The organism is Micromonospora gifhornensis (assembly GCF_016863515.1).
Taxonomy (GTDB): Bacteria; Actinomycetota; Actinomycetes; order Mycobacteriales; family Micromonosporaceae; genus Micromonospora; species Micromonospora gifhornensis.
In genome coordinates, this window is the sequence record NZ_BOPA01000020.1 from 1 (window position 1) to 115,343 (window position 115,343).

At 71.4% G+C, this 115,343-nt stretch carries 93 protein-coding genes, 1 pseudogene and 1 riboswitch (1 of these 95 running past the window's edge); of the genes and pseudogenes, 31 read left to right on the forward strand and 63 right to left on the reverse strand.

Features of this window, described 5'->3' with window-relative positions; all coding sequences use genetic code 11:
* Positions 1-12: 12 nt before the first annotated feature.
* A complete protein-coding gene (locus Vgi01_RS14700) occupies positions 13-528 on the reverse strand; it encodes a 2'-5' RNA ligase family protein (RefSeq protein WP_102657047.1) in 516 nt (171 codons plus the stop codon).
* Between the two features lie 32 nt (positions 529-560).
* Positions 561-1,607, reverse strand: a complete 1,047-nt coding sequence (locus Vgi01_RS14705; RefSeq protein WP_204291390.1) for an NAD(P)-dependent alcohol dehydrogenase — start codon at positions 1,605-1,607, stop codon at positions 561-563.
* Positions 1,608-1,724: 117 nt separating this feature from the next.
* Between Vgi01_RS14705 and Vgi01_RS14710 the strand changes: the two genes are divergently transcribed.
* Positions 1,725-2,666 (forward strand): DUF72 domain-containing protein, encoded by a 942-nt coding sequence (locus Vgi01_RS14710; RefSeq protein WP_204291391.1) that lies wholly within the window; start codon positions 1,725-1,727, stop codon positions 2,664-2,666.
* 22 nt (positions 2,667-2,688) lie between these two features.
* On the opposite strand, the gene Vgi01_RS14715 is transcribed toward Vgi01_RS14710, so the two are convergent.
* From Vgi01_RS14715 to Vgi01_RS14730, 4 genes are all read right to left on the reverse strand, one after another.
* On the reverse strand, positions 2,689-3,069 hold the full coding sequence (locus Vgi01_RS14715) for a hypothetical protein (RefSeq protein WP_102657044.1): 381 nt from the start codon (positions 3,067-3,069) through the stop codon (positions 2,689-2,691).
* A 111-nt stretch (positions 3,070-3,180) separates the two neighbouring features.
* Entirely contained in the window at positions 3,181-3,810 is a 630-nt protein-coding gene (locus Vgi01_RS14720) for a hypothetical protein (protein ID WP_102657043.1), read from the reverse strand.
* Between the two features lie 82 nt (positions 3,811-3,892).
* Entirely contained in the window at positions 3,893-4,744 is an 852-nt protein-coding gene (locus tag Vgi01_RS14725; RefSeq protein ID WP_204291501.1) for an alpha/beta hydrolase family protein, read from the reverse strand.
* A gap of 89 nt (positions 4,745-4,833) precedes the next feature.
* A complete protein-coding gene (locus Vgi01_RS14730; protein ID WP_126712304.1) occupies positions 4,834-6,045 on the reverse strand; it encodes a globin domain-containing protein in 1,212 nt (403 codons plus the stop codon).
* A 146-nt stretch (positions 6,046-6,191) separates the two neighbouring features.
* Between Vgi01_RS14730 and Vgi01_RS14735 the strand changes: the two genes are divergently transcribed.
* A complete protein-coding gene (locus tag Vgi01_RS14735) occupies positions 6,192-6,626 on the forward strand; it encodes an RrF2 family transcriptional regulator (RefSeq protein ID WP_204291392.1) in 435 nt (144 codons plus the stop codon).
* Positions 6,627-6,677: 51 nt separating this feature from the next.
* On the opposite strand, the gene Vgi01_RS14740 is transcribed toward Vgi01_RS14735, so the two are convergent.
* Positions 6,678-7,937, reverse strand: coding sequence for an SGNH/GDSL hydrolase family protein (locus Vgi01_RS14740; protein WP_204291502.1), 1,260 nt, complete (start codon positions 7,935-7,937; stop codon positions 6,678-6,680).
* A 336-nt stretch (positions 7,938-8,273) separates the two neighbouring features.
* On the opposite strand from Vgi01_RS14740, the gene Vgi01_RS14745 reads away from it, so the two are divergent.
* The 3 genes from Vgi01_RS14745 (at position 8,274) to Vgi01_RS14755 (ending at position 14,431) form a co-directional block, all read left to right on the forward strand.
* Positions 8,274-10,331: a DNA gyrase/topoisomerase IV subunit B gene (locus Vgi01_RS14745; RefSeq protein ID WP_204291393.1), complete on the forward strand. Its 2,058-nt coding sequence runs from the start codon at positions 8,274-8,276 to the stop codon at positions 10,329-10,331.
* Positions 10,332-10,362: 31 nt separating this feature from the next.
* Positions 10,363-12,846 (forward strand): DNA gyrase/topoisomerase IV subunit A, encoded by a 2,484-nt coding sequence (locus Vgi01_RS14750; RefSeq protein ID WP_204291394.1) that lies wholly within the window; start codon positions 10,363-10,365, stop codon positions 12,844-12,846.
* A 208-nt stretch (positions 12,847-13,054) separates the two neighbouring features.
* On the forward strand, positions 13,055-14,431 hold the full coding sequence (locus Vgi01_RS14755; RefSeq protein WP_199180117.1) for an RICIN domain-containing protein: 1,377 nt from the start codon (positions 13,055-13,057) through the stop codon (positions 14,429-14,431).
* Between the two features lie 90 nt (positions 14,432-14,521).
* Here the strand turns inward: Vgi01_RS14755 and Vgi01_RS14760 are convergent, their stop codons facing one another.
* The 9 genes from Vgi01_RS14760 to Vgi01_RS14800 all read right to left on the reverse strand — a co-directional run bounded on the left by Vgi01_RS14760 (position 14,522) and on the right by Vgi01_RS14800 (position 23,999).
* Positions 14,522-15,865 (reverse strand): uracil-xanthine permease family protein, encoded by a 1,344-nt coding sequence (locus Vgi01_RS14760; protein WP_204291395.1) that lies wholly within the window; start codon positions 15,863-15,865, stop codon positions 14,522-14,524.
* 178 nt (positions 15,866-16,043) lie between these two features.
* Positions 16,044-16,679, reverse strand: a complete 636-nt coding sequence (locus Vgi01_RS14765; RefSeq protein ID WP_204291396.1) for an alpha-ketoglutarate-dependent dioxygenase AlkB — start codon at positions 16,677-16,679, stop codon at positions 16,044-16,046.
* Between the two features lie 20 nt (positions 16,680-16,699).
* Positions 16,700-17,749: a PseG/SpsG family protein gene (locus tag Vgi01_RS14770; RefSeq protein ID WP_204291503.1), complete on the reverse strand. Its 1,050-nt coding sequence runs from the start codon at positions 17,747-17,749 to the stop codon at positions 16,700-16,702.
* The gene (locus Vgi01_RS14775) at positions 17,746-18,480 is read right to left on the reverse strand and encodes a cytidylyltransferase domain-containing protein (protein WP_204291397.1); all 735 of its coding nucleotides are present in this window, start codon (positions 18,478-18,480) and stop codon (positions 17,746-17,748) included. Before Vgi01_RS14775 ends, Vgi01_RS14770 begins: the two co-directional genes overlap by 4 nt.
* Positions 18,473-20,338, reverse strand: coding sequence for a class I SAM-dependent methyltransferase (locus Vgi01_RS14780; protein WP_204291398.1), 1,866 nt, complete (start codon positions 20,336-20,338; stop codon positions 18,473-18,475). The genes Vgi01_RS14775 and Vgi01_RS14780 overlap by 8 nt, the downstream gene beginning before the upstream one ends.
* A complete protein-coding gene (locus tag Vgi01_RS14785; protein WP_204291399.1) occupies positions 20,335-21,174 on the reverse strand; it encodes a hypothetical protein in 840 nt (279 codons plus the stop codon). The genes Vgi01_RS14780 and Vgi01_RS14785 overlap by 4 nt, the downstream gene beginning before the upstream one ends.
* Before the next feature lie 9 nt (positions 21,175-21,183).
* Complete coding sequence (locus tag Vgi01_RS14790) at positions 21,184-22,374, reverse strand: DegT/DnrJ/EryC1/StrS family aminotransferase (protein WP_204291400.1); 1,191 nt, start codon at positions 22,372-22,374, stop codon at positions 21,184-21,186.
* A complete protein-coding gene (gene pseB, locus Vgi01_RS14795) occupies positions 22,371-23,381 on the reverse strand; it encodes a UDP-N-acetylglucosamine 4,6-dehydratase (inverting) (protein ID WP_204291401.1) in 1,011 nt (336 codons plus the stop codon). The genes Vgi01_RS14790 and pseB overlap by 4 nt, the downstream gene beginning before the upstream one ends.
* A gap of 108 nt (positions 23,382-23,489) precedes the next feature.
* On the reverse strand, positions 23,490-23,999 hold the full coding sequence (locus Vgi01_RS14800) for a GNAT family N-acetyltransferase (protein WP_204291402.1): 510 nt from the start codon (positions 23,997-23,999) through the stop codon (positions 23,490-23,492).
* Positions 24,000-24,076: 77 nt separating this feature from the next.
* Between Vgi01_RS14800 and Vgi01_RS14805 the strand changes: the two genes are divergently transcribed.
* The 4 genes from Vgi01_RS14805 to Vgi01_RS14820 are packed head-to-tail and all read left to right on the forward strand — an operon-like array spanning position 24,077 to position 26,786.
* The gene (locus Vgi01_RS14805; RefSeq protein WP_239088976.1) at positions 24,077-24,328 is read left to right on the forward strand and encodes a phosphopantetheine-binding protein; all 252 of its coding nucleotides are present in this window, start codon (positions 24,077-24,079) and stop codon (positions 24,326-24,328) included.
* Positions 24,325-25,569, forward strand: a complete 1,245-nt coding sequence (locus Vgi01_RS14810) for an AMP-binding protein (protein ID WP_204291403.1) — start codon at positions 24,325-24,327, stop codon at positions 25,567-25,569. The genes Vgi01_RS14805 and Vgi01_RS14810 overlap by 4 nt, the downstream gene beginning before the upstream one ends.
* Positions 25,562-26,335, forward strand: coding sequence for an SDR family NAD(P)-dependent oxidoreductase (locus Vgi01_RS14815; RefSeq protein ID WP_239088977.1), 774 nt, complete (start codon positions 25,562-25,564; stop codon positions 26,333-26,335). Before Vgi01_RS14810 ends, Vgi01_RS14815 begins: the two co-directional genes overlap by 8 nt.
* A gap of 37 nt (positions 26,336-26,372) precedes the next feature.
* Complete coding sequence (locus Vgi01_RS14820) at positions 26,373-26,786, forward strand: hypothetical protein (protein WP_204291404.1); 414 nt, start codon at positions 26,373-26,375, stop codon at positions 26,784-26,786.
* A gap of 371 nt (positions 26,787-27,157) precedes the next feature.
* Here Vgi01_RS14820 and pseI read toward each other — a convergent pair whose 3' ends face one another.
* Together pseI and Vgi01_RS14830 are read right to left on the reverse strand one after the other, a co-directional pair.
* Positions 27,158-28,207, reverse strand: a complete 1,050-nt coding sequence (gene pseI, locus Vgi01_RS14825; RefSeq protein WP_204291405.1) for a pseudaminic acid synthase — start codon at positions 28,205-28,207, stop codon at positions 27,158-27,160.
* Positions 28,204-29,325: a glycosyltransferase family 2 protein gene (locus tag Vgi01_RS14830; RefSeq protein ID WP_204291406.1), complete on the reverse strand. Its 1,122-nt coding sequence runs from the start codon at positions 29,323-29,325 to the stop codon at positions 28,204-28,206. The genes pseI and Vgi01_RS14830 overlap by 4 nt, the downstream gene beginning before the upstream one ends.
* A gap of 231 nt (positions 29,326-29,556) precedes the next feature.
* Here Vgi01_RS14830 and Vgi01_RS14835 point away from each other — a divergent pair, with 231 nt between their 5' ends.
* From Vgi01_RS14835 to Vgi01_RS14855, 5 genes are all read left to right on the forward strand, one after another.
* Positions 29,557-30,681 (forward strand): acyltransferase family protein, encoded by a 1,125-nt coding sequence (locus tag Vgi01_RS14835; protein WP_204291407.1) that lies wholly within the window; start codon positions 29,557-29,559, stop codon positions 30,679-30,681.
* 158 nt (positions 30,682-30,839) lie between these two features.
* Positions 30,840-31,208, forward strand: a complete 369-nt coding sequence (locus tag Vgi01_RS14840) for a hypothetical protein (RefSeq protein ID WP_204291408.1) — start codon at positions 30,840-30,842, stop codon at positions 31,206-31,208.
* 166 nt (positions 31,209-31,374) lie between these two features.
* Positions 31,375-32,124: a hypothetical protein gene (locus Vgi01_RS14845; RefSeq protein ID WP_204291409.1), complete on the forward strand. Its 750-nt coding sequence runs from the start codon at positions 31,375-31,377 to the stop codon at positions 32,122-32,124.
* Positions 32,125-32,441: 317 nt separating this feature from the next.
* Positions 32,442-32,584: riboswitch (cyclic di-AMP (ydaO/yuaA leader) on the forward strand.
* Between the two features lie 126 nt (positions 32,585-32,710).
* Entirely contained in the window at positions 32,711-33,607 is an 897-nt protein-coding gene (locus Vgi01_RS14850; protein WP_102657020.1) for a C39 family peptidase, read from the forward strand.
* A 105-nt stretch (positions 33,608-33,712) separates the two neighbouring features.
* Entirely contained in the window at positions 33,713-34,456 is a 744-nt protein-coding gene (locus tag Vgi01_RS14855) for an alpha/beta fold hydrolase (RefSeq protein WP_204291410.1), read from the forward strand.
* Positions 34,457-34,466: 10 nt separating this feature from the next.
* On the opposite strand, the gene Vgi01_RS14860 is transcribed toward Vgi01_RS14855, so the two are convergent.
* The 5 genes from Vgi01_RS14860 to Vgi01_RS14880 form a co-directional block, all read right to left on the reverse strand.
* Positions 34,467-34,688 (reverse strand): hypothetical protein, encoded by a 222-nt coding sequence (locus tag Vgi01_RS14860; RefSeq protein ID WP_146017470.1) that lies wholly within the window; start codon positions 34,686-34,688, stop codon positions 34,467-34,469.
* A gap of 97 nt (positions 34,689-34,785) precedes the next feature.
* Positions 34,786-36,483, reverse strand: a complete 1,698-nt coding sequence (locus Vgi01_RS14865) for a CDP-glycerol glycerophosphotransferase family protein (RefSeq protein ID WP_204291411.1) — start codon at positions 36,481-36,483, stop codon at positions 34,786-34,788.
* 34 nt (positions 36,484-36,517) lie between these two features.
* A complete protein-coding gene (locus Vgi01_RS14870) occupies positions 36,518-38,020 on the reverse strand; it encodes a bifunctional cytidylyltransferase/SDR family oxidoreductase (RefSeq protein ID WP_102657017.1) in 1,503 nt (500 codons plus the stop codon).
* Between the two features lie 148 nt (positions 38,021-38,168).
* Positions 38,169-38,969, reverse strand: coding sequence for an ABC transporter ATP-binding protein (locus tag Vgi01_RS14875; RefSeq protein WP_043720190.1), 801 nt, complete (start codon positions 38,967-38,969; stop codon positions 38,169-38,171).
* 10 nt (positions 38,970-38,979) lie between these two features.
* Entirely contained in the window at positions 38,980-39,879 is a 900-nt protein-coding gene (locus Vgi01_RS14880; protein WP_102657016.1) for an ABC transporter permease, read from the reverse strand.
* Positions 39,880-40,097: 218 nt separating this feature from the next.
* On the opposite strand from Vgi01_RS14880, the gene Vgi01_RS14885 reads away from it, so the two are divergent.
* The 5 genes from Vgi01_RS14885 to Vgi01_RS14905 all read left to right on the forward strand — a co-directional run bounded on the left by Vgi01_RS14885 (position 40,098) and on the right by Vgi01_RS14905 (position 45,891).
* Positions 40,098-40,697 carry a TetR/AcrR family transcriptional regulator gene (locus tag Vgi01_RS14885; protein WP_102657015.1) on the forward strand — a complete coding sequence of 200 codons (600 nt, stop codon included), beginning with the start codon at positions 40,098-40,100 and terminating at the stop codon, positions 40,695-40,697.
* A 188-nt stretch (positions 40,698-40,885) separates the two neighbouring features.
* Positions 40,886-43,210 carry a DUF6077 domain-containing protein gene (locus Vgi01_RS14890; protein WP_239088979.1) on the forward strand — a complete coding sequence of 775 codons (2,325 nt, stop codon included), beginning with the start codon at positions 40,886-40,888 and terminating at the stop codon, positions 43,208-43,210.
* Positions 43,211-43,350: 140 nt separating this feature from the next.
* Positions 43,351-43,662, forward strand: a complete 312-nt coding sequence (locus tag Vgi01_RS14895) for a hypothetical protein (RefSeq protein WP_013732551.1) — start codon at positions 43,351-43,353, stop codon at positions 43,660-43,662.
* An 86-nt stretch (positions 43,663-43,748) separates the two neighbouring features.
* Positions 43,749-44,417, forward strand: coding sequence for a response regulator transcription factor (locus Vgi01_RS14900; RefSeq protein WP_199180116.1), 669 nt, complete (start codon positions 43,749-43,751; stop codon positions 44,415-44,417).
* Between the two features lie 10 nt (positions 44,418-44,427).
* Entirely contained in the window at positions 44,428-45,891 is a 1,464-nt protein-coding gene (locus Vgi01_RS14905; RefSeq protein WP_204291505.1) for a sensor histidine kinase, read from the forward strand.
* 9 nt (positions 45,892-45,900) lie between these two features.
* On the opposite strand, the gene Vgi01_RS14910 is transcribed toward Vgi01_RS14905, so the two are convergent.
* The 6 genes and pseudogenes from Vgi01_RS14910 to Vgi01_RS14935 form a co-directional block, all read right to left on the reverse strand.
* Entirely contained in the window at positions 45,901-46,875 is a 975-nt protein-coding gene (locus Vgi01_RS14910; RefSeq protein WP_102657012.1) for a TAXI family TRAP transporter solute-binding subunit, read from the reverse strand.
* An 88-nt stretch (positions 46,876-46,963) separates the two neighbouring features.
* Positions 46,964-47,638, reverse strand: a complete 675-nt coding sequence (locus tag Vgi01_RS14915) for a hypothetical protein (protein ID WP_102657011.1) — start codon at positions 47,636-47,638, stop codon at positions 46,964-46,966.
* A 99-nt stretch (positions 47,639-47,737) separates the two neighbouring features.
* Complete coding sequence (gene yaaA, locus Vgi01_RS14920; RefSeq protein ID WP_204291413.1) at positions 47,738-48,532, reverse strand: peroxide stress protein YaaA; 795 nt, start codon at positions 48,530-48,532, stop codon at positions 47,738-47,740.
* 67 nt (positions 48,533-48,599) lie between these two features.
* Positions 48,600-50,231 (reverse strand): ArnT family glycosyltransferase, encoded by a 1,632-nt coding sequence (locus tag Vgi01_RS14925; RefSeq protein ID WP_204291414.1) that lies wholly within the window; start codon positions 50,229-50,231, stop codon positions 48,600-48,602.
* Between the two features lie 12 nt (positions 50,232-50,243).
* The gene (tnpB, locus tag Vgi01_RS14930) at positions 50,244-51,623 is read right to left on the reverse strand and encodes an IS607 family element RNA-guided endonuclease TnpB (RefSeq protein WP_204291415.1); all 1,380 of its coding nucleotides are present in this window, start codon (positions 51,621-51,623) and stop codon (positions 50,244-50,246) included.
* A pseudogene (locus Vgi01_RS14935) lies at positions 51,620-52,201 on the reverse strand (IS607 family transposase). The gene tnpB and the pseudogene Vgi01_RS14935 overlap by 4 nt, the downstream one beginning before the upstream one ends.
* A gap of 246 nt (positions 52,202-52,447) precedes the next feature.
* Here Vgi01_RS14935 and Vgi01_RS14940 point away from each other — a divergent pair.
* Positions 52,448-53,488: an App1 family protein phosphatidate phosphatase gene (locus Vgi01_RS14940; RefSeq protein ID WP_204291416.1), complete on the forward strand. Its 1,041-nt coding sequence runs from the start codon at positions 52,448-52,450 to the stop codon at positions 53,486-53,488.
* Positions 53,489-53,507: 19 nt separating this feature from the next.
* Here the strand turns inward: Vgi01_RS14940 and glgB are convergent, their stop codons facing one another.
* The 7 genes from glgB to glgA form a co-directional block, all read right to left on the reverse strand.
* The gene (gene glgB / locus Vgi01_RS14945) at positions 53,508-55,610 is read right to left on the reverse strand and encodes a 1,4-alpha-glucan branching protein GlgB (protein ID WP_204291417.1); all 2,103 of its coding nucleotides are present in this window, start codon (positions 55,608-55,610) and stop codon (positions 53,508-53,510) included.
* Positions 55,598-57,628 carry an alpha-1,4-glucan--maltose-1-phosphate maltosyltransferase gene (locus Vgi01_RS14950; RefSeq protein WP_204291418.1) on the reverse strand — a complete coding sequence of 677 codons (2,031 nt, stop codon included), beginning with the start codon at positions 57,626-57,628 and terminating at the stop codon, positions 55,598-55,600. The genes glgB and Vgi01_RS14950 overlap by 13 nt, the downstream gene beginning before the upstream one ends.
* A 62-nt stretch (positions 57,629-57,690) precedes the next feature.
* Positions 57,691-58,536 (reverse strand): SDR family oxidoreductase, encoded by an 846-nt coding sequence (locus Vgi01_RS14955; protein ID WP_204291419.1) that lies wholly within the window; start codon positions 58,534-58,536, stop codon positions 57,691-57,693.
* Positions 58,537-58,637: 101 nt separating this feature from the next.
* Positions 58,638-60,353 carry a 3-ketosteroid-delta-1-dehydrogenase gene (locus Vgi01_RS14960; protein ID WP_204291420.1) on the reverse strand — a complete coding sequence of 572 codons (1,716 nt, stop codon included), beginning with the start codon at positions 60,351-60,353 and terminating at the stop codon, positions 58,638-58,640.
* 14 nt (positions 60,354-60,367) lie between these two features.
* A complete protein-coding gene (locus tag Vgi01_RS14965) occupies positions 60,368-61,597 on the reverse strand; it encodes an NADH:flavin oxidoreductase (protein ID WP_204291421.1) in 1,230 nt (409 codons plus the stop codon).
* Positions 61,594-62,208 (reverse strand): TetR/AcrR family transcriptional regulator, encoded by a 615-nt coding sequence (locus Vgi01_RS14970; RefSeq protein WP_204291422.1) that lies wholly within the window; start codon positions 62,206-62,208, stop codon positions 61,594-61,596. Before Vgi01_RS14970 ends, Vgi01_RS14965 begins: the two co-directional genes overlap by 4 nt.
* 416 nt (positions 62,209-62,624) lie before the next feature.
* Complete coding sequence (glgA, locus tag Vgi01_RS14975) at positions 62,625-63,821, reverse strand: glycogen synthase (protein WP_239088980.1); 1,197 nt, start codon at positions 63,819-63,821, stop codon at positions 62,625-62,627.
* 71 nt (positions 63,822-63,892) lie between these two features.
* On the opposite strand from glgA, the gene glgC reads away from it, so the two are divergent.
* Together glgC and pgm are read left to right on the forward strand one after the other, a co-directional pair.
* Positions 63,893-65,125 (forward strand): glucose-1-phosphate adenylyltransferase, encoded by a 1,233-nt coding sequence (gene glgC, locus Vgi01_RS14980; protein ID WP_102656999.1) that lies wholly within the window; start codon positions 63,893-63,895, stop codon positions 65,123-65,125.
* Positions 65,126-65,177: 52 nt separating this feature from the next.
* Positions 65,178-66,824: a phosphoglucomutase (alpha-D-glucose-1,6-bisphosphate-dependent) gene (gene pgm / locus Vgi01_RS14985; protein WP_204291423.1), complete on the forward strand. Its 1,647-nt coding sequence runs from the start codon at positions 65,178-65,180 to the stop codon at positions 66,822-66,824.
* An 81-nt stretch (positions 66,825-66,905) separates the two neighbouring features.
* Here pgm and wecB read toward each other — a convergent pair whose 3' ends face one another.
* Complete coding sequence (gene wecB, locus Vgi01_RS14990; RefSeq protein ID WP_204291424.1) at positions 66,906-67,991, reverse strand: non-hydrolyzing UDP-N-acetylglucosamine 2-epimerase; 1,086 nt, start codon at positions 67,989-67,991, stop codon at positions 66,906-66,908.
* A 173-nt stretch (positions 67,992-68,164) separates the two neighbouring features.
* Here wecB and Vgi01_RS14995 point away from each other — a divergent pair, with 173 nt between their 5' ends.
* Positions 68,165-70,333, forward strand: coding sequence for a Gfo/Idh/MocA family oxidoreductase (locus tag Vgi01_RS14995; protein ID WP_204291425.1), 2,169 nt, complete (start codon positions 68,165-68,167; stop codon positions 70,331-70,333).
* Positions 70,334-70,415: 82 nt separating this feature from the next.
* Here the strand turns inward: Vgi01_RS14995 and Vgi01_RS15000 are convergent, their stop codons facing one another.
* The 3 genes from Vgi01_RS15000 to Vgi01_RS15010 all read right to left on the reverse strand — a co-directional run bounded on the left by Vgi01_RS15000 (position 70,416) and on the right by Vgi01_RS15010 (position 74,738).
* Positions 70,416-71,585 (reverse strand): glycosyltransferase family 4 protein, encoded by a 1,170-nt coding sequence (locus Vgi01_RS15000; protein WP_204291426.1) that lies wholly within the window; start codon positions 71,583-71,585, stop codon positions 70,416-70,418.
* Positions 71,582-73,633, reverse strand: a complete 2,052-nt coding sequence (locus Vgi01_RS15005; RefSeq protein ID WP_204291427.1) for a heparinase II/III domain-containing protein — start codon at positions 73,631-73,633, stop codon at positions 71,582-71,584. The genes Vgi01_RS15000 and Vgi01_RS15005 overlap by 4 nt, the downstream gene beginning before the upstream one ends.
* Positions 73,634-73,808: 175 nt before the next feature.
* A complete protein-coding gene (locus tag Vgi01_RS15010; protein ID WP_102656994.1) occupies positions 73,809-74,738 on the reverse strand; it encodes an NAD(+)/NADH kinase in 930 nt (309 codons plus the stop codon).
* A 259-nt stretch (positions 74,739-74,997) separates the two neighbouring features.
* On the opposite strand from Vgi01_RS15010, the gene Vgi01_RS15015 reads away from it, so the two are divergent.
* Complete coding sequence (locus tag Vgi01_RS15015) at positions 74,998-76,005, forward strand: glycosyltransferase (protein WP_204291428.1); 1,008 nt, start codon at positions 74,998-75,000, stop codon at positions 76,003-76,005.
* A 10-nt stretch (positions 76,006-76,015) separates the two neighbouring features.
* Here the strand turns inward: Vgi01_RS15015 and Vgi01_RS15020 are convergent, their stop codons facing one another.
* The 10 genes from Vgi01_RS15020 to Vgi01_RS15065 form a co-directional block, all read right to left on the reverse strand.
* The gene (locus Vgi01_RS15020; protein ID WP_204291429.1) at positions 76,016-77,158 is read right to left on the reverse strand and encodes a glycosyltransferase family 4 protein; all 1,143 of its coding nucleotides are present in this window, start codon (positions 77,156-77,158) and stop codon (positions 76,016-76,018) included.
* Entirely contained in the window at positions 77,145-78,380 is a 1,236-nt protein-coding gene (locus Vgi01_RS15025) for a hypothetical protein (RefSeq protein ID WP_204291430.1), read from the reverse strand. The genes Vgi01_RS15020 and Vgi01_RS15025 overlap by 14 nt, the downstream gene beginning before the upstream one ends.
* Complete coding sequence (locus Vgi01_RS15030; RefSeq protein WP_204291431.1) at positions 78,373-79,479, reverse strand: polysaccharide pyruvyl transferase family protein; 1,107 nt, start codon at positions 79,477-79,479, stop codon at positions 78,373-78,375. The genes Vgi01_RS15025 and Vgi01_RS15030 overlap by 8 nt, the downstream gene beginning before the upstream one ends.
* Positions 79,476-80,633: a glycosyltransferase family 4 protein gene (locus tag Vgi01_RS15035; RefSeq protein ID WP_204291432.1), complete on the reverse strand. Its 1,158-nt coding sequence runs from the start codon at positions 80,631-80,633 to the stop codon at positions 79,476-79,478. The genes Vgi01_RS15030 and Vgi01_RS15035 overlap by 4 nt, the downstream gene beginning before the upstream one ends.
* 17 nt (positions 80,634-80,650) lie before the next feature.
* Entirely contained in the window at positions 80,651-82,489 is a 1,839-nt protein-coding gene (locus Vgi01_RS15040) for an ABC transporter ATP-binding protein (protein WP_239088989.1), read from the reverse strand.
* Positions 82,490-82,494: 5 nt separating this feature from the next.
* Positions 82,495-83,340: an FkbM family methyltransferase gene (locus Vgi01_RS15045; protein WP_102656987.1), complete on the reverse strand. Its 846-nt coding sequence runs from the start codon at positions 83,338-83,340 to the stop codon at positions 82,495-82,497.
* Between the two features lie 34 nt (positions 83,341-83,374).
* Positions 83,375-84,523, reverse strand: a complete 1,149-nt coding sequence (locus Vgi01_RS15050; protein WP_102656986.1) for a DegT/DnrJ/EryC1/StrS family aminotransferase — start codon at positions 84,521-84,523, stop codon at positions 83,375-83,377.
* Positions 84,520-85,167, reverse strand: coding sequence for a sugar transferase (locus Vgi01_RS15055; RefSeq protein WP_233196677.1), 648 nt, complete (start codon positions 85,165-85,167; stop codon positions 84,520-84,522). The genes Vgi01_RS15050 and Vgi01_RS15055 overlap by 4 nt, the downstream gene beginning before the upstream one ends.
* Positions 85,168-85,351: 184 nt before the next feature.
* Positions 85,352-85,768 (reverse strand): hypothetical protein, encoded by a 417-nt coding sequence (locus Vgi01_RS15060; RefSeq protein WP_102656984.1) that lies wholly within the window; start codon positions 85,766-85,768, stop codon positions 85,352-85,354.
* A 213-nt stretch (positions 85,769-85,981) separates the two neighbouring features.
* On the reverse strand, positions 85,982-88,432 hold the full coding sequence (locus tag Vgi01_RS15065) for a Tex family protein (protein WP_204291434.1): 2,451 nt from the start codon (positions 88,430-88,432) through the stop codon (positions 85,982-85,984).
* 62 nt (positions 88,433-88,494) lie between these two features.
* On the opposite strand from Vgi01_RS15065, the gene Vgi01_RS15070 reads away from it, so the two are divergent.
* Positions 88,495-90,006, forward strand: a complete 1,512-nt coding sequence (locus Vgi01_RS15070) for a deoxyguanosinetriphosphate triphosphohydrolase family protein (protein ID WP_204291435.1) — start codon at positions 88,495-88,497, stop codon at positions 90,004-90,006.
* Between the two features lie 10 nt (positions 90,007-90,016).
* Here Vgi01_RS15070 and Vgi01_RS15075 read toward each other — a convergent pair whose 3' ends face one another.
* The 7 genes from Vgi01_RS15075 to Vgi01_RS15105 all read right to left on the reverse strand — a co-directional run bounded on the left by Vgi01_RS15075 (position 90,017) and on the right by Vgi01_RS15105 (position 97,887).
* A complete protein-coding gene (locus tag Vgi01_RS15075) occupies positions 90,017-90,700 on the reverse strand; it encodes a NeuD/PglB/VioB family sugar acetyltransferase (RefSeq protein ID WP_102656982.1) in 684 nt (227 codons plus the stop codon).
* A gap of 128 nt (positions 90,701-90,828) precedes the next feature.
* Positions 90,829-91,968 carry an MBL fold metallo-hydrolase gene (locus Vgi01_RS15080; RefSeq protein WP_204291436.1) on the reverse strand — a complete coding sequence of 380 codons (1,140 nt, stop codon included), beginning with the start codon at positions 91,966-91,968 and terminating at the stop codon, positions 90,829-90,831.
* Between the two features lie 50 nt (positions 91,969-92,018).
* Entirely contained in the window at positions 92,019-93,068 is a 1,050-nt protein-coding gene (locus tag Vgi01_RS15085; RefSeq protein WP_233196675.1) for a serine hydrolase, read from the reverse strand.
* A gap of 81 nt (positions 93,069-93,149) precedes the next feature.
* Complete coding sequence (locus Vgi01_RS15090) at positions 93,150-94,334, reverse strand: zinc-dependent alcohol dehydrogenase (RefSeq protein WP_204291437.1); 1,185 nt, start codon at positions 94,332-94,334, stop codon at positions 93,150-93,152.
* Positions 94,335-94,493: 159 nt separating this feature from the next.
* Positions 94,494-95,258, reverse strand: a complete 765-nt coding sequence (locus tag Vgi01_RS15095; RefSeq protein ID WP_102656978.1) for a succinate dehydrogenase/fumarate reductase iron-sulfur subunit — start codon at positions 95,256-95,258, stop codon at positions 94,494-94,496.
* A complete protein-coding gene (locus Vgi01_RS15100; protein ID WP_102656977.1) occupies positions 95,255-97,192 on the reverse strand; it encodes a fumarate reductase/succinate dehydrogenase flavoprotein subunit in 1,938 nt (645 codons plus the stop codon). Before Vgi01_RS15100 ends, Vgi01_RS15095 begins: the two co-directional genes overlap by 4 nt.
* Before the next feature lie 2 nt (positions 97,193-97,194).
* The gene (locus tag Vgi01_RS15105; RefSeq protein ID WP_199180112.1) at positions 97,195-97,887 is read right to left on the reverse strand and encodes a succinate dehydrogenase cytochrome b subunit; all 693 of its coding nucleotides are present in this window, start codon (positions 97,885-97,887) and stop codon (positions 97,195-97,197) included.
* Positions 97,888-97,958: 71 nt separating this feature from the next.
* Between Vgi01_RS15105 and Vgi01_RS15110 the strand changes: the two genes are divergently transcribed.
* From Vgi01_RS15110 to rfbB, 3 genes are all read left to right on the forward strand, one after another.
* The gene (locus Vgi01_RS15110) at positions 97,959-98,897 is read left to right on the forward strand and encodes a LysR family transcriptional regulator (protein WP_199180118.1); all 939 of its coding nucleotides are present in this window, start codon (positions 97,959-97,961) and stop codon (positions 98,895-98,897) included.
* Between the two features lie 64 nt (positions 98,898-98,961).
* Positions 98,962-100,308, forward strand: a complete 1,347-nt coding sequence (locus Vgi01_RS15115; protein WP_204291438.1) for an FAD-dependent oxidoreductase — start codon at positions 98,962-98,964, stop codon at positions 100,306-100,308.
* Positions 100,309-100,615: 307 nt separating this feature from the next.
* The gene (gene rfbB, locus Vgi01_RS15120) at positions 100,616-101,662 is read left to right on the forward strand and encodes a dTDP-glucose 4,6-dehydratase (protein ID WP_204291439.1); all 1,047 of its coding nucleotides are present in this window, start codon (positions 100,616-100,618) and stop codon (positions 101,660-101,662) included.
* A gap of 4 nt (positions 101,663-101,666) precedes the next feature.
* Here the strand turns inward: rfbB and hrpA are convergent, their stop codons facing one another.
* Positions 101,667-105,725: an ATP-dependent RNA helicase HrpA gene (hrpA, locus tag Vgi01_RS15125; protein WP_204291440.1), complete on the reverse strand. Its 4,059-nt coding sequence runs from the start codon at positions 105,723-105,725 to the stop codon at positions 101,667-101,669.
* 424 nt (positions 105,726-106,149) lie between these two features.
* Between hrpA and Vgi01_RS15130 the strand changes: the two genes are divergently transcribed.
* Entirely contained in the window at positions 106,150-106,530 is a 381-nt protein-coding gene (locus Vgi01_RS15130; protein WP_102656971.1) for a cytidine/deoxycytidylate deaminase family protein, read from the forward strand.
* Positions 106,531-106,900: 370 nt separating this feature from the next.
* On the opposite strand, the gene Vgi01_RS15135 is transcribed toward Vgi01_RS15130, so the two are convergent.
* The 3 genes from Vgi01_RS15135 to Vgi01_RS15145 form a co-directional block, all read right to left on the reverse strand.
* A complete protein-coding gene (locus Vgi01_RS15135) occupies positions 106,901-107,794 on the reverse strand; it encodes a putative endonuclease domain-containing protein (protein WP_204291441.1) in 894 nt (297 codons plus the stop codon).
* A gap of 325 nt (positions 107,795-108,119) precedes the next feature.
* A complete protein-coding gene (locus Vgi01_RS15140) occupies positions 108,120-108,764 on the reverse strand; it encodes a hypothetical protein (protein ID WP_102657050.1) in 645 nt (214 codons plus the stop codon).
* A 231-nt stretch (positions 108,765-108,995) separates the two neighbouring features.
* Positions 108,996-109,625: a GNAT family N-acetyltransferase gene (locus Vgi01_RS15145; protein WP_204291442.1), complete on the reverse strand. Its 630-nt coding sequence runs from the start codon at positions 109,623-109,625 to the stop codon at positions 108,996-108,998.
* Between the two features lie 103 nt (positions 109,626-109,728).
* Between Vgi01_RS15145 and Vgi01_RS15150 the strand changes: the two genes are divergently transcribed.
* Together Vgi01_RS15150 and Vgi01_RS15155 are read left to right on the forward strand one after the other, a co-directional pair.
* A complete protein-coding gene (locus tag Vgi01_RS15150) occupies positions 109,729-110,292 on the forward strand; it encodes a uridine kinase family protein (protein WP_102656969.1) in 564 nt (187 codons plus the stop codon).
* A 240-nt stretch (positions 110,293-110,532) separates the two neighbouring features.
* Complete coding sequence (locus Vgi01_RS15155) at positions 110,533-112,134, forward strand: COG1361 family protein (protein WP_239088984.1); 1,602 nt, start codon at positions 110,533-110,535, stop codon at positions 112,132-112,134.
* 229 nt (positions 112,135-112,363) lie between these two features.
* On the opposite strand, the gene Vgi01_RS15160 is transcribed toward Vgi01_RS15155, so the two are convergent.
* Both Vgi01_RS15160 and trmB read right to left on the reverse strand, forming a co-directional pair.
* Entirely contained in the window at positions 112,364-114,868 is a 2,505-nt protein-coding gene (locus Vgi01_RS15160) for a DEAD/DEAH box helicase (RefSeq protein ID WP_204291444.1), read from the reverse strand.
* 126 nt (positions 114,869-114,994) lie between these two features.
* Positions 114,995-115,343: the 3' portion of a tRNA (guanosine(46)-N7)-methyltransferase TrmB gene (gene trmB / locus Vgi01_RS15165; protein ID WP_239088991.1), read on the reverse strand. Its footprint extends 293 nt past the window's final position; the window shows 349 of its 642 coding nt (coding positions 294-642); its start codon lies beyond the right edge, outside the window; its stop codon occupies positions 114,995-114,997.

The window sequence follows — 115,343 nt, forward strand, 5'->3', positions numbered from 1 at the left end:
TGGGGGGGGTGGTTAGGGGAGGGGGTGGGAGATGTTGTGGGCGTGGTCGGTCAGGGCGGCGGAGGCGATTGTGGCTTCCAGGGGGAGGACTTCGAGGCAGCGGCGGACGGCGGCGGCCATCAGGGTGTTCGGCACGCGCATCGACAGGGTGCAGTGCGGGATCCAGCGGCCCGGGTGGTAGTGCTCGTGCAGGGCGATGCCGGCGGCGGCGAGCCGGTCGTACACCCGTCGATGGTGTGCCAGCAGCTCCGCGGTGGGCGCCGGGCCCAGCCAGAGCACCCGGCCGACGAACTGCCCGGCGTGCTGGAAGGACAGCCGCAGCGGTGCGGCCACCGTGAAACCGGCCAACGCCGCCGCCACCTGCTCCGGGTCGAACCGGGGCGCGACCGCGAGCGAGACGTGCGGTCGGTGCCGTTGCTCCAACAGCGACCGCAGGCTCTGCACCCCCTCGGCCTCCAGGGCATCCCAGAGCACCCGGATCCGGCGGGTGGCGACCGGGTCCAGGTAGAGCTCCAGCGCGGCGACCACATGATCATCCTAGAGGGCGCGGGAACCGGTGGTCAGGGCACGATCACGGCGCGGCCTTCGAGGGTGCCGTCCTGCATCTGCCGGTACGCGCTCATCGCGTCGTCCAGGGAGAACGTGGTGGTCTTCGGCGCAAGCAGCCCACGGGAGCCCAGGTCCAGCACCTCGATCAGCTCCGGTCGGCTGCCCCAGTAGGTGGTCTGGATGCTCACCTCGTACGGCACGGAGAAGAAGCTCACCGGCAGCGATCCGCCGCCGATGCCGACGATGGTCAGGTCGCCCACGGTACGCGCGGCGGCGGCACCCATCTTCATGGTGGCGTCCGCGCCGACGAAGTCCAGCACGACGTCCGCGCCCCGGCCGCCGGTGGCCGAGCGGATCTCCTCGACGGTCCCCTCACCCGACCGCAGCGTCTGGTCGGCGCCGCACTCCTCGGCCAGCCGCAACGCCTCGTCCCGGGTGTCCACGGCGATGATCCGGGCAGCGGTGGTGGCCTTGAGGATCTGCACCCCGACATGACCGAGCCCACCCACGCCGATCACCACGGCCGTGCTGCCGGGCGGCAGCTTCGGCCACGAGCGGCGGATCGCGTGGTACGGGGTCAGGCCCGCGTCGGTCAGCGGCGCCGCCAGCACCGGATCCAGCCCCTCGGGCAGCGGCACCACCAGCCGGGCGTCCGGCACCAACTCGTACTCGGCCATTCCGCCGTCCAGGCCGAGACCGCCTCCGCCCCCGGGGATGGGTGCGGCGGCCGGGTTCTCGCAGTAGTTCTCGGCACCGACCCGGCAGCGGGCGCAGGCGCCGCAGCCCCACGGCCCGTAGACGGCGACCGGTTGGCCGATCTCCAGTCCGGTCACACCGGCGCCGAGGGCGTGCACCCAACCGGCGTTCTCGTGACCGAGCGTGAACGGCGGATTCCAGGGCAGGGAACCGGCCTCGAAGTCGTGCATCAGGTGCAGGTCGGAGTGGCATGCGCCGGCGCCGCCGATCTTCACCACCACCTCGCCCGGGCCGGGTGTCGGCTCGTCGACCTCGACCAGTTCCGGTTCGCTCTTCCACGCAGGCAGCCGTAGCGCACGCATCCTTACCTCCAGTAAACCGCTGTAGCCAACTGGTGGGCTCCCCGGTTGCGGCCGATCCAAACCCACTGGCGCCGCCACCGGTTGCCGATCCCCGCCGGTGGCGGTGCACTGAATTACATGACTGTCATCAAGGTGGGCACGTCCTCGTGGGCCGACCGGACGCTTGTGCGCTCCGGCTGGTATCCGCGCGAGGCGAACACCCCGGCCGGCCGGTTGCGCCACTACGCGGGCAGGTTCGCACTGGTCGAGGTGGACACGTCGTACTACGCCGTGCCGGCACCGGAGACGACCCAGGGCTGGGTCGACGCCACCGGCGACGACTTCACCTTCAACGTCAAGGCGTACCGCCTCTTCACCGGCCATCCGACCCCGGTCGCCACCCTCCCCGCCGACCTGCGCCCGGTCGGCGGGCCGGCCCAGATCCGTCGGCGTGACCTGCCGCCGACGGCGTACGACGAGTTGTGGTGGCGGTTCCGCGCGGCGCTGGACCCGATCGCGGCGGCCGACCGGCTCGGCGCGGTGCTGTTGCAGTTCCCGCCGTGGCTGGCCCGCGGCGACGCGGCCCGACGGCGGATCGCGGAACTGGCCGACCGCTGCCGGCCGTGGCGGGTCGCCGTCGAGCTGCGACACGGGTCCTGGTTCGACGGTCGGGCGGCGCTGGAGACCCTGGCCTTCCTCCGCGACCAGGGGCTCACGTTCTGCTGCGTGGACATGCCGCAGGGCCACCCCGAGTCGGTGCCACCGATCCTGCACGCCACCGCCGAGCTGGCGATGGTGCGGATGCACGGGCACAGCACCGCCTGGGACGGCGGAGACAAGGAGGACCGCTTCCGGTACGCCTACGGCGACCGGGAGCTGCGCATCTGGTCGGACCTGCTGACCGAGTTCGCCGAGCAGGCCGACGAGCTGCACGTGCTGTTCAACAACTGCTGTGCCGGGCAGGCCCAGCGCGACGCCGAACGGCTCACCGGCCTGCTCGCCGCCGGGCGGGTGCCCGCCGGCCGATCGGCGCGCCAATCCGCCGGGCGGGTATCCGCCGGCCGATCGGCGCGCCACTGAGCGGGTCGTCCCGAGGCCGTGTTCAACCGCGCCGGGAGATCCCTTCCGGCCGCATGCCGGTCGCCTCCTCCAACGCGTTGTCCGGCAGATCCTCACCGGCCACCTCCGCCGGGAACGAGCGGCGCGGCGGCGCCGGATCCGGCGGTGCGCCCGGCCCGGCCGCCGGCGTCCGGGTCGGCTCCACCGACCCGAACCCGTGCCGGCCGGCGGGCGGATGCTCCCGCGGCGTCTCACCCGCCCGCCGTTCACCACGCCGACCCTCCGCCACGGCGGTCGGCTCACTGCCCTCGTCCATCGGTGAGTCCTCGCCGACGCCCCACGGCGGGTCGGCATCGAAGCCGTCAGTGGTCCCCCAGGGCTCGACGCCCTCGGGGCCCTGGTCCTGCCTGTCCCTGTCCGTCATGGCCACCTCGCTGATCGGCGCCGGTTGCCGGCCGGCGGTCCGGATGCTGCTGCCGGGCCTCAGCGGCGCGACCTCACCCGATGCCGCCGGACCGCCCGCGTCACCGCCATGTCAGTGGCCGTTGCGGCTCATCGCCTTCGACATCTGCATCAGGCCGCCGCCCTTGGCCATCGTCTTCGGTGTCTGCATCAGGCCGTTGGCCCGGCCGAGCATGCCGCGCAGCACCTGCCCGGGCTTCTGCTGCTCACCCATGTACGCGGTGACCACGATCAGCGCGCCGGTGAGCGCCGGGATGGCCCACTGGAGCAGCTTGAGCTGCCGTTGACAGGCGGCCACGTTCTGCGGCGTCTGCTGGTTCGGCTCGGTGACGCCGGCCACGCTGGTGCCGCCGGCCCTGGACAGCCGATTGCCGAGCATCCGGCTGTAACCGGTCGCCGCGAGGGCGCCGACGGTCAGGGCGGTCTTCAGCGTGCTCGCCCGACCGACGCCGCGCTGGGCGGCCATCCGCGGGCTCTCGGTGACCAGTTCACCGACGGCGCCCGCGAGGTGGGCGCCGATGGCGGCGGCGTTGACCGGCGTCCACTTGGACCAGCCGGCCGAAGCCACCGGAATTCGCTGGGTCGAGTCGCCGACCCGTGCCGCGGCGCCGTTGACGCCGAACGCCCCCATCAGGGAGCCGCCGAACCAGGCCGCCAGGCCCAGGTCGTGCATGGATCGCAGGGTGGTGTGCGTGTCCGACATGATGTGTCCCCCTCAGCCGTTTCGAGCGCTGCGGCTTACCCCCGATGCGGGGCACTAATCGTGGGGTCGGGGACAGCCTGGATCAGCGTGCGGGGAGGGCGGCGGCGAACGCGGCGACCCGCGCGGCCAGCGGCTCGGCGGCGTGCCGTACCCAGGTGAAGTGGTCGAGCGCGACGCCGTCCGGGCCGCCGTGCCGCTCGCGGACGACGGGAGCCGCGGCGAGCTTGGCGCAGAGCCGGTCCAGCGTCGAATGGGGGGTGTACTGGTCGTCGTCGACGCTGACCGCCAGCACCGGGGTGCGGATCTGCCGCACCGCCGCCTCGGTGTCGACGCCGTCCAGGTGCGGGAAACGGCCGGTCCGCGCGGTGTGCGCCCAGTCGCGGATCACCCCGCGCGCCTGGCGGCCACCGAATCCCCAGCCGGGCCAGACCCCGAGCAGCCGGGCCGTGGCGGCGATGCCCTGGGTGTACGGCAGCACGCCGTACCGCCGTGGGCCGGTGAAGTCCCGCCAGTACGGGATGCCGACGGCCACCAGCACCAACCCGTCGACCTCCTGCTCGCCGTGCAGGGCCAGGTGCAGCACGGCGGCCTGCCCACCGAGGGAGTGCCCGAGCAGCAGCGTGCGTCGACCGTCGAAGCGGGCCTTGAGCGCTGTGCGTACCGCACCGATGTCGGCGGCCAGTTCGGTGTAGCCGTACCGGCAGGCCCGGCTCGGCCGGGGCGTGCTCTCGCCGGTGCCGCGCAGGTCGGCCACGACCACGGCCAGCCCGGCGGCGCGCAGGGCGGTGGCGAACGGCCGGTAGTACCGGGCCCGAACCCCCATGGCCGGCACGACAAGCACCACCGGTGCCTCCGCCGGGCCGGTGGGCTCCGGGTAGACCTGGATGCCCAGGCGGGCGCCGTCGACCTGGACGAAATCCTGCACGTATTCCACAGTCGCGCTCACCCGTACAGGTTACCCGCGAGTAGGGTGCGGTGGGGGCGGCCCCCGGCGGGGTCGCTCGACCCGCCGGGGGCGGCGCACTAGCCGCGCAGCATGCCCGGACCGAACACCTCGTAGGCGATCCGCTCCACCGGTACGCCCCGGCGCAACAGTCCACCCCGGACGATGTTCATGAACGGCAGTGGCCCGCAGAGGTGCACGTGGGCGTCGGGGGAGAGCGGGATCGACTCGGGGTCCACCCGGCCGCCGGTCACCTCGACGGCTACCCCGGGCAGTGCGACGTCGCTGGTGTCCTCGTACCACAGCCTGGTGCGCAGGTTCGGCAGCGCGGCGTGCAGGCGCGGCAGATCGCCGCGCAGCGCGTGGGCGGCGCCGGCCCGGTCGGCGTGCACCAGCACCACCGGGCGCTGCGGCGCGGTGACCGCCAGATGTTCCAGCGCGGCCATCGCCGGGGTCAGCCCGATACCGGCGCTGACCAGCAGCAGCGGGCCGTCGCCCGCGACGGCGTTGACCTCGCCGAAGGGTGGGCTGAGCCGCAGCGTCGTACCGACCGTCACGTGTTCGTGCAGGAAGGTCGAGACCTGGCCGTCCGGTGCGCCGTCGATCCCGCGCAGCCGCTTGACGGCGATCCGCCAGTGCGCGGCACCCGGGCGTCCGGCGAGGCTGTACTGGCGGATCTGCCGGCCGCGGCCGCCGCCGAGGTCGACCGCGACCGAGGTGTACTGGCCCGGCACGAAGGTGGGCACCTCGCCGGAGTCGTCGGGCGTCACGGTGAACGAGACCACGTCGGGGGTCTCCTGCCGGCGCGCCGTCACCCGCCACGGGCGCCACACCGGCTCGCCCTCGGTCAGCCCGGCGGCGGCGTAGAGCCGGGCCTCCCGGGCGACCAGTTCGACGGCGAGCAGCCAGTAGACCTCGTCCCAGGCGAGGGCAACGGACGGGGTGACCGCCTCGCCGAGCACCTCGCCGACGGCGGCGAGCAGGTGCCGGCCCACGACGGTGTACTGGGCCGGAGTGATCCCCAGGGAGGCGTGCTTGTGTGCGATGCGGTCCAGCACCGGACCCCACGGCGTGGCGCCCGCGCCGATGAGGTGCTCGGCGTACGCGACCACGGCGGCGGCCAGGGCCGCCTGTTGGCTGCCGCTGGCCTGGTTGCCCCGGTTGAACAGGTCGAGCAGCTCGGGATGCGCGGCGAACATCCGCTGGTAGAACCGGCGTGTGATGGCTTCGCCGTGCGCCCGTACGGCGGGCAGGGTCGCCGTAACCACCTCTGCTGAGGACTGGGTGAGCACGATGTTCTCCTTCGGGACGAACCTTACGGACGCGCCCACAAAAACAGGTATTGCAGGTACCTCTTTAGGGTCGAAGGTCCCGGATCACCGGTCGCGCGGATCACACCGGCGGCCGGTGCGGCCCGCGGCCACCGTAAGGTCGAAAGGTGAAGCTCAACCGGTCCACCGACATGGCGATGCGGATCGCCATGCTGACCGCCGCCTCCGGCCGCAGGACCACTGTGGACGAGTTGGCGCAGCGACTGGCGCTGCCCCGCAACCACGTGGCCAAGGTGGTGCAGCGGTTGCAGCACCTCGGCGTGCTGGTGACCATCCGCGGCCGTTCCGGCGGGGTGGCGTTCGCCGCGGACGGCGCGACCTACACCGTCGGGCAGGTGGTCCGGGCGTTCGAGGGCGACGGTGAGGTGGTCGACTGCGAGGCGCCGGCCTGCCCGCTGCGGGCGGCCTGCCGGTTGCGGATCGAGCTGCGCCGGGCGCAGGAGGCGTTCCTCGCCGTGCTCGACCGGGTCAGCCTGGCGGATCTCGTCGACTCACCGACCGGCCCGGTGCTGCTCGCACTCGGTGCCCCGCCTGCGCCCTGAGCGGTGACGGCGACCGGCCCGCACCTCGGGATGCGGGCCGGTCCCGGATGGTCAGGAGACGCTGATCGTGCCGTTCGAGGCCCGTACGCAGGCCACTGAGCGGGCCGTGGTGGTGGCCGCTCCGGCCAGGCACTGGCCGAGCACCTGGTGCCCGGCGGCGTTCGGGTGCCACGACTCCTGGCAGGTCTGGAAGTAGGTCACGCAGGTGTTCGCGATCCGCTGGATGGCGATCTTGTCCTTGCCGGAGAGGCTGGTGACGAAGGTGCCGTTGGGCGGGTTGTCCATCAACCGGATCGGGGTGGCCAGCGTGCCGGTCGGGCTGTTCGAGGTCTCGCAGAGCCGGGCGCCGTCGAAGGCCCGCTGGACGTTGAGGTAGACCAGGTCGGTGCCGGGGAACTCGGCGGCCAGGGTGTCCCGGGTGGAGCGCACGATGGTGCCGAGTCCCTGGGAGAAGCGGTGGCCGGGGGCGAGGCTGGCCCGGTGGATCGGGCAGCCGGCGGCGTACCGCTCGGCACCGAGGGCGCGGAACTTGTCCCGGGTGTCGTCCCGGCTGTCCTCCGAGTGGTACGGCGAGGCCAGGTCCAGCGGCAGCGGGTTCGTGTAGTCCTGCAGCACCACCCGGTGCTGACCGTCGGCGTCCACCTCGCGCAGGGTGGTCAGGATCTGGCGTACCGCGGCGGTGGTCTCGGCGGTCGCGGCGCTGATCTGCGCGGCGGTGGCCAGGTCCGCGTCGGTGCAGGGCTTCTGCTCCACCGGGCCGTTGAGGTACGCCCAGAACTCCCACCAGCCGGTCCAGGCGTCGGCGATGAACCGGTTGGCGCACTTCTCGGCGACCCCGCCGAAGGTGAACGAGCTGTTGTTGGAGCCCAGCCCGATCAGCACCAGGTCGATGTCGTGGGTGCGGGCGACGGTGCGAAGCTGGTCGAGTTGGGCGGCCACCTGACGGCCGTTGGCGCGCGCCGACGAGGCGGCGGCGATGTCGCGCGGCTGGCCGCCGGAGCAGGCCAGGTTGAACCGGTCCTGGATGCCGGGCAGCGACGCCTTGTGCAGCGAGGCGTTGCCGGACCGGTGGCAGAAGAAGGCGTTGCTGTTCGACGCTGTCCAGCCCGGGAAGCTGCGTGCGACCCCGGTCGAGTCGACCACCGGCTGGTACGCCCCGGCACCCTCGCCGCTGATGAAGCTGTCGCCGAGGGCGACCGCAGCGGTGGGCAGCGCCGCGGCCGCGGGAGCGGCGGTGGTCACGGCTGTGGAAAGGGTCGCCGCGGCGACGGCCAGAGCCATCGCGGCGGCGGTACGACGCAACCCGGACATGGCATCCCCATCCATTCATGGAAATATGAAAGATCCTCTGGTGCGTGATGGAATCACGCAGGTGTGACGTACGTCAACAACGGGAAACAGATGTGACATCTGGGTCAGGCGGGAGTTAAATCCCAGCCCACACCGGAGGCGGCACCGGGCATAAGGCGCGACGCCGGGGCGTTGACCGCGGCAGGTACCACCAGCGGCGGCCTCCTGCGGCGCGCCGCGCGGGTGTCCGCATCAGCTGTCGGGGCGTACGGCTACGCTCGCTGCGGCCGTCCCACGCTGGGCCAACCACCGACGGTGCGGGGCAGCGCATCGCCGAGACCGGGGAGTACGACGGAGTTGACCGCAGAGCCAGAGACCCTGTACGGGGCCGACGACCTCACGCACCTTGAGGGGCTGGACGCCGTCCGCAAACGGCCCGGCATGTACATCGGCTCCACCGACAGCCGTGGCGTGGGTCACCTCGTCAACGAGATCCTCGACAACTCCACCGACGAGGGCGTCGCCGGCCACGCCACCACCATCGAGGTCACCCTGCACGCCGACGGCTCGGTGCAGGTCGACGACGACGGCCGGGGCATCCCCACCGACGTGCACGCCCGCTCCGGCATCTCCGGCGTCGAGCTGGTGCTCACCCGGCTGCACGCCGGCGGCAAGTTCGGCGGCTCCGGCTACAAGACCTCCGGCGGTCTGCACGGCGTGGGCGCCTCGGCGGTCAACGCGCTGTCCCGCCGCTTCGACGTCACCGTGCGCCGCAGCGGCAAGGTGCACACCATGTCGTTCCGCCACGGCGTGCCCGGCATCTTCGACGGCGACGGCCCGGACGCGCCGTTCACCCCCGGCCCGGGCCTGCAGGTCGTCGGCGCCATGAAGCGCGGCCAGCGCACCGGCACCTCGATCCGCTACTGGTACGACGCCCGCTACTTCGAGACCGGCGCCACCCTCGACCACGACGCCGTGCGCGCCAAGCTGCGCCACACCGCCTTCCTGGTGCCCGGGGTCAGCTACACCCTGCGCGACCTCACGGTCGAGGAGCCGACCAGGGAGCAGTTCCACTACCCCAACGGGCTCACCGACATGGTGGACTTCCTCGCCCCGGCCGGCGACCGGCCGGTCTCCGGCACCCTGCTGGTCACCGGCGAGGGCACCTACCGGGAGAACGCCGCCGACGCCAACGGCGTCATGCAGTCGAACGTCCAGCGGCGCGCCGAGATCGAGGTGGCGTTCCGCTGGGGCACCGGCTACGAGCGCACCGTCGAGTGCTTCACCAACACCATCCGCAACGCGCACGGCGGGACTCACCGCAAGGGCTTCGAGCGAGCTCTGGCGCGTACCCTCGCCGACGCCGTACGCAACACCCGTGGCCTGCTCAAGGCCAAGGAGGACGCGCCCACCCTGGACGACGTGCTGGAGGGCATGACCGCGGTGGTGCACGTGCGGGTGCCCGAGCCGCAGTTCACCTCGCAGACCAAGGACGAGCTCTCCACCGCCGGGGTCACCAAGGTGGTGCAGGGCCTGGTCGAGCAGCACCTCAAGTCCTGGCTGGACGACCGTAAGACCAAGACCGAGGCGCGTACGGTCCTGCAGAAGATCGTCGACGCCGCGCGGGTACGCCTGACCCAGAAGCAGCAGAAGGACGCCGCCCGCCGCAAGACCGCCCTCGAAGGCGCCGCCATGCCGGCCAAACTGGTCGACTGCCGCGCCTCAGGGATCGATAGAAGTGAATTGTTCATCGTGGAAGGGGACAGCGCCCTGGGCACAGGGCGACTTGCCCGTTCCGCCGAATATCAGGCGCTTCTGCCGATTCGGGGCAAGATCCTCAACGTGCAGAAGGCCAACCTCCAGCAGGTGCTGGACAATGCCGAGTGCGCGGCGATCGTGCAGGTGCTCGGCGCCGGCTCCGGGCGTACCTTCGACCTGTCCGCGATGCGGTACGGCCGGGTGCTCATCATGGCCGACGCGGACGTCGACGGCGCCCACATCCGGACCCTGCTGATCACCCTGTTCGCCCGGTACATGCGACCGCTGATCGAAGCGGGTCGGCTCTACGCCGCGATGCCGCCCCTGCACAAGATCACCACCAAGGGGCGTAACCCGGAGACCGTCTACACCTACACCCAGGCGGAGATGGAGGCGACCGTCCGCAAGCTGGAGCAGGCCGGCAAGCAGATCGTCACCCCCATCCCCCGGTTCAAGGGTCTCGGTGAGATGGACGCCGACGAGTTGTGGGAGACCACGATGAACCCGGCCACCCGCTCGGTGCGCCGGATCACCCTGGACGACGTCGACGCCGCCGAGCGCATCCTCGAACTGCTGATGGGGGAGAAGGTCGAGCCGCGCCGCAACTGGCTGATCGACTCCGCCGACCGCGTCGACCGCGACGCCATCGACGCCTGACCAACGGGTTCTTCGGAAGGAAAGCTGAACCATGGCACGCCGCAAGGAAACGAAGGTCGACCACTCCGCGTTCGACCGGGCCGGCGCGCGGGTCTTCGACAACCCGCTGGTCACCGAGGTCTCCGACTCCTACCTGGAGTACGCCTTCTCGGTCATCCACTCCCGCGCCCTGCCGGACGCCCGCGACGGCCTCAAGCCGGTGCACCGGCGCATCCTCTACGCCATGTACGAGTCGGGCTTCCGGCCCGACCGGGCGCACGTCAAGTCGGCCCGCGTGGTCGGTGACGTGATGGGCCGCTACCACCCGCACGGCGACACCGCGATCTACGACGCCATGGTTCGGATGGCGCAGGACTTCTCCCTCAACGTCCCACTCATCGACGGGCATGGAAATTTTGGGAGTCCAGACGATGGACCGGCGGCGGCGCGTTACACCGAAGCGCGGATGTCGCGGGAGGCGATGCTGCTCGTCGGCGAGCTGGGTGAGGAGACCGTCGACGTCGAGCCCAACTACGACGGCTCGCTGACCCAGCCCACCGTGCTGCCGGCCGCCTTCCCGAACCTGCTGGTCAACGGCACTTCCGGGATCGCGGTCGGGATGGCGACCAACATGATCCCGCACAACCTGGGCGAGGTCGTGTCGGCGGCGCGCTGGCTGATCCGGCACCCGAACGCCACCCTCGACAAGCTGATGGAGTTCGTGCCCGGCCCCGACCTGCCCACCGGTGGTCTGCTGCTCGGCCTCGACGAGGTGCGCCGTGCCTACGAGACCGGCCGGGGCGTGGTGCGGATGCGCGGCAAGGTGGAGATCGGTCCGCTGGAGGGCAGCCGGGGTCGGCAGGCGATCACCGTGGTCGAGTTGCCGTACGGGGTGGGCGCGGAGAAGGTCATCGCGGCCATCACCAACGAGGTCACCAAGACCAAGCGGCTGACCGGGATCGCCGACGTCAAGGACCTGACCGACCGGGAGAACGGCACCCGCCTGGTCATCGAGTGCAAGGTGGGGGTCAACCCGCAGGCGTTGCTGGCCGACCTGTACCGCCTCACCCCGCTGGAGCAGTCCTTCGGCGTGAACAACCTGGTGCTTGTCGACGGGCAGCCGCGCACCCTCGGGCTGAAGGCGCTGCTGGAGGTGTTCCTGGCGCACCGCTACGAGGTGGTGACCCGGCGCAGCGCGTACCGCAGGCGTAAGCGCGAGGAGCGGCTGCACCTGGTCGACGGTCTGCTGATCGCCCTGCTGGACATCGACAAGGTGGTCAAGCTGATCCGGGCCAGTGAGGACGCCCAGGAGGCCAAGGACGGCCTGATGCGCCGGTTCAAGCTCTCCGAGATCCAGGCCAGTTACATCCTGGACACCCCGTTGCGTCGGCTGACCAAGTACGACCGGCTGGAGTTGGAGGCCGAGCAGGAGAAGCTGCGCGCCGAGATCGCCGAGCTGTCCACCATCCTGGACGACGAGAACGTGCTGAAGAAGCTCGTCTCCGACGAGTTGGCTGCGGTGGTCAAGCAGTTCGCCGCACCGCGTCGGACCACGCTTGTCGACGGTGACCTGAAGGAGGTGCTCGCCGCCTCCGCCCCGGCCGGGCCGCTGGAGGTGGCCGACGACCCGTGTCAGGTGATCCTGTCCGCTACCGGTCTGGTGGCGCGGACCGCGGCCGAGTCGGAGGAGGCCGCCGAGGGGCGCCGCCGGCACGGCCGGGTCAAGCACGACGCGGTACGCGCGGTGGTGCACTCCACCGCCCGGGGTCGGGTGCTGCTGGTGACAAGCGCCGGTCGCGCGTTCAAGGTGGACGTGTTGCCGTTGCCGGTGTTGCCGGAGCAGGCGGGCACGGTGTCGTTGCGTGGTGGGATGTCCGCGGCCGAGTTGGTGCCGTTGGAGCCGGGGGAGAGCGTGGTCGGTCTGGCGCCGCTCGGCCCGACGGCCGAGGGTTCTCCCGGTTTGGCGTTGGGCACCCGGCAGGGGGTGGTCAAGGTGTGTGCCCCGGACTGGCCGGTCCGCTCCGACGAGTTCGAGGTGATCGGGCTGCGGGACGGCGACGAGGTGGTCGGGGCGACCTGGTTGACCGACGGTGCGGAATCTCTGGCCTTCCTGACCAGCGCGGCGTCGCTGTTGCGTTTTCCCGCCGGCACGGTTCGCCCGCAGGGGCTCAAGGGTGGCGGCATGGCCGGCATCGCCCTGCCGGCCGGGACGCAGGTGGTGTACTTCGGTGCGGTGCGTACCGACGATCCGCAGCACGGTGAGCCGATGGTGGTCACCTCCACCGGCGGCACTGTCAAGGTGACGCCGTTCGCGGCGTACCCGGCGAAGGGGCGGGCGACCGGCGGGGTGCGTGCGCAGCGGTTCCTCAAGGGTGAGACCGACGTGGTCGTCGCTTGGATCGGTCCTCGCCCGGTGGGCTCGACGGCGAATGGCGAGCCGGTCGAGCTTCCGACCGCCGATCCCCGTCGGGACGGCTCCGGTTTCGCCGTGATGCTCGGCCCCACCGTGATCGGTCATCAGATCGATCGCCAGTAACTGGAGGTCCCGGTCTGGCCTGGACGTGTGAATCGGGCAGGTCGGAGACGTATCGATGCTCGTCATTGACGTAAGACGTATGACGACGCTACGTTGAGGCTGTCCGCAGGGGCAGCCTTGACGTGTTTGCACCACCACCCGGACGTCGGCGCCTGCGGCAACGTGCGCCTGTCCTGAGCGCGCGTGGTCCCAGTCGAAGGAGTCAGTAATGACCGGTGAGGTACGTCCCGCCTCTCCTGAAAGACGTCGACGGTCCTCCGCAGTGGCTGCGGCCGGTGCGGCACTCCTGGTGGCCAGCACACTCGTCGCAATCGATGCGGCCCCCGCTGCTGCCGCGACGCCGGACACCAATGCCTGGTACGTGCTCGTCAACCGCAACAGCGGCAAGGCGCTGGACGTGTACGGGCTGGCCACCAACGACGGCGCGCGGATCAGCCAGTGGTCGCGCAACGACGGGGCCAACCAGCAGTGGCAGTTCGTGGACTCCGGTGGTGGCTACTACCGGCTGAAGTCGCGGCATTCCGGCAAGGTCCTGGACGTGTCGGGGGCGTCGACCGCCGACGGTGGCGCCATCGTGCAGTGGGCGGACCACAACGGGACGAACCAGCAGTTCCGGCTGGCCGACTCCGACTCCGGCCACGTCCGGCTGATCACCCGGCACAGCAACAAGGTGGTGGAGGTGCAGGGCGCCTCGACCGCCGACGGGGCGAACATCGTCCAGTACGCCGACCACAACGGCGCCAACCAGCAGTGGCAGTTGGTGGCGGTCGGTGGCGGGTCCACGCCACCGCCCACGGGTGAACCGGGGGCCGGGTGCGGCAGGGCACCGACGTTGAGCAGTGGCTCGCACACGATCCAGAGCGGTGGCAAGAGTCGCAGCTTCATCCTGCGGATTCCCGCCAACTACAACAACAACACCCGCTACCGGTTGATGTTCGCGTTCCACTGGTTGGGTGGCACCTCCGGTGATGTCGCCTACGGTGGCGCCGACGGGGCCGCCTGGGCCTACTACGGGCAGCAGGAGCAGTCGAACAACAGCGCGATCCTGGTCGCGCCCCAGGGCATCGGCAACGGCTGGCCCAATTCCGGCGGCGAGGACGTCACCTTCGTCGACGACATGATCCGGCGGATCGAGAGCGACCTCTGCGTGAACACGACGCAACGCTTCGCCCTCGGTTTCAGCTATGGCGGTGCCATGAGTTACGCGCTCGCCTGCGCCCGACCGAACATCTTCCGGGCCGTCGCGGTGTACGGCGCGCCGCGAGAGCTGAGCGGGTGCAGCGGTGGCACCCAGCCGGTGGCGTACTTCGGTATCCACGGCATCTCCGACAACATCGCCAGCGGGCGGGCGTTGCGCGACAGGTTCGTCCGCAACAACGGCTGCAACCAGCAGAATGCGCCGGAACCGGCGCCGGGTAGCCGGACGCACATCACCACCGTCTACTCGGGGTGCCGTGCCGGGTATCCGGTGCAGTGGGGCGCGTTCGACGGCGGTCACACCCCCGGCCACGTCGACGGTGGCGGTGACAGCGGCGCCAGGACGTGGACCAAGGGCGAGGTCTGGCGGTTCTTCTCGCAGTTCTGATCCGGACGTGTCGAAGTCCCCGGCGCTGGCCGGGGACTTCGACATCCGGTTCGGCCTCGACGCTGCCGGCGAGCCGAGCGGTGAATCTGCTCAGAGTTCCGGCTCGGGGCCCTGGCGGGAGGTCGGGGTGGTGTTGCGGAGGCGGGCGATCAGGCGCATGCCGTGGTACGCGATCAGGGCGGCGGCGGTGCCCAGGGCGATGCCGTTGAAGGAGAGGTCGCCGGCGGTGAGGGTGTAGTCGGCGGCACCGATGATCACCGCGACGGCGGCGGTGAGCAGGTTCACCGGGTCCTGGAAGTCGACCCGGTTGTCCAGCCAGATGCGGGCGCCGAGGATGGCGATCAGACCGTAGAGGGCGGTGGTGGCGCCGCCGAGCACGCCGGCCGGCACGGTGAGGATCAGCGCGCCGACCTTCGGGCTGAGCCCGAGCAGCACCGCGGCCAGCCCGGCTACCCAGTACGCGGCGGTCGAGTAGACGCGGGTCGCCGCCATCACACCGATGTTCTCCGCGTACGTGGTGGTGCCGGAGCCGCCGCCGGAGCCGGCGAGCACGGTGGCCAGGCCGTCACCCATGAACGCCCTGCCCATGTCGCGGTCCATGTTCCGGCCGGTGGTGGCGGCCACCGCCTTCACGTGGCCGGCGTTCTCCGCGATCAGCACCAGCACCACCGGGATGATCAGCACCACCGCACGCAGGCTGAAGCTGGGCGAGTGGAACTCGGGCAGCCCGATCCAGGCGGCCTCCCGTAGCCCGGTGACCGTCGTCGGGTCCAGCCCGCCGGTGAGCGCGGCGAGCAGCCACCCGACGAGCACCCCGAGCAGGATCGACAGCCGGGCCAGGAAGCCCCGGAACAGCACCGTGAACAGCAGGATCGACACGAGCGTGACGACCGCGACCAGTGGTTGGGCCTTGACCCCGCCGTCGCCGCCGCCGTCCCAGGCCACCGGGGCGAGGTTCAATCCGATCAGCATCACGATGGCGCCGGTGACCAGGGGCGGCATCAGCCGGCTGATCCAGCCCGCGCCGGCGATCTGCACGACCAGGCCGACCAGGGCCACCGCGACGCCGGCCACCACGATGCCGCCGAGGGCCGGGCCGATGTCACCGCCGGCCTTGGCCGCCAGCACCGGGGCGATGAAGGCGAACGACGAGCCGAGGTACGACGGCAGCCGGTTGCCGGTGATGAGCAGGAACAGCAGGGTGCCCAGCCCGGAGAAGAAGAGCGTGGTGGCGGGCGGGAAGCCGGTGATCAGCGGCACCGTGAAGGTGGCGCCGAACATCGCCACCACGTGCTGCACGCCGATGCCCAGGGTGCGGGGCCAGGAGAGCCGCTCGTCGGGCTGCACCACGTCGCCGGGGCGTACGGTGCGGCCGTCGCCGTGCAGGGACCAGGGCGACCAGCGGGAACGCGGTTCGGTGGGGGACTGGGTCATGGTGGCCCTTCACGTCGAAGTGCTGACGGGGGCGATCGACCCTGGAGGTAATTTCTAGCACGGCCGGTCGCGGGGCCTGCGGAGGCTGCGGGTGGCGGCGGGCGGCTGCGGTTGGCTGCGGCGTTAAGAAGGGGCCCTTCCTCTACCCGAGGCGTTAACAAGGTGCCCTTCCTTACCGTCAGGCGACGCCGGCGGGGCGGAACTGGACGCTGACGCGGGGGCCGACCGGGCGGGTGGTCTTGGGCACCGCGTGCTCCCAGGTGCGTTGGCAGGAGCCGCCCATCACGACCAGGTCGCCGTGACCGAGGGGGAAGCGCAGGCTGGCGCCGCCGCCGCGTGGGCGCAGCAGCAGGTGGCGGGGGGAGCCGAACGAGACGATGGCGACCAGGGTGTCGGTGTGTGCGGAGCGGCCCTGGGTGTCGCCGTGCCAGGCCACGCTGTCGCGGCCGTCGCGGTAGAGGCACATGCCGGCGGTGACGAACGGCTCGCCCAACTCGTCGGCGTAGTGCCGGGTCAGCGTGGTGCGGGCGACCGAGAGCACCGGGTGCGGCAGCGGCCGGCCCGCGCCGTACCAGCAGAGCAGGCGGGGGACGTCGACCTCGGTGTCGTACATGGTGCGTCGCTCGGCCCGCCAGGGCACCTCCCGCAGCAGGACGTCGAGCACCTGGTCGGAGCCGTGCACCCAGCCCGGCAGGTGGTCCACCCAGGCGCCCCGACTCAACGGATGCCGGCGCAGTCGTCCCGGCAGCGGCCCGAGCGTCGGCTCCGCGTCGGTGACGTCCAGCATCGACGGCTGGTAGGCGGCCTGCGACATAGGGGCACCCTAGCAGGCGATTAGCACAAGCGTTCTACCGAACGGCGAAGCGTGTCGAGCACGGCGTCGACCACTCGGGCCCGGCCCCGCCCGTCGACCGCCGACCAGGCCCGCTGCGACAGCGCCGCCCGGTGTTGCGCACTGCCCAGCAGCGCGTCCAGGGTCCGCGCGGCGGCGGCCCGGGCGGTCGGGTCGGCGACCAGGGTCGGCAGGTCGCCGAGCCCGGCGGCCAGCCCGGCGGCGACCACCCGGTGGTACGACTCACGCTGGTTGTCCACCACGCAGACCAGCGCCGACGGCGCACCCAGACAGCACAGCTCCCAGGTCGACGTGCCGGCCGCGCTGACCACCAGGTCGGCGGCGGCGATCAGGTCCGGCAACCGGCCGGTCGGCGGCAGCACCGTCAGCGTCTGCCCCGGCGCCGGGACGAGCCGGGCCAGCCGGTCGGCCAGGTCGGGACGGCCGGCGACGACGGTGAGCGCCATCGGCCGGCCGGTGGACAGCAGCACCTCGGTCAGCAGCGGCGCCGCGCCGGCCGCGTCGGTGCCCCCGAAGAAGGCAAGCACCGTCGGACGGTCCACCGGCACCGCCGGGCGGGCCGCTGCCGGCCGGGCGGCCAGCACCTCACCCCGCAGCAGGGCGTACGCGCTGCCGGCCAGCAGCCGTCCCGCCGGCACCACCAGGTCGGTGTCGAAGTTCTGGTCGAGGTAGAGGTCGGCGTCCTGCCCCCGGGTGTCGCCGTCGACGATCGCCAGGGTCACCACGGCCGCCGCACGCACCGCACCGGCCGCGGCCGGATCCAACTCGTACGAGTCGAGCACCAGCACGTCCACCTCGTGTCGGCGTACCGTCTCGACCAGTTCCTCAGGCGTCTCCGGGCCCGGATGCCGTGGGATGCCTCGGGCGGCGAGTTGGTCGGCCGCCCAGTCGACGCCGGCCACCGTGCCGAACATCTGGACCCGAGCACCCCGGCTCAGGAACTCCTCACCGAGGGCGAGGCAGCGGACCAGGTGCCCGACCCCGCGCTGCGGCCCGGCGTCGCACCGCAGACCGACCCGTGGCGTGTTCAGCTCTCCTCCAACCGCTTCTGCCGGACGTCGGCGTTGAGGGCCCGCAACTGCGGCTGCCCGTCGAGCCAGTCGGCGAGCTTGGCCAACGGCACGCTGACGTCGCCGAACTGCTCCACCACCGCCCGCACCAGCTGCCAGTCCGGCTCGGTGTCCAGGGTGAGCCGCAGCGCGGAACGATCCGGGGTCAGCGTCACGCCGAGCACCCGGAACAACTCCGGATGACGGTACGCGTACGAGGTGACGTGCACCCGGTGGTGCGCGGTGGCGAGCCGGTCCACGGCCCGCAACGCGTCGGCCCGGATGATCTCGACGTCCAGCCCGCGGGGCAGCGTACGGGCGATCGACGTGCTGACGTAGTCCAGCCCCGACGCGCCCCGGTACACCCCGGCGACCAGGGCGACGATCTCCGGGTCGAGCAGCGGACAGTCGGCGGTGAACCGCATGACGGCGTCGGCGGGATACGCGTCGAGCGCACCGACGAACCGGGTCAACACATCGTCGACGGGCCCCCGGTGCCAGGCCACCCCGAGCCGGTCACACTCGGCGACCACCGCGTCGTCGGAGCCGTCGGTGCTGGTCGCCACCACCAGGTCGGCGAGCACCCCGCTGTCCTGAGCAGCCCGCACCACCCGACCGAGCACACTGCGACCGGCCAGCGGGCGCAGCACCTTGCCCGGTAGCCGGGACGAACCCATCCGGGCCTGGACGATGCCCACTATCCGGTCACTCACGGTTGCCGTCCTTCCGGGTGATGGCCGCACGGGCCCGTCGTTTCACGGCCCGTGCCCCTCGACGGGCGATGCGGGCCGGGGTGACGGCCAGCCGGGCGAGCTGGTAACTGACAGTTCCGCTGAGCAGGTCGAGCTTCGCCTCGGCCCGGCGCAGCGCCTTCTCCCGCGAGGCGAGCAGGTCCTCGGTCCAACTCAGCGCCGCAGCCAGCCGGGTGTTCTCGTCCCGCTGCCGCAGCCAGGCGTCGCGCAGCTGCTGGTAGCTGTGCCGTCCGGGCGGCAGGTCGGTGGACGTGACCGTCCGCAGCCCGGCCTCGGGGCCGCCGCGTCGATCGGCGCCCCGACTGTCCCGGTGTTCTGCCTCTCGGATGCGTCGGACCGCGGCGTCGACGTCCAGCGCGGCTTCGACGTCCAGCGCGGCGTCGACAACGGCCCGGTCGAAGTCCCGCCCGGCCACGCCACCGAGGACCACGGTCAGACCGATCGCATCCAGTGTGGAGGTCCACGGGTGGGCGTAGCCGCCGGTGAGTAGTTCGGTGGCGAAGCGCCACAGGGCCCGGGCCAGCACCACGTCGACAGGTAACGGGTCGTCGACCCGCCAGCTCGGATCGAGCACCGCGAACCGGTCACCGGCGACGACCAGGTTGTCCACCCCGGCCAACGCCACCGCACCGGTGAGCGGGTCGGCGGCGGCCTGGTGGGTGAGCCAGTCGGCGTAGCCGCGTAGCAGTCGACGCAGCAGGGCCGTGTCGCGGCGCAGGCAGCCGTCCAGCAGCAGGTTGTGCAGCAGACGGCCGTCGGGCACCGGCCCGTCCGGCGCCGCCGGATCGAGGTGGGCGATCTCCCGACTGGCGTACGGCGCGGGCGTCGCCGCAGCCGCCACCGGCCCCGGTCGATGCCAGTGCCAGCCGTGCGGACCGTCGACGACCTCGACGATCCGGGTATCCGAGCCGCCGCCCCACAGCAACACCGGTAGTCGCCCGTCGTCGGCCGTGGGCGTGGCGGTGGGCAGGCCGGCTGCCGACATCGCCGGTTCGGGACCGAAGGCGGGCGGGCGGTGGGCGACGGCCAGCCAGGACGGGGCGAGGTCGCCCGCCCGGCCAGCGAACAGCGCGTCGACCGCCAGCCGGGCCGGGTCGGCGAGCACGAACCGGCCGGTGTAACCGTGGGTGCAGCTCTCCTGCAGGACCGCCTCGAACAGCCCGGAGGTGGTCCGCCGGGCCAGCTCGTCGGTCGCCAGCAACGCGGTGGTCGACTCCGGGCGGGGATAGCCGGCGTAGCTTCCCGCCACCCGCAGCCCCACCGCGTCGAGCCGTAGCCGCAACTGGTCCAGGTTCGCCGGACGGCTCTGGTCGAGCACCCCGCCGAGGGTCCACTCGGCGTCGTCACGGCCGACGTACCAGCCGCAGGACGCCACCAACCGGTGGACACCGAGCGGGTTGTCCAGCCGCAGCAGCAGGACGCCGCCGGGGCGTACCGCCGCCGCCAACCGGGCCAGCACCCCGTCCCAGCCCAGCCGGGGGCCCTCCACCGACTCCACGGTGTCCAGCCCGGCGGCGGCGATCACCACGTCGTACGCCTCGTCGGCCGGTAGGCATGTTGCTCCGGCGGCCACCACCCGGTCGACCCGGCCGGCCAGCGCCGCCGCGTCCGGATAGCCGCGCAGCAGAGCGGTGACCCGGGCCCCGCCCAGCGCGTCGAGCACGGCCGGATCGACCGGCCCGGCCAGCAGCACGTCGGCACCGGGCGGCACCAGCCGCGCGACCAACGCGGCAAGCGGCCGGTTGCCGGCGTCGGCACGCTGGTCGGACCAGGTCAACATCTCGCCGCCGGGCAGCGTCACCGCCGTCTCGGTCGTCACGCTTCCTCCTTGTGCACAGCAGCCGTCCAACCGAGCAGTTCGCGCAACGCGGCCGGTGGGTAGCGGTGGTCGACGCCCAGCTCGGCGCGGGCGATCTCCACGGCGGTCGGCAGGTGCACCTGTTCGCCGTGCAACTCGGGCCACTGCCGCCGGATCCGGGCGGTACCGCCGAAGGTCGGATCCTCGTCGGCCAGCACCATCGGGTTGCCGTACACCGCAGGTTCGCAACCGGCCGCGATGCCGTAGAAGACGGCGCTGGTCAGCCGGTTGGAGGCGACCCGGGCGTGCCGGCGCAGTTCGGTGAGCTGGCGGTCCAGGAAATCCGGGTCGGTGCCGGACCACCAGTGCCCGCGGTAGCCGTGGCAGATGACCCGGAAACCCGCGTTCTCGTACCGGCGACGGACCCGGCGCATCCGGTGCTCGTGCCAGTAGAGGCAGACCGTGACCGGCCCGGGTTCGGTGTCCCGGATCTGGGCGATCAGCCGGTCGTGGTCGCCCTCGACGTGCTGGCCCTCCCAGCCGTGGAACGGGTACCAGATGGTGCCGGCCCGCTGCGGCGGCGACTGCGGTTCGGGGCGCATCGCCAGCAGGTAGCCGAACGGTGCCCCGATCACGGTGACGTTGCGCCGCCCGACCGACCAGGCCCGCCGCCGGGTCTGCTCCGACCACAGCAGACTCGGGGTGCCCTCGGCGTACGGGTGTCCGGGGGCCAGGCCGTCACCGATGTTCCAGCCGTGCTGGACGTACCCGTTGATCCGCGGTGGATGCCCGTCGCCGAGGCCCGCGTACCGGGCCAGCACGTGGGCGTGGCCGTAGAAGTGGTTCGCGTGGTGCATCGGCGTCCCTCAGGTGACGGGGCGGACCGGGACGCCAGCCGGTCGTGGAGGTCCAGGCCAAACTGGTCGCCGCAGGGCCGCGGCGAGCGCGTCGACGACACGCTCCTGGTCGCTGTCGCGCAGCCCCGGAAACAGCGGCAGCGACAACTGCTGGGCGTAGAACCCCTCGGCCACCGGGCAGCTGCCCCGCCGGTAACCGAGGTCGGCGAACGCCGGATGCCAGTGCACGGGAAGGTAGTTGACCTGTACTCCGATGCCGGCGGCGCGCATCGCGTCGTACACCTCGCGGCGTCGACCGTCGAGCACCCGGATCGGGTACAGGTGCCAGGCCGGGCTCGCCCAGTCCCGTCGCCCCGGCGTCAGCACGCCCGGCAGGTCGGCGAGGGCTTCGTCGTAGCGGGCCACCAGTTCGGCGCGGCGGCGCAGGAAGGCATCCAGGCGGCGCAGCTGGCTGCGGCCCAGCGCGCAGAGCACGTCCGGCAGCCGGTAGTTCAGCCCGAAGGCGTGCACCTCCTGGTGCCAGCCGCCCTCGTCGGGCCACCGCAACTCGTCGCGTTCCCGGACCAGGCCGACGGTGCGGAACCGGCGAGCCCGGGTGAGCAGCTCGGGGTCGCCGGTGGCGACCGCGCCGCCCTCGGCGGTGGTCAGGTTCTTGGTGGGGAAGAAGGAGAACGTGGTCAGGTCGGCGAGCGAGCCGACCGGACGGCCCCGGTAGGTCGCGCCGATGGAGTGGGCGGCGTCGGCGAGCAGCAGCGCGTCGCTGCCGGCGACAGCGGCCCGCAGCGCGTCGTAGTCGGCCGGGTGACCGGCGTAGTCCACCGCGGCGACGACAGCCGTCCGCCCGGTGGTCGCCGCAGCCACCGCCGCCGGGTCGAGGGTGAACGTCTCCTCCTCGACGTCGGCAAAGACCACCCGCGCGCCCAACGCGACCGCGCTGCTCGCGGTGGCGACGAACGTCATCGGCGGCACGATCACCTCGTCGCCGGGGCCGACCCCGGCCGCCGCGTACGCCACGTGCAACGCGGCCGTGCCGTTGGAGACCACGGCCACCCCGGCCCCGCCGGCCCACCGGGACAGCTCCGCCTCGAAGGCGGCGACCTCGGGGCCGGTGGTGAGCCAGTCGCTGCGCAGCGCCGCGACCACTGCCGCGACGTCGTCGTCGGTCACCGACTGCCGGCCGTACGGCAGGAGAGACGTCATGCTTCGCCACCGGCTGGCAGGCTCGCCGCCGTGATGCCGAGCATGTCGCGCAACTGCGGCACGCTGAGCCACTCGTCGTTGGTGTCCGACTGGTACGCGAAGCCGTCCGGCACCGGCGCACACTCCACCGGCGGCTGATAGCCCCAGGTCGCGATGGTCGGCTGGACGATGAACCGGTCCTTGGCGATCAGCGTCCGCCGGCTGTCGTCCGGGGCGATCATCTCCTCGTGCAGCTTCTCGCCGGGGCGGATGCCGATCTCGTGGGTGGTGGCGTCCGGGGCGACCGCCTCGACCAGGTCGAGGATGCGCATGCTCGGGATACGCGGCACGAACAGTTCGCCGCCCTGCATCTGGTCGAACGAGTCCATGACGAACTGCACGGCCTGGTCGAGCGTGATCCAGAAGCGGGTCATCCGCTTGTCCGTGATCGGCAGGCTTTTGCCCTCGGCGGCGAGCCGCCGGAACAGCGGCACCACCGAACCCCGGCTGCCCACCACGTTGCCGTAGCGCACCACGGCGAACCGGGTCGGGTGGTGCGCGGCGTAGTGGTTGGCGGAGATGAACAGCTTGTCGCCGACCAGCTTGGTGGCGCCGTACAGGTTGATCGGGCTGGACGCCTTGTCGGTGGAGAGCGCGATGACCTTGCGCACTCCGGCTTCGATCGCGGCGTCCACGACGTGCTGGGAACCGGTGATGTTCGTGGCGATGAACTCCGACGGGTTGTACTCGGCCGTGTCGACCTGCTTGAGGGCGGCGGCGTGCACCACGTGGTCGACGCCGTGCATGGCGCGGGTCAGCCGGTGCCGGTCCCGGATGTCGCCGATGAACCAGCGCAGCCGGGGGTCGTCACCGAGTTGCTGGCGCAGCTCGTACTGCTTGAGCTCGTCGCGGGAGAAGACCACCACCCGCGCCGGGTCGGCCTCGGCGAGGAGATGCCGCAGGAAGGTCCTGCCGAAGGAACCCGTACCCCCGGTGACGAGGATGGACGATCCACTCAGCTCGCTCAATGTGGTGCTCCCGTGTTCGTCGTGATGCGGTTGACCGGATCCACTCAACCGGTGAATGGCCGGCCGGCGGAAAACGTCTCGTGAACAGTTGATGGACGGTACGATAAATCAGCGCCTACGGCGGGCCGCACGATCGAGAGAAATGGGAATGACAGTGATTTCCCGACCGTCGTGAACCTCTGCTCGTCCGGTGCCTTCGACGAATCGAAACCGTCGGTTCATCTGGCGTACGGCGGTGTTGTGCGCGAGCACCTCGCCGTCGAGCCGGTCCAGATTCAGCACATCGAAGGCGTGGTCCACCGCTGCGCGCATGACGTCGATCCAGGCGGGCAGCGTCTCGCCCCGCTCGGCCAGCGCGTCGGCATCCAGGTAGAAGCCCCAGGAGCCGGTACGCGGAGCGTCGAACCGCAGGTCGAAGAAGGTCACCACCCCGCAGGGCAGCCCGTCGCGCAGGTAGATCAGCACCCGCCGGGCGGGGTCGACCCGGACGGCCGCCCACCAGTGGGCGTGCTCGTCGGCGCTTATGACATGGTGCGTCCTGCTGGCCATTCGGTTGATTTCCTGATTACGCCAGGACAACATCAGGTTAACGTCTTCCTCGGTGGCGTCACGCAGCATGTCCCGCTCGCTTTCTGCTCCATCTCCGGGCCCCCGGGAACCCTAGTCACCAACAATCTGGCTGTACACTCCGCCGCATGACGGAATTGACTCGTGCGCGAATTCGCGACCTCATGGGACAGGTGCTGGCCAATCAGGGCAAGGTGCTTCCCGATGACGACGACGCGGATCTGCGGGAGATCGGCTTCCGGTCGTTGGACTTCTCCGAGTTGGCCCTGCGGGTGGAGGACGAGACCGACGAGGAGTTGAACTTCGACGCGGCGGGACTGCGCCGGATCGCCACCGTCGGCGATGTCCTGGACTTCCTCGCCGACCTCCAACGGCCGTGAGCGTCGACACCGCGCGCCCGGCCGCACCCCGCCCGGCCGGCCTGGACAACCGGGTCGTGGTCGACGGCACCGCGTTGTCCTGGCGGGACCTGCCGGAGCTGCGCCTGCCCGCCCCGGTGGCGCTGCTCGCGCACCGTGCCCGGTACGCCCTCGCCGCCGCCCGCCACCACGCGGTGCACGGCACCGAACTGCTGCTCACCACGGCCGGCCGGGCCGACAGCGTGCTGCGCGCCGAACTGTCCGAGGCCGGCTTCACCGTCATCGACACCGGCGGCGCCGACCTCCCGCCGTCGCGGCCGCGTGCTGGCGAACCCGGCCGACTGTGGCTGCTCACCTCCGGCACCACCGGCCGCCCCAAGCGGGTCGGGCACACCCTGGCGTCACTGACCACCGTCCGTGGCCGCCAACCCGGCCGCACCTGGCTGTGCCCGTACGCGCCAGGCAGCTACGCCTGGTGGCAGGTGGTGACCCTGTCGCTGACCCAGCCGGGTCAGCATCTGGTGGTGGTGGAGCCGGAGCAGCTCGACGACTGGCCGACGCTGGCCGCGACGCACGGGGTGGACGCGGCCTCCGGCACCCCGACCTTCTGGCGTCGGGCCCTGCACCGCGACCCCGCCGCCCTCGCCCGGGTGCCGCTGCGCCAGCTCACTCTCGGTGGTGAACCGGTCGACCAGACGATCCTGGACCGGCTCCGCGAGGTCTACCCCACCACCCGCATCTCCTGGATCTACGCCTCCTCCGAGGTCGGTGCGGCGATCGTGGTGCACGACGGCCGGGCCGGGTTCCCGGTCGAGTGGCTGGACCGCCCGGCACCGGGACGCCCCACCCTCGGCGTACGCGACGGGGAACTGGTGGTCACCTCGCCGTACCACGGCGTCGGCCTGGCCGGCCCGATCCGTACCGGCGATCGGGTGCAGGTCGTCGACGGCCGGGTCCTGATCACCGGTCGACTCGACTCCGACGAGATCAACGTGGGCGGCAGCAAGGTCTCCGCCAGCGCGGTGCGGGACGTGCTGACCGCTCATCCGCAGGTGGCCTGGGCCCGGGTGGGTGCCCGGCGCGCGCCACTGCTCGGCCACCTGGTCGTCGCCGAGGTGGTACCCACCGGCACTGTCGGGCCGCCCGACGAGGCGGCGCTGGCGCGCTGGTGCGCCGACCGGCTGCCCGAGTACGCGGTGCCCCGCCGGATCCGTCTGTTGCCCGAGATCCCCGTCAAGGAGACCCTGAAAAGCGATGTCTGACCCCACCATGTCTGACCCCACCACGTCCGCCCCGCCGGTTTCGCCCTCCACAGTGGTGCTCGTCTCCGGTGGTTCGCGCGGGCTCGGCCTCGCCATCGTCACCGACCTGCTCGATGCCGGCCTGCGGGTCGCGGCCTTCGCCCGCACCGTCACCCCGGAGTTGGCGAAGCTCGCCGCCAACCACCCGGACCGCTCGCATGTCGGCCCGGTCGACGTCACCGACCTCGCCGCCGTGCAGGCGTTCGTCCGGGCCGCCGAGCAACACCTCGGCCCGATCGACGGTCTGGTCAACAATGCCGCCGTCGGGCAGGACTCGCTGCACGTGCACACCGCCACCGCCGACCTGGCGGGGATCGTCGAGACGAACCTGACCGCGCCGCTACAACTGACCCGCCTGGTCGTACGCCGAATGCTGGCCCAGGGCCGACGCGGCCGGATCGTCAACATCACCTCGATCTGCGGGCAGCGCGGCTTCCCCGGCCTGGTCGCGTACTCGGCCACCAAGGGCGGCATGGACGCGGCCACCCGCTCCCTGGCCCGGGAGCTGGGCGGGCGGGTCCTGGTCAACGCCGTCGCGCCCGGCTTCTTCGCCTCGGAGATGTCGGCGGTGCTGGGCCAGACCCAACTGGACCAGATCGTCCGCCGCACCCCGACCGGTCACCTGACCGAGCCGGACGAGGTGCTCCCGGTGGTACGGATGCTGCTGCGCGAGCAGACCAACATCAACGGCCAGGTCCTCGTGGTCGACGGTGCTGCCTCGATCTGACCCCGCCCCGCCATCGGACGGGTCCGGGGCACCGTCGGTGGTCTCGCTGCTCGCGGTCGCCCACCGGCACCTGCGGCTCGCCGCTCCGGCCGAGTCGGTCGACGCGACCACCCGCAGCTATCTGGACGACGGCCGCTGCCTCGGCTGGTACGCACCGCCGGTGCCACGATGGCGGGCGGCGATCGACGCCGAGCGAGTCGGCGCAGCAGTACCGACGGCGCTGGCCCGGCGCTTCGGCACCGGTGATTTCTGGGCCCGCTGGACCCGCGCCGAATGCCTGGCCAAGCTCACCGACGTCCCGATGGCCATCTGGTGGCAGCGGCACGGACTGGAGGTGCCGCCCCGCATCGACTGGCTGTGGCGCACGCTGACCCTCGCCGACCTGGTCGTCACCGTCGCCTTCGTCGCCACCGACCGACCCCGCAACGCCACTGACGGCACCCCTACCTGACGGCGTGACCCTGACGGAACCGCCCGGGTGGTGACGTCCGGGTAGCGATGCTCGGGTGACGGCGCGGACCACCGCAGCCGCAGCCACTACTGTAAGTAACAATCGGCGTCCTCCATCATGGTCACCGACCGTGACGGCGTCCTGTCGCCCCCTCATGTTCTCTTCTGGCCCTTTGCTCTGCTTCAACCCACGCAATAGCGTCCGACCAGGGAAGTTGTGGTGGTGAGGCTGCATGCCGCCTTGGTGGCTGCTCACCGAGGGTCACTGTTGCGTATGTTGAAGCAGAGCAAAGGGCCAACGGGCACATGGCGGCCGGGCGAGGTGAGACACCGACAGTGACGCCGTGGTCGAGCTGCCCCCGGGACGGCCGGTCAGATCAGGTCCCAGCTGAGGGGGGTGCCGCGTGTGACGTCGACGGTGAAGTGGCGGCCCAGCACGCGGTCGATCTCCACTGGGGACAGTCCGCCGGCCGGTCGGATCGAGCGGACGTTGGCGGCGGTGACCTCGTCGCCGGCGCGGACGTCCGCCACCACGTAGAGCGAGCGGCGGAAGCGTAGCCCTTCCCGTTCGGCCGGGGTCGGGCCGATGGTGGTGCCGCCGAGTGCCGCGTGGGCGCGTTCCGCCTCGACCACCAGGGCCGACAGTTCCGCCGGGTTCAGGGAGAAGTCGGAGTCCACGCCACCGTCGGCCCGGTCCAGCGTGATGTGCTTCTCGATGAAGCAGGCGCCGAGGGCCACCGACGCGACGGGCACGCCGATGCCGGGAGTGTGGTCGGAGAGGCCTACCGGTACGCCGAACGCCTCGGCGAGCACCGGGATGCGGCGCAGGTTGCTGTCGGCGGGTGGGGCCGGGTAGGCGGCTGTGCAGGCCAGCAGCACGATCCCGCCCGTACCGGCGGACCGGGCCGTACGGACCGCCGCGTCGATCTCGGCCAGGGTGGCCATCCCGGTGGAGATGATCAGGGGTTTGCCGGTGGCGGCGACGAGCCGGATCAACGGCAGGTCGACAAGTTCCGAGGAGGCGATCTTGTACGCGGGCGCGTCCAAGCCCTCCAGCAACTCGACCGCCGTGGCGTCGAAGGGGGAGGAGAAGACCGTCAGGCCCCGATCGCGGGCCCGTTCGAAGATCGGACCGTGCCACTCGTACGGGGTGTGGGCCCGCTCGTAGAGCCGGTACAGGTTCTGCCCGCCCCACAGTTCGTGGCCGCCGGAAATGCGGAAGGCCGGGGCGTCGACGTCGATGGTGATGGTGTCCGGCCGGTACGTCTGGAGCTTCAACGCGTGCGCACCGCTCTCGGCCACGGCGTCCACGATGGCCAGTGCCCGGTCCAGGTCACCGTTGTGGTTGCCGGACATCTCCGCCACCACGAAGGGACGTTCGCCGGTGCCGATCAGATGCGGCCCGATGGTGAGCGTGGTCATCGCGTTCCGTTTCCGTGTGTCCGCACCAGTGTGCGAGGTTGCGTGAGGTCGGGACCGGCGTCGGGGCCGGTCGTCGCGGGCGGTGGGGCCGACGGGCTGCGTAGCCTGCCGGCCAGCCGGTGGGCGCGGCGCAGTGCCACGTACGCCAGGTAGTTGTTCCGGTCGACCAGCCGGTGCTTGAGCCCGGCCACCCCGCCCGGCCGGGGGTAGCCGCCGCCGGGTAGGTGTCGGCGGTAGTGGGCGGCGACCCGGCGGAAGAAGCGCCGCCGCAGGTGCGGGTGCAGCCGGTCGTCGTTGCCGACCACCACCAGGAAGTGGTTCACCATCAGGTCGAACAGTTCCGCGTGCCAACGCCCGTCGGGGTGGTGCTGTCGCAGCCAGGCGAACAGCCGGTCGTACTGGTCGAAGGCGTCGAAGTGCCGGCCGCTGCGGGTCGAGGTGATCGCGCCCTGGCGGCCCTGCCGGTACAGGTAACAGACCCGGTTCAGCACCGAGATCCGATTCGCGCCGATCAGCAGCGGATGGCTGAACGGGATGTCCTCGTACCAGCCGGGGTGGAAGCGCAGCCCCAGCTCAGCCATGAACGCCCGGCGTACCACCTTGTTCCAGGCGGTGTGTTGCACCCGCAACAGCTGCGGCCGGTCGACCAGCCGCACCACACCGGGTGTCCCGCGCAGCAGGTGACTGCTGGCGTCGGTGTCGCGACGCCCGCACTCGTGTACCCGGAGATGATCGATCATCATCACGTCGGGCCGGTCCGCACGCAGCCTGTCGAGTATGGCCGCGATGCTGCCCGGTGGCAGCCAGTCGTCACTGTCGACGAACCAGACGTAGTCGCCGGTGGCCACGTCCAGGCCCGCGTTGCGCGCCGGCCCGAGACCGACGTTCGTGTCCAGGTGCAGCACCCGCACGCCGGAGTGGTCGGCGGCATACTCGCGCAGCAGGTGTCCACAGCCGTCCGGTGAGGCGTCGTCGACCGCGATCAACTCCACCGTCGCCGTCTCGTCCGCGGGCACATCGCCGCGAATCGAGTCGAGGCACTGACGCAGGTAAGCCTCGACGCCGTAGACCGGCACGACGATGCTCAGCAACGGCGCTCGCGTCGGCTGATTGACCACGCCGACACCCTCGACCGCCAGGGTGGACGGGACGGGAACCAGACATGGCCGACAGCGGTGAAGCGATTGAACAGCGTGACAGCGTACGGTCACCGATCACCCGGCGAGTGGATCGATCACCGAGCGGGTAGGGTGCCCGACGGCGACGCCGGGTGGCCCCGGCAGCCGATCGGACGGGCCAACCGGCCCTGGGGAGGGGAGACGCGTGCCGCCGACGCCGGAGGTGCCCGTATGACCAGCGCACCGGTGGCGGCACCGCCGGGCTCCGCGACCGACCGGGCCCTGGCCAGCCGGCTACCGTCGTTGACCGGGCTGCGGTGGATAGCCGCGCTGCTGGTCTTCGGCTTCCACGCCGGCACCATGCGGATCATCGCCGAGCCGGACTACCAGGCGGTCGTCGGCAAGGTCTTCACCCTGGGCCTCTCCGGGGTGCAGTTCTTCTTCATCCTCAGCGGCTTCGTGCTGGTCTGGTCGGCCCGACCTGAGGACTCCCGGCGGCGGTTCTGGCGGCGTCGGTTCGCCAAGATCTATCCGAACCACGTCCTGCTCTGGGCGTTGGCCATAGGGGCCGCCGTCTGGTTCGCCGATCCGATCAACCCCGTCGCGGCGCTGGAGAACCTGTTCCTGCTCCAGGCCTGGGATCCCCGTCCCGGGTACTTCTACAGCGTCAACAACGTGAGCTGGTCGCTCTCCTGCGAGCTGTTCTTCTACCTGTGCCTGCCGCTGGTCCTGCCACTGGTGCGCCGGGCCCGGCCCTGGCACCTGTGGGCCGTGGTGATCGCCGTGCCGCTGCTGATCCTGGCGTTGTGGCCTGCCCAGACCCTGGTGCCGGAGCAGAGCCGATGGTGGTTCACCCAGGTGTTCCCCCTGGTCCGCTCGCTGGAGTTCTGGATGGGCGTGGCCGCGGCCGAGCTGATGCTGCGCGGGCGGTGGCGGGGTCCCGGCCTGCCCCTGGCGAGCCTGATCTTCGTGGGCACCTGGGTGGTCGCCGCCGAGTGGATCCGGGCCGAGTTCTGGGCGGCGCTGCTGGCGGCGGCGTACATCCTGGTCATCGCCGCGGCGGCGGACGCCGACGTGCGGGGGCGTCGCTCCCCGCTGCGGTCGCGCCCGATGGTCTGGCTCGGCGAGGTCTCGTTCGCCTTCTACCTGGTGCACGTATTCGTGATCATGACGATTCTCCGGGTCACCGGGGACTGGGGGACCGGCCTGCCCGGCTGGTGGGGCCCGGCCGCGGTGATCGGCTTCCTGGCCCTCACGCTGGGGCTCGCCGCACTTGTGCACCGCTTCGTCGAACAGCCGATGATGCGTCGCCTGGCACCGCGCCGATCGCCCCCTGCCGTCCAGCCTGGACGGTGACTCCACCCCCGCTGACCTGCGGCCCTCCGGTCAACCCGAATCAGGTTCTTCGCTGCGACACGCCGGGCGGCAGTGCGGCCCGCGGAACCTGGCGGTAGCGTGGCAGCGTGTTCCCGGTCGTCCCCACTCGTCCTCCTCTGTGGTGGTTGGCGCGTCGGGTGACACGGCTGCTGACCGGGTTCGCCGTCGCCGCCGCGTTCGCCGTCGGCGCCTGGACGATGCCCGCACACCCCGGCCACCCCGGTGATCTCGGACCGGCGGCGGGCCCTGCCGGGCAGCCCAGCATGGTCAGCTTCGCCCCGTCGACCGAGACGTCGGCATCCGACAGGTGCGCCGCGATCCCGCCGACAGTCGATGGACTGACCAGCGGCAGCGACGACCGCCCCGCCGCAGGCGCCGCGACGACACCCGCGTCCCCGGCGCGGCCCGACCAGAGCGCCGACCCGACTGGCGTGGCTGTCGATGATCAGCCGCCTGCGGTGGACACCTCGGGTCTGCGGTGCGTCCGCGCCCCGCCCGGCGCCTGACTCCCGCCCGTACCGTCGGCTGACCCGGACGGCCCTCGCACGGCTGTCCCGGTGTGCCTTCCGCCTCCCGCGCTCCACCACCTTGACGATCCGGGATCCGTCGCTACGCGGCGACCCGCCACCGGCGGCACCCCAGGCCGCCACATCGCTCCCGCGAGGTATCGACATGGAGAAGACCGTTCTCTACCAGTTCCTGATCGACGCGCCTCGGGCCGCCGCCATCTGGTCGGTGTTGCTGGTGCTCGCGCTGGGCGTACTCACCGCGCTTGTCGCCCGGCCCGAGCCGGGCCCGCCGACCGACCGGACCCCGGACCTCCCGGACCACGACGATGTCGCGGACCAGCGTCGCTACGCCGGTGAGGTCGCCGTCGCCGCGGCGGGCGCCACGCAGAACGCCGGACGTCGCCGCGACGCATGGCAACGCGCGCAGACGGAACTCGACCGCGCCTGGGCCGCGTACGCCGAGGCGGAGACCGCCGCCCGACGGCTCGCCGCCGCCACCGCCTGGCCCAGCCCCGGTACGCCCCGGACCCCCGCCGAGTACGCGGCTCGGGAGCGCTGGCTGCACCACGCCGCGATGACCGCATACTGGCGCGGCGACCTGACGGGACGGCAGCTCGCCGACGCGCTGGCCCACCGGGCCGGCTGGGATCCCCGACGGCATCCCGCGGAGCAGGAGGTCTTCCTGGCCCGGGTGGTGCGTGACGGCCGCCTGGCGGCCTACCAGGCGGCCGCGCAGCGGGAACGCGACGCCTGGCGGGCCGCGGAACTGGCCGCCGACGCCGCCCGCGCCCTCTCCACCGAGGCGTACGCCGCAGCTCAGCGGCTGCGGCCGAACCCGCTGCCGGTGCCTCGTCGGGTGGTCGCCGGTCGGCCCGCAACAGCCCTGCGCTGGCGGCCGGCACGGGTGGGATGAGCGTCGCCTCCCCGTCCGTTCAGCGGCAGGTGGCCGAAATTCGGTGACCCCGGTCACAGCAATTGCCGAATCGGTCAACGTGGGTCAGACGTCGAAGACGGGCCACAATGTGCGGGAACATTGTCAACGTCCGGTCCGGTTACCGCCCCGACAGGAATGTCCGCGAGCGCTGTCCCATTGAGCGACGACAGTTCCGCGATACCCGAAAAAAATCGCACCGGACCAGGTTTAGGCAGGTCAGGGCAGGCTTGGCAGGAGCGATACCGGACAGTAGTGTCGGCCTGTCCGGTGCGGTAAATGATCGCAAGTGGCGACGCCGCGCCGACCCGCTCAATCGTGATCACACGAACCGGGGAACCACTGCACCACTTGGGGTGAATCCGCGAGCCACGGCTCGCGGTAGGGCGATCTTCCCGCCCGAATCCGTCAGCTAACCCGGTCGGCGGTGTCGGAAGGAGTTCCTGTACTCGTGCAGCACAATTCAACACCCCCGATATTCCCCCGCCTCCACGGCACCGTGGTGCCTGCGCTCGCCGGTCCGCTCTCCGCAGCCTGAGCCAGGCCCCACCCGTCCACCCCTCAGCCCGTGGAGGCTCTCGTGAAGCACACCCTCAAGCGTCAGCTCCGTAAGCTGGCCACCGAACGCCCCTACCAGCTCTTCGCCACGTCGGCGGTGGCCCTCGTGCTGGCCACCGGTGCCGGTGCCCTGGTCGCCCGGAGCGACGACAACCTGGTCGACGCGCCCACCGCCACCGCCGTGGCCGAGCTGCGCGACGACAGTGCGGCCTCGCGTTCCCTCGCGCGGGTCGCTACCGCCCCCAGCAGCGACGCGCCCAGCAGTGCCGACCCGAGCAGCACCCCGCGCAGCGCCGTCCCCAGCAGTGCCGCGCCGAGCAGCGCCGCCGCCTCGCCGTCGGCGCGGGCCACCACGGCCGACCCGGACGTGGCCAGTAAGAAGGCCGCGCCGAAGCCGCCGGCGGAGAAGGTGCTGTCGTACGACTACCAGGCCCAGATCAACGGTTACTACTGCGGCCCGGCAGCGGTGCGCAACGCGCTCAGCGCCGCCGGCATCGAGCGCGGCCAGGAGACCCTCGCCGCCCAGATGGGCACCACCTTCGCCGGCACCAACTCGGCGTACGACACCACGCGGGCGCTCAACGCCGCGGTCAAGGGTGAGCCGTACAAGACCACGATGATTCCCGGTGGCGCGGCGACCCCGGCCCAGATGGACCAGCTTCAGGCCGATGTCGTGGCGGCCATCTCCGACGGGCGCGGCGTCGTGGTGAACGTCGCCGGCAGCGTCGTGGACACCGCCGGTGGCTGGCACTCCTTCCCCGGCGGCCACTACGTCGCCGTGGTCGGCTACGAGGACGAGGGTCGGATGGTGAAGATCGCCGACTCGGCCGACGCGTCGTACTACTCGTACTGGTTGAGCACGATCGACCTGGCCAACTGGGCTGCCACCCGGGGCTATTCGTCCTGACTCATGCTGTTCGTGCCGGGCGTCGACCCTTCGGGGTCGGCGCCCGGTGTCGTATCCCGGTCGCGGCTCTCGCCGACCGGACCGGGCGGTGGCAAACTGCCCGACATGATCACGGAGTCGGGTGAGCGGGGCGGCTCGCCGGTGTTGTTGCTGTTGCACGGGATGGGCGCCACCGGCGACGTGTGGCTGCCCTGCGCGCCGCTGCTGCACCAGCGGTGGCCGGGACGGTGGATGGCCCCCGATCTGGCCGGCCACGGCGCGTCAACCCCGCTGCCGGCGTACTCGTTCGCCGCACTCGCCGATCAGGTCGCCGCGAGCCTGCACCCCGGCGACCGGGTGATCGTGCTGGGCCACTCGCTCGGCGGGGTGGTCGGTCTGGCGCTCGCCGCCGTGAGCCGAGCGGTCACCGTCGACGCGGTGGTCGGGCTCGGCATCAAGGCGGTGTGGTCCCCGGCGGAACTGGCCCGCGCCGGTGATCTGGCGGCCCGCCCGGTCACCTGGTTCGACAGCCGTGACGAGGCGGCCCGACGGTATCTGCGGGTAGCCGGCCTGGCCGATCTGCTCAGCCCCGACGATCCGGCCGTGGCGGCCGGGCTACGGCAGGTGGACGGCCGGTGGCGACTGGCGATGGATCCGGCCGCCTTCGGCGTCGGCGAGCCCGACCTGACCACCCTGCTGGCCGGGATCGACGCGCCGGTGCTGCTGGCCCGTGGCGAGCACGATCTGATGGTCTCCGAGACACAGCTCAAGCAGTACGGCGTACCGGTGGTGACCCTGCCCGGGCTCGGTCACAACGCCCACGTCGAGGATCCGGCGGCCGTGCTGGCGCTGCTCGACGCCGTCGGGTGACCGGTCCCGGTCAGGAGCGTTCGCCGTCGCCGGCCTGCTCGGGGGAGACCTGGTCGGGGGACTTGCGTAACCACAGGACCACCCCGAGCACTCCTGCCACTGCGCTGCTGATCGCGATCGCCGTCTCCGCCAGTTCGGGCCAGTCGTCCATGAACGGGTACATGCGCGAGAGGACCATCCCGACGAAGCAGTACAGCAGCAGAACGACGGCGACGACGCGCTGGAGAATCATGGCATTCATTGGAGCACAGTGTCGCGAGCGACCGTCGGGCACCATCCACAGTGTCCACTGAGCCAGCCGCCGGGCCGGTACCCGGCGGCGGCATCGCTCAGGTGGCGGGGGAGAACGGGGCGTCGCTGGCGGACCGGGGGGCCGGGGCGGCCCAGTGCGGGTCCAGTTCGCGCCGGGCGGCGGTCAGGAACCCCTCGGCGTACGTCTCGGTCGGGAAGTCCCCCAGGTACCGGCGGCGGGTGGCCCACCGGGCCTCGGCCAGGGGGTCGGTGTCCAGCAGTCGGGTCAGCACCTCGTCCACCTCGGCCAGGTCCCGACGCAGGACGTAGCCGGAGGCGGCCAGCGGGAACCGTTCCAGGAACCGGTCGCCGTCGACCCCGGTGTCGGTGACCGCGTACGGCTTGCCGGAGTGCAGCCAGTCGGACACCACCCCGGAGACGTCGGAGATCAGGGCGTCCGCGCGGTTCACCGACTCGGCCAGGGTCAGCGCGCCGGCGGCGGCACCGAACAGGTGCGGGCGACCGGTGCGGGCCCGGTCGGCGGCCAGCAGGTCGTGCAGCCGCCCCAACTGGCGGGCCGAGGCCGGGTTGTGGGCGGTGTACGGGTGGGGCCGCACGATCACCGTGGCCCCCCGGTCGAGCAGCCGGGTCAGCAGGGCCTCGGCGAACGGCAGGGAACAGTAGTCGGCGTCGGCGTGGTGCCCGGTCCAGGTGGGGGTGTAGAGCACGGTGGGGTTCGGCAGGCGACGGACCGGGCCGGTGCGCACCTCGATCGCCTCGACCTGGGGCCGGCCGACCACCACGAACTTGTCGGCCGGGATGTCCACCCCGGCCCGGGCGTACCTGTCGATGGCCGCCTCACCCGCGACGAAGATCCGGTCGAAGATCGCCGACACCGGGTTGGCGCTGGAGGCCTTGTCGCTGTCGCCGTGATGCAACTGGATGTGGGTGAGCTGGGTGAAGCGCAGGCAGTGGCTGTTCTTGGCGCCGTGGTTGACGTAGAACGCCGCGCGCAGGCTCGGCACCAGCACCTCGTCCATGCTGCGCAGGGTGGGGCAGTAGAGCACCGGAGCGGTGGTCGCCGCCGCGATGACCGGCAGCGCGTCCGGCTCCCGCAGCATCACCACGAACGGCCGTCCGATCCGCTCCAGGTACGGCAGCCACATGGTGACCTGGTACTCGGACCCGGGCGGGGCGGAGAAGTAGAGCAGGAACTCCGGCTGGTGCCGGCGTAGCTCCCGGGTCACCGGGGAGCCACCGGAGGCGGGACGCAACCGCCGCTGGACCAGTTTGACGGCGACCGCGCCGACGGCCCCACCGGCCAGCAGGCTCGCCGCCAGGGCGACGACAGCGGGCAGCGCCGCCAGTGCGGCAAGCGCCAACACCGCGAGCAGGGCGGCGACCAGGTCACCGAGGCGGGCGGTGACCTGCGGCACCCAGGTGCGTACCGGCAGGTTGGCGGCGCGGAGCTCCAGGTTCCCCGCGTCGCGCAGCGGGCCGGTGAGCGCCATCAGCCCCAGCAGGATCAACGCGGTACCGGCCAGGGCCGGGTCGAAGCCGGCGTCGAGCTGCCGGGCGTAACCGACAAGCACCCCGGCCGCGATCAGTGTGGTTTCCGCACCGCTGTCCGCCCCGGGGCGCACCCGACGTTCCCAGACCGTGGCGGCGAGGGCGAGCACCGAGAGCGCGAGCCCCCAGGTGGTCGCGCCGGTGAGCGCGACCACGATGAACGCCAGGACTGCCGCACCGGTGGCCAGGCCCCGGGCGGCCAGTTTCCTGACCAGGTCACCACGCATCTCGGTGCTGCCTTCCGCGGTCGTCGTGCGTCGGTCAGCCGACGGGGGTGGTGCTGGTCGACCGGCTGCCCTGGGCCGGCACGACAGGGGTCGGCGCCTCGCCCGGGGAGCGGCGCACGTCGATCACCTGGCCGGTGAGCTCCGAGACGAGCACGTCCAACGAGGCCTGGGCGACGATCTCGGCGGCGAGCAGCGTGTGCTCGGGCTCGGTGCCGAACGCCTTGGTCCGCATCGGGGTGGCGGTCCGCTCGGGGTTGATGACGTTGACCCGTACGCCCAGCTCGGCCCACTCGTCCGACAGCGCCTGGGTGAGGTTGACCAGGGCCGCCTTGGTCGCCGAGTAGAGCGCGTAGTCCGCCCGACCCCGGGTGTACGAGCTGGAGGTGTACAGCAGCAGCTGGCCCTTCGTGTGCTGAAGGTAGGGCAGCGACTGCCGCGCGACCGTGACCGGGCCGACGAAGTTGACCTGGAGCACCCGGTCGATGGTCTCCTGGTCCATCTCGGCCAGCGCGCCCTTCTCCAGGATGCCGGCGGTGACCACCACGTAGTCGATCCGCCCGGTGGCCTCGAAGGCCGTCTTCAGGGCGGCCTCGACGTCGGCCGGGCGCTCGACGTGGGTGCCGGTGCTGGAGCGGCTGAACGGGAAGACCTGGGCGCCGTAGCGGCGGGCCAGTTCGGTCAGGTCGTGGCCGATGCCGTAGCTGCCGCCGAACACGACGATCGTGCGGCCCGCGACCTCGTCGCTGTAGGTGCGCTGGTCGGCCAGGCGGGGCACCTTGGCGGCGGCCAACTGGAAGAGCTTGTCCGCCAGGTGCACGTCGACCGGGTGGGTGACCTTGATGTTCTCGTCCGAGCCGTCGATCACCTTGATCGGCACCTCGGGCAGGTAGCGCAGCACCACACCGCAGTCGTCGGTGGCGGCGAAGTTCGGGTCACCGGCGGCCCGCCGGTACGCCTCCCGGATGGTGCTGGAGCGGAACGCCTGCGGGGTCTGCCCCCGGCGCAGGGTGGAGCGCACCGGGATGTCGGTGATGCACTCGTTCTCGTCGACCTGGATGATCGTGTCGGCCGACGGGATGGCCACGTCGACCGCCGAGTACGTCCAGAGGGCGTTCACGCACTCCCGCACGATCCGGCCGCTGAGCAGGGGCCGTACCGCGTCGTGGAAGAGGATGTTGCAGTCCTGCTCGCCGACCGCGTCCAGGGCGATGCGGGTGGTGGCGTTGCGGGTGTCGCCACCCTCGATGACCTTGGTGACCTTGCGGAAGCCGGCCTTGGTCACGATCTGCTGCGCCTCGGCGACGTGCCCGCTGGCCATCAGCACGATGATCTCGTCGATCTCCGGTGCGGCCTCGAAGACGGCCAGGGTGTGCTCGATGATCGGCTTACCGGCGATCTTCAGCAGCTGCTTGGGGATGCCGAGGCCGAGCCGGGTACCGGTGCCGCCGGCCAGCACCACGGCCACCGTCCGTGAGGGTCGCCACGGCGCCGTGTTCTGCGGCGTGGTGCCCGAATCGGTGGTCTGGTCCTGCGTCATTGCCGGTCCTCACTCTCGGTGCATGGCGGTGGGGGGTTGTGTGAACGGAAGGTGTTGTCGACGATGCGACGGGATGAACGATAACGCGGGTGGGCATCGTTCGGGCGCGGCGCTGTCGCCCGAACGATGCCGAACATTCACCGAAACTCTACTTCCCGCTGGTGAACGCCTCGTATGCCTTCAATACCTCATCGGTGGGGCCATCCATCTTGATGACTCCGGATTCCAGCCAGATTGTCCGCTCACACGTGTCGCGTACCGAGGAGAGCTGGTGGCTGACCAGGAACACCGTTCCGGCGTTCTCCCGCAGCTGCCGCACCCGCGCCTCGCTGCGCTTGCGGAACCGCTTGTCACCGGTGGCCAGGGCCTCGTCGATCAGCAGCACGTCGTGCTGCTTGGCCGCGGCGATGGAGAACCGCAGCCGGGCCGACATGCCGGAGGAGTAGGTACGCATCGGCAGCGAGGCGAAGTCACCCCGCTGGTTGATCCCGGAGAACTCGATGATCTCCGGCAGTTGGCGCTGCACCTCGGCCGGGGACATGCCCATGGCCAGGCAGCCGAGTGTGACGTTGCGCTCGCCGGACAGGTCGTTGAGCAGAGCGGCGTTCACCCCGAGCAGGGACGGCTGGCCCTCGGTGTAGACCGCGCCCCGCTCCACCGGCAGCAACCCGGCGATGGCCCGCAGCAGGGTCGACTTGCCGGAGCCGTTGGTGCCGATCAGCCCGATCGCCTCGCCCCGGTACGCGGTGAAGGTGACACCCCGCACCGCGTGCACCTCCCGCACGTTCGGTGTGGAGGTGCGGGTCACCAGCCGCCGCAGCGCGGCCACCGGGCTGTGGCTGCCGGCGGCGCCCTTGTGCACCCGGTAGACGACGTGCGCGTCGTCCACCACCACCGTCGGGATCCGATCCTGGATCCGGGGCAGGGTCACCGTCACGTCGTTGGACATCGCGAGGTGATCAACCACGGCCGTACTCCTGTTCGCCGCGCCAGAAGTAAAGGTAGCCCCCGAGGCCCATCACGAGCGACCAGCCGATCGCGACCAGCCAGGTCAGCGGCAGGGAGTCGTTGAGCAGGGGAGTGTTCTCCAGCAGCGCCACGCGGGCCAGCTCGATGTAGACAAGCATCGGGTTGAACTGCACGATGGCGGTGGCCCAGCCCGGCAGGTTCTCGGCGAACAGCTCGACGCTGTAGAGCACACCGGAGCCGTACATCCAGGTCCGCAGGATGAAGGGCATCACCTGCTTGAGGTCGGTGGCCTTGGCGCCCAGCCGCGCCACCGTCATGGTCAGCCCGGCGTTGAACACCGTCTGGAGCAGCACCGCCGGCACCAGCATCAGCCACATCAGGGTGATCGGCTCGCCGGTGATCAGCACGATGGCGATCAGCACCACCATCGAGCCGAGCAGCTGCTGGAACTGGGTGATGGTGATGGCCAGCGGCAGGCTGGCCCGGGGGAAGTGCAGGGCGCGGATCAGCCCCAGGTTTCCGCTGATCGCCTGGGTGCCCTGCTGCACGCTGGTCTGGGTGAAGTTGAAGATGAACAGCCCGGCGGTCAGGTAGGCGATGAAGTTGTCCATCCCCCGGCTCTGCTGGAGCACCAGACCGAAGATCAGGTAGTAGACCGCCGCGTTGCTCAGCGGGGTGAGCACCTGCCAGAGCTGCCCGAGGCGGGCGTTGCTGAACGAGGCCGCCAGCTTCGCATTGGCGTACGCGGTGATGAAGTGCCGGTAGCGCCAGAGCTGGCGGCTGTAGGTGCCCAGGGAGGGGCGTTGACCGGCCATGCGCAGCCCGTGCCGGGCGGCCAGCTGCGCAGGGGGAAGGCCGGAGTCGGGATCGGCCAGCGTGGTGTTGGCCATAGGGATGGGCGCTCCGATCTTGTCGAGCCGGCGGGTGCGTTCGCGACGATGGAATCTAGCGTGTTCGTACCCGGAGCGCCGCCTCGCCGCTGCGTGGACATTAGTCCGAAATACGTCGGGACGCAACCGTACCGTCGTTGCGGTACATTGTCCTGCGTGACAGCCGAGAAGAGTCCCAGGTGACGACCGGGAAGAGGCGGGCGCCGGCCGGTGCGGCGGTGCTTCGTGGAGACATCACCACGGCCATCCGCCGCGCCCTGATGCAGGAACTCGCCGCGGTCGGCTACGGCCGACTATCCATCGAGGCGGTGGCCCGCCGCGCCGGAGTCAGCAAGACGGCAATCTATCGCCGCTGGAACTCGAAGCTCGACCTGGTCCTGGAGGTGGTCACCGCCGCCGCCGGGGCGCGCCTGCCCGCCCTGGACACCGGCAGCCTGCGCGGCGATCTCGCCCTGCTGTTCCAGGTGGTGGCACACGCGCTCGGGCACCCGCTGGCCGCGCAGATCATCCCGGACCTGCTCGCCGAGGCCGCCCGCAACCCGACGATCGACGAGACGCTCCAGCAGGTGCTGCGGGCCCGGCAGCAGGAGGTCGCCGGTCGGCTGATCACTCGTGCCGTGGACCGGGGCGAGTTGCCGGCCACGACCGATCCGGACGCGGCGGTGGACCTGATCGTGGGGCCGCTGTACTGGCGGCTGGCCATCGCCCGTACCCCCGTGACCGACAGTTACCTGGAGGGCCTGGTGGATTCGGTGGCGCGGGCGCTGGGCGCCGTGGACGCCGTACCCCGTCAGCGAGCCTCGCCGACATCGGGTTGAGCTGGACCGGTCCGGGGTATGGCTGCTCGCTGTGGCCCGCCACCCGGGCCCGGACCGGCGCCGCCACCACCGGTCCCAGGGAGCCGGCTACTACCCTCGGTGGCGTTCGCCCGGCACGGTGGCTGCCGCGACGAACCCTGCCCGCCTGAGCCGCACCCGCCCGTACGACGACAAGGACGCTCGTGTCGATGACCGACCTCGCCGTCGCCGCAACCAGACCGGCAGCGGCTGACGACCAGGCCGAACCCGCTCCGGTCCACCGCAGCCGGATCCGGGCCGTGCTCGACGGGGTCCGCGCCGGCATCGCGGCGATACCCGCGCTGCTGACCGACTGCGCCGTGCTGGCCTTCGCGCTCTTCACGCTGCTCTACCACGCGGCCCTTCCGTGGGGCCTCGCCCCGTCGCTGACACTGCGCATCTGGCTGGTCGCCGGATCGGTGCTGGCGGTGCTCGCCGTCCTGCTCCGGTTCGGCCTGCGCTGGCGACGCCGACGCGCGACCCCGGGTTCTGACTCCGACCCGGACGCCGTGGCCGAGGCCGCCTCCGACCCGGACGCCGAGGACGCCTCGGATGCTGAAACCGGTCCGGACGCCGTGGCCGAGGATGCCCCCGACCCCGGACCCGGTCCGGACGGCGTGGTCGAGGACGCCTCGGATGCTGCACCTGCCTCCCGCGCGGCCGGGGCGTCGGTGCCGGCGGCGTCGACCGTCGACCGGGCCGGCTGGGTGGGTGTGGCGCAGCGGTGGGGGACGGTGCTGACCCTGCTGGTCGGCACCGTCGCCGCGATCACGGCCGGGCTGGCCGGCACCCCGGCCGGTGCGGGCATCTCCTGGTGGGTTCCCGGCTCCGCCGGGCTCGTGGCGGCGGTCGGTGCGGTGCTGCTGACCTGGCAGACCTGGCGGGCCACCCCGCCGACCCCGACGGACGTCCCGGCGCCGAAGGCCTGGCAGTCGGTGTACGCGCTGCTGATCGCCGGGCTGGCCGCGGTCGCCTCGCTCTACCTGGCCCGCAGCACCCCCGACGACATCTACTACGTGGGCCGCTCGGTCTGGGTGGCCGAGCGCGACATCGTCCCCCTCAACGACTTCCTGTTCAGCGAGAACGTGCTCCCGGCGATGGCCTCGCAGCCCCCGGTCGCCAGCATCGAGGTCTTCGCCGGAGCACTCGCCCGCTTCTTCGGCCTCCCGGCCGCCTCGGCCACCTGGTACCTGCTGCTGCCCGTCCTGGCCGTCCTCGCGGTACTGGCGCTGTGGCGCCTGGTGCAGCGGTGGGCGCCGCGCCGTCCGGTGCTCGCCTTCACCGTGGCCGTCACCTTCCTGGCGCTGGTCTGCGGCCCGGACGCGGCGCTGGGCACCTTCCACCTGCCCCGCCTGTACCAGGGCAAGGGCATGTTCGTCTCCGCGGTCGTGCCGCTGATGTGGCTCTACCTGACCCGCTGGTTCGACGACCGCTCGAAGCGGAACCTGGTGCTCATCGTCGCCCTGTCGATCACCGCGATCGGGCTCACCACCACCGCGGCGATCATCCTGCCGATGCTGGTCGGTGGGGCGGCCCTGATGATGCTGCTGGTGGGGCGCTGGAAGTCTGCGCTGATCGCCGGGGTCGCCGCGTTGGCCTACCCGGTCGGGGCGGTGGTCATCACCCAGTTGCTGATCGGCACGTCCGCCAACGAGGCGGCGGCCGACGTCAACTTCTACGACGCCGCGCACACCTACCGGCGGACCTTCGAGATCGGCATCGTGGGCGTGATCGGCGGGCTCGCGTTGTGGTGTGGTCCGTTGCTGGCCCGCCGTCGTACCCCGGCGCTGCTCGCGGCCGGCGGTGCGCTGACGCTGAGCGTCCTGCTGGTGCCCGGGGTGCTGGAGTGGCTCAGCGCGGTCACCGGCATCTCGGTGGTGCTCTGGCGGGTTCCCTGGCTGCTGGCCGTCCCGGCGTTGATCGGTCTGCTCTGCACTGTCTGGCTGCCCACCCGGCTGCGCGTGGTGCGGGCCGTGGTCGGTGTGGTGCTGGCCGCCGCGATGGTGACCTCGTTCGCCGTCTACGCCGTGCCGATGTGGGACGAACGCAGCGGCGTGCTGGTGCACGAGGAGCCGACCTGGAAGATCCGGCCGCAGCGGCAGGCCATCGCGCAGTTCATCATCGATCTCGACCGTCCGGACGGCCTGGTGCTCGCCCCGGCGAGCATCATGCGGACCATCCCGGTGATGAGCAGCGCACCCCGGGTGGTGCTGCCCCGCGACTTCTTCCTGGTCGAGTACGACATCAACTCGCAGTTCTCGCAGGACCGGTTGCTGCTGACCAAGTTCGCCAACGGGGGCCCGAGGGTGGAGCGGCCGGAACGTGACGACGTGATCGCCGCGCTGCAACGGCTGGACGTGGGGACGATCTGCTTCTACAGCCAGAACCGCTACGCCCTGCGTACCGGTGAGCGGGCCGGCTACACCATGGTCGCCGAGCGGCCCGCCGAGCCGCCCGTGCACCCCAACGCGGTGACCTGCATGGTCCGGCAGTGACCGGCTCCGGCCGAGCCCGTCGCCGGGCTGAGCCGGACCGAAAATTCGCGTGGCCGGCGGTGGCTTGTGCGGTACCCGCCCGATCCGCCGTCGGGACGGGCATGCTCACAGGGCAGGCCGTCGCACCACGGGAGGTGGGCATGGAGAGCTACCACGAGGACTGGACGGACAGTCAGCGCGCGCTCTACGACGAGTGCTACCGCTGCGGAACCGACTGGGCCGACGATCCGGCGACGCCCGCCGAGGACGTGCAGCACGTGATCAACCTCGGCGAGGCCGACGACGACACCCTCGCCGACGCCGAGATCGACTTCCCGCCGCTTGTCGACGCGGTCACCCAGGCCACCGGCGAGATCGTCACCACGGTGCCCGCCAGCCACGACGACCCCGCCTTCAAAGGCTTCGTCGACGGGGTACGCGACGCCACCTCCGACGAGGTCTTCGGTCTCTGAGCACGGGTCAACCGCCCCCAGGCCTGTCACCCCGGCCGGTCTTCTGCCACCATCAACCGGAACCGTTCCGGCGCGGAGCAGACCTGATGGGAGGCCAGGTGCGGATCCTGTTGGTCGAGGACGACCGCCGGGTGGCCGGTGCCCTGTCGTCGGCCCTGCACCGGCGTGGGTACGACGTGGAGCACGCCGCCACCGTCGCCGCCGCTCTCTCCGCCGCCCCGTGCGACCTCGTGCTGCTCGACCTGACCCTGCCCGACGGGGACGGCACCGACCTGTGCCGGGAACTGCGTCGGCGCAGCAACCAACTCGGCATCATCGCGGTGACCGCCCGTGGTGAGGAACGCGACCGGGTCCTCGGCCTGCGGATCGGCGCCGACGACTACGTCGTCAAACCCTTCTCGATGGTGGAGTTGCAGGCCCGGATCGAGGCGGTGCTGCGGCGGGCCTCACACGCCACGCCGCACCGCAGCCTGATCGAGGTCGGGAAGATCCGCGTGGACGTGTCGGCGCGTACGGTCACCGTGGCCGGCGAGCCGGTGTCGCTGACCCGCAAGGAATTCGACGTCCTGCTCTCGTTGGCCCGGCAACCCGGCGTCGCCGTCCCCCGGGACCGGATCCTGCTCGACGCCTGGGGCACCACCTTCGCCGACCGGCACACCGTCGAGGTGCACGTCGGCTCGCTGCGCGGCAAGCTGGGCGACCCACGCCTGGTGGAGACCGTCCGTGGCGTCGGTTACCGGCTACGGGCCGAGTGAGGGGCCGGGTGTGCGACGCCGCCTGGTGATCAGCTATCTGCTGCTGATGGTGCTGGTGCTGGTGGCGTTGGGGACGCCACTGGCGATGACGCTTGCCACCCGGGAGACCGACCGGATCCGGGCCGACCGGATCGCCGACGCCACCCGGTTCGCCTCGCTGGCCGGGCCGGCGTTGCGCGACGGCACGACCGGCCCGCTCGACAGCGAACTGACCAGCTACGAGGGGCTGTACAGCATCAACGCGGCGGTGGTCGACCGGGACGGCGCGGCGGTGATCCCGTCGCCGGGCTGGCAGTGGACCCTGGGCACCCGGGAGGCGCTTGACGTCGCGTTGTCCGGGCAGCAGACCAGCCGACCCGACTCGGTCTGGCCGTGGGTGGACGATCCGATCGTGGTGGCGGTGCCGATCAACGACGGGGGCGAGGTCCTCGGGGCGGTGATCACCGCCAGTCCGTCCGACGGAGTCCGTCGTACGGTGACGACCTGGTGGCTGCTGCTGGCCGGCACCGGCCTGGTAGCCGTGCTGGCCTGCGTACTAACCGCGTTCGGGCTGGCCGGCTGGGTGCTGCGCCCGATCACCGAACTCGACGCGGTGACCCACGAGATCGCCGAGGGGGACCGGGGCGCCCGCGTACAGCACCGCCTCGGCCCGCCGGAGCTGCGTCGCCTGGCGGCGAGCTTCAACCACATGGCCGACGTGGTGTCCGACGTGATGGACCGGCAACGGGCGTTCGTCGCCCACGCCAGCCATCAGCTGCGCAACCCGCTCACCGCGTTGCGGCTGCGGGTGGAGGAACTCGGGCCGAGCCTGACCGACGAGCAGGGTCGCGCCGAACACCAGCTCGCGCTGGAGGAGACCGACCGGCTGACCCTGCTGCTGGACGGCCTGCTCACCCTGGCCCGGGCCGAGCGCCGGGAGAACCAGCGGGTGACAGTGGACGCGGTGGAGGTGGCCGAGTCCCGGGTGGCGGCGTGGGAGCCGCTGGCCCGGTACCGGTCGGTGACGCTGCGGCTGACCACCGGCCCGGCCCCGGTCTACGCCCGGACCGTGCCGACCGCGATCGACCAGGCCCTCGACGCGTTGATCGACAACGCGGTGAAGTTCAGCGGCGCGGGCGGCGAGGTGACGGTGACCGTCACGGCCCGCGACGAAGGCTGCGTGCTGGAGGTACGCGACACCGGCCCCGGCATGACCCCCAGTCAGCTCGGCCAGGCCACCGAGCGGTTCTGGCGGGCTCCGGAGGTGCAGAACGTCGACGGCGCGGGACTGGGGTTGACAATCGCCGCGGTGCTCGTCGACGCCTCCGACGGTCGCCTCACCATGCACCCGAACTCGCCCCGCGGACTGGTCGCCACGCTGTGGTTCCCGGCCCCCGACGAGCCGTCCACCTCGGCCGAGTCGTCGGACCTCGACGTGCCACCCGCTGCCGGCGGCCCGCGCGCCGAACTGGAGTCGGCTGTGCGATCCGGCTGACCGGCCCGGTCAGGGTTTGCTGTCGCGGTAGTACTCGGCGGCACCCGGATGCAGCGGCAGCGGCGGGGTGGCGATCGCCGACCGGGCGCTGATCCGCCCGGCTGCCGGGTGCGCCTCGGCCAACTCGGCGCGGCGTTCCATCAGCAGGCGGGTCACCTGACGGACCAGGTCCTCCGGCAGGTCGGCCCGGACCAGCAGGTAGTTGGGGTTGGCCACGGCGGTGACCGGGTCCATGCCGTACACCGACCGGGGTATGTCCCGGGGCACGTACACCTCCCGGTTGCCCCGGCGCAGCGGCACCGTCCACTCGCCGAGGTCGACGAGGCGGGCGGGAGTGTCCTCGACGAACTGGACCACGGCCCGCACCGGCAGGCCACCGGAGAAGAAGAAGGCGTCGATCTCACCGCGGCGCAGGGCGCTCACCGAGTCGTCCAGACCGAGCTGCACCCGGTGCAGCCCGGCGTCGTCCAGCCCGGCCACGGTGAGCAGCCGGTTGACGGTGATCTCCGTACCGGAACCGGCCGCGCCGATGGACACCCGCCGACCCGCCAGGTCGGTCAGTTTGCGGATCGGGCTGGCGGCGGTGGTGACCAGGTGCAACAGGTCGTCGTAGACCCGGGCGACCGCCACCACCGGCGGATCCGGCCCCGGGTAGGCCGGCAGCACGTCGGCCTGGGTGAACCCGAGTTCGACCTCGCCGGCCTTGAGCAGCCGGACGTTCTCCACCGAGGCGGCAGTGACCAACACCTCAGCGCGTACGTTCGGCAGTTCCCGGTTCAGGATGGCGGCCAGCGACGTGCCGAAGGCGTGGTAGACGGCGGTCGGGCTGCCGGTGGCGATGCGGATGCGTACCGTGTCGTCGGGATCGTCCCGGCAGGCGCTGAGGCTGCTGGGCAGGATCAGCAGCACGGCGACCAGGACGACGGCGCTGGCGACGGGCCGCCGGTCTCGGGCAGCAAACCGGGTACGGGTCACGGGCAGCACTGTGCGCCGCCGGACCCCTGCGGCGCAACCCCAGGGGGGCGGAGTTCGTCCCAATCGCGGTGCAGTCTGCCCTGACCGGGTCGTTTACTCAGGCGACCGGGCGGTGCGCCACCTCCTCACCGGCATGGTGCAGAATCCGGTCGCGGTCCGGGCCATGGGCGACGCTGACCAGGTAACAGCCGGTGCCGGCGCGCAGCAGCGCCGGTACGTCGAGCAGGGCGGCGCCACGGACCAGTACGGCGGCCAGTTCCCGGTCGGTGATCCGTACCCCGAGGATGTGCCGGCGCACGTGCCGTCCACCGGCCAGCAGCGCGGCCCGCCAGGCGGCGGAGGCCAACCGGGTGCGCCACTGACGGCGTGCCGTCGAGGCGCCCGGCGCCGGGCCGCCGAGCAGTTCCCGTCGGCCCCGGTGCCAGCCGTTCTCCATCAGCGCCGTGTAGTCGGATCGCGCGTCTCGGGCCACGTGCAGCCGGTGCAACTCGTAGCGGCGACGCAGGCCGCCGACGGCCAACTCGTGCTGTACCGGGATGCCGAGCCGGTCCAGCAGTTGTCGCGTACGCCGGGCCGCCTCCTCCCGGTTGAACTCGATCGCGGTGGGCAGGCTGGCACGCCGCCCGGCGTGGCGTTGACCGGGCGTGGCCGGCGGCGGCATGCAGCGCAGCAGGCAGGCTGCTTCGAAGGCGTCGGCCAGGGTCGTCCAGTCCAGCGGCGGCAGGGTCGACGGCGAGCGGGGTCGGTCGAGCAGAATCGGTTCGGCAACCACCCGGAGGGCCTCCTCGTGGTGTCGGGTGTCATTACGGTGACCCGAGACGCCCTGCCGTGGTACCGATCCGGCCCAGCCTTGAGGAAATCTTGCGGCTGGTTACAGCGCCGACACGACAACGTCGATCTGCCGTGGCCGTCCCGCTGCCGAGGGCTGCTCGCACACCGTGTATTTCAGGTCGCGTAGCGCCCCCACCAGCGCGTCGGCGCTGCGCGGGCGGACGCCGTGCAGCAGCAGATCCCGCACCAGTCGACCCTTCGTGGCCTTGTTGAAGTGACTCACCACCGAACGCACCGGTGTCCCGTCGACCTCCCGTTCGTGCAGCACCCGGACGGTGACGGTGCGTTCGGCCAACTCGCCGCGGGGCGTCCAGGCGGCGGCGTAGGCGCCGGAGCGCAGGTCGAGCACCGGCCCGGCACCCGCCGCCGAGGTCAGCGCCGGCCCCAACACCGGCCGCCAGAGCGCGGGCAGCGCGGCGGCGCCGGGCAACCGGGCCCCGATGGGGCAGCGGTACGGCGGAATACGGTCGGTCAACCGGACCGCCCCCCACAGGCCGGAGGAGATCAGCACCTGCCGGGCCGCCGCGCGCTGTGCCGCCGCCGGAAGGGTGGCCAGGTCCAACGCCTCGTAGAGCACCCCGGTGTAGATCCGGCCCGCCGGTGCGGTGGCCGCCCGCTCCAGACGGGCGTTGCGGCGAAGCTCACCGTGCTGGCCGCTGCCGAGCCCGAGCGCGGCCAACGCCGCCTCCGCCGGCCCCGCGCTGAGCGTCAGCAACGCGGCCAGCACCTGTTCGCGGACGGGGTTCAGCTCCGGCAGCGAGAGCTTGGTCAGGTCCAGGCGGCGACCGGCGCCGGCCTCGGCCTTGCCCTCCGAGGGCGGCAGCAGGATGAGCATCGACAGACTCCTCGACGTCCCGGACCGCACCATCCGCGCCGGGGGTCCGGCCAGCGTACGACCCGGCTCACCGCCACGGCCGCAGCGGCGTCGGCGGGTGGTAGACGCGGAAGTCGCCGACCTCGGCCAGCAACGCGGCGTCCGCTCCGTCGCCGAGCAACTCCCGCAGGCGTCGCTCCGCCGACCCGCCGGCCTCCAGCACGTAGCCGGGCCGCGAGGCGCGAGCCAACCGCCACCAGTACGCCGGGTAGCGGTTCTGCCCGGGATGCAGGTCACCGTCGAGCACGCCACAGACCACCTGCTCGCCGGTGTTGAAGACCAGCCGGTTGCAGGTCCAGTACTCGCCGTACACCTCGCGCAGCCCGGCGGCACGGACCGTGTCCGCGAGTTGGCGGGACTGCCGCTCCTCCACCCGACCCGGCGCCGCGCCGACGGTGGCGAACAGCACGGTGACCACCAGCGACGTCGCCGCCAACGCGGCCAGCAGCGCGGTCGCCAGCGCGCCGACGAGCCGACCGGCAGCGCCGACCGTGCCGCGCGCGCACGCCGCCGCCGCCACCCACAGCGGCCACAGCACCGCCGGTAGCGACAGTTGCAGCACCGACAGGTAGCGGGCGTTACCCAGCGGATCCGTCGCGGCGAGCGAACTGCGCACGTACGCCAGCAGGGTTGCCGCCGCGCCGACGAGCAGGGCGAGACGCACCACCGCCACCACCCGCTCACCCCGTCCGACCCGGCGGCGGTATGCGAGCCCGGCGAGCACCACCGCGACGACCAGCAGCACCGGGTAGAGCAGACCGAACCACTCCTGCCAGCCGGCACAGCCGGTCATCGGGCACAGCCCGGCGGCCAGCGGCACCCCCTCCAGCAGCCCGCCGTCGAGCCGTTGGCCCCACGTCGGGGACGGTCCCTGCGCGCCGCTGATGCGGCCCAGCACCGAGAGGGAATCCTGCCCGGCCGGGGCCACCAGGTTGTCGCGGATCATCGGGGCGATCCCGACGCCGAACCCGACGACCAGCAGCAGACCGGCCCCACCGAGCAGTTCCCGGCGCAGCACCCAGAGCAGGGCCGCCCCGGCCACCGCCAGGTACGGCGCGATCAGCCAGTCCGACCACAGGGCCAGCCCGGCGAGCAACCCGAAGCCGCCGACGGCCCACCGGCGGTGCCGCACCGTGCCGCGGGCCAACCCCACCACGATCAGCAGCATCACCAGTACGGCGACCTTGACCTCCGGCCGACCGCCGACCGTCGTCACCTGGTCGCGGATGACCCGCTCGGAGCCGAGCGCCAGCAGACCGACGATCGCGGTGGCGAACCACGGTGAACCGATCCGCCGGGTCAGCCGGTGGATCAGCCAGAGGAACAACGCGTAGAGCGCGAGCACCGGCAGCCGCAGCGCCGGCCAACTCGGCCCGGTCACCGCGAGCAGGGGCGCTGCCAGGTAGGACTGCAGCATGCCCATGTAGCGCTGGCCGTACAGGAAGACCGGATGTTCCCGGCCCTGGGCGATGTGCAGGGCGGCCAGCCCGAAGGTCGCCTCGTCACTGTTTGCCACCGGCACGGTGTTCAGCACCAGATACAACCGGTAGCCGACCCCGAGCACGCCGAGGATCAGCGCGACGAGGGCGGGCCGGTCCAGCCGTGGCTGCCACCGCCCGCGCCGTCGCTGTGCTCGCGACCCTGCCTGTGGCACGACCATCGCCGTTACCTCTCAGTGCGCTTTAGTGAGCACACGGTTGGTAGTCCTGCCTTGCGGTAGGACGGTCCCGGTCTGACCGGCGGACGCCGTGCCGGGTTGACGTTTCACAGCCACCAGCCCGCGCGCGCGGGTCTTCCGGTCGGCTCCACGTCCTGCCACCGGGCCACTCCCGGCGGTGTCCACCTCACGCGCGAGCGCGGCGAGGTTACGCGCGGCGTTGAGGTCCCGGTCAAGGGTCAAGCCGCAGGTGGTGCAGGTGTAGGTGCGCTCGGACAGGGCGAGCTTGGCTTTCACCGTGCCGCAGCCCGAGCAGGTCTTCGAGGATGGATACCAGCGGTCGGCCACCACAAGTCGGCCACCGTTGCATTCGGTCTTGTACGCCAACTGGCGGCGGATCTCCGCGAAACCGGCGTCGGCGATGTGTCGGGCTAGCCTGCGGTTACGCAGCATGCCGGCGACGTTGAGGTCTTCCACCACGACCGTGCCGTGCTCGCGGGCGAGTCTGGTGGTGAGCTTGTGCATGCCGTCGCGGCGTAGGTTCGCCACCCGGGCGTGCGCGCGGCCGAGCCGGGTCGCCGCTCGTTGCCACCGCTTCGACGCGCGGCGGCCGGTGCGTCGGTCTGGGCCGATCTTGCGTGACAGGGATCGGCCCAGCGAGCGCATCCGCTGCTGTGCGTCCGCCAGGTGGCGCGGGTTCGGTACGAGTTCGTCGTTGGTGAGCACCGCGAGGTGTTTGATCCCGACGTCCACTCCGACGACTGATGTCGGCCGGACGGGGACGCGCTCGGCGCGCTCGACCTCCACGGTGGAGGCGACGTGCCACCGGCTGCCGTCACGCCGCACGGTCGCCGACTCGATCCGGGCCGTGCCGTTGTCCAGGCGACGAGCCAGCTTGCGGGAAGACTCGTGCAACTTGAGCCGGCCCAGGCGTGGCAGGACGACGTGCTTGCGGTCGGGCTCGACCCGGATCGCGCCGGTGGTGGACCGCACGGACGGTGTAGCGCGGCGGCGGGACTTGAACCGGGGAAACCCGACTGGCCGCCCGGCCCGCTTCCCGCTGCGGGAGTCCGACCAGTTCTTGAGGGCGCGGGCGAGGGCGTCGAGGCCGGTGTTGAACGCCTCCTTGGAGCATTCCCGCCACCATGGGGCCACCTCGCCCTTCGCGGAGTTCCACGCCCTGCGCAGCGCGGGCAGCGACCACCCCACGGTCGGGGTCAACTCCGCTTCTGTGGCGCCGTAGGTGCGTTCGGCCGCGCGCTGATCCATGACCGCCTTCACTCGGGCCAGTGCCCAGTTGTGCGCGACCCGGGCCGCACCCGCGTGCGCCGATACCGCGCGCTCCTGACGGGGGGTCAGGTCCAACGCGAACCGGTACGCCTGGATCGACTTCACGCCGGGCCACTCTCGGTGACGGCTTCGACCGCCCGGCGGGCACGGTTCGCGGCAGCGCGACGGCCGTACAGGCGGGCGCACAACGACGTCAGGATCTCGGTCACGTCGCGGACCAAGTCGTCGTCGACCTCAGCGCCGGGCCGACCACCAGCAGCCGGCGGCCCTGCGCGTTCAGGGCGGCCTCGACGTACTCCGCACCGAATCGGGCGAACCGGTCCCGGTGCTCGACCACGATCGTTGACACCGCCGGGTCGCGCAGCAGCGCGAGGAACCTTTTGCGGTGCCCGTTCAACGCGGATCCAACCTCGGTCACCACCCGGTCGATGCCGAGTTCTGTCCGGTGGCCCATACGGTGACCCGGGCGACCTGCCGGTCCAGGTCGGGTTTCTGGTCGGCTGAGGAAACCCGGGCGTACACCACGGTCTGCCCCGTCTCGGCCGACGTGCCGGTGACCGGCTCACCGACCATGATCAGCCGACCGATCCGGTAGGTGGGAACAGGCAGCGTCCAGCCGCGTACTGTCGCCGAGCAGTGATGTACGCGATGCCGGTCGACGCCGCCCACTCCTTGAGGTTCACGCGAGCATCATGGCAGCTTAAAGAGCACCATAGATGCCCAACGCGAGATGCCCAACGCGCCAATAGCCAACTACCCCCGTCGTCGTCCCGACCGGAGTGTTTCACGGTCGGCAGGCGCCCCGGGCGCGGTTGCCTTGATCGTCTTCGTTTCCGCCACCGTGCCCGCGGACGCGCCCCGAGCGGAGACGATCAAGAAGCCCGGGTCTCGCGTGGCCGAGGTCGGCAGGGTGTGGCAGGGTTGCAGACGTGCCACCCACACCCGCAGGCCAGTTGGCCATACCGAACCTGCATCGGGCCGCGCGGATCGAGGACGCCGTGCACAAGCTGGTCGAACGCCGACTCCGGCGGACGGGCTGGCGGACCAACATCATCGCCTACACCGGCTACGGCGCGCCCGGTTGGGCGCGGGTGATGTGCCGGGTGCTGCTGGGCCGGCCGGACACCCGACAACGGGGGCGGCTGGAGAAGGTCCGAGGCTGGCGCAGCTTCACCACCCTGCCGGCCAAGCACGTCACGGTGACCATCGAGACCGGCGGGGTGGTGCACGAGGCGCAGGCCGACCGCAGCGGCTTCATCGACACCACCGTCGAGGCGGACCTGCCCCCCGGCTGGGGCTCGGTGCGGCTCAGCATGCCCGACGCCGAACCGGTCGAGGCGCCGGTGCGCATCCTCGATCCGGAGGTCCGCTTCGGCATCCTCTCCGACATCGACGACACGGTGATGGTGACCGCGCTACCCCGCCCGCTGCTCGCCGCCTGGAACACGTTCGTGCTCGACGAGCACGCCCGCGCCGCGGTGCCCGGCATGGCCGTGCTGTACGAGCGGCTGGTCACCGCGCACCCCGGCGCACCGGTGTTCTACCTGTCCACCGGCGCGTGGAACGTCGCCCCGACCCTGACCCGCTTCCTGTCCCGGCATCTCTACCCGGCGGGACCGCTGCTGCTCACCAACTGGGGTCCCACCCAGGACCGCTGGTTCCGCAGCGGCCGGGAGCACAAGCGAGCCACCCTGGCCCGGCTGGCCAAGGAGTTCCCCGACGTACGCTGGCTGCTCGTCGGCGACGACGGCCAGCACGACCCGGAGATCTACCGGGAGTTCGCCGCCGCCCACCCGGACAACGTGGCAGCCGTTGCGGTCCGCCGCCTCTCGCCCGCCCAGTCGGTGCTCGCCGGCAGCCTGCCGGTGCCGCACGACCAGCCGACCGAGGGGCCGATCGGCCAGAAGTGGCTCTCCGCCCCCGACGGCGCGGGCCTGTGGACCCTGCTCCGCGGCGCCGGCCTGGTCTGAGTCCGCCGCGGTGCCCGTTTTACGCCGGGCGGAGCCAGAGGGCGCCGAGCGGGGGGACGCGCAGCGCCACCGAGGCGGGTTGACCGTGCCAGGGGACGGGCTCGGCGTGCACGGTGCCGAGGTTGCCGACGCCGGAGCCGCCGTACGGGTGGGCGTCGGTGTTGAGCACCTCGGCCCAGGCCCCGGCGGCCGGTAGGCCGATGCGGTAGTCCTCCAGCGGTAGGGCGGAGAAGTTGGCCACGCAGACCAGGGTCGCCCCGTCGGGGGCGATCCGGACGAACGAGACGGTGTTGTTGGCGACGTCGTCGCCGGCGAGCCAGCGGAAACCGGCGGGGGAGGTGTCCTGCGCCCATAGCGCCGGGGTGTCCCGGTAGACCCGGTTGAGGTCGCCGACCAGGCGTTGCACGCCGGCCCGGGCCGGGTCGTGCAGCAGGTACCAGTCGAGGCCGCGCTCCTCGCTCCACTCCCGGTCGTCGGCCAACTCGCAGCCCATGAACAACAGTTGCTTGCCCGGGTGCGCCCACATGTAGGCCAGCAGCACGCGGACGTTGGCCAGCCGTTGCCACTGGTCGCCGGGCATCTTGCCCAGCAGCGAACCCTTGCCGTGCACCACCTCGTCGTGGCTGATCGGCAGCACGTAGTTCTCGCTCCAGGCGTACGCCAGGGAGAAGGTGAGCTGATTGTGGTGGTGCTGCCGGTAGATCGGGTCCTTCGAGGTGTAGAGCAGGGTGTCGTGCATCCAGCCCATGTTCCACTTGAAGCCGAACCCGAGCCCGCCGTCGCTCGTCGGTCGGGTCACTCCCGGCCAGGCGGTGGACTCCTCGGCGATCATCACCACCCCGGGGTGGTGCTTGTAGACCGTCGCGTTGGTCTCCTGCATGAACGCGATGGCCTCCAGGTTCTCCCGGCCGCCGTACTGGTTGGGCACCCACTGCCCGTCGGCGCGGGAGTAGTCCAGGTAGAGCATCGAGGCGACCGCGTCGACCCGCAGCCCGTCGACGTGGAACTCCTCAAGCCAGTAGAGCGCGTTGGCGACCAGGAAGTTGCGCACCTCGCGGCGGCCGAAGTCGAAAACGTACGTGCCCCAGTCCGGGTGCTCGCCGCGACGCGGGTCGGGGTGCTCGTAGAGCGGGGTGCCGTCGAAGCGGGCCAGGGCCCACTCGTCCTTGGGGAAGTGCGCCGGCACCCAGTCCAGGATCACCCCGATGCCGGCGGCGTGCAGCCGGTCCACCAGGTGACGGAAGTCGTCCGGGTCACCGAAGCGGGAGGTCGGGGCGAAGTAGCCGGTGACCTGGTAACCCCAGGAGCCGCCGAACGGGTGCTCCATCACCGGCAGGAACTCCACGTGGGTGAAGCCCAGCTCCGTCACGTACGCGGCCAACTGCTCGGCCAGTTCCCGGTAGCCGAGGCCGGGCCGCCACGAGCCGAGGTGCACCTCGTACACGCTCATCGGCGCCTGGTGGGGCTGCTGCTTCGCCCGCCGCGCCAGCCAGTCCGCGTCGCCCCACTCGTACGTCGAGCGGTGCACCACGGAGGCGGTGGCCGGCGGCACCTCGGCGTACCCGGCGAGCGGGTCGGCCTTGTCCCGCCAGTGACCGTCGGCGCCGAGGATCCGATACTTGTACCGGGCCCCCACCTGCACCCCGGGCACGAAGATCTCCCACACGCCGGTGGAGCCCAGTGATCGCATCGGCCAGCCGTCGTCGGGCGCCCAGCCGGTGAAGTCACCGACCACCCGCACACCCCGGGCGTTCGGGGCCCAGACGGTGAACGCCACCCCGCCGTCGAGGACGCGGGCGCCGAGCGCCTCCCAGAGCCGTTCGTGCCGACCCTCGCTGATCAGGTGCAGGTCCAGCTCGCCCAGGGTCGGCGGGTGCCGGTACGGGTCGTCGTGCGGCTGCCCGTTCCACTCGATGCGGTAGTCGAGCACCTCGCCGGGCACGGTCGCCTCGAAGACGCCCACCTCGTGCACCCGGGTCATCGGGTACCGCTGTTCACCCACCAGCAGGCACAGTTCGGTCGCGCCCCGCCGCAGGGTGCGGATCACCGTACGGCCGTTCGCCGGGTGGGCACCGAGCACGGCGTGCGGGTCGTGGGTCTCCCCGGAGATCAGCTGGTCCATCGGGCGTCGTCCTTCGTGGCGGCAGGGCCGGCGGTGTCGGTGGGAACGGCGGCGGTGGCGGCGGGGAGGGTGAGCACGTGGGCGGGGTGCAGGTACGGGTCGAGCCGGACCGCGTTGCGCTGTCCCCAGTCGTAGCTGGCCCCGGTCAACTCGTCGTACACGGTGAACCGGTCGTGCCAGTCCAGGCCCAGCGCCGGCATGTCCAGGGTGGTGTTGCCCCACTGCACGGTGTGCGAGTCGAACGAGCAGACCACCAGCACGGTGTTGCCGGTGATCGGGTCGCGTTTGGACCAGCACAGCAGGGCCGGGTTGTCGATGTCGTGGAAGACCAGGTTGCGCAGCCGGTGCAGGGCCGGGTTCTCCCGGCGTACCCGGTTCAGGGTGGCGATGAACGGCGCCAGGGACCGCCCCTGCGCCTGGGCCTGCGCCCAGTCCCGGGGCCGCAGCTCGTACTTCTCGTTGTCGAGGTATTCCTCCGCGCCCGGACGCGCGACGTGCTCGAACAGCTCGAAGCCGGCGTACATGCCCCAGGACGGGGAGAGCAGCGCGGCAAGCACCGCCCGGATCTTGAACATCGGCGGCCCGCCGTGCTGCAGGCTCTCGTGCAGGATGTCCGGGGTGTTGGGCCAGAAGTTCGGTCGCATGTAGTCGGCCGCCGCCACCAGCTCCGCGCAGTACTCGCGCATCTGCGCGGCCGAGGTCCGCCAGGTGAAGTACGTGTACGACTGGGTGAAGCCGACCTTGGCCAGCCCGTGCATCATCGCCGGTCGGGTGAACGCCTCGGCCAGGAAGAGCACGTCCGGGTCGGTCCGCTTGACCTCCCAGATCAGCCAGTGCCAGAAGTCGACAGGCTTGGTGTGCGGGTTGTCCACCCGGAAGATCTTCACGCCCTCGCCGACCCAGTGCCGTACCACCCGCAGGATCTCCGCCCGGATGCCCTCGGGGTCGTTGTCGAAGTTCAGCGGGTAGATGTCCTGGTACTTCTTCGGCGGGTTCTCCGCGTACGCGATGCTGCCGTCGGCGCGGGTGGTGAACCATTCCGGGTGCTCGCTCACCCACGGGTGATCCGGCGCGCACTGCAACGCCAGGTCCATCGCCACCTCCAGGCCGTGTTCGGCGGCGGCGGCCACGAAGTCGCGGAAGTCCTGCGGCGTACCCAGATCGGGGTGGATGGCGTCGTGGCCGCCCTCGGCCGCGCCGATCGCCCACGGCGAACCCACGTCGTGCGGCCCGGCGGTCAGGCTGTTGTTCGGGCCCTTGCGGTTGACCCGGCCGATCGGGTGTATCGGCGGCAGGTAGAGCACGTCGAAGCCCATCGCGGCGACCCCGGGCAGCCGCTCGGTCGCGGTGGCGAAGGTCCCGGAGCGGGCCGGGGTCTCGGCGGTGGCCAGGATCGCCCCCTCCGAGCGGGGGAAGAACTCGTACCAGGCGGAGTAGAGAGCCCGCTCCCGGTCCACCCAGATGCGGTACTCCTCGCCGGTGGTGACCAACTCGCGTACCGGGTGCGCCCAGAGCAGGTCGGCCAGGGCGAGCGCCGGGGCGCTGCGCTGCGGCAGCGGCATCGTCGAGTCATCCAGGGCGGCCACGGCCTGCTCGATCCGGGCCCGCTGCGCCGCCGGCACCAGGTCGGCGGCGGCGGTCAGCACGCGTACGCCCTCGGCCAGGTCGTTGGCCAGGTCTTCCGCGCCCTGGCCGGCGGCGATCTTCTTGGTCACCGCGTTGTGCCAGGTCAGGTACGGGTCGCTGAACGCCTCCACCGTGAAGATCCACTCGCCGACCGCGTCGGGGGTGATGGTGGCGTGCCACCGGTCCCGGCCGGGTTCCCCGGGCCGCATCCGGGTGAACGGCCGGGCCCGACCGTCCGGTCCGAGCCAGACCACGTTGCAGCCGAGCGCGTCGTGCCCTTCGCGGTACGCGGTCGCCGACACCGGCACCAGTTCCCCGACGACGGCGCGGGCCGGATAACGCCCGCAGGAGACGACGGGGGAGACGTCTTCGATCGGGAACCGTCCAGTCACCCCGTCAACCTACTGCGCGAGATCCTTTCGCGCTCGATTGCGCGCTGCTTCCACCACGTCGGTCAGCGCCGCGCCCGCCACGCCTTGGCGCGCCGCAGGTAGCGCAGCACCCCGACCGGGCCGGTCGAGACGGGCCAGTCGTCGGTGCGGAAGTAGGCGTCCGAGCCGCCGTCCAGGAAGATCACCGAACCGCAGAGGAAATCGGCGGCCGGCGAGAGCATGAACGCCACCCACTCGCCGACGTCCGCCGGCTTGCCGCGCCCGCCGATCGGCACCGGCAGCCCCTCGACCGCCTCCTTCTCGCCCCGGGCCATCTGCTCCTCCAGCAGCGGGGTGGCGATGATGCCGGGGGCCAGGACGTTGACCCGGATGCCGGCGCCGGCCCACTCCGGCGAGATCGCGGCGCGGCGTGCCCACCGGGTCACCGCCAGCTTCGAACTCGCGTACGCGAACGGCGCCGAGCGCTTGCCGAAGCGCCCCACCACGCGCAGCGCCCGGCCGGCGTCGCGGTCGAGCAGGGCCCGCACGGCGCGCTCCGGCACCATCGGCGTGAGCGTGACGGAGTTCGAGCCGAACACCACGACCTTGCTGTTGCCGGCAGCGGCCAGCGTCGGTCGCCACGCCTCGAGCAACTCCACCACACCGAAGAAGTTGACCTGCTGCACGACCTGGTCCCGGCCGGGGATGCCGCCGAGCCCGGCGGCGCAGACCGCCCCGTCGAGCCGCCCTCCGGCGCGCTCCAGCACCTCGGTGGCCGCCGCCGCGCGCCCGGTCGGCGTGGAGAGGTCGGCGATCACCTCCACGTCCCGCAGGTCCACGCCGACGACGGTGTGCCCGTCGCGGCGCAGCCGCTCGGCGGACGCCCGGCCCATGCCGGAGGCCGCGCCGGTCACCGCGTACGTACCCATCTCGGTTCCTCTCCGCTTCGCCGACGGTCGGTCCGGATCGGCCCCTCGCGTCCTGCCGGATGCTGGCACGCCCGGCGGCCCCGGGTGCGCCAAACCCGTGCCTATTCCGCCGTCCGGCGGTCCGGGGCCCGGTCGGCGGCGGGGAGCTTGCCCGCCGCGTGCCGTCCGACGATGTAGCCGTAGACCAGGCCCTGCCCGATGGTCGCCCCGGCCCCCGGGTAGGTGCGGCCGAAGGCGTTGGCGGCGGCGTTGCCGATGGCGTACAGCCCGGGGACCGGGGTCCCCTCGTCGGACAGCGCCCGGCCGAGGCCGTCGGCCCGGATCCCGCCGCAGGTCCCGAGGTCGGACAGGACGACCCGGACGGCGTACAGGGTGCCGGCCAGCGGCCGCAGGTTCGGGTTCGGCGTCACCGTCGGATCGCCGTAGTAGCGGTCGTACGCGCTCGCGCCGCGCGCGAAATCGTCATCGACGCCGGCGGCGGCGAACCTGTTGAACCGTGCCACGGTGGCGTTCAGCGCGTCGGCGTCCACGCCCATCGACCGGGCGAGGTCACCCGGGTTGTCCGCGCGGTGCGCGATGCCCGCCGCGTACCAGGACTTCGGCAGCGGAGCGCGGGGGAACTGCGTGCCGGCGAAGACGTAACTGTTGCGGTACCGCTTGTCGAAGACCAGCCACATGGTCGGCAGCGACCCACCTTCACGGGCGAGACCGAGCACCCGCTGCCCGAACGTCATGTAGTCGCAGGACTCGTTGACGAACCGGCGGCCCGTGCCGTCCACCATGAGCGACCCGGGCAGGGAACGCTCGGCGAGCAGCACCGACGGCGCGGCGTCGCCGACCGGCGCGACGGCGGGGAACCACCACGCCTGCTCCATCAGGTCGGTGCCGGCGCCCGCCTCCTGCGCGGCGCGGATCCCGTCGCCGGTGTTGCTGTCCGCGCCGAGGCTCCAGCCGCCCAGGTCGCGGTGGTGGTGGGTGTGCCGCAGCGGCAGGTCGTGGTCGAATCCGCCGGTGGCGAGCACGACACCCCGCTCGGCCCGTATCGCGAACGTCGTCTCCTGATGGCGCAGCTCGGCCCCGACGACCCGGTCCCCCTCGACCACGAGCCGCTCCAGCGCCGTCTCGGTCCAGACCGGGATGCCGGCGCGGCGGACGCCGGCGAACAGACCGGCGGCGATGGCCTGGCCGCCGGCGGCGTACTCGCGCCCGACCACGAGGCCGCCGAGGCCCTGGGCGAGGCGCGTCACGATGCGGGGCAGCGCGCGAACCGGGGTCTTCGCCATCAGGTTGAGCCACTTGTAGTCCGCGCCGGTGACCGGCATGGGCACGGGCGCGGAGAGGACGGCGGGACGCAGCCGCGCCCGGTCGGCACCGAGGAGCTTCAGGTCGAGCGGACGGCACTCGCAGCTACGGCCCTCGGCGGTGCCGCCGGGCAGCTCCGGGTGGTAGTCGGAGTAGCCGCGGGCCCAGAGGAACCGCATCGGGGTGGTCCGCGTGAGCATCTCGATCGTGGCGGTGCCGTGCTCGAGGAAGCTGCGCCAGCGCTGTTCGGGCGCGGAGCCGTCCACCACGGCCTCCAGGTACGCCGCGCCGCGCTCGGGCGTGTCCCCGGAGCCCTCCGCGGCCAGCACGGGGTTGGCGGGGATCCAGAAGGCGCCGCCGGAGCGTGCCGTGGAGCCGCCCACCCAGCGCGACTTCTCCACGACCACGACGGAGAGGCCGGCCTCGTGGGCGCTGAGCGCGGCGGCGAGGCCGGTGCCGGAGCCGATCACGACGAGGTCGACCGAGGTCGGCTGGGGCTGCCGGGGTATGGACATCGCAGAACTCCTTGCTACGGGGCGACGACGGGCCGGGTACCGGCGGCGACGAGCGCCGTCGTCCCCTCGGTGTCCAGGGGGCAGTGGGTGCCGGTGAAGATGCTGGCGGCGCAGAGGTTGCAGTGGGTGCAGCGCGACCGGGTGGCGGCGTCGTGGCGGATCTTGTTGATCAGGTCCGGCTCCCTGAGCAGGGCGCGGGCCATGGCGACGTACTCGAAGCCGTCGCTCATCGCCGTGCGCATCCCGTCGAGGTCGGTGACGCCGCCGAGCAGGATCAGCGGCATGGACAGCTCGCGGCGGAACTGGAGCGCGAGGTCGCGGAAGTAGAGCGGCTGGTAGGGGTAGTCGCGGAACAGGAACCGGCCGAACATCTTCATCCCGAGCCGCAGCAGCGGCGGCTGGGGCGCGGCCATCGCCGCGAGCGGGATGTCGCCCCGGAACAGGTACATCGGGTTGAGCAGCGAGGACCCGCCGGTGAGTTCCAGGGCGTCCAGGTGTCCGTCGGCCTGGAGCATCCGGGCGAACGGGATCGACTCGTCGAGGTCGAAACCGCCGGGCACGCCGTCGCTCATGTTCATCTTGGCGATGACGGCCACGTTGTCACCGACGGCCTCCTTGACGGCGGCCAGGATCCGGCGTGGGAACTCCGCGCGGTTGGTCAGCGCACCGCCGAACTCGTCCCGGCGTCGGTTGAGCTTCGGCGACAGGAACGATCCGGCGAGGTAGGTGTGGCCCAGGTGCACCTCGACGGCGTCGAAGCCCACCTCGCGCGCCGCCGCGGCGGCGCTACCGTGGGCGGCCACGATGCGGTGGATGTCGTCGTGGGTCGCGGCGCGGTCGAAGCCCATCCCCAGCGGGTTGAACCGCGCCGACGCGGCGAGCGAGGGCAGCCCGTTCGAGCGGGAGTTGGCCACCGGGCCGGCGTGCCCGATCTGGGCGCTGACCTTGGCGCCGGTGGCGTGCACCGCCTCGGTCAGCCGCCGCAGCCCGGGCAACGCCTCGGGCCGCCAGTAGACCTGGCCCCGTTCGGTGCGCCCCTCGGGCGCGACGGCGAGGTAGGCGACCGTCGTCATGCCGACGCCGCCGCGACCCACAGCGGTGTGGTACTCGATCAGGCGGTCGGTGACCAGGGCGTCCGGGGTCGCACCCTCGAAGGTGGCGGACTTGATGACCCGGTTTCGCAGGCGCACCGGGCCGAGGGTGGCGGGGGCGAGCGGGTCGGGAATCGGGCGGGTGGTGGTCACGGCGCTTCCTCGGGTGTGGTGATGCGGATGTCCAGCCGACGCAGCAGGGCGTCGACGGCGTGCGCGGGCGAGCCGTCGGGGCTGCGGGCCCAGTCGTACAGCGCGGCCTGGGCCGCCTCGCGGTACGCGGTGGCGACGGCGTGGTAGATCGCCCTCGGCGCTCCCGGTCGACGCCGGGCGATCTCCCGGGCGAGGGCCTCGGTCCAGGGCGCGTAGGCGCGGGCGGAGGCTTCCGCCAGTTCGGGTTCCTCGGCGACGACCCGCATCCAGTACCCGCCCGCGCTGAGCACGAGCGCGTCGTCGGAGACGGAGGCGGCCACGGCGGCGCGCAGCGCGTCCGACAGCGGAATGTCGAGGGGCAGCGTGCGGAACGTCTCGGTCAGCCGCCGGGTGGCGGCGGGCACTCCCACCCAGGCGAGGGCGGCCTTGGACGGGAAGTGCCGCATCAGGGTGCGGGCGCTGATCCCGGTGGCCGCGGAGATGTCGTCCCAGCCGGTGGCGCCGTAGCCGCGCACGGCCCAGAGCTTCAGGGCCGCGGTGCCGACCGCTTCGGGATCGAGCACGGTGGGTCGACCACGTCGGCGCGGGGTGGGCGAGAGATCCGAGGCCATGCCACAAGTGAATCATTTTTGGCAAGAAGCGTCAATAATCAGGTCGATGCTGTGCCAGGGGTGCTCTCGTCAGCAACGGAGTGCAATCACATGGGCGGGGCGGCGTCTCTCCTGCTGCCCCGCACCGACCTGCTCCTGACCGCACCGCCACTACCCCGGATCTGGGTGCGTTTGTTGTTGCTGTGACGACAACAAACGCACCCACAGGAAGGCGGAACAGCTGCGTGAGCGCGCCCACGTGACGGGCCGCGCCCACGTGACGGGCCGCGCCCACGTGACGGGGCAGCGGCCGTCGGCGTACCGCTGGCCCGGCGGCGGTGCGCTGCGGGCGCGATGCGGATCGTCCGAGTAAGGGCGGTGCCGAGTGTTAAAAGGGGGCCCTTCCTCTACCCGAGGCGTTAATAGGGTGCCCTTCCTTACATCAGTGAGCGGTAGAGCGCGAGGGTGCGGGCGGCGATCGCGTCCCAGGAGAAGTGCTCGACCGCCCGGCGACGTCCGGCCCGGCCCAGGGCGGCGGCGTGGTCGGGCGAGGCCAGCAGCTCGTTCATCCGCGCTGCCAGGTCGGCCTCGAAGCGGGCCGGGTCGGCGGGCGTGCCGTCCAGACCGGCCTGCTCGATCGGGACCAGCAGGCCCGTCTCGCCGTCGGCGACCACCTCGGGGATGCCGCCGGTGGCGGTGGCGACCACTGCGGTCTCGCAGGCCATCGCCTCCAGGTTGACGATGCCCATCGGCTCGTACACCGAGGGGCAGACGAAGATGGTGGCGTGGGTGAGCACCTGGATCACCTCGGGCTTGGGCAGCATCTCGGCCACCCAGATCACCCCGGACCGGCTCGCCCGCAGCTCGGCGACCAGACCCTCCACCTCGGCGGCGATCTCCGGCGTGTCCGGTGCGCCGGCCAACAGCACGAGCTGGGTCTGCGGGGGCAGGTTGCGGGCGGCGCGCAGCAGGTGTGGCAGGCCCTTCTGCCGGGTGATCCGCCCGACGTAGACCACGCTGGGCAGGGCCGGGTCGATGCCGAGTCGGGCCAGCACGTCCGTGCCCGGGTCCGGAGCGTACTGCGCGGTGTCGATGCCGTTGTAGATCACGTGCACCCGGTCCGGATCGATCGACGGGTACGCGGTCAGCACGTCCCGGCGCATGCCGGCGCTGACCGCCACGATCGCGTCGGCCGACTCGTAGGCGGTGCGTTCGCACCAGGAGGAGAGGGCGTAGCCGCCGCCGAGCTGTTCGGCCTTCCACGGGCGCAGCGGCTCCAGGCTGTGCGCGGTCACCACGTGCGGCACCCCGTACAGCAGCTTCGCGGTGTGCCCGGCCAGGTTGGCGTACCAGGTGTGGCTGTGCACCACGTCCGCGCCGGCACACCCGGCGGCCATCTCCAGGTCGACGCCCATTGTTCGCAGCGCGGGGTTCGCGCCGGCCAGGCCCGCCGGTTCCGGGTACGCCCGCACGCCCGGCTCGGTGCGCGGTGCGCCGAAGCAGTGCACCCGGACCTCGGCGAGCCGGCGCAGTTCCCGGGCCAGGTACTCGACGTGCACCCCGGCGCCGCCGTAGACCTCCGGCGGGTACTCCCGGGTGAGCAGGTCGACGCGCAGTCCGGTGGAGTCGGTCATGCCCGGCACCCTAGTGCAGAAGTGTGCCCGTACGAGTGGTGAAGCGGCACCGGGATGGATAGCGTCTGGTCATGGCTGAGAAGGTGCTCGCGATCGTCCTGGCCGGCGGAGAGGGCAAGCGCCTGATGCCGCTCACCGCGGACCGGGCCAAGCCGGCCGTCCCGTTCGGCGGGATGTACCGCATGGTCGACTTCGTCCTCTCCAACCTGGCCAACGCCGGGTACCTCAAGATCGTCGTGCTGACCCAGTACAAGTCCCACTCCCTCGACCGGCACATCACCAAGACCTGGCGGATGTCGACGTTGCTCGGCAACTACGTCACGCCGGTGCCCGCGCAGCAGCGCCGGGGCCCGTGGTGGTTCGCCGGCTCGGCGGACGCGATCTACCAGAGCTTCAACCTGATCTACGACGAGCAGCCCGACTACGTGATCGTCTTCGGTGCCGACCACATCTACCGGATGGACCCCCGGCAGATGGTGGAGGAGCACATCGCCTCCGGGGCAGCCGTGACCGTGGCCGGCATCCGGCAGCCGCTGTCCATGGCCGACCAGTTCGGTGTCATCGAGGTCGCCGAGGACGGCCGGCGGATCCGGGCCTTCCGGGAGAAGCCCACCGACGCGGTGGGGCTGCCCGACGCGCCCGACGAGATCTACGCCTCGATGGGCAACTACGTCTTCACCACCCGGGCGCTCATCGACGCGGTCGAGCGGGACGCCGAGGACCGCTCCAGCAAGCACGACATGGGCGGCAGCATCATCCCGATGCTTGTCGAGCGGGGCGAGGCGAATGTCTACGACTTCCGCGACAACGAGGTGCCCGGCAGCACCGACCGGGATCGGGGCTACTGGCGTGACGTGGGAACGCTCGACTCCTTCTACGACGCGCACATGGATCTGATCAACGTCCACCCGGTGTTCAACCTCTACAACTTCGACTGGCCGATCTACACCGAGCAGCCGCCGTACCCGCCTGCCAAGTTCGTGCACCAGTGGGGTGAGCGGGTCGGCCGGGCGGTCGCCTCGATGGTCTCGCCCGGTGCGGTGATCTCCGGCTCACTTGTGGAGAACTCGATCGTCTCGCCCAAGGTGAAGGTGCATTCCTGGGCGCACGTGGACGGCTCGGTGCTGATGGAAGGTGTTGAGATCGGCCGGCACGCGGTGGTGCGCCGGGCCATCCTGGACAAGAATGTCCACGTTCCCGAGGGCGCCGAGATCGGCGTCGATCTGGAACGCGACAGGCAGCGCTACACCGTCTCCGACAACGGCATCGTGGTCATCGGCAAAGGTCAGAAGGTGGAGCCGTGAGCGCGAGGAGTGAGCTTGCGAGCCCCGCAGTCGCGAACGAAAGGCCAGCACCGTGAGTAGTCATCCTCGTGCCGGGCAGCCGGCTCAGCCCGCCGACCTGGTCGACGTGCCTCGACTGGTGACTGCCTACTACGCCGAGCATCCGGATCCCGCCGACCCGGCCCAGCAGGTCTCCTTCGGCACCTCGGGGCACCGCGGGTCGAGCCTGCGCAACGCCTTCAACTCCGACCACATCCTCGCCGTCACCCAGGCGCTCTGCGACTACCGCCAGGCCCAGGGCATCGACGGGCCGCTCTTCCTCGGGCGGGACACCCACGCGCTGTCCGCGCCGGCCGCCGTCGACGCGCTGGAGGTGCTCGCCGCCAACGGGGTCACCGTGCTGCTGGACAGCCGTGACGGCTACACCCCCACCCCGGCGGTGTCGCACGCGATCCTCACCCACAACCGGGGCCGTACCGCCGGGCTCGCCGACGGCATCGTGATCACCCCGTCGCACAACCCGCCGGACGACGGCGGGTTCAAGTACAACCCCACCCATGGCGGCCCGGCCGACTCCGACGCCACGAAGTGGATCCAGGACCGGGCGAACGCGATCCTCGCCGCCGGGGGCAAGGAGGTGCGCCGCATCCCGTACGCGCGGGCCCGCGCCGTCGACACCACCGGCACGTACGACTTCCTCGGTGCGTACGTCGACGACCTGCCTGCGGTGCTCGACCTGGACGCGATCCGTGCCGCCGGGGTCCGCATCGGCGCCGACCCGCTCGGCGGTGCCAGCGTCGCCTACTGGGGTGAGATCGCCGAGCGGCACCGCCTCGACCTGAGCGTGGTCAACCCGACCGTCGATCCGACCTGGCGGTTCATGACCCTCGACGGCGACGGCAAGATCCGGATGGACTGCTCCTCGCCGAACGCGATGGCCTCGCTCATCGCCATGCGCGCGGATTACCAGGTGGCCACCGGCAACGACGCCGACGCCGACCGGCACGGCATCGTCACCCCGGACGCCGGGCTGATGAACCCGAACCATTACCTGGCCGTGGCGATCGCCCACCTGTTCGGTACCCGCGACCAGTGGGGTCCGGCCGCGGCGGTCGGCAAGACCCTGGTCTCCTCATCGATGATCGACCGGGTGGCGGCCGACCTCGGGCGTCCGCTGCTGGAGGTGCCGGTCGGCTTCAAGTGGTTCGTGCCCGGGCTGCTCGACGGCACGGTCGGCTTCGGTGGGGAGGAGAGCGCGGGAGCGTCGTTCCTGCGCCGCGACGGCGGCACCTGGACGACCGACAAGGACGGCATCCTGCTCTGCCTGCTCGCCTCCGAGATCATCGCGATGACCGGCCGTACGCCGAGCGAGCACTGGGCCGAGTTGGCCGAGCGTTTCGGTGCGCCCGCGTACGCCCGGATCGACGCCCCGGCCACGCGGGAGCAGAAGGCCGTGCTCGGCAAGCTCTCCCCGGAGCAGGTACGCGCCACCGAGCTCGCCGGTGAGCCGATCACCGCCACGCTCACCACGGCGCCCGGCAACGGGGCACCGATCGGCGGGCTGAAGGTGACCACCGAGTCGGGCTGGTTCGCGGCCCGCCCGTCCGGCACCGAGGACGTGTACAAGATCTACGCCGAGTCCTTCCAGGGGCCGGAGCATCTGGCCCGGATCCAGCAGGAGGCCAAGGACGTGGTCGACTCGGTGCTCGCCGGCGCGTAGGCAGCCCCCGCCCGGCCGGCGGCCTCGACCGGACGAAGCCGACTGAGCCGGAAAACTCCGGCTCAGTCGGGGGACTCCGGCTCAGCGGAGGAATTCGGCGATCACCGCGGCGATGCGTTCACCGGCTCGGCCGTCCCACAGCGGCGGCACCGGCCAGTCGGCGGCGTGCCGGTCGGTGGCCAGCAGGGTGCGTACCTCGTCGACCAGGCCGGCCCGGGTCACCAGCCGGTTCGTGCCGTGGGTGATGGTCACCGGGCGTTCCGTCTCGGCCCGCAGGGTCAGGCACGGCACGCCCAGCACTGTCGTCTCCTCCTGGACGCCACCGGAGTCGGTGACGACCGCCCGGGCACCCCGGACGAGGCTGAGGAATTCCAGGTAGCCCAGGGGCTCGATGACCCGGATTCCGGGATACGGGTACAGGCCGGCGGCGGCGAGCCGTTGCCGGCCGCGCGGGTGCAGCGGGAGCACGACCTCGATCTGGTCGGCGACACCGTGCATGGCCTTGGCCAGTTCGGCGGCGTCGCCGGGTTCGTCCACGTTGGCTGGTCGGTGCAGGGTGGCCACCACGTACTGCTCGGGTAGGCCCAGTTGGCCGCGGATGGCGGCCGCGTCGAACCGGGGCAGGTTGGCCAGCAGCGTATCGATCATCGGGTTGCCCACGAAGTGCACCTTCTCCGCGGCGATCCCCTCGTTGCCGAGGTGCACCAGCGCGTCCGGGCTGGTGGCGAAGAGCAGTTCGGACAGCCGGTCGGTGACCAGTCTGTTGATCTCCTCCGGCATGGCGCGGTTGAAGCTGCGCAGCCCGGCTTCCACGTGCGCCACCGGGATGGCGAGCTTCGTGGCGACCAGGGTGGCCGCCAGCGTCGAGTTGACGTCACCGTAGACGACCACCAGGTCGGGGTCGGCCTCCTGGAAGGACGTTTCGAGCCGCACCATCATGTCGGCGGTCTGCCGCCCGTGGCTGCCGGAGCCGACGGCCAGGTTCTCGTCCGGTTCGGGGAGCCCGAGCTGCCGGAAGAAGACCTCGGACATGCGCTCGTCGTAGTGCTGTCCGGTGTGCACCAGACGCTGGGCGACGTCGTGACCGTCGAGCGCACGGATCACCGGCGCCGCTTTCGGAAAGTTGGGACGCGCGCCGGCGATGTGCAGAACCGTGGCGGTAGACAAATATTCCTCGCATGATTCGGCAGCTATTGTTCAATGACGCGCCAATGATACAAGTTATCCGGTTTGGTAATGGTATTCACCGTACAATTTGGCGCGACGGAGGCGTCACTGTGTGCACCGCCGGAAGGGCTGGCTGTCGCGGACGCCAGGTGTTCTCCCCGAAGGCAGGTCCCGTGAAGCAGGTCGTCCAGTCCGTGTCCGGTGGCGAGGTCAGGATCGTCGAGGTTCCGCAACCCGAACCGACCGCCACCGAGGTGCTCGTGGCCGTACGCCGGTCCCTGCTCTCCGCCGGGACCGAACGTGCCGTCCGCGAACTGGCGTCGGCGAGCCTGCTGAGCAAGGCACGGGCCCGGCCGGACCTGGTGCGGCAGGTCGTGCACAAGGCCCGCACGGACGGTGTGCGGACGACGCTCGCGGCGGTGCGTGGCCGACTCGACGAGGACATGCCGCTGGGGTACAGCGCCACCGGTGTGGTGGTCGCCGCCGGTGCCGCCACCGACGGTCTGCGGCCGGGCATGCGGGTCGCCACGGCCTCGGCGGGGCACGCCGAGTACCAGACGGTGCCCGGCCTGCTCGCGGTACCCGTACCCGACGGGGTGTCGGACCAGGCCGCCGCCTTCGGCGCGGTGGCAGCCATCGCGATGCAGGGACTGCGGCAGGCCGAGGTGGGGGTGGGTGGCACGGTCGCCGTCGTCGGCCTCGGTCTGGTCGGGCAGCTGACGGTCCGGTTGGCGCTCGCCTCGGGGCTTCGCGTCATCGGTGTGGACCTGCGCGAGTGGACTGCCGAACTGGCCACCAGCGGCGGTGCGACAGGCCTGGTCGAGGCCGGCGCGGCGACCACCGAACAGATCATGGAACTGACCCGGGGGCGGGGCGTCGACGCGGTCCTGATCACCGCGGCGACCCGCTCCTCGGGGCCGGTCACCCGCAGCGCCGAGATCGCCCGGGACCGCGCCCGGCTGGTCGTGGTCGGCGACGTCGGGTTGGAACTCGACCGGCGGGCGTTCTACGAGCGCGAACTGGACCTGCGGTTCGCCCGCAGCTACGGTCCCGGCCGCTACGACCGGGCCTACGAGGAGTGGGGCGTCGACTACCCGGCCGGGCACGTGCGCTGGACGGCGCGCGGCAACATCGAGACCTACCTCGACCTGGTCGACAGCGGTCGGGTCGCGGTCGACGACCTGGTCACCCACGTGTTCGAGGTGGCGCAGGCGACCGCGGCGTACGAGGCGCTGGCCGCCGACCCACGCTCGCTCGCGGTGCAACTGAGCTACGCGGCCCCGACCGAACCTCGCGCCGACGCGGTGCTGCTGCAGCCCCGCCGTGCCTCGTCGCGGTCCCGGGCCGGGCTGATCGGCGCCGGGCTCTACGCGAAGGCCACGTTCCTGCCCGCGCTCAAGGCCGCCGGCTGGGCGGACGACCTCGCCGCCGTCACCTCCGCCAAGGGGCTGTCCGCACGACACCTCGCCGAGCGCAACGACATCCCGCTGGTGGTCGGGACCGCAGCGGACCTGATCGGCCGCGACGACATCGACGTGGTGTTCGTCCTCAGTCGGCACGACTCGCACGCCGGCCTGGTCCGGCAGGCGCTGGACGCCGGCAAGCACGTGTTCGTGGAGAAACCACTGGCGTTGACGCAGGACGAACTCGACGAGGTCGTCGCCGCCTACCGCCGCAACTCCGGTCACCTGTTCGTCGGCTTCAACCGACGGTACGCGCCGATGGTGGGCCACGCGAAGAAGATCCTGGCCGCCGGTGGCGGGCCGGTGACGGTCGCGTACCGGATCAACGCGGGACGGTTGCCCGACTCGCACTGGTACCACGACCGACGGCAGGGCGGCCGGATCCGCGGCGAGGTGTGCCACTTCATCGACCTCGCGTCGTGGCTGGTGGGGACGGCACCGAGCGTGGTGCACGCGTACGGCGGCGGACGGGGTGAGCCGGGGCTGGAAGAGGACGTCAGCATCCTGCTCGGATACCCGGACGGCTCCACCGCGACGATCACCTACTGCACCGGCGGTAACCGGAGCACCCCCAAGGAGCGGGTGGAGATCCTCGGCCGTGGACACACCGTACTGATCGACGACTTCCGGCGGCTGGAGGTCGACGGCCGGGAGGTGCGGCGGGTGGCCGCGGGCAAGGGCCACCAGCAGCTGCTCGCCCTGGTCCGGCAGACGATCGTCGGGCACCGGTCCGAGGGGCGGGAGATCGAGGCCTCGTTCGTCACCACCCGGACGGCGCTGGCCGCGGTCGCGGCGCTCACCGGCCTCGCCGAACAGCCGTCGATTCCGCCCACGCGGGCGGGCGACGACGTCAGCGTGAGCGTCCCACTCGGCTCGTGACGTGATCAAGGGCGGCGGTCGGCCGAAGCCGACCGCCGCCCTTGCGCCGAAGACGGCCGCGGCGCGTACCGCTCGGGTGGGATCAGCGTTCGACGAGTGGGGCGAGCAACTGCCCGAGGGCGTGTGACATCGCGGTACGCGACTGGTTGGCGCGGATCCAACGCCGGCCGGACGTGCCCATCTTCGTCAGCTCGTCCCGGCCTGCCCCGGCCATCTGGGTGAGACCGTGTGCGAGTTGGCCGGGTGAGGTCACGTAGCCGCAGCCGGCGCCCAGGACCAGGTCGCCGACCACGCCCGGACTGTTGGTGACCACCGGCAGCCCGGCGGCCATGTAGTCGAACACCTTGTTGGGGCTGACCGCGGAGCGGAACAACTCGACGTCGGCCAGGACGTGCACGCCGACGTCCGCGGCGTGCAGAAGATCGGGCACCTCGGTCTTCGGCACCGGATCAAGGAAGCGGAGGTTGTCGATTCCGGTCGCCGCGGCCCGCAGCCGCTCCTTCTCCACTCCCGAGCCGACAAGCACCACGTCGATCTCCGGCACCGATCGGGCGGCGTCCAGCAGCTGATCCAGTCCGTTGGCCGGGCCGTGCGCACCGGCGTAGACGGCGGTCCGGCGGGTGAATCCGTACCGTGCCCGCAGCGTGTCCCGGTCGGCGCTGGGCACGAAGTCGTCCGGGTCCGCGGCGTTGGGGATGTAGGCGATCTTCTCGGGCGCCACCCCCTGCGCCGCGACGACCTGCACCACGTCGGGCGCCATCACGACGACCCGGTCGGCCCGCAGGTAGAGGAACCGTTCCAGCCGCGCCAGCGCCCGGTACGCCAACGACCTCTCGGACAGCACTCCCATGTCGACGAGGAAGCGCAGCCACAGGTCCCGGATCTCCAGCACGAACGGGGTACGGCGCAGCGTCGCGACCGCCCAGCCGGTCAGCCCGGCCAGCAGGTGCGGCGAGGACGCGTACACCACGTCGGGGCGGGGTTGCCGCAGGCCGGCGACGGCCGCGGTCACCGTGTAGCTGACCCAGTTGAGGACCCGGTCCAGACCGTTGCCCCGGTACGGGGTCACCGCGACCGGGTGGAAGCCCGGTTCCGCGCGCTGCGGCAGACCGGTGATCAGGTTGCGTCGACCGGCGATGATCACGTAATCCCAGCCGGGCAGCCGGCCGAACATCTCGACGTGCCTGGTCCCGCCGGGATAGCCCCGGGGCACGGCGAACTGGTTGAACACGGCGATCCTGCGAGTGGTCATGTCGGCACTTCCCGGTGCTGGACCTCCCCGGACAGGAGGTCGGTGACGGCGAGCGAGGCGCTGGTGGGCTGCCAGGTCACCGCGAACCCGAGACCGTCGAGCGCGTGCGCCTGCGGTGTTCCGGGGACCGCGCCGAGCCCCCAGACTGTGGTGTCGGCCCGGTCCTCGACGGTGATCCAGGTCGCCGGTTCCCAGGACCCGTAGGTGTGGCTGTGCCAACCCGCGAACGGCGTCGACCGGCCCCGCACCAGCGTGTGCCCGGGCAGGCCGAACAGGTCGACCTTGGTGCCCCCGCTGACCAGGGTGTTGCCCTCGACCGTGACGTCGGGGTGCAGCGGAACGGTGAGCGACCACCTCCGGCCGGCGGCCGGCTCGTCGGCGAACTCGACGATCGCCACGTACGCGTCGGCCACCACCACCGCGCGGCCGACGCGTACCGGTCGAGGGCCTCGCGCGTACGCGTCGTGCCAGCCGAACAGGATGGTGCGGTCCGCCAGCACGAGCGGCGCCCCGAGGTGCCCGGACGCGGTGTGCAGCCAGCGGAACGCGCGGTGTGGCACGAGCTGGTCCTGACCGTCGGGTCGGCGCACCGGATGGGCGGCGGAGGTACGCAGTCCGTTGCGGACGTCCAGCGGCCCGTTGTAGGTGCCGGTGCCCGGGTCCGCGATCAGCCACCGGCCGTCGTGCTTGACCCAGACGGAGGTGAGGTCGGCGTGTCCGTGCGAAGGCCCACCGGCCACCTTGAACCAGACCTGCCACGGACCCCGGCTGACGTAGCCGATGCCCCCGGAGACCACCGCACCCGGCCGCCCGACGGCGCTCCTGCCGCCGTGATCGGCGGCGGCGCTCGTGCCGGGCCTGTCGGCGGCGCGGGTGCTCGTGGTGGGCGCGGTGACCTCCGGTGCGGTGGGCGCGTACCAGGCCAACTCGTCGTACTCGGCGTACCACTGCGCGGGCACCTGCTCGCCGCTGAGCACCAGCCCGAGCGCGACCGAGCCGGCCACGTCGAGCGGGTCGCCGGAGGACGCCAGCACCCGTCCCTCGTCCCAGTCGCCGTACTGCGGGAGGTCGCCGTCGAACACGCCGAGCCGGGCCAGGTGCAGGCTGGCCGAGTGCAGGTCACGTCGCAGCTGTGCCGGTGCGTTGCCGAGCAGCACCCGCACGATGAGCATCTCCAGGACGAACCTGTGGTACGACAGCGAGTCCTCGATCATCCGGCCGTCCGGGGCGAGGTGCCGGCGCCACTGGGCGGCGAACATCCGCTCGCCGGTGCGCGCCCAGCGGGTCGCGTGCCGTGCGGTGGGGAACATCCGGGCCAGCAGGATGAGCCCGAGCGCGTCGCCGAGCATGTGGTTGTTGCGCATGCTGCTCACCGTGTACGGCAACTCGATCATCAGATGCCGGGCGCTGGCCAGCAGCAGCCGTTCGGTGGCGGTCACCACCTCGACCGGGAGCCGCTCGCCGACCAGCGCCAGGACCTGGCTCCAGCTGATGGCGCGCAGCGCGAGTTCGAGGCTGGAGTGCCAGTGCACGCCCTGCTCGGGTGGGCACTGCTCGTGCCAGGAGCGCAACAGGCCGGTGAGTTCGTCGCACCACGGGCCGTCCGGGTCGAGGCGGGCCGCGCGGGCCAGCACGACCAGGTCGCGATGCCGTCCCGCCTCCCAGCTGTACTTGACGTCGGAGAGTCGGGCCTCGGACCGGATGTCGATGCGCCACCACGGTTCGTGCGCCGGCCAGGACCGTCCGGTGAGCGGGTCGGTGGACCAGTCGGCCGTCACCCCCGTCGCCGCCCGCTGCCCGAAGACGCGCAGCCCTTCCTGCCGTACGCGGCGGGCGTCGTCGAGACATCGCTGCCGGGCTTCGGGGCCGGTCGGCACGCTCGTGGTCAGCGGCACGACGGTGGCCCGGTGGTGCTGCGGTGGCGCACCACGGAACAGCACCTGATGGAAGCCGCTTCGTTTCGACAGTTCGTACGCGGCGCGCAGGGGTGCGGCGCGGCCCAACGTCCGCAGGTCCGCGACAATCGTGCGCGGAACCGATTTCCTCATCAGTTCTCCCCTCCGCAACTCGCCGGGCCGACGCGGGCCGATACGGCGCTGTCCCGCGAATCTGCGCGCCAGACGATTAACGGCGGGAATCAGTGGCGAGTTACGTACGCCGGCAGAAAGGGGATTTGGCCACCGGCGGGTGTGCCCGGCGCGATAATCTGGGCCGTTCGGTGTTTCAGCGCGGTGGGGGAAGCTCCCGTTCATCGAGCCGACGGCGCACTTCCTCGGGAAGGAGTTCCCGCAATTGTGCGGGCAGCAGCGGCAGGTCGAGCAGGCCCAGCTTCAGCGCGCTGCGTTGCTGGTAACGGCGCGGATCCAGACGCACCACCTGACCGGCCTCCGGGCGGTACCGGACCTCCACCGCGCCCGACGTCGAGCCGTCCCGGATGATCTGGCCGTCCACCTCCACGGCCACCGGCCCCGAACCCGACTTCAGCTCCAACCGGACGGTCTCCTCGGGGGAGAACACGACCGCCCGGGAGATGCCGGACATCGGGGCGCTCGGCGTCACCACCACCGCCCGGGTGGCCGGGGAGACCAGCGGCCCGCCGGCGGCGTAGCTGTAGGCGGTCGACCCGGTCGGGGTGCTGATCACCAGCGCGTCGCAGCGGTAGTAGCCGTACCGTTGCCCGTCCACCGCCAGGGTGGCGGTGACGAAGCCCTGCCCGGGGGTACGGATCAGCGCGACGTCGTTGAACGCGACCACGTCGTCGCCGCACACCGCGCACTCCAGGCAGCCCTGCTCGACAAGCGTGTAGTCGCCGGTCAGCAGCCGGTCCAGCGCCGCCGGCAGATCCTGCGGCTCCACCTCCACCAGGAATCCCAGCTTGCCCAGGTGTACTCCGAGCACCGGCTTCGGATCCGCCACGGCCAACCGCAGCGCACCGAGCATGGTGCCGTCGCCGCCGACGCTGAGCAGCATGTCCGATGCGGCGGTGAGATCGGTTTCCGGCACCGCCCGGACCGACTCGGGCACCCGGTGCCGGTCCTCGGCGCGTACCGTCAGGGCGGCGTCGTGCCGGGCGGCCCAGGCCACCATGGTGTCCACCACCGGGGACACCTCCCGGGTGGGGTGCAGCACCAGCCCGAGCCGGATCTGAGGCATGTCCCCAGCTCACCACAACCGGGCCGCAGCCACGCCCGGTACCGGGCACACCGGCGACACCGGTCGGATCGTCCACCGGTCGGGTCTACATAGCCACGCGGCGATTAACCGATTCGACGATCGTGTGTCGGATGACCCATTCGGGTAACCTGTCGAATTCTCGATCGTTCCTCCTGTGTCTCCGCAGTGCGGACGCCCGACTGCGTGTTCCGTGATTAATTCGCGTACGGCTGAGGAATTGTCGATCGGGGGCCAATTCGTGAACAAGGTGGTTGACCTTTCCGGCGGTCCCTCCGGCGGTTCGGGACGTTTCCGGGAACAGTGCCTGCGCTACCTGGCCGAGCCGGACTCCGCACCGGTGCGGGTGCTCGGGACCGACCGGCGGGTCACCGCCCGTTGGCTGCTGCGGCGGGAGTTGATGGTGCGCTCCGCCGTCCGCGTCGTGTCCACGAACAACGTGGGGTTCGCGACCGGCCGAGGAGTGCGCGTCACGCTCGTGCGCAACGCCAACCACTTCCTCACCGAGCAGGAGTGGGCCCGCAGCAAGCGGTACTTCCGGCCCGGCTTCGCCGCGCAGATCGCCTGGGTACGCGCCGGCCTGCGCCGCGCCGACGTCATCGTGGTACCGAGTTCCTCGATGGCCGAACGGGTCGGACACGTCCTGCCCGGCGTACGGGACCGAGTGGTCGTACGGTTCCACCCGCTGCGCCAGCCCGCCCGGACGGCCGCCGGCCCCGACGAGCGGTTCCTGCTCTGCCCGATCGTGGACTCGCCGTTCAAACGGATGCGTGTGCACCTGACGGAGTTGGCGCGGGCGCTGCCGTCCGGCGTGCGGGTGGTCTCCACCATGCGGCCCGACACCGCCCCGCCGGAGCTTCGGGACGACCCACGGTTCCGGTTCGTGGGGGTCCTCGACCGCGATCGTCTCGCCGAGTACTACGCCCGGTGCGCTGCCATCTACTACCCGACGGCCGTCGAGTCGTTCGGATACCCGCTGGCCGAGGCCCGATCCGCCGGCATCCCGGTGATCGCCCAGGACAGCGCGCACAACCACGAGATCGCCGCGCTGGCGCTGCACCCCTTCGATCCGGACCGCAGCGCGAGCCTGCGCGACGCCGTCGAGGCCGCGCTGTGCGCCGTACTCACACCGGATCCGGAGCCCTTCGCCGCGGAGTCGTACTTCGACTGGCTCTTCGACCACCACCGCACCCCGATCGGCAGCGTGCGGGCCGGTCAGAGCGAGTGGGCGCGGGACGTGCCGGCCTGACCGGCGCCGGTCACCGTACGCTCGTGGCCCGCGCCCACGGCGGCACCGGCCTCGGCGCGCCGTCGCGCAGATGGGCGACCACGTCGAGCAGGTACTGGGCGCCCCGTTCGGGGGCGAGATGCGTCGTCGCCCACCGGATGCGGGCGGCCCGTTCCTCGTCGTCGACCCGCCCGTAGCCGGCCGACGAGGTCAGGGCCCGGGTCAGCGAGGTCACGTCACCCGCCGGGAAGACCCGGCTCCGCTCGTCGGCGACGACGAGGTCCTGGGCGCCACACCGATCGCTGGCCACGACGCGGGTACCGGCCAGCAGCGCCTCGTTCACCACCGCACCCCAGCCGTCGTACCGGCTCGGCAGGACGAGGATGTCGCTCGCCCCGACGATGTCCCGGGCCGTGGCGTTGCCCACCTGCCCGTGCCAGCGGATCCGGCGGTCGATGCCGAGCCGGCCGGCCAGGGCCGTGGCACGCTCCCGCAGCGGCCCGTCACCGACGACGTCCAGCGTCCAGTCCCACTTGAGCCGGGCCAGGGCGGTGAGCAGCAGGTCCGGCTGCTTACCCGGGTTGACCGAGCCCACGAAGACCAGCCGCACCGCGTCCCGACCCGCCGTGTCGGCGGCATCGCCGCGCATCCCGTCGTGCACGTCGACGAAGTACCCGAACCGGAACACGCGGGTGGCCGGGAACCCGACCCGGACGTACTGCTGCTGTCCGAGCGGCCCGGTGGTGAGCAGGAAGTCGACGCTGGCGCGCAGTCGGCGTGCCGCGGCCCGGTACCGCAGTGGCCGCAACCGACCCCGCCAGCCCGCCGGGTCCCACGGCTCGGCGTAGACGCCGACGAGAGTGTCACCGTGGCTGCCCACCGACAGCAGGGATCGGGTGGTCGCGGGGTACGCGCCGAGCCCGGAGAAGACGTGCACACCCCCGGCCAGGCTCGCTTCGAGTCGCCGGCGCTCGGCCTGGTCGGGGGCGACGACCAGGGTCGCCGCACCGTAGTCCGGCAGGTGCCAGCCCAACTGCTGACGCCGGGGGGACAGGCCGAACTCGGTGATGACGACGACCCGGGCGCAGCTCTGCCGGGCGAGCGCCCGCATCAGCGGCGCCTGGTGTATCGACGGCGTGTTCTGCCAGAAGACGATGGGGTCAGACGACGGCATAGCTGCGTTCTCTGGTGGTGGCCGGCATCGGCGTACGGGCGGTGTGGCGGGGGATCGACGGCGGTGCTGCCTCGCACTTCGCCAGGGCACACCAGACGGCCACGAAACACATGGTCATCGGCCCGACCGGGGACAGCAGCCAGCCCTCGGAGAGGCTGTGCACGACCATCACGCCGCCGAACAGCAGGGTCTGCCGGCCGACCTTCGCCGAGTAGTAGACGATCACCGCGTACATGGCGGCCACCAGGAGGCCCCCGGCGAGCCCGGCGTGCACCAGGGCGCGCAGCGGGGTGCTCGCCACCTGCACCAGCTCGTTGCCGAGCCCGATGCCCTGCCACCCGGTGTCGGCCAGGACCGTCATCGTGTACGCGTACGAGTCGTGCCGCGAGTTGTTGGACCGCAGGATGGTCAGGTCGCTGTCCGTCATCCAGGCCGGGTTGCTCAGCAGCAGCACGAGGCCGGTCGCCCCGAGGAGGATCCACAGCGCCCGCAGCCGGGTCTGCCGCAGCGCCAGATGCGCCGTCACCAGCAGCACCGTCGCGATCAGCGAGGAACGGCTGGCCGTCCAGACCAGAGCCGCGCCGGTCACCGCGCCGACGGGCAGCATCCAGAGGCGGAACGTGCGGTACGACAGCAGCAGCGCGAAGATCATCACCGCGTAGAAGCCGAGCAGGTTGGGGCTGCTGACCAGACCTCTGAGCCGCTCACCGAGGATCCCGTCGCCGGCCCGGACGATGCCGAACACGACGCTGCCCGAGATCGCCAGGACGAGCGCGATGAGGATCCCGGCGCGAAGCTGCGGCCCGCTGATGCGTCGCGCGATAAGCGTCCCGTACACCACGGTCAGCACCGCGCCGGCGGTGTAGAGCAGCAGCGCCTGGTACATCCCGTGGCCGATGGTGGCGAACGCGAGGTACGCCACGATGGTGGCGGCCAGGACCCGGACGAACTGGCCACACCGATCCGCCAGCGCGGGATCCTCGCTGCGATCCTGACTGGCCGCGCTCCAGATGAACCGGGCCAGCACCAGCACGCTGGCCACCCGCACCACCTCGGAGAACCCGGTGTTGGTCGAGCGTTCCACGTACGTCGACGAACACAGCACCAGCACGATCGAGACGGCGATCATCGGGGTGGCCGGGATGCGCAGCACGGTGAACAGGAACAACACCACCATGCCCGCCAGGACGACGTCCCAGGCGATGCCGACGCCGCTATCCATCGAGCGTCTCGTACGCCTCGATCGCCGCCAGGCCGATGGCCGCGCGACGGTCCGTCACCTGCTCGGCGAGCGTCTTCATCGCGCTCTCCCGTTCGTCGTAGAGCTGATGCGTCATCGCGGTCAGGGCACCCCCGGTCGCCTCCGAGGTGCGGATCGTCCAGCGTCCCGCCCCCACCGACTCCTGGAAGTCCCGACACTTCGGGCGGTACTCCAACGCGATCGAGGGCGTGGCCACGCAGGCGGCCCCGACGACCGCGTGCAGCTTCTGGGCGACGAGGATGTCGATGCCACGCATGACCCGTCGCATCGCGCCGGCGGTGCGCATCTGCGCGGCCAGCACGGCCGGGCAGCCCAACTCGTCGGCCACCGACGCGGTGAGTTCGTCGTCGCGGTCCCAGACCGAGATGAGCAGCACCTCCACGCCGCGCTCGCGCATCCGGCGGCCGTACGACACCACGGCGCGGACCAGCTCGGCCGGGTCGCGTTGCCACTGGTTGCCGGTGATGCCGAGGTTGATGCCGATGCGCCCCAGGGCGGGCCGGTGGCGCAGGTCGGCGTCGAGCGCGAACAACAGCACCGGATCGCCGCTGATCTCGGCGTCGACACCGACCTCCCGCAGCAGGTGCCGGGACAGCGGCCCGCGCACCCACACCTTCGGCATCCTGCGCAGCAGCGGCACCCACGCCCGCAACTCCCGGTTGTCACCCGGTACGCCGGTGGACGGCATGACCGGATCGTCGACACCGGTGCCGATGTTGACCACCGGCAGCCCGTCCAGCATGCGCAGACTCGATTCCAGGCCCCGCCGGAAGCTGGGCGAACCGATCAACGTGCCCCCACCCAGGACCGTCCCGCGCAGCTGCCGACGCCGTACGGCGCGGGCGCCGGCCAGCGCGGGAACTGTGTGCACCTGGCGGAGCGGGATGTCGGGCAGCGCATGCTGATGCGCCCAGTACAGGAGGTTGTCGCCGAGGTTGAGGTTGCCCGGCACCCGTGGGCCGACGTACACGCAGGTTCCCGCCTCGGTCCCGTTGAGGCGGGCGGTGTCCTGCGCGTACGTGAGGAGCCGGCGACCCAGTCTGCGTACGGTTGGCGTCACGGTGCCGTCACCGCCTTCTTGTTCAGCACGGAATGGGTGAGCACGTCGACCAGGGACTCGGCGTGGGCCTGCCAGGTGCATCCCTCGGCGAGGGCGTGACCGAACGCGACGGCCTGCTCGTACTGCGCCGGCGTCGACAGGATCGCGTCGGCCTTGGCGAGCAGTTGCCGGCTGTCGTCCGGATCGTGCAGGTACCGGTCGTCGTCGACGAGGGCGGCGAGGCCGGCGGAGCGGGACACAAGCGTCGGCACGCCCACGGCCATCGCCTCCAGGTAGACGCAGCCGAACGCCTCGGTACGCGACGGCAGGACGAACAGGTCGGACTCGCCGAGCACCTTCGCCACCTCGTCGGGTGCGATCCGGCCGGTGAAGTGGATCCGGTCGCCGTGGCCCAACTGGTCGCGCAGCCCTTCCAGCCGGTGCCGCTCGGGTCCGTCGCCGACCACCCACCAACTCGCCGCGGGCCACCTGTCCCGGATCGCGGCGAAGGCCCGCAGCAGGGTCTCCTGGTTCTTGTTCGTGTCGACGTTGCCGACGGTGACGAAACGCGGGAAGTCGTCGGCGTTCAGGCGCTCGAAGGTGGACCCGCCGCGCGGGGCGAAGGCGTCGAGCAGCACCCCGTTGGGCACCACGTGGCACCCGGCCCGCAGCTCGGGTGGCAGGTCGTCGACGATGTCGGGACCCACCGCCACCAGCGCCTGTGCCCGCCGCAACGAGCCGGCGATGATGCGGCGTCGCACCGGGTCGGTGCGTGCGCCGGACGCCGTCATCGGGGCCCGACCGTGCAGCACCACCACCATCGGCGCCACGACACGGCGCAGCAGGCTGCTCGCCCACACCCCTTCGGCCAGCACGGCGTCGACCGGCTCGGACCACAGGCGTCCGCGGTGCACCAGCGACGCCAGGTGGTGTGCGCCGAGAATCCGACGCCGGGTGTGCGGGACCGCCGTGCGGTCGGCCGGGTCGATCTCGTGCATCCGCGCGGTCAGGCCGTCGCGGGTCAGCTTGAACACCCGGATCCGTACGCCGAGGTCACGCAGGGCGTCGCACTGGTTGGCGACGAACGTGCCGTCCCACGGCCGCTCGGGTTCGGGATACCAGGGTGTGAAGACCGCGACCGTCAGCTGGCGGTCCACGGCGGTGCGTACGCTCACGGGTGCTCGCTTCCCACTCAGCCGGTCGCGGGTACTTCGGGCAGGGCGTGCTGGTGCGGCGGCTGCACCACCGAGCGGGCGCGGACAGTCTCGATGCGCCCGTGCTCCAGGCGTACGCGCAGGTCACAGTGCTCGATGGTGCTGAGCCGGTGGGCGATCATGATGATGGTGACCGCGCCGTGGAGCCGTTCGATGGTGGAGACGATCTGGCTCTCGGTGCCGCTGTCGAGGGCGGCGGTCGCCTCGTCGAGCACGAGTACCCGCGGGTGGTGGTACAGCGCGCGGGCGATGCCGATGCGCTGGCGCTGCCCACCCGACATGCGTACGCCACGCTCGCCGAGGCGGCTGTCCAGGCCGTCGGGCAGCGCCTCGACCAGGTCCTGCAACTGCGCCTGCTCCAACGCCCGCCAGACCGCCCGGTCGTCGATGTCCGCGTCGTCGAGCCCCAGGGCGACGTTCCGCCGGACGGTGTCGTCCACGATGATCGTCTCTTGCGGCACGTAGCCGATCTGGGCGCGCCAGGACGGCAGGTTCGCGTGCGTGATCTGCGTGCCGTCGACGTGCAGGCCCCCCTCCGAGGGCGGCAGCAGGCCGGTGAGGACGTCCACGAGTGTCGTCTTCCCCGAGCCTGAGGTGCCGACGATGCCCACCGATTCGCCGTACCGGATGGTCAGGTTGATGTCGCGCAGCGCGGGTGTCGTCGCGGACGGATACCGGTAGGCGAGGTCGCGGAACTCGATGTGCCGGCGGAACGGGACCGGCGCCGGTGGTGTCGATCGTGGCTGTTCCGGCGTGCTGGAGTTGGCCAGCAGCAGGTCCCGCTCGATGGTGTCGATGCTGCCGGCGCCCACCCTGATGGTGTTCAGCGCGGTCATCATCCGCTGGACCGAGGGCAGCAGGCGCATGGAGCCGGCGAGGATCACCCCGATCGAGCCGAGCGCCGCCGCCTGACCGCCGGACAGGGCCGCCGCGGCGATCGTGGCGGCCATGACCAGGACGACCGCCTCCAGGTAGTAGCGCGAGAAGTTGGACATGAACAGCAACCCGCGCAGGGTCTGGGCGTGCCGGTGGCGGGAGGTGTCGAAGCGGGCGATCACGTGCGAGCGCCGTTCGAGGATGGTGAGCACCTTCACCGCGCCCAGACCCTCCTGGATGATCCGCTGGTCGGCCGCGTTGAGCTGCTCGTCCTCGATGCCGATGCGCCGCGCCTTGCGGCGTACGACAGCCAGGTAGCCGGCCATCGCCACCCCCAGGGTGGTCATCGAGGTCAGGGCCGGCGCGGGCTCCATGATGAACAGTGCGGCACCGAGCCCGACGATGAGGGCACCCTCGATGACCACGGCCGCGCCGGGCAGCAGCACCCGGCCCATGAGCGACCGTACGGACTGGGCCACCGTACGGGTCAGGTCGGCCGAGTGGTGTTCCAGGTGGAAGCCGTAGTCGGCGGAGAGGAACGTGCGGAACAACCGGGTCGACAGCACCGCCTCGGCCCGGGCTAGCACACCGGCCTGCCACCACGCCACGATCGAGGCGAACACGCCCCGGGCGATGAGCAGACCGACCGCGAACGCCCCGACGGTGGCGACGAAGCCGGTGGGTGACTGCGCATCCACGACGCTCTGGGCGAGGCCGATCAGGCTTCTCGGCCCGGCGGTGGTGAGCAGGCTGGGCGTGGTCAGCACCTGCACCACGGCGGCCAACGCGATGAAGCCGACGAGTTCGAGCACCATGACGATCAGCGCGGCCGGCACCGCCAGCGCGTAGCGACGGCGCGAACGGCGATCGAGCAACGCCACGGCTCTGCGCAGCGTACGCATCATCCCGCCGCCCGCGCCGCCCGGATCCGCCGCCTGCATTCCCGTCACCGGTACTCCGGAAGCACCGCGAAGATGTCCTCCGCCGCCGTTGCGGTGACTTCGGTGTCCTGGAACAGCCCCTGCTCGTCGGGGCGGACGAACTCGTAGCCGCACTCGCGCAGCAGGGCGGCGATGGGCAGCCGGTCCTCGCCCAGCAGTCGGCGGCTCATGCCGTTCCACTCCAGCTGCAACACCCCGATGCGGCGTTGGCGCAGGGCCTCGCGGGCACCGTCGAGCACGAGCCGTTCGACGCCCTCGACGTCGATCTTCACGCCTGTCGCGAACCGGTCCCCGAGGACGTTGTCCAGGGTGTCCACGGCGATCGACTCGCCGCCCGCCGCCGGATCGAGCAGCAGGTGGTTTGTCGAGTCGCGTCCGGTGGTCAGCTGGAGCTGCCCCGGCCGGTCGGCGAGCCCGCACTCCAGCACGGTGATGGGAAAGTCGTTGAGCGCCACGTTCTCCCGCAGGCGTCGCGCCGCGTCGCGGCCCGGCTCGACCGCGATGACCTGCGCACCCGCGTCGGCGGCCCACAGCGCGTACGCGCCGACGTTGCTGCCCACGTCGACGAACAGGTCACCAGGGGTGAGGATCCGTCGCCACGCCATCATCTCGTTCCAGTCCGGGGGTGGGGCGTAGACCACCTTCGACGCCGCGCTGCAGTGCAGCTCGGCCCACATCCGACCGCCCTGGCCCACCCGGGTGAGGGTGCGCAGGCCCAGGCGACCCCGCACCTGGAAGCGGACGGCGCGGGCGACCCCGCTGAGCCGGGCACCCCGGTTGGCCGGATGCGTCCAGACGTAGTGGAGCACCCGGCCGCTGTTGCGCACGGTCGATGGGACGGCCCAGTTCATGCGTTCTCCTCGGTGGTGAGCTGAACCGGCGGCATCACGTGGACGACGCTGCCGTCCGGGCGGTCACGAAGTCGTCGATCATGCCGAGCACGAAGGTGATCTGCCGTTCGGTGAGCGCGCTGCCGCTGGGCAGGGTCAGCCCCTCGGCGCACAGGGCGTCGGCGGCCCCGGTGAGCAGGCTCTCCGCGCCCGCGTACGCCGGCTGCTGGTGCATCGGCTTCCACACGTGGCGGGTCTCGATGTTCCACTCGGCGAGGTGAGCGGCGAGGTCGGCGGCCTGCCAGCCAGACCGTTGCGGGTGCACCCGGATGGCGGTGAGCCAGCAGTTCGAGTCGGAGTCCTCGGCACCGATCAACTCCACACCCGGCACCGGGGCGAAGAGCTTCGCGTACCTGTCGCGCAGCTGCCGCCGCCGGTCGATCATCTCGTCCAACCGGGCCAGTTGGGCGCGGCCCAGCGCGGCGAGCAGGTTGCTGAGCCGGTAGTTGTAGCCGGTCTCCCGGTGCTCGTACTGGATCATCGGCTCCCGCGCCTGATGGGCGAGATGCCGCGCCCGGGCGAGCAGAGCCGCGTCGTCGCCGACGAGCATGCCCCCGCCCGAGGTGGTCATGATCTTGTTGCCGTTGAAGGAGAGCGCGCCGACCCGACCGAAGGACCCGGCGGCCCGACCGAGGTGGGTGGCGCCGAGCGCCTCCGCCGCGTCCTCGACCACCGGCACGTCGGCGGCGGCACAGATCGGCAGCAGCGCGGTGTAGTCGGCGCAGCTGCCGAAGAGGTCGACCGGGATCACCGCGCCGACCCGCTCACCGCGTGCCCGCAGCCGCTGCAGCAGATCGGCGACCAGCCCGACGTCGACGTTGCCGGTCCGGGGGTCACAGTCGACGAAGACCGGCCGGGCACCGGTGTAGGAGACCGCGTTGGCGGTGGCGACGAAGGTCAGCGTCGGTACGAGCACCACGTCGCCCGGCCCGACACCCAGCCCGAGCAGCGCCAGATGCAGCGCGGCGGTGCCGGAACTGACCGCCACCGCACCGGTGGTGCCGACCCGCGCCGCCACCTCCTGCTCGAAGGCGTCGACATCCGGCCCGAACGGGGTGACCCAGCCGGAGCGCAGCGCCGAGATCAGGTACGACTCCTCCAACGCGCCGACGTCCGGCGAGGACAGGTAGATGGGTTCGGTCATCGTCGGCTCCCGAGGAACTCCGGTGCCGTCGCGTGGCCCTCGGCGGAGATGCCTTCCCGGCGCAGCGTCGTACCGATGGTGGCGACCAGGATCGCCAGGTCGAGGCGGAAGGTGCGCCGCTCGACGTAGTCGACGTCCAGGCTGAGCCGCACGTCCCAGTCGAGACTGTTGCGTCCGCTCACCTGGGCCAGGCCCGTGACGCCGGGCCGGACCTCGTGACGCCGGGCCTGCCGGGGCGAGTACCGGCTCAGATACTGCGGCAGCAGCGGTCGGGGCCCGACAAGGCTCATGTCGCCGCGCACCACGTTCCACAAGCTGGGCAGTTCGTCCAGGCTGGTGGAACGCAGCCACCGGCCGAGCGGGGTGAGGCGATCAGCGTCGCTGACCTGCGTGCCCCGGGGCTCGTGCATGGAGCGGAACTTGACCAGCTCGAACGGACGCTCGTCGAGCCCGATGCGGCACTGCCGGAACAGCACCGGGCGACCCAACCCGACGGCCACCACCACCGCCACCACCGCCATGAGCGGTGCGGTCAACAGCAGCAGCACCGCCGCCACGACCACGTCGAATACTCGCTTCGCCCGATCGCCGGATCGCGCGACCCGGGGAGGGCGTACGGGTGGAGCCACCGAGGATACCGGCACTGTTCTGATCTCCGTCCGTCAAACCGGTCATTGCGCTCTAAAGGGTTGTATCAGCTACACCACTGCCGCCGAGGGCAAATGGCGACAGCCAGGCTGATCCCGGGCACAACAACCCGTAGACGGAACGAAAGGATGCGGTCCACCGGCGCGTCGAATCGCGCTCGCGGTGTGTCGGACGGTCGGCTCAGTCCTCGGTGTCGAGGCGGCGCTGCAGCATCGTGCGCAGCGGAAGCGATTCGCCGTCGCGCCCACCCGCGCCGATGATCAGGGGCGCCGGACTGGGCTGGGGATCGGCGCCGAGCAACCGGGCGCGCAGCGTACGCGGCACGGTCAGCAGGTGGAATCGGCCGTCCACGTCGACGGCGCGGCTGCGCGCCCGGTCGATGTACCAGCCGTGCAGCCGGGTCCGGTAGCGGGCCCGCCCGTCGTAGGACCGGGCGACGAGTCGGGTGGTGGGCAGCCCTCGCCGCCGTGCCTCGGCGACGAAGTCGCTGACCAGCGCCGCCGCCTCGGCCTGCTCGGCGAGGCGGCGACGCTCAGCGGCGGCCGCGTGTGCCAGCACCGCGTGCTGGCGCGCCGTCTGCCAGTCCTCGTCGCCCACGCTCCTGACGGTACGCCCACCCGATCGCCCGTGCCGGCCCGGCCCGACGGCACGCCGGCCCTGCGCGACGGCACGCCGGCCCGGCCCGACGGCACGCCGGCCCTGCGCGACGGTGCCGGTCCGGCGGTACGCCCACTTCCGCTCGGCGGTGCGGCGTGTGCCGCACCGCCGAGTCGACCGGGATGTGCCCGCCGCCGGGGGAGTGGGGTCTGCTCAGAGCAGCCCGGCGCGGCGCAGCGCGTCGGCCATCGCGCTGTCGGCGGGTGGCTGCGGGCTGCGGCCCTGCCGCACCTGACCGCGACCCTGCCGGTCCTGCCCACCGCGCCCCTGGCCGCCCCGACCCTGCCGGTCCTGACCACCCCGGCCCTGGCCGCCGCGACCCTGTGGGTCCTGGCCACCCCGCCCCTGCGGCTCCTGGCCGCCGCGTCCCTGGCCGCCGCGAGCCTGCCGGTCCTGGCCGCCACGCGGACCCGGCTCGGCGTCGTCGTCCAGCCGCAGGGTCAGCGAGATGCGCTTGCGCGGCACGTCCACGTCCAGCACCTTGACCCGGACCACGTCGCCGGACTTCACCACCTCGTGCGGGTCCTTGACGAAGGTGCGCGACATCGCCGACACGTGCACCAGGCCGTCCTGGTGCACCCCGACGTCCACGAACGCGCCGAACGCGGCGACGTTGGTGACCACACCCTCCAGCACCATGCCGGGGGTCAGATCGCTGATCTTCTCCACGCCCTCGGCGAAGGTCGCCGTCTTGAACTCCGGGCGCGGGTCGCGGCCCGGCTTCTCCAACTCCGCGAGGATGTCGGTGACCGTGGGCAGACCGAACGTGTCGTCGACGAAGTCGGTGGCGCGCAACCCCCGCAGGATCGCGCTCTTGCCGATGATGGAGCGCAGGTCCTGCCCGGTGGAGGAGAGGATCCGGCGCACCACCGGGTACGCCTCCGGGTGCACGCTCGAGGAGTCCAGCGGGTCGTCGCCGCCGGGGATGCGCAGGAAGCCGGCGCACTGCTCGAACGCCTTCGGGCCGAGGCGGGACACCTTCTTCAACTCGGCGCGGGTGCGGAAGGGGCCGTTGGCGTCCCGGTGCAGCACGATGTTCTCGGCCAGTCCCGCGCCGATGCCGGAGACCCGGGTGAGCAGAGGTGCCGACGCGGTGTTGACGTCCACCCCGACGGCGTTGACGCAGTCCTCCACGACCGCGTCCAGCGACCGGGAGAGCTTCACCTCGGACAGGTCGTGCTGGTACTGCCCGACCCCGATGGACCGCGGGTCGATCTTGACCAGTTCGGCCAGCGGGTCCTGCAGGCGGCGGGCGATGGAGACCGCACCCCGCAGCGACACGTCCAGGCCGGGCAGCTCCTGGGAGGCGTACGCGGAAGCGGAGTAGACCGACGCGCCCGCCTCGGAGACCACCAGCTTGGTCAGCTTCAACTCGGGGTGCCGCTTGATCAGGTCGGCGGCCAGCTTGTCGGTCTCCCGGCTGGCGGTGCCGTTGCCGATGGCGATCAGCTCGACCCCGTGCGCGGCGGCCAGCGTGGCCAGGGTGTGCAGGGACGCGTCCCACTGCCGACGCGGCTCGTGCGGGTAGATGGTGTCGGTGGCGACCACCTTGCCGGTGGCGTCCACCACTGCCACCTTCACCCCGGTCCGCAGACCCGGGTCCAGTCCCATGGTGGGCCGGGCCCCGGCCGGTGCGGCGAGCAGCAGGTCACGCAGGTTGGTGGCGAAGACCCGGACGGCCTCCTCCTCGGCCGCCTGCCACAGCCGCATCCGCAGATCCGCCCCCAGGTGGATGAGGATGCGGGTGCGCCACGCCCAGCGCACCGTGTCGGTGAGCCACTTGTCGGCCGGCCGTCCCTGGTCGGTGACGCCGAACCGGCCGGCGATCGCGGCCTCGTACCGGGTCGGGCCGGTGACGACCGCATCGGCGTCCCCGTCGGCCTCCGGGTCCATGGTCAGGTCGAGTACGCCTTCCTTCTCGCCCCGGAACATGGCCAGGATCCGGTGCGAGGGCAGCTTCGGGTACGGCTCGGCGAAGTCGAAGTAGTCGGCGAACTTCGCCCCGGCGCTCTCCTGCCCCTCGCGTACCCGCGACACCAGCCGGCCCCGCGACCACATCTGCTCGCGCAGCGTGCCGATCAGGTCGGCGTCCTCGGCGAACCGCTCGATCAGGATGGCCCGGGCCCCGTCCAGCGCGGCGGCGGCGTCCGCCACCCCCTTGTCGGCGTCGACGAACCCGGCCGCCACCGTCTTCGGGTCCTGCGTGGGGTCGCCGAGCAGCGTGTCGGCCAGCGGCTCCAGCCCGGCCTCGCGGGCGATCTGCGCCCGGGTCCGCCGCTTGGGCTTGTACGGCAGGTAGATGTCCTCCAGCCGGGACTTCGAGTCGGCGGCCATGATCTGCGCTTCGAGGGCCTCGTCCAGCTTGCCCTGGCTGCGGATCGACTCCAGCACCGCGGCCCGCCGCTCGTCCAGCTCGCGCAGGTACCGCAGCCGCTCCTCCAGGGTGCGCAGCTGGGTGTCGTCGAGCAGCCCGGTGGCCTCCTTGCGGTACCGCGCGATGAACGGCACGGTGGCGCCGCCGTCGAGCAGCTCAACGGCCGCGCGTACCTGGTGCTCGGCGACGCCGAGCTCGCCGGCGATGCGCTGATGAACAGAGAGGGTCACGATGTCGCTCCGCCTTCTGGTGTGGGTTCCGTCGTGCATTCTGCCGGGCTACCGTGGCGATCATGGAAGCACCTGTGGAGCCTCGGGCGCGGCGGCTGTTCGGCGGCAGCGCGCGTGCCCTCGGCGACCTGGCGACCAGCCCGTTCCGGACCGACCGGGACCGCATCGTGGGCTCGCCGTTCTTCGCCCGGCTCGGTGGGGTCACCCAGGTGGTGAGCCCGGGTGGGTCCGGGCTGCTGGTGCACAACCGGCTCACCCACAGCCTCAAGGTCGCCCAGGTGGCCCGGGCGATCGCCGAACGCCTCACCGTCGACGGCTGGCAGCGTGACCTGGCAGAGAAGTTGGGTGGCTGCGACCCGGACGTGGTGGAGGCCGCCGCGTTGGCCCACGACCTCGGTCACCCGCCCTTCGGGCACCTGGGGGAGCGGGTGCTGGACCGGCTGGCCCGGCACCGGCTCGGCCTGCCCGACGGCTTCGAGGGCAACGCCCAGTCGTACCGCATCGTCACCTCGACGGAGATCCGGGGCGCGGCCACCACCGGCCTGGACCTGACCGCGGCGGTGCGGGCCGCGATGCTGAAGTACCCGTGGACCCGGCTCGATCATCCCGATCCGCATCCGCGCCTGTTGGATCCGCCGCCGCGCGGGGCGAGCCCACCGCCCGACGACCTGGACAGCGGCTCGGCGAAGTTCGGGGCGTACCGCACCGAGTTGGACGATCTGCGGCAGGCCCGGGCACCGTTCGTCGGGCGGATCGCCGACTGGCAGCAGACCGTCGAGGCGTCGGTGATGGACATCGCCGACGACATCGCGTACGCCATCCACGACGTGGAGGACTTCTACCGGGTCGGGGTGCTCCAGCAGGGCGCGGTGGCCGCCGAACTGATGGCCTGGCAGCGTGAGGGCGGGCACCTGCGGGCCATCACCGACGCGGCGCTGGCCACCTCGGCACGCCGCCCCGGCGCGGCGATCGAGCGGCTGCGTCGCCAACTGCACCGCAAGGACGGCTGGGTCGCCGACGATGACGCCTTCGCCTCGGCGGTCGAACACGTCCGCGAGGAACTCGTCGACGGGCTGCTCGCGATGCCGTTCGACGGTTCGATCGAGGCGGAACAGTACGTGGCCCGCTTCTCCGCCCGGTGGACCACCCGGCTGGTCGACGCGATCACCATCACCGAGAAGCCGTCGCTGCGCTCCGGGCACGTGCTGCTGCCCCCACCGCAGTGGCACGAGGTGCAGGTGCTCAAGTTCGTCCACCACCGGTTCGTGCTGGCCCGCCCGGACCTGGCGTTGCACCAGCGTGGTCAGGCCCGACTGCTCGGCACCCTGGTCGAGGCGCTGCTGGAGTGGCTGCTCGACCCGGAGGAGGAGTCCCGCCTGCCCCGCCGCCTGCACGACCTGGTGGAGTTGGCCGAGGCGGAACTGCATCCGCGTACCCAGGACCGGATCAGCAAGGCCCGCGGCCGGGCCATCGTGGATTTCGTCGCGCAGCTGACCGACGGGCAGGCGGTGGCGATGCTCGACTCCCTGTCGGGCCGTTCGGGCGCGCTGTGGACCGACGCGTTCGTGCTCTGAGCGGCGCGGCTCAACGGGCCGGTACGCCCTTGACGACGGTGTCCGGCGGCACGTCGCGTACCACGCAGGCCCCCGCGCCGACGATCGCGCCGGCACCGACGCGCAACTTGGGCAGCACCACCGCGCCCGCGCCGATCAGCGCGGCGGTGTCCAGACGGCAGTCGCCGGAGACGGCCGCGAGCGGGTGCAGCGAGACGTGGTCGCCGACCACGCAGTCGTGGGCGAGGGTGGCGTTCTGGTTGACGTGCAGGTGTCGTCCGGCGGTGACGTTCGTGGTGATCCGGGCCCCGGCGAACACCACCAGACCCTCGGCGCAGACGAGGTCGGCGCCGACGGTGGCGTCCGGGTGCACCAGACTGGCCACCGGCAGGCCGAAGGAGTCGACGCGGGCGGCCACCGTCCGGCGGACCCTCGGGTCGCCCAGGGCGAGCGTGAGGTGGGTCTGCGGGGGCAACTGCCCGAGTACGGCGAGGGTGCCGAGGTACGGCAGACCGGTCGCCTCCGCCCGTTTACGGTTCACGTCCGACGGGGCGTCGTCGACGAAACCGACCGGCCGCCAGACCGCCCGGCCGGCCGCCTCGTTGACCGCCGCCACCAGTTGGGCGATCTCCCGACCGTGGCCGCCGCAGCCGACGATGACGAGGTCGAGACCCGCCTGCGCAGGGGTGGTCTCCTGGTCGCGGCGAACCTGCATGTGTCTCCTCCGCCCGTTGACCGGATGACCGCTGACCGATCCGCGAGCAGATTAGCCAGTTTGTCGCGGTAGGCGCAGTTATCCGCCGGGCCCGGCGAGTCATCGGCACCCGGCGTCCGGCCGATGTCTCAGGCGATCGCCTGCCACCAGCCGTCGACCGAGGGCGGATCGTCGACCGTGACCCGCTCACCCGGGCGCGGCACGGCCAGCCGGACGTCGCGCGCCTTGGCCTCGGCCCAGAGCCGGTCCACCGGCTCCGACCAGTCGTGCAGCGCCAGGTTGAAGGTCGCCCAGTGCACCGGTACGAGCAGCCCACCGCGCAGATCGACGTGCGCGGTGACCGCCTCCTCCGGGAACATGTGGATGCTCGCCCAGGCGTGGTCGTACGCGCCGATCTGGATGAGCGTCACGTCGAACGGCCCGTACGCCGCACCGATCTCGGCGTAACCGGCGAAGTAGCCGGAGTCTCCGGTGTAGTAGACCCGGCGCTGCCGCCCGGCGACCACCCAGGAACTCCAGAGGGTGCCGTTGCGGCGCAGCCCGCGCCCGGAGAAGTGCTGCGCGGCGGCGCAGGTGATCTCCAGTTCGGCCACCCGGTGGGTCTGCGCCCAGTCCAGTTCGACGATCCGGTCGGCCGGTACGCCCCACCGGTCGAGGTGGGCGCCGACGCCCAGCGGCACCAGGAACGGCGCCGACTGCCGGGCCGTCAACTCCCGGACCGTGGCCATGTCCAGGTGGTCGTAGTGGTCGTGGGAGATCAGGATGGCGTCGAGGTGGGGCAGTTCGTCGAGGCGTACCGGCGGCTCGTGCAACCGGCGCGGGCCGAGCGCGGCCGACGGCGAGCACCGCTCGCTCCACACCGGGTCGAGCAGCACCCGCCGTCCCTCGATCTCGATGAGCGTGGTGGCGTGGCCGTACCAGATGACGTTCAGTTCGCGGGCCGGGTCGACCGGCGTCGCCGCGACCGGGCGGACCAGTGGCACGGGGGCGCTCGGACGGCGTTTCTGCTTACCGAAGAGCAACTCTCGGAGCAGGTTGCGGTCCGGGGCCGGGGCGGTGATCGGGGTGCCCGGTCGGTTGTGGAAGACGCCGTCGCGGAACTGCGGCGAGCGGGCCGCCCGGTCCGCCCGGGCTCCGGCGAGCCGACCACCGAGCGCGGCCGGGACGTCCCGGGCCGCCCAGGCCAGACCGGCCAACCCGGCCAGGGCCGCGAGCCCCGCCATCGAGCCGCTGATCCGTCGGCCGGTCACCTTCTTCGAGTCCCGCATGGTTCCCCCTCCGTCGCGGCCCGGATCCACGTTAACCGCCGCCGGCTCGGTCAGCCGCCGTTGCTGGGTCGGTGCGGGTGGGCCCGGTGTCGGGTCCCGCTGCCGCCGACCCGGTCGGTGGCGTCCAGGAACCGCCGCCCCAGCCTGGCGCGGGCCGCCACCGCGGGGTGGGTGGCGCCGTAGTCGTCCGCGCCGGGCTGGCCGTCGGCGAAGAGCGCGTACGTCAGCACCGGCGCGCCGGCGGCGTCGAAGATCACCCCTGCCTCGTGTCGGGCATCGGCGAACCAACCCGCCTTGGTGGCGATGCGAGCCCGCTGCGTCGAGGACATCTCCCGGCGGATGCCGTCGGTGAACGCCACCGGGGAACGCAGCAGCCGCAACACGACATCGGTCGAACTCGGCGTGAGCAGGGTGCCGCCGACCAGGGCCCGGAGCAGGTCGTGGGTTTCCCGGGGGGTGCTGGTGCCGAGGTAGAACCGGTTCGGGTTGGCCACCGGCTCCACCTGGGTGTTCGGGAAGCCCTTGTCCCGCAGGATCTGGTTGAGCTCGGCGGCCGGGCAGAGAAGCCCGCAGAGCCGTACCGCGGTGTCGTCGGAGACGGTCAGCAGGTTGGCCAGCACGTGTCCCAGGGTCACCTGGCTGGGGTAGGCGCCGTCGAGGCTGAAGATGCCGTCACCGCCGGGCACCACGATCGCGGCGCTCACCTCGACCCGCTGGTCGAGGGTGAGCAGACCCCGGTCGACCTTGTCCAGCACGGCGACCGCGACGGCGATCTTGTTGACGCTGTACGCCTCGATCCGGCGGTCCGCCGACTCGGCCACCGCGACCATCGGGTCACCGCCGGCAGGGCTGCTGAGGCTGACGTACGCCTGCCAGTTCCCGCCGGCCCGGCTGGTCTCCCGTCGGTACGCGGCACCGACGCGCGCCACGGCGCTCCTGCGGTCGGCGGCGTCGGCAACCCCGGCCGGGCCCGGCTCGGCGGCGGTCATCGCAGTCGGGCCCGGCTCAGCGGCGGCCGGCACGGTGGTGCCGAACACGGTGCCGGCCGTGGCCACGGTGCCCAGGCTGAGCGCGGTCCTGCGGTTCACTCGGATGGTCAATCGTCTCTCCCGTCGGTGCCCGATCGTGTCCTCGGGACACCTTAGGCCGACGGATCGACGCGTGTGCGCCCGTCGATGCGCTCACGGGGCGAGCACGACCTTGACGCAGCCGTCCTCCTTGCGCTGGAACATCTCGTACGCCTGCGGGGCCTGCGCCAGCGGCATCCGGTGGGTGCGCAGGTCCGTCACGCCGAGCGGGTCGCTGTCGTCGGCGAGCAGCGGGATGATCTCGTCGGTCCAGCGTCGGACGTGACACTGGCCCATCCGCACCTGGATGCCCCGGTCGAACATCTCCATCAGCGGCAGCGGGTCGACCTCACCGCCGTACACCCCGGAGATGGAGACGGTGCCGCCACGCCGCACGGCCTTCAACGCGGCCTTGAGCACGACGAGCCGGTCCACCCCGACCTTGTCGATCATCTGCCCGGCCAGCTTGTCGGGGAGCAACCCGGCGGCGGTCTGAGCGATCTTGCCCAGTGGCGCGCCGTGCGCCTCCATGCCGACCGCGTCGATCACCGCGTCCGGTCCACGCCCGTCCACCAGGTCGATCAACGTGCCGGGTACGTCGTCGAGCTGGCTGACGTCGAGCACCTCGACGCCGTGCCGGCGGGCCATCTCCAGGCGCTCCGGCACCACGTCGAGACCGATCACCCGTTCCGCGCCGAGGTGCCGACCGACCCGGGCGCAGAACTGACCCACCGGGCCGAGGCCGAAGACGGCCAGGGTGCCACCGCGCGGGGTGTCGGCGTACTTCACCGCCTGCCAGGCTGTCGGCAGGATGTCGGAGAGGTAGAGCCACTGCTCGTCCGGACCGGTCTGCGGCACCGTGATCGGCCCGAACTCGGCGTGCGGCACCCGCAGGTACTCGGCCTGCCCGCCGGGCACCGAGCCGTACAGGGAGGTGTAGCCGAACAGCGCAGCGCCCTTGCCCTCGGCGGTGACCTGGGTGGTTTCGCACTGCGCGTACAACTGGCGGGAGCACATCCAGCAGGAGCCGCAGGCGATGTTGAACGGCACCACCACCCGGTCGCCGGGCTTGAGCCGGGTCACCCCCGAGCCGACCTCCTCGACGATGCCCATCGGCTCGTGCCCGAGCACGTCGCCCGGCTTGAGGTACGGCCCGAGAACCTCGTAGAGATGCAGGTCCGACCCGCAGATCGCGGTGGAGGTGATCCGTACGATCGCGTCGGTCGGCTCCTCGATCCGCGGGTCCGGCACCTCCTCGACCCGTACGTCCCGCTTGCCCTGCCACGTCAACGCCCGCATGCCCGCCTCCTCGCCGTCGTAGCTGACCTGCTACCCGACAAGGCGCCCCTCAACCACCCCCACCGCTCCTGCCCGCGTTGATCAAGAGGTTTGCGTCAGGAATCCGGCGATCGCCGACGCAAACCTCTTGATCAACATCGAAGGGGGCGGGGTGCGGGGTCAGGCGGTGGGGGAGTCGGGGCGTTTGGTGGTGGTGGCGGCGAGGTAGTCGCGGTTGAGGCGGCCGATGGTGCTCAGCGGGATGCCCTTGGGGCAGACGGCGGTGCACTCGCCGGCGTTGGTGCAGCCGCCGAAGCCGGCCTCGTCGTGGGCGTCGAGCATGCCGATGACCCGGGTGTACCGCTCCGGCTGGCCCTGGGGCAGCAGGCCCAGTTGGGTGACCTTGGCGGCGGTGAAGAGCATGCCGGAGCCGTTCGGGCAGGCCGCCACGCAGGCGCCGCAGCCGATGCAGGCGGCCGACTCGAAGGCGGCGTCGGCGTTGGCCTTGGCCACCGGGACCGAGTGGGCCTCCGGCGCGCTGCCGGTCGGCGCGGTGATGTACCCGCCAGCCGCGATGATCTTGTCGAAGGCGTTGCGGTTGACCACCAGGTCCTTGATGACCGGGAAGGCGCGGGCCCGCCACGGCTCGATGTCGATGGTGTCGCCGTCTTTGAACTGTCGCATGTGCAGCTGGCAGGCGGTGGTGCCGCGCTGCGGCCCGTGCGCGTTGCCGTTGATCATCAGACCGCACATGCCGCAGATGCCCTCGCGGCAGTCGTGGTCGAAGGCGACAGGTTCCTCGCCGGCGAGGATGAGCCGCTCGTTGAGCACGTCGAGCATCTCCAGGAACGACATGTCCGGGGAGACGTCCTCGACCTGGTAGGTCACCATCCGACCCTTGTCCGCGGGGCCGGATTGGCGCCAGATGCGCAGGGTCAGGTTCACTTGTAGCTCCGCTGCGTGGGGTGGACGTATTCGAACTTCAGGTCTTCCTTGTGCAGCACCGAGGGCTCACCGGTGGCGGTGAACTCCCAGGCGGCGACGTAGGCGAAGTTGTCGTCGTCGCGCTGCGCCTCGCCGTCGGGGGTCTGGTGCTCGGCCCGGAAGTGGCCGCCGCAGGACTCCTCCCGGTGCAGGGCGTCGATGCACATCAGCTCGGCCAGCTCGAAGAAGTCGGCCACCCGGCCGGCCTTCTCCAGCGACTGGTTGAGCCCGTCGGCGTCGCCGACGATGCGGACCCGCTGCCAGAACTCCTCGCGCAGCGCGCGGATCTCGTCGATCGCCTTGCGTAGCCCGGCCTCGGAGCGCTCCATGCCGCAGTGTTCCCACATGATCTGACCGAGCTCACGGTGGAACGAGTCGACCGTCCGGTCGCCGTTGACGGCGAGCAGCCGCTGGAGGCGGTCCTCGACGTTGCGACGGGCCTCGATCGCGGCCGGGTGGCTGCCGTCGATCTTCTCGAACGGGCCGGCGGCCAGGTAGTTGGCGATCGTGTTGGGCAGCACGAAGTAGCCGTCGGCCAACCCCTGCATCAGCGCCGAGGCGCCGAGCCGGTTCGCGCCGTGGTCGGAGAAGTTCGCCTCGCCGATCACGAACAGGCCGGGGATGGTGGACTGCAGGTCGTAGTCGACCCAGAGGCCACCCATCGTGTAGTGCACGGCGGGGTAGATCCGCATTGGGACCTCGTACGGGTCCTCGCCGGTGATCCGCTCGTACATCTCGAACAGGTTGCCGTACTTGGCCTCGATGGCCTTACGGCCGAGCCGGTCGATGGCGTCGGCGAAGTCCAGGTAGACGCCGAGCTTGGTCGGGCCCACCCCCCGGCCGGAGTCGCAGACGTTCTTCGCGGCCCGGGACGCGATGTCGCGGGGCACCAGGTTGCCGAAGGACGGGTAGATGCGCTCCAGGTAGTAGTCCCGCTCGTCCTCGGGGATGTCCCGCGGGGCCCGGTCGTCGCCCTTGGCCTTGGGCACCCACACCCGGCCGTCGTTGCGCAGCGACTCGCTCATCAGGGTCAGCTTCGACTGGTGGTCGCCGGAGACCGGGATGCAGGTCGGGTGGATCTGGGTGTAGCAGGGGTTGGCGAAGTACGCGCCCTTGCGGTGGGCCCGCCAGGTGGCGGTGACGTTGCAGCCCTTGGCGTTTGTCGACAGGTAGAAGACGTTGCCGTAGCCGCCGGAGGCGAGCACCACCGCGTCGGCGAACTCGCTGGTGATCTCGCCGGTGACCAGGTCCCGGACCACGATGCCCCGGGCCTTGCCGTCGACGACGATCAGCTCCAGCATCTCGTGCCGGGCGTTCATCTCCACGTTGCCCAGGCCGATCTGCCGCTCCAGCGCCTGGTACGCCCCGAGCAGCAGCTGCTGGCCCGTCTGGCCCCGGGCGTAGAAGGTGCGCTGCACCTGGGCGCCACCGAACGAGCGGGTGTCGAGCAGGCCGCCGTACTCGCGGGCGAACGGCACACCCTGGGCGACACACTGGTCGATGATGTTGACCGAGACCTCGGCCAGCCGGTGCACGTTGGACTCGCGGGAGCGGAAGTCGCCACCCTTGACGGTGTCGTAGAAGAGGCGGTGCACCGAGTCGCCGTCGTTGCGGTAGTTCTTGGCGGCGTTGATGCCGCCCTGCGCGGCGATCGAGTGTGCCCGGCGCGGGCTGTCCTGGTAGCAGTACGACTTGACCCGGTAGCCCTGCTCGGCCAGCGTGGCCGCGGCCGAGCCGCCGGCCAGGCCGGTGCCGACCACGATCACCGTCATCTTGCGCCGGTTGGCCGGGTTGACCAGCTTGGCCTCGAACCGGCGGCGTTCCCAGCGGCTCTCGATCGGGCCGTCGGGAGCCCGGGTGTCGGCGACCGGGTCGCCCTCGATGTACAGATCCATGGTCAGGACACCAATCCGGTGAGTACGGCGAACGGGACCACGAGGTAGCCGGCGACGAGCGCGACGGAGAAGACCAGCGCCACCGCCTTGGCCCGCTGCTCGCCGCGCGGGGTCTGCTGGCCCAGGCTGCGCAGTGCGCTGAAGACACCGTGGCGCAGGTGGAAGCCGAGCGTGACGACCGCCAGGGTGTAGAAGAGCGTGACGTACCACCGGTCCGGCGCGAAGGTGGCGACGACGTTGGCGTACGGCCGGGACGGGTCGCCGACCGGGTTGAGGTGCCCGGTGGTCAGGTCGAGCAGGTGGTAGATCACGAAGAACAGGATGATCACGCCGCCCCAGCGCATGGTGCGGGCGGCGTAGCTGCCCCGGACCTTCTTGCGGTGGGCGTAGCGGACCGGGCGGGCGGCACGGGCGCGCAGGGCCAGCACGGTGGCGGCCCAGATGTGCCCGACGGCCGCGACGACGAGGCCGATGCGCATGAACCAGAGGAACCAGACGCCCGGCAGCAGCGGCTTGCCGACATCGCGCAGCCAGTGCGCGTACCCGTTGAACGAGGAGTCGCCCGCGAAGACCTTCAGGTTGCCCAGCATGTGTGCGATGAGGAAGAACACCAGGAAGATGCCCGTCACCGCCATGACGGCCTTGAGGCCGACGTTGGAGCGGATGGGCGACCGAGTTCGAGTCGTGACTACCACGTGCCCGACGCTAGGAGCACTTGGATCAGTCGTCCAATGCATCGACACCGCAGTCTTGATAGCCATAGGCTATCCAGATGCAGCTCCATCAGCTCAAGTACTTCGTTGCAGTAGCCGAAGTACGACATTTCACCCAGGCGGCCGATGTCGTCGGGATAACCCAGCCGTCGCTGAGTAAGCAAATTCACGCCCTGGAGGACACCCTCGGCGCCCCGTTGTTCGAGCGGGTAAGGGGCAACATCACGCTGACCGCGGCCGGTGAGGTGTTGCTGCCCCTGGCCAAGCGGATCCTCGCCGACGTGGAGACCGCCACCCGCGAGGTGCAGGAGCTGGTCGGTCTGCGACGCGGACGGGTCCGCCTCGGGGCCACCCCGAGCCTGGCCACCTCCCTCGCGCCGCCGGTGCTGCGCCGCTTCCGCGACGTCCACCCCACCGTCGACCTGCGAGTGGAGGAGGGCGGCTCGCAGGACCTGGTCCGTGACCTGCTCCGCGGCGACCTGGACCTAGCCTTGATCATCATGCCGGCCCAGGGCATCGACCCGGGGCTACGCGCCGACCCGATCCTGACCGAGAGCCTGGTGGTCGCCTCGGTCGATCCGCTGCCGACCGCGTACCCCGGAGCCGACCTGGAGATCACCGACCTGCGCGACCAGCCGCTGGTGATGTTCCGTGAGGGCTACGACCTGCGCGACGCCACCCTGCAGGCATGCCGGGCCGCCGGCTTCGAACCGACCCTGTCGGTCGACGGCGGCGAGATGGACGCAGTGCTCAGTTTCGTCGAGGCCGGGCTGGGCATCGCCCTGGTCCCCGGCATCGTGGTGGCCCGCCGGCCCGGCATTCGGGTCACCCGACTGGCCCCACCCGGGGTGCGCCGCACCATCGCGGTGGCCCGCCGCCGCGACGTGGTGCCCACCCACGCAGGCCGCGAACTGCGCCGCATCCTGCTCGACTACGTGCACACCGCCACCGCCGGCGACGAGCTTCCGCCCGGGGTCGAGCCGCTGACCTGAGGCCGCACCGCATCGAGCACGATCGAAGCAGCCCAGGGTCGCGGCACGCGCATAGGCTGCCCGCATGGCAGCCTCCGGTCGCGCCGTCGTCATCGGAGCCAGTCTGGGCGGACTGCTCGCCGCCCGGGCGCTGGCGGAGAGCTTCGCCGAGGTGATCCTGCTGGACCGGGACACCCCGCCCGACGAGCCGGTGCACCGCCGGGGCGTCCCGCAGGGCCGTCACGTCCACGTCCTGCTCGACCGGGGCCGCCAGGCCCTGGAGAGTCTCTTTCCCGAACTCGGCGCCGAGCTGTACCGCCTCGGCGCCACGCCGGTCGACCTGCACGGTCAGGTGCACTGGTACAACGACGGGCACCGGATGCTGCCGGCCCGCTCCGACCTGACCGCCTTCGGCATGAGCCGACCACTGCTCGAACAGGTGGTCCGGCAGCGCACCGCGGCGCTTCCCGGCGTGCGCGTGGTGCCCGACTGCGAGGTGACCGGCCTGCTCGCGACCGACGATCACCGCCGGGTCACCGGAGTACGACTCGCCCCGCGCGACGGCCGACCGTCGACCCTGACCGCCGATCTCGTGGTCGATGCCGGTGGCCGGGCCAGCCGCAGTCCGATCTGGCTGACCGAGCTCGGCTACCCGACGGTGGAACAGGAGCGGGTCGAGGTTGGGGTCACCTACGTGACCCGCCGGTACCGGCGCGAGGCCGGCCAACTGGAGGACAAGCTCGGCGTCCTGTCCAACGCGATGCCGGGCTGTCCCCGCTACGGCGTCGTCGCGCCGCAGGAAGGTGGGCGGTTCGCGGTCACCATGGCGGGCATCCTGGGCGAGGAACCCCCGGTCGACGAGGCCGGATTCGTCAGGTACGCGACGTCGCTGGCCGCCCCGCAGGTCGGCGAACTGGTCCGGCACGCACAACCGTTGGACGAGCCGGTGCTGATGCGCTTCCCGGCCAGCGTCCGACGTCGCTACGAACGGCTGCCCCGCTTCCCGGACGGCCACCTGGTCTTCGCCGACGCGCTGTGCAGCCTCAACCCGGTCTACGGGCAGGGCATCACCGTCGCCGCCGTACAGGCGTTGCTGCTGCGCCGGCTGCTCGCCCGCGGCGGGCGGCACCGGTTGGCCCGGCGGTTCTTCCGGCGGGCGGCGCGCGTGATCGACGCGCCCTGGTCCATCGCCGCCGGCACCGACCTGCGCTTTCCCGGAGTCACCGGGCGTCGTACCCGCAAGGTCCGGTTCGTCAACGCCTACCTGTCCCGGCTGCACGCGGCGGCCGCGCACGACGTGGCGCTCGGCGCCGCCTTCCTGCGGGTGATCAACCTGATCGATCCGCCGGCCCGGCTGCTCGGCCCGGGGGTGATGCTCCGGGTGCTCCTCAACGGACGTCGGCGCCCCTCGATGCCGTCCACGGCGGGGTAGGCGCGGGTCCCGCCGCGCCCGTCCTACCACTGACTGCCGGTCGTACGCCGCCGTTCGGACCGAGCTCTCTGTCCGGTTGTGCCGCCCGACGTTTAATTCGTCCTTAAGCTCCCAATATCCACCACCGGCAGCACGCTCGTCACCTATCGTGAGGTCTTGCACGAGGGCTTGTCCCTTTTTTGTCGCTTTAGCGGCAAACCATCTGCGGGCGCGGCGCGACCACAGGGTGGGTGAGATGGCGGGCCACCCGGATAGCCCGGGGGTGGACAGACGATGCGCGGATTCGCGTGGCAGGGAGGCCACATACATGAGGATCCTGGTGACCGGTGGCGCTGGCTTCATCGGGTCTCACTTCACCCGGTGCCTACTGGAGGGACGCTACCTCGGCTTCGAAGGCAGCGCCGTCACAGTGCTGGACAAACTCACGTACGCCAGTGACCGCAGGAACCTGCCCGCCACCCATCCGCGGCTGACCTTCATCCGCGGCGACGTCGCCGACGCGTCACTGCTTCGCGAGGTGGTGCCCGGCCACGACGTGGTGGTGCACTTCGCGGCCGAGTCGCACGTCGACCGGTCGATCGACGACCCGGCGCCGTTCTTCGAGAGCAACGTGATTGGCACCCACCGGCTGATGGCCGAATGCGTCCGCAGTGGGGTGAGCCGCGTCGTGCACGTCTCCACCGACGAGGTGTACGGCTCGATCGCGGAGGGCTCCTGGGACGAACGCTGCCTGCTCGAACCGAACTCCCCGTACGCCGCCTCCAAGGCCGCGAGCGACTGCGTGGTGCGCTCCTACTGGCGGACCTACGACCTCGACGTGTCGATCACCAGATGTGCCAACAACTACGGGCCGTACCAGCACGTGGAGAAGGTCATTCCGCGCTTCGTGACCAGCCTGCTCTCCGGCCGGGACGTCACCCTGCACGGCGACGGCAGCGCGGTGCGGGAATGGTTGCACGTCGACGACCACTGCCGGGCCATCGCCCTCGTGCTGGCCAAGGGACGGGCCGGCGAGGTCTACAACATCGGCGGCGACATCGAGTTGACCAACCGGGACCTGGCCGGGCGGATCCTGCAACTGGCCGGCGCCGGTTGGGACCGCGTCCGGCACGTCGCCGACCGGAAGGTGCAGGACCAGCGCTACTCGCTGGACTTCCGCAAGATCTCCGAGGAGTTGGGCTACGAACCGCAGATCAGTTTCGACGACGGGCTGATCGAGGTCTTCCACTGGTACCGGGAGAACCGGGAATGGTGGGGCACGACCTGCCCGGAGCCCCGTTCGGCGGGCGCTGAACTGACCCGTACGGTGGCGGATCTGCCCGTCGGCTGGGACTTCCCGGTGCAGGTCGGCTGAGCACTCAGCGCCCTTCGGCGTCGTCCATGGCCCGGTAGATGCGTTGCTCCGAGATCGGGTACGGAGTGCCCAGGGCCTGCGCGAAGACGCTCACCCGCAGCTCCTCGATCATCCAGCGGATCTGCCGTACGGCGACGGAGTCACGTCGGGCCGGCGGGAGTGCGGCGAGCATCTCGTCGTACTCCCGCTGGACCACCGCGATCCGGTCCTGCAACTGCTTGTCCCGGGGCGGATTGCCGGGCAGCCGCTCCAGCCGCCGCTCGATGGCGGTCAGGTAGCGCAGCAGATCGGACAGCCGGGCGTAACCGACCTCGGTGATGAACCCGGCGTGCACCAGCCCGGTGAGCTGGTTACGGATGTCGGCCAGGGCGGCCACCACGGCCAGGTTCTTCGTCGCGCCGAGCCGCTGCTGCACCGCGTACGCGGCGGCGAGCACCGCCCGGACCCGCTCCATCACCTCCACCACGGTGTCCACCAGATCGGCGCGAACCTTGTCCCGCAGCGCGGTGAAACCCTCGGCGTCCCAGACCGGGCCGCCGGCGTCACCGATCAGCTTGTCGATCGCCGCGCCGGTGGCGTCCTCGATCAGCGCCTGCACCCCGCCGTGCGGATTGCGCGACAACGCCAGCTTCGCCTCGTTGGAGAGCCGGCCCTGAAGGAACTTGGCCGGTGACGGCACGGTCAGCCGCAGCAGCCGCCGGGTACCCGCCCAGTGCGCGGCCTCCTGCTCGCCCGGCGAGTCGAAGACCCGTACGCCGACCGTGGCACCCTCGTCCACGAGCGCCGGGTACGCGGTCACCGCGTACCCCGCCCGCACCTGCTCGATGGTGCGCGGCAGGGTGCCGATCTCCCAGCCGGTCAGCCCGGTGCGCGCCACATCCGGCGCGGCGGCGGCCACCACCTGGCGTACCTCCGCCTTGAGTCGGCGTTGCAGGGCCGGCAGATCCTTGCCCTCGGCGACCGGCTTGTCGTCGTCGCCGAGCACCCGGAAGGTGACCCGCAGGTGCGCCGGCAGCTTGCTCAGATCCCAGGCCTCGCGGGGCACGGTCACCCCGGTCATCCGGCGCAACTGCCGGGCCAGCGCGTCCAGCAGCGGCTCCTCGCCGGGCGTGATCGCGGCCAGCGCGGCGCGGGCGAAGTCCGGCACCGGTACGAAGTTGCGCCGCACCGGCTTGGGCAGCGAACGGATCAACGCGATGACCAGTTCCTCCCGCAGACCCGGCACCTGCCAGTCGAAGCTCTCCGCCGGCACCTGGTTGAGCAGCGGCAGCGGGATGTCGACGGTCACCCCGTCGGCCGGGGAGCCGGGCTCGAAGGTGTACGTCAACGGCAGCTCGACACCCTCGGTGCGCCACTGGTCGGGGAAGTCCGCCTCGTCCACCCCGCCACGACCGGCGTTGACCAGCAGCTCACGGGTGAAGGTGAGCAGGTCCGGCTGCTCCCGACGGGTCTTCTTCCACCAGGTGTCGAAGTGCCGCCCGGAGACCACGTCGGCGGGAATCCGCTCGTCGTAGAACTGGAAGATCGTCTCGTCGTCGACCAGGATGTCGCGCCGCCGGGCCCGGCTCTCCAGCTCCTCCAACTCGGTACGCAGTCGCTCGTTGTCCCGCCAGAACTGGTGGTGGGTGGACCAGTCGCCCTCGACCAGCGCGTGCCGGATGAACAACTCCCGGCTCAGTACCGGATCGATCCGGCCGAAGTTGACCTTGCGAGAGGTGACGAGCGGTACGCCGTAGAGCGTCACCTTCTCGTACGCCATCACCGCCGCCTGCTTCTTCTCCCAGTGCGGCTCGCTGTAGCTGCGTTTGACCAGGTGCTGGGCCAGCGGTTCGACCCACTCGGGTTCGATCCGTCCGTTCACCCGACCCCACAGCCGGGAGGTCTCCACCAACTCGGCGGCCATCACCCAGCGCGGCGGTTTCTTGAACAGCGCCGAGCCGGGGAACAGCCCGAACTTCGCCCCCCGGGCCCCCAGGTACTCGTTCTTCTGGGCATCCTTGAGCCCGACGTGCGACAGCAGGCCGGGCAGCAGCGACTGGTGCACCTTCGGGGTGTCGATCTCCTCCGGCAGGTCCGCCCCGGACTGGCGTCGCCCGCCTCCGCGCGGGGCGTCGTCGTCGGCGCCTCGCCGTCCGCGCCCCCGGCCCTCCGAATCGGCGGTACGCAACACCTGGCGCAACTGGCTGACGATGTCCTGCCACTCGCGTACCCGCAGGTAGTTGAGGTACTCGGCCTTGCACATCCGACGGAACGCGCTGGAGGACAGGTCCTTCTGCTGCTGCCGCAGATACCGCCACAGGTTCAGAAACGCCACGAAGTCCGACTCTTTGTCGGCGAACCGGGCGTGTGCTTGGTCGGCCTGGGCCTGCTTGTCGGCCGGCCGCTCACGCGGGTCCTGGATCGACAACGCGGCGGCGATCACCATCACCTCGGTGGCACAGCCGTTGCGCTCCCCTTCGAGCACCATCCGCGCGAGCCGGGGGTCGACCGGCAGTTGGGCCAGCCGCCGCCCGAGCGCGGTGAGCCGCCGCTCCGGGTCGGTCTCGGTCGGGTCCAGGGCACCCAGCTCGTGCAGCAGGTTGACCCCGTCGGTGATGTTGCGCCGATCCGGCGGTTCGATGAACGGGAAGGCGGCGATGTCGCCCAGACCGATCGCGGTCATCTGGAGGATGACCGAGGCCAGGTTGGTCCGCAGGATCTCCGGGTCGGTGAACTCGGGCCGCGACAGGAAATCCTGCTCGTCGTAGAGCCGGATGCAGATACCGTCCGAGGTACGCCCACAGCGCCCCTTGCGCTGGTTGGCGCTGGCCTGCGACACCGGTTCGATCGGCAGCCGCTGCACCTTCAGCCGCTGTGAGTAGCGGGAGATCCGGGCGGTGCCCGGGTCCACCACGTACTTGATGCCCGGCACGGTCAGCGAGGTCTCCGCGACATTCGTCGCCAACACCACCCGCCGACCGCCGTGCGGGGCGAAGACCCGATGCTGCTCGGCGACGCTCAGCCGGGCGTACAACGGCAGGATCTCGGTGCCGAGCAGGGACCGCTTGTTCTGTACCAGCTTGCCCAGCGCGTCCGCGGTGTCCCGGATCTCCCGTTCCCCGCTGAGGAAGACCAGGATGTCGCCGGGCCCCTCGGCGGCCAACTCCTCGACCGCGTCACCAATGGCCTGGATCTGGTCGCGGACGTTCTCCTCGTCCGCCTCCTCCTCGTCGGCCTCCGCCACCTCGACCAGCGGCCGGTAGCGCACCTCGACCGGGTACGTCCGCCCGGACACCTCGACCACCGGCGCCGGTACGCCCTCGGGATGCTCCTCGGTCGGCGGCCCCGCGAAGTGCCGGGCGAACCGGTCGGTCTCGATCGTCGCCGAGGTGATGATCACCTTGAGATCGGGTCGGCGGGGAAGCAGTTGCTTGAGATAGCCCAGGATGAAGTCGATGTTGAGGCTGCGCTCGTGCGCCTCGTCGATGATCAGCGTGTCGTACTGGCGCAGCATCCGGTCGTTCTGCAACTCGGCCAGCAGGATGCCGTCGGTCATCAACTTGACCAGGCTCTGCTCACTGACCTGATCGGTGAAGCGCACCTTGTAGCCGACCACGTCACCCAGCTCGGTGCCCAACTCCTCGGCGATCCGATCCGCCACCGTACGCGCGGCCAGCCGACGGGGCTGCGTGTGCCCGATCAGCCCGCTGATCCCACGCCCCAACTCCAGGCAGATCTTCGGCAACTGGGTGGTCTTCCCCGACCCGGTCTCGCCGGCCACGATCACCACCTGGTGATCGCGGATCGCCTCGGCAATATCGTCCTTACGCTCGCTGACCGGCAACGCCGGCGGATAGGTGATCTTCGGCAGCGCGGCCCGGCGTCGTTCCAACCGGCCCTCCGCCACGGCCACCTCGGCCGCGATCTCGGCCAGCGCCGACTCCTGCCGCTGCGGGTCGCGCAGCCTGCGCACCCCGTCCAGCCGCCGGCGCAGCTGACGCTGGTCACGGAACATCAACGGGGGAAGGCGACGCTGCAACGCGCGGATCGGGTCGGTCGCGGCAGGTGAGACTGGATTCTGCATGTCGTGCCCAAGGATAGGCAGCCCGCCGCCGCCCCGCCTCCGGGTTACCCCGCGCCGCCCCGAGCCTGGCCGTTTTGGGTCTGGCCGTCCTGAGCTTGGCCGTCCTGGGTCTGGCAGCCCCGAGCCTGGGCGTCCTGAGTCTGGCCGTCCTGGTTCGGGCTGCCCTGAGCTTGGCTGCCCTGGTTCTGGCCGCCGGAGCGGTGGCCAGGTGGTCCGCGGCACCCCTTTGCTCTGCTTCAACCGGCGCAACGGATGTGGCCGCTAACCGATGCGTGGGGTGAAGCAGAGCAAAGGGCGCTGACGTGACATGCCGTCGTCCACCACCACCCGCAGCGCGCTTCCGGGGGCGGCAGGGTGCGGCGGGGGTGGCGGGGTGTCGGTCTATCGTTGTGCATCGAGCGGAGAGTGAAACACGGGGAAGCCGATGACGATGCGTGACACCGATCGGGCGTTGGTGCAGGCCGCCAGCGCGGTGGCGAAGCTGCGCTGCCGCAGCGCGGCCCACACTCTCGCCACAGCGGCCCGTACCGCCGACGGTCGGGTCGTCTCCGCCGTGAACGTGGTGCACGCGACCGGCGGTGCCTGCCCCGAGGTCGTCGCGATCGGCGCCGCCGTCACCCAAGGCGTGGGTGCACTGGAAACCATCGTCACGGTCGGTGACCGCGGCCGGTCCCTGGTCGCTCCCTGCGACGCATGCCGCCAACTCCTGGGCGACCTTCTTCCGTCGCTGCGCGTGATCGTCGGCCCCCTCGACACCCCCCAAGTCGTCTCGATCGCCGACCTCCCCCCAACCACCCCCCACTGACACCCCCAACCACCCGCAGGGCATCCCAACCACCCACGGGCATCCCCCACCACCCGTGGGCATCCCCACTGCCCCACCACTGCCCGCCGCAGCCAAGCTGGCTATGCAACTTCGGGGAAGATGCTGCCTCCGCCCACGCCGAGGCGACATCTTCCCCGAAGTTGCGCAGCGCTTGGGGTGCAGCGCTTGGGGTGCAGCGCTTGGGGCGCAGCGCTTGGGGTGCAGCGCTTGCTGCGCCGCCGCGCGCTTCTCCCGGGGCAGCCGTCGTCCGGCACGAAGGCGTTGGGGCGCAGGGCTCTGCGGACAGGGCTCCGCGGAGAGGGCTCCGGGCGTGGGGCTTAGCCACAGCGCTGTGGGGCGGGGCTTGGGGTCAGCGGGTGCGGGTGTGGATTGCTTGGCGGAGTTCGGTGAGGAAGCCGTCGAAGTCTTCGCGGAGGCGTCGGGCTGTCACGTGCAAGACGATCCAGTCCTCGCCGAGCAGGCGGTTGAGACGGCGGCGGTCGCGGTGCAACTGCTCCGGGTGGTCGTGCCAGAGGCCGTCGTATTCGACCGCGATCCGCAGGTGCGGCCAGGCGAGGTCGACTCGGGCGATGAATCGACCGTCTCGCTGTACTACGAACTGAGTGACCGGCTGTGGGACGCCGGCCAGCACGAGCCGCACCCGAAGCCGTGACTCCTGTGCCGACTCCGCGCCGGCATCGACCAGCTCCGCTACCCGCAGCATGCGTTTCCAGCCCCGCGCACCGCGACGGTTGTGCGCCAGGTCCCGCAGCTGTTCGGAGCGCACCAGCCGACGGTCGAGCAGTCGGTCCACCACGACCACGGCTTCTTCCAGATCGAGCCACTGGGCCAGATCCCAGCAGGTCCGCAGCGGCGTGGTGACCGACATTCCATCGTGCGACTGCACCTCGAACCGGTCGACCTCGGCGGTGTGCACGGCGAGACCGGCGACGGGCCCGAAGCGTTGCCCGGCGGGCACCAGCACGTCGAGCGGTTCGGCGTCGGCGACGAATCCGGCACCGAACAGTGCCGCGGCGCTGCGCCCGGCGATCGCCGCACCGGGTGGGAGCAGCCACCGCGCTGCGGCCCGACACCGGGTGCGGCGCGAGACCGTGAGCTGGGCGTCGGCGTACACGTCTCGGAAGATCGTCCGCCATGCCTTGCTGCGCAGCTCACCCCGGGTGAGCAGCCCTCGGGCCACGGCACGGGACCCTCGGAAGACGCGCCCGCGTAGCTGCGGCGGGCGCCGCGCGGATGTCGGCATGGCATCCACTCTGGACGAGTCGACCCACTCTCGACACCCCCTGCGGATAACCCCTGCACCGCAACGCGAACGCCGACGAGACGCAGTAATGCAACTTCGGGGAAGATGTCGCCTCGGTGCTGACAGAGGCAGCACCTTCCCCGAAGTTGCATGGGCGGGGGTCCGGGGCGCGGGGGCGCGGGGTGCCGGGGCGCGGGAGTGCCGGGTTCCGGGGTGTGGGGTGCCGGGGTGTGGAAGCGCGGAGGGCGTGGTGGCCGGGCGTAGCCCTCGGGATTGCTGTGCGGGAATGCCGGGGTGCGGGGAGGGCGCGGGGTAGGGGTAGGGGTTACGCGGCGGCGGACCAGATGGCGCGGAAGGCGGCGGCTTCGCCGGCGAGCCAGCGTTCGATCTCGTCGGACTTGGCGCTTTCGGGCATCCGGTGGGTGACGCCCCGGCGTATGTCGACCAGGATCGGCTCGGCGTGCGGCAGGACGGCATCCATGTGCCGGGCCATCAGGTGCAGGGTGGCGAGCGCGGCCTCCTCGCTGGGCGGGGTCTCGTCGAAGTGCAGCCGGACCGCTTCGGCGCGGCCGTCGGAATGGCGTACGCCAAAATGGGGGTTGATCTTGACGGGTAGATCGCCGAGCAGGGCGAGAGCGTCACGGGTCTGGGCGAGGTCCACCTCGCGCGGCTCGCCCAGGGAGTGCAGCCAGGCCGTGGCGCCCGGCACCAGCGCCTGGTAAAGGGGGCGCCACCGGGGCTTGACCACGTCGACCACCTGCGTTAGATGGGTGCCGCCGGTGTGGAAGGCGATGTCGGCCTTGAGCGCCTTGACGAACTGGCCGTGCGGGTTGAAGCCGGAGCGGCTGGCCCGCTGTCGACGCAGGCCGCCGACGAAGTTGGCTTTGGTCGGCCCGGTGCGGTCGACGTAGCGGGTGAAACCGAGGAGGGTGGCGTACGGCGTGAGGGGGGCGGAGATGGGTGCGGTCACGAGCATCCTCCCAGGTCAGGAACTCGATTAGTACATACATTCTAATCGACGGGTCTGACATCGCCCAGGGGAGAAAACGGGCCGGCTTGTCGCGTCCGGCGATAGTTGGCCAGTCCGGCCGAAGTTGGCCAACGGCCTGGTCTGCGTCCGCTTGTAAGTGGCCAGCGGCGCGGCTGCGGGATGCTGCTCGCGCTGAACCCAAGAGTGCGCCGATGGGCGCTGATGCCTTGGTCATGGCGATCGGAATGCCCCGGCCAGCTCGCCGCGGATCTCCCAGCCCAGCGCGGAGTACAGCCCCCGTCCTTCGGCGGTGGCGGATAGCAGCCCTGTGGTCAGGCCCTCGTCGAGCGCTCGATTGCCGAGCATGGTCATCACCGTACGACCCATGCCTCGCCGCTGATCCGCCGCACGGGTCCGGACTCGGTCAATGACGCCGTATCGTCCGCTCGCGGCCAACCGTGCCCGCGAGACGATGTCACCGTCCCGCCCGCAGCCACCCCGCGGATGCTGGCCGTCGAGTTCGCCCGCTTCCTCGGCCTGCCCCTCACCAACCGGGCCAACCTCACCGAAGTCGTCAACGCTGTCTGCGTCACCGCAACCCATGTCGGTGTCGACCTGGTCCTCGTTGACGAAGTGCACAACCTCAACCTCGCCACCCGCTCCGGAGCCGAAGTGAAGCAGCGCGAAGCCGCCCACCTTCGGCGAGCGGTCCGTGAGTCCGCCAAGAACAACCTCCTCGTCGCTGCCTGGAACCTCCCGCCCTTCAACGTCCGTGAACTGCGAACACCGGGCATCCCACCACCCCTCGTCGAGGTTCCAGAACCAACCCTGGCCGAACTCCTGGGCCTTCCGCCGGACCAACGGAACAACGGAACAAGACGACGATCGCTCCCTCGCCGTCCAGCTGAAAAGCAGCCCGTGGCAACGCCGCGAGTCACGGCTGACCATTCTCTAGGCTGCACCCATGGCCATCGACATCGTGGATCAGGTCGCCGCCGCCGTTACCTCTCGCGAGCCGGTCAACGGCATACGCATCGTCGGCATCGATGGGCCGAGCGGCTCTGGAAAGAGCCACCTCGCCCGCGACCTTTCCAAGGTGCTCAATGCGCCGATCATCGAGATTGACGATTTCGTGTCGTGGGACAACTTCGCCGGATGGTGGCCACGCTTCGACGCCCAGGTACTCACGCCGCTGCTTCGCGGCGAGGAAGCCCACTATCAGGCGAGAGACTGGACGGATTGGTACGGCAACACCCTTGGCGAGTGGAAGACGCAGCCCTGGGCGCCCGCCATGATCTTCGAAGGCGTCACCTGCACGCGGCGCGCGACGATCAGTCGACTCGCCTACGCCATCTGGGTCGACGCACCCGCACCGTTGCGGCTGGCGCGCGGCCTCGCCCGCGACCGTTCCTTCGCCGGCGCAGAGGAGCTCTGGCAGAAGTGGATGGCCGAGGAAGAAGAGTTCTTCGCCTCCGACGGCACCCGCGACCGCGCCGACCTCATCATCGACACGGCACACCACCAATGACCGCGACCTCGCCCCTCTCAGCGCACGAGGAAATGGCCAACTAGATCCGGACGAATCGACGGGGCCGCTCCGCGGGCAAGTGTCTATGGCCTGGTCACAACGCCGACCGCTGGCCACCTACTCGTGGACCGGACAGGTCCGGTGCGGCACGCCCTGCGCACGGGACAACGCGTTGCTCGGAGATCGTCTAAAGTCCGGGCTTCCCCATTTCTCTCCCGGAGTACCCATATGACATCCCTCATGGCTCGTTGGCCACGTCTTGCCGTGGGCACGGCGGTGCTGACGACGGCGGCGCTCTTCGGCTCCGTCCCCGTGGCGCACGCCGCAGACGCGCGTCCCGACCTGTTCGTCTCCTTCACCCAGGAGCCGGTCGCGGAGGTCGACAACAGCGGCACCACCGTCGGCATGTACGTGTACAACTACGGCGAGGCGGACGCGAGCGCGGTCACCGTCACCATCGACCTGAGCAAGCTCGCCGACGCGGTCGTCGCGACCGCGCCGGACTGGGTCGACAACTGCAAGCTCGCCGACAAGAAGATCACCTGCAATGTCGGTGTGCTCCTCGCCGGGCAGGTCGACACCCTCTACCCGGTGTCGTTGGCCAGTCGTCAGGGAGCCAAGTCCGGCGATGCCGGCTCGGTCTCCGTGACCATCGCCAGCGCGGAGGAGGACGCGAACCCGGACGACAACACCACGACCTTCCCGGTCACGGTGGTCGCATCCGGGCCAGATCTGGTGGCCGCCGCCGCGGACCTCAACGACAAGTCCGACCGGGTCGGACCCGGTGACACGGTGCCGCTCTACAGTGGCGTGTTCAACGAGGGCGACACCGCCGCCACGGACTTCACGTTCACCGTCAGCCTGACCACCGGCGCCACCTTCGTCGAGCGCTACAGCGACTGCACGTACGCCGACTACTACCCCGACGATGTCGGGGCGCCCTATGTGTACGGGCCCAGCGAAGTCACCTGCGTCCTGCCGCTGACCCTCGAACCGGGTGAAGGGCTGCTGCTGTTCGACGACGAGACCGGCGAGTCGATTTTCAACGTCACCTTCGGTCGCAACCTGTCCGGTCCCGGCGAGCACTACGGCTACGTCAGCGTCGCCCTGGCGGGGGAGTCGCGAGCGGCGAAGAAGGTCGAGCGGAGCAAGGGTACGGGCCCGTCCTTCGCTGCCGCCGTCAAGGCCATGCAGGTCAAGGCCGCGGATGCCAAGGTGGCCCGCCAGTCCACCGCACAGTGGGAGCTCGACGAGTCGGACAACTACGCGGACTTCCGGTTCTGGAGCAAGAAGAACACCATCGACGTCGCTGTCACCGCCCCGGCTGTCAAGGGCGCCGTGGGTGAGACGGTCGACCTGACCTACGAGGTCGTCAACCACGGTCCCTCCGACGGGGGTGGCCCGGGCGTGCTCATCACCGCGCCGAGCGGCACGGTGCTGCTGCCCGCCGAGTGGTGCTACACCGACGGCGAGCCGGGCGGGACGCTGCCCGAGTCGAAGAAGCTGCGCTGCAACTTCGAGAGCGAGTTCCCGAGCATCGCGTCCGGCCGTGGCCGGATCAAGGCGACCGTCCAGCTGAAGATCAAGTCAACGCCGGGTACGGACGGCACCATCGTGGTCGACGGCGCCATGTACTCCACCGAGTCGAAGCCGGAGAACAACACCGCCCGCATCGTCATCGACACCGGTGACGGCGACGGCGGTTCCGGCGGTGGCCTGCCGGTGACCGGCGCTCCGGCCGCCGCCGTGGCCGGTGTCGGTGCCGCCGTGCTGGCGCTCGGCGCGGTGCTCTTCGTGATGTTCCGTCGTCGCCGCGTGGCCTTCCAGGCCCCACGCGACTGACCGATGCCTGTCGACCGCAGGGGTGGGCCGGTCCTCCGTTCCCACCCCTGCGGAACCGCCGGCACCGGCCACCACGACCAACAACAGCGGTAACCCAACACGGTTGATCAAGAGGTTTGCGTCGGCGATCGCCGATTTCCTGACGCAAACCTCTTGATCAACGAGGCGTGTCGTGCCGGGTGAGGCGTGTCGGTGAGGTGCCGGCCGGTCGGTTGGTTGTTGGGTGGGGTCAGAGTTGGCCGACGTTGGTGATGCGGATGATCGCGGTGCCGGCTTCGTCGGAGGCGGCCAGGTCGACCTCGGCGCTGATGCCCCAGTCGTGGTCGCCGTCGGGGTCGTCGAGGATCTGCCGTACCGTCCAGCGCTCCCGACCCTGTTCGATCATGAGCAGCGCCGGGCCGCGGGCGTTCGGGCCGGTGCCGATCTCGTCGTACGTGTCGAAGTAGGGCTCCAGCGCGTCGGCCCAGGCGTCGGCATCCCAGCCGGCGGAGGAGTCCAGCTCACCGAGGGCGTTCCAGTGGCGTAGCGCCGCCAGCTCGACCCGACGGAACAGGGCGTTGCGGACGAGGACCCGGAAGGCGCGGGCGTTGCGGGTGACCGCCGTGGGACGGTCGTCCAGGGCGGCGGCGACGTCCGGTAGGTCGGTGGGGTTGCGCAGCCGTTCCCACTCGTCGATGAGGCTGGAGTCGACCTGGCGGACCAGTTCGCCGAGCCACTCGATCAGGTCGATCAGCTCGTCGGTCTTGGCTTCCTCGGGCACGGTCTGCCGCAGCGTCTTGTACGCGTCGGCCAGGTACCGCAGCACCAGGCCCTCCGAGCGGGTCAGCGAGTAGAACTGCACGAACTCGGTGAAGGTCATCGCACGCTCGTACATGTCGCGGACCACCGACTTGGGGGAGAGCTGGTGGTCGGCGACCCACGGGTGGCCCTGCCGGTACATCTCGTACGCGTTGTCCAGCAGTTCGGCAAGCGGCTTGGGCCAGGTCACCTCGTCGAGCAGTTCGAGGCGAGCCTCGTACTCGATGCCCTCGGCCTTCATCGCGGCGACCGCCTCACCGCGGGCCTTGAACTGCTGCGCGGAGAGCACCTGGCGGGGGTCGTCGAGGATCGACTCGATCACGCTCAGCACGTCGAGGGCGTACGACGGGGACTCGCTGTCCAGCAGTTCGATGGTGGCCAGGGCCAGCGGCGACAGCGGCTGGTTGAGCGCGAAGTCGAGTTGCAGGTCGACGGTGAGCCGGACCCGTCGGCCGGTCTCGTCCGGCTCGGGCAGTTCCTCGACCACTCCGCCGGCCTTCAGTGCCCGGTAGATGGCGATGGCCCGGCGGATGTGCCGGCGCTGGGCGGCGGCGTCCTCGTGGTTGTCGGTGAGTAGGTGCCGCATGGCGGCGAACGCGTCACCGGGGCGGCCGATGACGTTGAGCAGCATCGAGTGGCTGACCTGGAAGCTGGAGGTCAGCGGTTCCGGCTCGGCCTCGACCAGCCGCTGGAAGGTCGGCTCGCCCCAGCCGATCGACCCCTCCGGCGGCTTCTTCTTCACCACCTTGCGGCGCTTCTTCGGGTCGTCACCGGCCTTGGCGAGCGCCTTGACGTTCTCGATGACGTGTTCGGGGGCCTGCACCACGACCCGGCCGATGGTGTCGAAGCCGGCCCGGCCGGCCCGCCCGGCGATCTGGTGGAACTCGCGGGCCTTGAGCAGGCGGGTACGCACCCCGTCGTACTTGGACAGGCCGGTGAACAGCACCGTACGGATCGGCACGTTGATGCCGACGCCGAGGGTGTCCGTACCGCAGATGACCTTGAGTAGCCCGGCCTGGGCCAGGGTCTCCACCAGCCGGCGGTACTTGGGCAGCATGCCGGCGTGGTGCACGCCGATGCCGTGGCGGACCAGCCGCGACAGCGTCTTGCCGAAACCCGAGGTGAACCGGAAGCTGCCGATCGCCTGGGCGATCATGTCCTTCTCGGCGCGGGTGCAGACGTTCACGCTCATCAGCGCCTGGGCGCGTTCCAACGCGGCGGCCTGAGTGAAGTGCACGACGTAGACCGGGGCCTGCTTGGTCTCCAGCAGTTCCTCGAGCGTCTCGTGCAGCGGCGTCATCGCGTACGAGAAGAGCAGCGGGACCGGCCGCTCGGCGGAGCGGACGACGGCGGTGGACCGGCCGGTACGCCGGGCCAGGTCGTCGACGAACCGGGTGGTGTCGCCCAGCGTGGCCGACATCAGGATGAACTGCGCCTGGGGCAACTCGATAAGCGGTACCTGCCAGGCCCAGCCCCGGTCCGGTTCGGCGTAGAAGTGGAACTCGTCCATGACCACCTGGCCGACGTCGGCCCGGGAGCCCTCCCGCAGCGCCAGGTTGGCCAGGATCTCCGCCGTGCAGCAGATGATCGGCGCGTCGGCGTTGACGCTCGCGTCGCCGGTGAGCATGCCGACGTTCTCCGCGCCGAAGACCTCGCAGAGCGCGAAGAACTTCTCCGACACCAGGGCCTTGATCGGCGCGGTGTAGAAGGTCGTCCGGTCGTCGGCCAGCGCGGCGAAGTGCGCCGCGATCGCGACCAGGCTCTTGCCCGAGCCGGTCGGCGTATTCATGATCACGTTGGCGCCGGAGACGATCTCGATGACCGCCTCCTCCTGATGGGGATAGAGGTCGAGGCCGCGCTCGGACGCCCAACTGGCGAACGCGTCGTAGAGGGTGTCGGGGTCGGCGGACTTCGGCAGCGCGGCGGTGAGTGTCATGGCCGCTCCATCGTGCCTGGATCATGCCCTCCGACGCCAATGGGGTGACCGGTTTCGCCGGGCCGGTTCGTTAATAGGGGCCCCCTTTACCGCACGAGGCGTTAAGAAGGGGCCCTTCCTTACCTCTCAGCGGCGGCGGTAGATCAGGTCGGCGATCGGGCGGCCGACGCGCAGCGCCCGCCGTTCGAACCGGGTCACCGGCCGGTGGGCGGGCCGAGGCGCGTACCCGTCGTGCAGGTTGACCAGGCCCGGGTCGGCATCCAGCGTGGCCCGCATCGCCTCGGCGTACTCCGCCCAGTCGGTGGCGCAGTGCAGCGTGCCGCCGACGGCCAGCCGGGAGCGCAGCAACGCGACGTGCGTCGGCTGGATCAGCCGCCGCTTGTGGTGCCGGGACTTGGGCCACGGGTCCGGGAAGAAGACGTGCACCGCGTCCAGCGAGTCCGCCGGCATGGCCCGCATCAACTCCACCGCGTCG

Bases quoted from the DNA above. Each gene is read 5' to 3' on its own strand.
- Vgi01_RS15050 (WP_102656986.1), bottom strand. From the start codon at position 84,523: ATGACCGAACCCATCTACCTGTCCTCGCCGGACGTCGGCGCGTTGGAG.
- Vgi01_RS14860 (WP_146017470.1), bottom strand. From the start codon at position 34,688: ATGATTCTCCAGCGCGTCGTCGCCGTCGTTCTGCTGCTGTACTGCTTC.
- glgC (WP_102656999.1), top strand. From the start codon at position 63,893: ATGGCTGAGAAGGTGCTCGCGATCGTCCTGGCCGGCGGAGAGGGCAAG.
- Vgi01_RS15080 (WP_204291436.1), bottom strand. From the start codon at position 91,968: ATGCGGGACTCGAAGAAGGTGACCGGCCGACGGATCAGCGGCTCGATG.
- Vgi01_RS14760 (WP_204291395.1), bottom strand. From the start codon at position 15,865: ATGACCCAGTCCCCCACCGAACCGCGTTCCCGCTGGTCGCCCTGGTCC.
- Vgi01_RS14925 (WP_204291414.1), bottom strand. From the start codon at position 50,231: ATGGTCGTGCCACAGGCAGGGTCGCGAGCACAGCGACGGCGCGGGCGG.
- Vgi01_RS14790 (WP_204291400.1), bottom strand. From the start codon at position 22,374: ATGACGTCTCTCCTGCCGTACGGCCGGCAGTCGGTGACCGACGACGAC.
- glgA (WP_239088980.1), bottom strand. From the start codon at position 63,821: ATGACCGACTCCACCGGACTGCGCGTCGACCTGCTCACCCGGGAGTAC.
- Vgi01_RS14805 (WP_239088976.1), top strand. From the start codon at position 24,077: ATGACGGAATTGACTCGTGCGCGAATTCGCGACCTCATGGGACAGGTG.
- Vgi01_RS14880 (WP_102657016.1), bottom strand. From the start codon at position 39,879: ATGGCCAACACCACGCTGGCCGATCCCGACTCCGGCCTTCCCCCTGCG.
- yaaA (WP_204291413.1), bottom strand. From the start codon at position 48,532: ATGCTCATCCTGCTGCCGCCCTCGGAGGGCAAGGCCGAGGCCGGCGCC.
- Vgi01_RS14890 (WP_239088979.1), top strand. From the start codon at position 40,886: ATGACCGACCTCGCCGTCGCCGCAACCAGACCGGCAGCGGCTGACGAC.
- Vgi01_RS14845 (WP_204291409.1), top strand. From the start codon at position 31,375: ATGGAGAAGACCGTTCTCTACCAGTTCCTGATCGACGCGCCTCGGGCC.
- rfbB (WP_204291439.1), top strand. From the start codon at position 100,616: ATGAGGATCCTGGTGACCGGTGGCGCTGGCTTCATCGGGTCTCACTTC.
- Vgi01_RS15100 (WP_102656977.1), bottom strand. From the start codon at position 97,192: ATGGATCTGTACATCGAGGGCGACCCGGTCGCCGACACCCGGGCTCCC.
- Vgi01_RS15155 (WP_239088984.1), top strand. From the start codon at position 110,533: ATGGCTCGTTGGCCACGTCTTGCCGTGGGCACGGCGGTGCTGACGACG.
- Vgi01_RS14740 (WP_204291502.1), bottom strand. From the start codon at position 7,937: ATGTCCGGGTTGCGTCGTACCGCCGCCGCGATGGCTCTGGCCGTCGCC.
- Vgi01_RS15025 (WP_204291430.1), bottom strand. From the start codon at position 78,380: ATGGATAGCGGCGTCGGCATCGCCTGGGACGTCGTCCTGGCGGGCATG.
- Vgi01_RS14875 (WP_043720190.1), bottom strand. From the start codon at position 38,969: ATGTCCAACGACGTGACGGTGACCCTGCCCCGGATCCAGGATCGGATC.
- Vgi01_RS14970 (WP_204291422.1), bottom strand. From the start codon at position 62,208: ATGGCCTCGGATCTCTCGCCCACCCCGCGCCGACGTGGTCGACCCACC.
- Vgi01_RS14785 (WP_204291399.1), bottom strand. From the start codon at position 21,174: ATGCACCACGCGAACCACTTCTACGGCCACGCCCACGTGCTGGCCCGG.
- Vgi01_RS14720 (WP_102657043.1), bottom strand. From the start codon at position 3,810: ATGTCGGACACGCACACCACCCTGCGATCCATGCACGACCTGGGCCTG.
- Vgi01_RS15000 (WP_204291426.1), bottom strand. From the start codon at position 71,585: ATGACCACTCGCAGGATCGCCGTGTTCAACCAGTTCGCCGTGCCCCGG.
- Vgi01_RS15115 (WP_204291438.1), top strand. From the start codon at position 98,962: ATGGCAGCCTCCGGTCGCGCCGTCGTCATCGGAGCCAGTCTGGGCGGA.
- Vgi01_RS14715 (WP_102657044.1), bottom strand. From the start codon at position 3,069: ATGACGGACAGGGACAGGCAGGACCAGGGCCCCGAGGGCGTCGAGCCC.
- Vgi01_RS14705 (WP_204291390.1), bottom strand. From the start codon at position 1,607: ATGCGTGCGCTACGGCTGCCTGCGTGGAAGAGCGAACCGGAACTGGTC.
- pseI (WP_204291405.1), bottom strand. From the start codon at position 28,207: ATGACCACGCTCACCATCGGGCCGCATCTGATCGGCACCGGCGAACGT.
- Vgi01_RS15010 (WP_102656994.1), bottom strand. From the start codon at position 74,738: ATGCCTCAGATCCGGCTCGGGCTGGTGCTGCACCCCACCCGGGAGGTG.
- Vgi01_RS15150 (WP_102656969.1), top strand. From the start codon at position 109,729: ATGGCCATCGACATCGTGGATCAGGTCGCCGCCGCCGTTACCTCTCGC.
- Vgi01_RS15070 (WP_204291435.1), top strand. From the start codon at position 88,495: ATGGAAGCACCTGTGGAGCCTCGGGCGCGGCGGCTGTTCGGCGGCAGC.
- Vgi01_RS15045 (WP_102656987.1), bottom strand. From the start codon at position 83,340: ATGAACTGGGCCGTCCCATCGACCGTGCGCAACAGCGGCCGGGTGCTC.
- Vgi01_RS14960 (WP_204291420.1), bottom strand. From the start codon at position 60,353: ATGTCCATACCCCGGCAGCCCCAGCCGACCTCGGTCGACCTCGTCGTG.
- Vgi01_RS14865 (WP_204291411.1), bottom strand. From the start codon at position 36,483: ATGCGTGGTGACCTGGTCAGGAAACTGGCCGCCCGGGGCCTGGCCACC.
- Vgi01_RS15040 (WP_239088989.1), bottom strand. From the start codon at position 82,489: ATGCAGGCGGCGGATCCGGGCGGCGCGGGCGGCGGGATGATGCGTACG.
- Vgi01_RS14855 (WP_204291410.1), top strand. From the start codon at position 33,713: ATGATCACGGAGTCGGGTGAGCGGGGCGGCTCGCCGGTGTTGTTGCTG.
- Vgi01_RS14710 (WP_204291391.1), top strand. From the start codon at position 1,725: ATGACTGTCATCAAGGTGGGCACGTCCTCGTGGGCCGACCGGACGCTT.
- Vgi01_RS15075 (WP_102656982.1), bottom strand. From the start codon at position 90,700: ATGCAGGTTCGCCGCGACCAGGAGACCACCCCTGCGCAGGCGGGTCTC.
- glgB (WP_204291417.1), bottom strand. From the start codon at position 55,610: ATGGACCAGCTGATCTCCGGGGAGACCCACGACCCGCACGCCGTGCTC.
- Vgi01_RS14755 (WP_199180117.1), top strand. From the start codon at position 13,055: ATGACCGGTGAGGTACGTCCCGCCTCTCCTGAAAGACGTCGACGGTCC.
- Vgi01_RS14955 (WP_204291419.1), bottom strand. From the start codon at position 58,536: ATGGGTACGTACGCGGTGACCGGCGCGGCCTCCGGCATGGGCCGGGCG.
- Vgi01_RS14895 (WP_013732551.1), top strand. From the start codon at position 43,351: ATGGAGAGCTACCACGAGGACTGGACGGACAGTCAGCGCGCGCTCTAC.
- Vgi01_RS14815 (WP_239088977.1), top strand. From the start codon at position 25,562: ATGTCTGACCCCACCATGTCTGACCCCACCACGTCCGCCCCGCCGGTT.
- Vgi01_RS15090 (WP_204291437.1), bottom strand. From the start codon at position 94,334: ATGCGGGCGTTGACGTGGCAGGGCAAGCGGGACGTACGGGTCGAGGAG.
- Vgi01_RS14800 (WP_204291402.1), bottom strand. From the start codon at position 23,999: ATGCTGCGTGACGCCACCGAGGAAGACGTTAACCTGATGTTGTCCTGG.
- Vgi01_RS15135 (WP_204291441.1), bottom strand. From the start codon at position 107,794: ATGCCGACATCCGCGCGGCGCCCGCCGCAGCTACGCGGGCGCGTCTTC.
- Vgi01_RS15020 (WP_204291429.1), bottom strand. From the start codon at position 77,158: ATGCCGTCGTCTGACCCCATCGTCTTCTGGCAGAACACGCCGTCGATA.
- hrpA (WP_204291440.1), bottom strand. From the start codon at position 105,725: ATGCAGAATCCAGTCTCACCTGCCGCGACCGACCCGATCCGCGCGTTG.
- Vgi01_RS15160 (WP_204291444.1), bottom strand. From the start codon at position 114,868: ATGACACTCACCGCCGCGCTGCCGAAGTCCGCCGACCCCGACACCCTC.
- Vgi01_RS15005 (WP_204291427.1), bottom strand. From the start codon at position 73,633: ATGAGGAAATCGGTTCCGCGCACGATTGTCGCGGACCTGCGGACGTTG.
- Vgi01_RS14900 (WP_199180116.1), top strand. From the start codon at position 43,749: ATGGGAGGCCAGGTGCGGATCCTGTTGGTCGAGGACGACCGCCGGGTG.
- Vgi01_RS14765 (WP_204291396.1), bottom strand. From the start codon at position 16,679: ATGTCGCAGGCCGCCTACCAGCCGTCGATGCTGGACGTCACCGACGCG.
- Vgi01_RS15130 (WP_102656971.1), top strand. From the start codon at position 106,150: ATGACGATGCGTGACACCGATCGGGCGTTGGTGCAGGCCGCCAGCGCG.
- Vgi01_RS14870 (WP_102657017.1), bottom strand. From the start codon at position 38,020: ATGACGCAGGACCAGACCACCGATTCGGGCACCACGCCGCAGAACACG.
- Vgi01_RS14835 (WP_204291407.1), top strand. From the start codon at position 29,557: ATGACCAGCGCACCGGTGGCGGCACCGCCGGGCTCCGCGACCGACCGG.
- Vgi01_RS14750 (WP_204291394.1), top strand. From the start codon at position 10,363: ATGGCACGCCGCAAGGAAACGAAGGTCGACCACTCCGCGTTCGACCGG.